This window comes from Frigoribacterium sp. Leaf44 (assembly GCF_001421865.1).
Lineage (GTDB): Bacteria > Actinomycetota > Actinomycetes > Actinomycetales > Microbacteriaceae > Frigoribacterium.
Genome location: NZ_LMLG01000005.1, coordinates 126,711 through 241,981 on the forward strand (window position 1 = coordinate 126,711; position 115,271 = coordinate 241,981).

A 115,271-nucleotide genomic window follows, 5' to 3' on the forward strand; every position below is an offset into this window, starting at 1 on the left:
GACGCGAGGCTGGGCCGGTGACCCGGCCCGCGCCTCCTGGGGTGGACGGGGTTAGGCCTTGGCGGCGGCGTAGGTGGCGAAGGCCTCACCGATCAGGGTGCTGAGGTCGCGCCACGTGGTGTCGTCGACCGAGACCGCGGAGTCGCCGTCGACGAAGCCCGCGTGCTTGTGCAGCACGTCCGAGCCGACCGCGGGGAGCACGAAGAAGTCGCGGGTCCAGTCGTCGGTGTCGGCGATGACGGGAGCGCGGTACCAGTCGAGGTAGCCGTCGAAGACGTCGTTGCGCTCGTCGCCCTTGAGCCAGGTCTCGACCGAGTCCCGCCACGCGTCTCGGTTGGTCTCGCCGTTCATGTGGTCCTCCCGGGCCTGGTGCGTGCGGGAGCGTCCGCGACCGCCGGTCCAGTGTCCCAGGTCCGTCACCGCGAGGGCCGTCGCGAGGGCCGACCCGGCGGCGGTGCGCCTCGGCCCGTGGCCCCCGAAGTGGAACGCCCCGTCCCCCCGAACAGGGACTGAACGCGACCGCGCCCCCGTGTTGCACTGTTCGAGCCTCCCCCTGCGACCTCGCAGCGGTCGGCACCCCGGGTGGGCCGAACACCGCCCGGGCCCCCGACACCCCAGGACCGACACCCATGACCCACATGACCCCGACGACCCGCGCCGCCCTCGTCATCGGCGCCGCCGTCGCCCTCGTGGCCGGCCTCGCGGCCACCCCGGCCGCCGCCCACGCCGCCGGGCCCACCCCGACCCCGACGTCATCCGCGGCGGCCCGCACGACCGCCACGACGACCCCGCAGAGCATCCGCACCGCGAGCAGCGCCACCCTCTACAAGGGCGGCCTGTTCGTCGATGCGAACGGCGAGGCCGCCCGCGCCGCGACGACGCTCTCGTCGCAGGGCCGCACCGCCGAGGCGTCGGCCGCCCGCACGATCGCCCAGCAGTCCGTCGCCATCTGGCTCGGCGGCTGGTTCACCGACGCGCAGCTCGTGCAGAAGATCGACGCCACGGTGGCCGCCGCCGAGAAGAAGGGCACCACCCCCGTCTTCGTCACCTACAACATCCCGAACCGCGACTGCGGCAGCCACTCGGCCGGCGGCTCCGCCGACAACGCGGCCTACCTCCGCTGGAACCAGCTCGTCACCTCGCGCCTCGCCGGCCACCGCGCCGCCGTGATCGTCGAACCCGACGCCCTCGCCCTGATCAGCAACTGCCCGACGCAGACGAACGGACGCGAGGCGACCATCGCCGCGGCCGTGGCGACGCTCGCGGACGCCGGGGTGCCGGCCTACATCGACGCCGGCAACTCCAACTGGGTGCCGCCGCAGACCATGGCCGCACGCCTCAAGGCCGCGGGCGTGGACCGGGCACGGGGCTTCGCGACCAACGTCTCGAACTACTACCCGGTCGAGTCCGAGCGGGCGTACGCCGAGAAGGTGTCGCAGGCTTCAGGAGGCGCGCGCTACGTGATCGACACGTCAAGGAACGGTCGCGGCTGGAAGGGCACGTGGTGCAACGCTCCCGGCGCCGGCCTGGGGTCGGTACCGTCCGTCCAGACCGGCTCGACGAAGCTGGACGCCCTGCTCTGGATCAAGACGCCCGGCGCCAGCGACGGACAGTGCAACGCCGGGCCCGCGGCCGGCCAGTGGTTCGCGTCGTACGCCGTGCAGCTCGTCGCCAACCGCAAGGTCGGCTGAGTCCCGGGGGCGGTCCAGGACCGCCTGCGTAGACTCTCCTTCTGCCCGTACACCGAACGGTGCACGTCCGCCCGCTCGATCCACGAGTTCTCTCGGGTCCGAGCGAGCGGACAGTGCCTTCGATGACCGAGAGGACCCCGCGTGAGCGACCTTCGCGACCGATCCGGCCGTGGCCGCCGAGCTGCCCGACCCGAGCCGACCGCCTCCGGCCGCCGTGGCACCCCGGCGACGACGGGAGTCGCCCGTCACGGCCGGCTGACCAGCGGAGGCCCGGTGCGGGCCGTCACGAAGGTGGTCGCCGCCGCCGTGGCCGTCCTGCTCGTCAGCGGCGCCTCGGTCGGTGCGATCGCGGCGTACCAGGTGCGCAGCGACCTCGGCACTGGGGTCGAGCTGCAGGCCGCGCAGGGCGAGACCACCAAGCCCGCGCCTCCGTCGATCAGCGAGTACGAGGGCGGCTTCAACATCCTCGTCGTCGGTACCGACAACGACGCCAGCCAAGACCAGGGTGCCTTCGGCGAACGCGACGCCACCCTGAACGACGTCAACATCCTGCTGCACGTCTCGGCCGACCACAGCAACGCGACGGCCGTCAGCATCCCGCGCGACATGGTCGTGCCCATCCCGTCGTGTGCGAAAGAGGACGGCTCGGGGTACTACTCGGCGATGTCGGCCCGGCCGATCAACGAGGCCTACTCGTACGGCGGGCTCAGCTGCGTCGCCTCGACCGTGTCGAGCCTGACCGGTCTCGACATCCCCTTCGCCGGGATGATCTCGTTCAACGGCGTCATCGAGATGTCGAACGCCATCGGCGGCGTGCCGGTCTGTGCGGCCACCCCCATCAAGGACCGCTACACGGGACTCGACATCCCGGCCGGCGAGTCCGTGCTCTCCGGGGCCGACGCCCTGGCCTTCCTGCGCACCCGCCACGGCGTGGGTGACGGGTCCGACCTCGGCCGCATCAGCAGCCAGCAGGTCTACCTCTCGTCGCTGCTGCGGACGGTGAAGAGCGCCGACACCCTCAGCAACCCCACGAAGCTCTATTCGCTGGCCCGTGCGGCGGCCAGCAACATGACCCTGTCCGACCAGCTGACCAAGATCGACACCATGGTGCAGATCGGCCTCGCGCTGCGCGACCTGCCGCTCGACTCCGTCAACTTCGTCCAGTACCCCGGCACGACCGGTGGCTCGGGCGTCTACGAGGGCAAGGTGCAGCCCGACAAGGCCGTGGCGACCCAGCTCTTCGACGCGATCAAGAACGACGTCCCGTTCTCGATCCCCGAGGGCAGCACCGGCATCGGCTCCGAGAACACCGCCACGGGTGACGGAACGGCGGCGAGCCAGGCCCCGGCCGCACCGGCCGACACGGCCGCACCGGCCGACACGGCCGCACCGGCCGACACGGCGGCGCCCACCGACCCGGGCGCCGGAGCGGCGACGACTCCGCCGACGACCGACGTCATCGAGGGACTCACGGGTCAGACGGCGGCCGACCAGACCTGCTCGGTAGCTTTCGGCTCGAACTAGGCGCACGGCCGAGAAGTCGTCCCGGCGAGTAACCAGCTCGCCGGGACGACCGGTGACCTCAAGCGGCGGCCCGAACCGGCACGCATGAGAACCCCGCGATGCCGGGATCAGGGGTGCGGCACCGTGGGGGGTGTGGAGGCCGGCGTCGATGCCGGCGGCGAGCCCCTCGGACGCAGCAGTTCGGGTGCGGCGCTCGATGATGGGGCACGTGACGCGACGACTGTCGGGGGGCGTGTTCGGCAAGGGTGAACGGGCTCGTGCTGTCGAGCCACTGCCCCTCGGCCGTCGTCGGCGTCAGGGGTACTCTATGTGTCGGCACAAATGCCGACAAGCCGGTCACGCCCCCCAGAGCGGGTGGGGCACGGGTGGTTCTGTGCACACCCCTCCGGGCCCGACGTCCGGCCCGCCTCGGGCCCGTTTCGGCATCTGGCCCTCGGGCCGCTATGCTGGTCTCTGCGCGTTCGCTCGCGAGCCGCATGGAGCCGTCGCATAGTTCGGCCTAGTGCACCACCCTGCTAAGGTGGAGTTCCCTTTGTGGGAACCGTGGGTTCAAATCCCACCGGCTCCGCGGAAAGCCACGTCGGTTCTCTCTCTCGCCAGAGATGTTCCGGGGTGGCTTTTCTTCTGCCCGCGCCCGGGCGCCCTGGCGTCCCCCGGTGCGGTGCGCTCCCAGACGCCTGCGGCGTAGCGTGACGGGTGACGGGTGACGGCGAACCGTCTCGACTGCAGGGAGAAACACCGGTGAAACGCATCCACTACACCGACGAGTACCTGGTCACCGGCGACGACATCGCAGCAGCCGTGGTCGAGTACGCACGAGCGCTGGCGATGCAGAACAAGTCCGACATGGTCGACCTCCCGGGCATGGACCGAGGCGGAGTGCACCAGCGGTTCCAGGTGCTGCTCGGTCCCGCGAGCCAGATGCTCGTCTCCGAAGAGCAGACCGACGAGGCCGAGATCACCGACGGACCCCTGGTCGACGACATCGGGGGCCGCATCGACCGTCTCCGCGGGGTCGAGCCCCAGTCCGCCGAGCCCGCCGAGGGCATCCCGCTCGACACCGACGAGTTCTGAGTCCGGCCGCGGCGACGACGCCGGCCGGCGACGACGCTCGCCGCGTCGACGACACCTGTCGCCGGGCTCGGTGTCAAGGCCCCGCGTGAGGCCGGTCGACCGACTAGCGTCGGGAGGATGAGTCCTTCTGCGCCCGCGCGCCCTGCCGCGACCGTCGTCCCGGTCACCCTGGGAGGCGCGGGTCCGGTCGTCGGCACCGCCACGGCTCTCGTCGTCGAGCGGCTCCGATCCGGCCAGGCACCGACGGTCGACGAAGCCCTCGACCTCGCCGTCGAGCTCGGTCGACACGGTGCCCTGCCCGGACTCGGCTCCACAGCCGACCTCTGGCAGGCCCTGGCGACGCTCGCCGCGCACGATCTCGGTGCGGCCCGGGCGGCCGAACCGCACCTCGACGCCCTCGCCATCCTCGACCAGCACGCCGAGGTCGTCGCCGCGACGGCCACCGAGACCCTGTCCGACGAGGACGACGGCTACCGCTCGGCCCTCCCCCCGCGGGCTCGGACCGCGGACCCGTTCACCTGGGGCGTGTTCGCCGCCGAGGGGCCCGGCGTCCGGCTGACGGCGACCCGGGGCCCGGACGAGTCGGGTCCGTGGTCGCTGGCGGGCACGAAGCCCTGGTGCTCCCTGGCGGGCACGGTCGACGGCGCCCTCGTCACCGCCTGGGTCGGCGACGAGCGTCGGTTGTTCTCGGTCGACCTCCGCCGGTCGGGCGTCACCGTCACGGCCGACGCCTGGCACGCCCGGGGCCTGGTCGAGATCCCGTCCGGCCCGGTCGACTTCGACGACGTCGAGGCGCACGAGGTCGGCGCCCCGGGGTGGTACCTCGAGCGTCCCGGCTTCTCGTGGGGCGGGATCGGCGTCGCGGCGTGCTGGTACGGCGGCGCGGTCGGGGTGGCCCGCACGCTGCTGGCCGCGGCGGTGACCGCCTCGTCGCGCGCGCCGGAACGCCCGGCCGACCCGCACCTCCTGCAGGCCCTCGGTCTCGTCGACACGCGGCTGGCCGACGCCCGCCGGGCGCTGGTCGAGGCCGCCGACCTCGTCGACGCCGGTGAGGCGACCGGTGAGGCGGGGCGGCTGCTGGCCAAGCGCGTCCGCGGGACGGTCGCGCACGCCTGCGACGAGGTGCTGGCCCGGGCGTCCCGTGCCCTCGGCCCCGCGCCGCTGGCCACCGACGCGGCCCACGCCAAGCGCGTGGCCGACCTCGAGCTCTACCTCCGCCAACACCACGGCGAACGCGACGACGCGTCCCTGGGTCAGACGGTGCTCCGCGACGCCGTCCGCGACGGGCTCCCCACGTGGTGAGCTTCGACGGCCGCGCGCCGGGGACCCCGGTCGAGGCCTGGGAAGCCGACCCGCGCCTCCTCGACCTGCCGCCGCTCGACGGCGCCGTCGTCCCGACCAGCGTGTCTCGCCTGGTCGTGCTCGCCGCCCACCCCGACGACGAGACCCTCGGCGCCGGCGGGCTCATCGCCCACGCGGCCGCCCACGGAATCCCGGTCACGGTCGTCGTGGTGACCGACGGTGCTGCCTCGCACCCCGGCTCGACCACGAGCGCCGAGGCCCTCGTCGCGACGCGGGCCGAGGAGGCGCGGGTCGCGGTGGGCCTGCTGGCTCCCGACGTCGAGCTGGTGCAGTGGAGCATCCCCGACGGGACGGTCCGCGAGGCCCGTGCCGAGATCACCGAGCGGCTGCGGCCCCTGCTGCCCGGACCGGGTGGCCTGCTCGTGGCGCCCTGGCGTGGGGACGGCCACCGGGACCACCGCGTGCTCGGCGAGATCGCCGCCGAGCTGGTGGCCGAGGCGGACCAGGCCGGCACGACGCTGCTCGAGTACCCGATCTGGATGTGGCACTGGGGTTCGCCCGACCACCCCGACGTGCCCTGGGCGTCGCTGCGGCTGTCGTCCCTGGACGCCGTCGCCGACGCCGCGAAGCGCTCGGCCCTCGCGGCGTACGTCTCGCAACGTCGCCCCCTCTCGGACGCACCCGAGGACGCCCCCGTGCTGCACCCGGTGTTCGAGCGGCACTTCACCCGAGGGCGCGAGGTGTTCGTGGTGGCCGAGCCGGGGTCGGGCCCGGCGACCGAGGCCACGTTCGACCGGACGCACGCCCGCCGCGCCGACCCGTGGCGGGTCACGACACGCTGGTACGAGCGCCGCAAGCGCGCCCTCACCGTGGCGTCGCTGCCGCGTGAGCGCTACGGCCGCGTGCTCGAGGTGGGCTGCTCGATCGGCGTGCTGACCGGCGACCTGGCCCCCGCGGCGGACCGTCTGCTGGCCCTCGACGTGTCGTCGGTCGCCGTGCAGGCCGCCCGCGAACGGCTCGCGAACCTGCCGCACGTCACGGTCGAGCAGGCCGACGCCGCCGCCGACTACCCGTCGGGCACCTTCGACCTCGTCGTGCTCAGCGAGGTCGGCTACTACCTGGCCCCCGACGCGTTCGGGCGGCTGGTGGACGCCATCGTCGACGGTCTGGCCGACGACGGCGACGTCGTCGCCTGCCACTGGACCCAGCCCGAGGGCGACTTCCGGCAGAGTGCGGACGACGTGCACGCCCGGCTGGGGGCCGACCCGCGCCTCCACCGGGTCTCGCACCACGTCGAGGGCGACTTCGTGCTCGACGTCTTCTCGCGCGACCCCCGGTCGGTCGCCGAACGGACGGGACTGCGATGACCGACGCCCCCGTGCGCCGGACCCCGGCCCGCCCCGTGCGGGCCGTCGCGGTGGTCGTCCCTGCGCACGACGAGGAAGAACTCGTCTCACGCGCCCTCGACGGCATCGACGTCGCGCGGCGGCACACGGCCAGGACCCATCCGGAGGTGCGGGTCGTCGTCGTCCTCGTGGCCGACGCCTGCACCGACGGGACGGTGGCGGCCGCTCGTGCGCACCCTCGCGTGACCGTCGTCGAGATCGACGCCCGGGGTGTCGGCGTCGCCCGGGCCGTCGGCGTCGACGCCGCCCTGGACGAGCTCGACGCCCCCTCGGACGACCTGCCGCTCGACGCGGTGTGGCTCGCCTGCACCGACGCCGACTCGGTCGTGCCGCCGGGCTGGATCGACGACCAGCTCGACCGTGCGGCGTCGGGCGCCGACGTCGTGATCGGGACCGTGCGACCGGACTTCGCCGACCTCTCGCCGCGTCAGATCGCGGCCTGGACGGCCCGGCACGCGCCCGGACGGCCGAACGGCCACGTGCACGGCGCCAACCTCGGGGTGCGGGCGTCGTCGTACCGGTCCGTCGGCGGGTTCGCCCCCGTCGACCTGCACGAGGACAACGTCCTCGTCGACCGGCTGCGCGACGTCGGCGCGACGCTCGTCGCCTCGGACGTCGGCGAGGTGCTGACCTCGGGACGGCGCGACGGACGCACGTCGGGCGGCTACGCCGGCTACCTCGCCGTGGACCTGCTGGCCTGACTAGGCAGGCACCGCGCCTCCTCGTCGCCTGCGGTCCGGTGACCGCCGTCGTGACGAGCGCAGGAGGCGCGTCCGGGTCAGTCGCGCAGGGTCGCCAGGTACGCGGCTTCGCGCTCGTACCCGTCCGCGTCGTCGGCGAGGCGCGGGTTGCCCAGCTCGACCGCCTTGTCACGGCTCATGTCGGCGAGGTCGTGCAACCGGATGATCGCGACCCGCAGCACGTCGGACCAGGTCGCCTCGCTGCCGTAGGCGTCGAGGAGCAGCCGCACCCGCCGCTCGGCGTCGGCCCTGCCGGGGGCGTTCGGGGGTGTGCGGTCGGTGAGGGGCACCGCGCGGGTCGCGTAGTAGGCGAGGTCCCACAGGCGGGGGCCGGGCGAGGCGAAGTCGAAGTCGATCGCCCCGACGACGTGGCCGGCGGCGTCGTAGGCGAGGTTGTGCGGGGAGAAGTCGTTGTGGCAGATCACCTCGGACGGCACCTTCGCCGGGGCCTGCCAGACGGCGCCGTCGAGGCCGAAGCCGATGCTCGCGTCGTGCAGGCGGCGCAGCAGGCGCGCACCCTCGACCAGGGCCTCGTCGGTGAAGACGTGGTCGGGCAGCGGGTACACGGGCACGTCGGCGTCGACGAAGCTCAGGCGTTCACGGCCGCCCTCGACGCCCGACGGCCGGGGGATGCCGCCGAGGCCCGCGCGCGCGAGGTACGACAGGAAGCGATGGACGGTGGGGGTCCAGGGGCCGGCGACGCGGAGGACGGTGTCGCCCTGTCGGACGACCGCGTTCATGTTCCCGCCGGCCAGGACCTCGCCGGTGGGGGTCTCGTCCGTCGTGGTCCCGTCGGCCGGAGTCGCCGCGTCCACGGCTCAGGCGACGGGGCCGAAGCCCGTGCGGAAGCGCTCGAAGGTCGTCGCCCAGTAGGCACGGAGGGCGTCGACGCGTTCGTCGTCGGTGGTCGTCTCGGCCCAGGGGTCGTAGACGCCGCGCAGCACGGCGATGACGGCACCCCAGGTCGAATGGATCAGCAAGGACGTGGTCAGGTCGTCCCGCGAGGGGCCGACGGCCAGGCCGATCACGTCGCCGACCCGTTCGGTCATGGGGACGCCGACCGCGAGCACGTAGGGCAGCAGGGGCTCGTGCGTCCGCAGCAGGTGGCGGAGGCTGATCATGTAGTCGACGAGCTGGGTGTCGACGGCGGACAGCAGCAGCAGCTCGAGCAGGTCGATGTCGGTGCCCTGGAAGGACGCCAGCATCGACAGGTCGGAGGCGTCGACCGCCGCGCCCGCCTTGTTCAGGAGCACCGAGGCCACGGCGTCCTCTTTGCACGAGTAGTGGTTCGCGAAGGTGCGCCTCGAGTAACCGGCCAGGGCGGTGACGTCCTCGACGACGAAGCCGTCGAAGCCCTTCTCGGTCGCCAGTCGGAAGGCCGCGTCGGCGAGCCCGCGGCTCGTCGCCCGACGTTTCTCGTCGCGCCCACCGACCGCTTCCGTGCCGAATCGGGTGAGGTCCCCACGCGCCGGAGTCTGCTGCATCGGACCATCGTGCCGGGGCTTCCTGAGAATCTCCATGCCCAATGGGCAACGGAGCCTCCGGATCGAGTACCCTGAAGGAGTCCGATTCGGGTCGGACGGCCTCGAGAGACACCAGGCACACAACCCCCTGTGAGATCGCGCAGGGTCGCGTCGGGTGCGACCCTCCAGCTGAACCACGGAGGGGGCCAGGTCCTCTCGAGACACACGCCTCGTGGCCCCCGTGGTCACGGGGCGTTCCCGTGTTCCCGGCGAGTGGTCCCCGTCCGGCACGCGCGGGGCCGCAGGGGTGACAGGCTGAGCGCATGAAGCGAGGGCGGTTGCGGGTGGTGCTGGGGGCGGCACCCGGCGTGGGGAAGACGTACACGATGCTCGAAGAGGGCGCACGGCTGCGGGCGGAAGGGGTCGACGTCGTCGTGGCCGTCGTCGAGACCCACGGGAGGCGCGCGACCTCGGCACTGGTCGGCGACCTCGAGGTCGTGCCCCGCCGGGCGGTCGTCCACCGTGGCGTCGCGCTGGACGAACTCGACCTGGAGGCGGTGCTCGCGCGGGCCCCGCAGCTCGCGCTCGTCGACGAGCTCGCCCACACGAACGCCCCCGGCTCCACCCACGAGAAGCGCTGGCAGGACGTCGAGGCCCTGCTCGTCGCCGGCATCGACGTCGTGTCGACCGTCAACGTCCAGCACGTCGACTCGCTCACCGACGTGGTCGAGCGCATCACCGGGGCGACCCAGCGGGAGACCGTGCCCGACGCGGTGCTGCGCGCGGCGGACCAGGTCGAACTAGTCGACCTCGCCCCCCAGGCCCTGCGCGACCGGCTGGCCGAGGGCGTCGTCTACCCGGCCGACCGGGTCGACGCGGCGCTCTCGAACTACTTCCGTCTGGGCAACCTCACGGCGCTCCGCGAGCTGGCGCTGCTCTGGTTGGCCGACGAGGTCGACAGTGCGCTCAAGGCGTACCGCGACGAGCACGGCATCGACAGCACGTGGGAGGCCCGCGAGCGCGTCGTCGTCGCGCTGACCGGCGGACCCGAGGGCGAGACGCTGATCCGCCGGGGAGCCCGCATCGCCGCCCGGTCGTCCGGAGGGGAGCTCGTCGCCGTGCACGTCAGTGCCCAGGACGGCCTGCGGCAGGGAGCGCCAGGAGCCCTGGCGGCGCAGCGTGCCCTGGTCGAGAAGCTCGGCGGCACGTACCACCAGGTCGTCGGCTCCGACGTGCCCCGCGCGCTCGTCGACTTCGCCCGCGGGGTGAACGCCTCGCAGCTCGTGATCGGCGTCAGCCGCCGCGGGCGACTGGCCGCTGCCCTGACCGGGCCCGGCATCGGCTCGACCGTGATCCGCGAGTCGGGGCGCATCGACGTGCACATCGTCACCCACGCCTCGGCCGGTCGCGATCGGGTGCTGCCGCGACTCGGCGGGGCCCTGTCGCGCCGCCGCGTGGTCGCCGGGTTCGTGCTCGCCCTCGTGGCCGGGCCGTTGCTCACCGGACTGCTGGCCGGGCACCGCTCCGAGGACGGCATCGCGGGCACGGTGCTCGTCTTCCAGCTGCTGGTCGTGGTGGTCGCCGTCACGGGCGGCATCTGGCCGGCCCTGCTCGCGGCGCTGCTCTCGGGCGTGACGCTCGACCTCTTCTTCATCGCGCCGATCTACCAGCTGACCATCGCCGAGCCGCTGCACCTGGCAGCACTCGTGCTGTACGTGCTGAACGCCGCCATCGTCAGCTACGTGGTGGACCAGGCCGCCCGCCGCAGTCGCGCCGCCGCCCGGGCGCTCGCCGAGACCGAGCTGCTCGCCACGATCGCGGGAAGCGTGCTGCGCGGTCAGGACGCCCTGCAGGCCCTCATCGGCCGCACCCGCGAGGCCCTGGGCATGACCCGGGTGCGCGTCGTCCAGGGCGGGGTCCCGATGGGGGAGGCGCGGCTCGCCGACGACGGACGTCCCGCACCCGGGTCCCCGGCCGAGATCACGACGTCGATCGCCGCGGGCACCGACGCGACCCTCGAGCTGACCGGACCGGAGCTCCAGGCGGCCGACCGGCGCCTCCTGGACGTCGTCGCGGCTCAGGTCGAGGCGGCCCTCGAGCACTCCGAGCTGAGCCGGGCCGCCGGCCAGGTCGCCCCGCTCGCCGAGGTCGACCGCATGCGCAGCGCCCTGCTCGCCGCCGTCGGCCACGACCTGCGCCGCCCGCTGGCCGCGGCGACGGCCGCCGTCAGCGGACTGCGGCAGACCGACGTCGCCTGGAGCGACGCCGATCGCGACGAGTTGTTGTCCACCGCCCACGAGAGCCTCGACTCGCTCTCGACCCTCGTCACCGACCTGCTCGACGTCAGTCGCGTGCAGGCCGGGGCGCTCGCCGTGACGCCGGCTGACGTCGACCTCGACGAGGTCGTGCTCGGGGCCCTCGACGAGCTCGGCCTGGGGCCGGCCGACGTCGAGCTGGCGCTGCGGGCCACGGTGCCGCCCGTGCGGGCCGACGCCGTGCTGCTGCAGCGCGTGGTCGTCAACCTGCTCGACAACGCCCTTCGGCACTCGCCGCCGGATGCGAGCGTCCGCATCTCGACGAGCGCCTTCGGCGACCGGGTCGAGCTGCGGGTCGTGGATCGCGGCCCCGGGGTCCCGGTCGAACGGCGGGACGAGATCCTCGTCGCGTTCCAACGACTGGGCGACACCGACAACGGTACGGGGCTCGGTCTCGGCCTGGCGCTGAGCAAGGGGTTCGTCGAGGCGATGGGCGGCACGCTCGCGCTCGACGACACTCCCGGCGGCGGACTGACCATGGTGGTCGGGCTGCCGGTGGTGCCCGGACCGGGCGGGGCAGGCGAGGACGATCGGGTACGGTCGGCCACGTGAGCGCCGTGAAGATCCTGATCGCCGACGACGACCCGCAGATCCTGCGGGCGCTGAAGGTGACCCTCGGGGCTCGCGGCTACGACGTCGTCACGGCCGGCGACGGGCGCGAGGCGCTCGACCTGGCGGCGAGCGAGCACCCCGACCTCGTCATGCTCGACCTCGGCATGCCGCATCTCGACGGGGTCGAGGTGATCGCCGGCCTGCGCGGCTGGTCGACCGTGCCGATCCTCGTCGTGTCGGGCCGCACCGACGCCGCCGACAAGGTCGAGGCCCTGGACGCGGGCGCCGACGACTACGTCACGAAGCCCTTCTCCATGGACGAACTGCTCGCCCGCATCCGGGCGCAGACCCGCCGACTGCCGTCGGGCACCGACGACGAACAGCCCGTGGTGGCCTTCGGCGACGTGCAGGTCGACCTCGCGGCGAAGACCGTGGTGCGTCGGACGGGCGCGGGCGGTGTACCGGGCGCGGGTGGCGCCGCGGGGGCGGGTGGCGCCGCGGGGGCGGCCGGGAGCGGTGGCGCCGGCGGCGAGTCGGTGCGGCTGACGCCGACCGAGTGGAAGATCCTCGAACTGCTGCTGCACAGCCCCGACAAGCTGATCACGCGCGAGACCATCCTGACCGAGGTCTGGGGGCCCTTCCACGCGAAGGACACCGGCTACCTGAGGCTCTACTTCGCTCAACTCCGCAAGAAGCTCGAACCCGTGCCGGCCTCACCGCGACACCTCGTCACGGTGCTCGGCATGGGCTACCGCTTCGTGCCGGACGCCGACGGGCAGACCGTCCAGGGGACGTGACCGCGGACGCCGCCGCGATCCTCACGGTTTCCTAACGCCCGACGACACCTCCGGGAGGCGCGGGAGGCCTAACGTGGCAGGGTGCGTGCCCGCCTGCCGGTCGGTGCACTCCGCACGCCCGAGAGGAACCCGTGTCCGCGCAGCCCGAGTCACCCGCCAGGGTCGAACCGCCGACCCCGCACGCGACCACGCGACGGATGCGGAGCTGGCTGCTGCACGGCCTCACCGAGACCGCGGGGACGCACCAGGGGCCGCACGCCGAGACCCCGGAGAAGACGCACTCGTGGTGGCGCGTGATGTGCCTGACCGGCGTCGACTACTTCTCGACCCTCGGATACCAGCCGGCGATCGCGGCCGTCGCGGCCGGTCTGCTCTCGCCGCTCGCGACCATCGTGCTCGTGCTGCTGACCCTTTTCGGCGCCCTGCCGGTCTACCGCCGGGTCGCCCGGGAGAGCCCCCGCGGCGAGGGGTCGATCGCGATGCTCGAGCGGCTGCTGCCCTGGTGGGGCGGCAAGCTGTTCGTCCTCGTGCTGCTCGGCTTCGCCGCCACCGACTTCATGATCACCATCACCCTGTCGGCGGCCGACGCCACGGCGCACGCGGTCGAGAACCCGTTCGCCCCGTCCTGGTTCCACGGGGCCGAGGTGCCGCTGACACTCGTGCTCGTCGCGCTGCTCGCCGCCGTCTTCCTGCGGGGCTTCCGCGAGGCGATCGGCATCGCGGTCGTGCTCGTCGCGATCTTCCTGACGCTCAACCTCGTCGTCATCGCCGTGTCGCTCTTCCACATCGGCGAGAACCCGGTCGTCATCGGCAACTGGTGGGAAGCGCTGACCGTGCAGCACGGCAACCCGTTCGTGATGGTCGGCATCGCCCTGATCGTCTTCCCGAAGCTGGCCCTCGGCCTGTCGGGCTTCGAGACCGGGGTGGCCGTCATGCCCCAGATCACCGGCGACCCGACCGACACCCCGGCCAAGCCGGTCGGACGCATCCGTGGGGCCCGGCGCCTCCTCGCGACGGCCGCGATCATCATGAGCTCGTTCCTCATCCTGTCGAGCTTCGTCACGACCCTGTTGATCCCACAGGCCGAGTTCCAGGCCGGCGGGTCGGCCAACGGCCGGGCACTCGCGTTCCTGGCGCACCAGTACCTCGGTGACGGCTTCGGCACGGTGTACGACGTCAGCACGATCTGCATCCTGTGGTTCGCGGGGGCGTCGGCCATGGCCGGGCTGCTCAACCTCGTGCCGCGCTACCTGCCGCGTTACGGCATGGCGCCGCAGTGGGCCCGAGCGGTCCGTCCCCTCGTCCTGGTCTTCACGGTGATCGCGTTCGTCATCACCATCGTGTTCGAGGCGGACGTCGACGCCCAGGGCGGGGCCTACGCGACGGGGGTGCTCGTGCTGATCACCAGCGCCTCCGTGGCCGTGACGCTGTCGGCGCGACGGGCGCGCCAGCGGAAGCGCACGATCGGCTTCGGCGTCGTCGCCCTCGTGTTCGTCTACACGACCGTCACCAACGTCGTCGAGCGCCCCGACGGCGTGCGCATCGCCGCGATCTTCATCATCGGCATCATCGCGGTGTCGCTCGTCTCGCGCGTGCAGCGGTCGTTCCAGCTGCGGGCGACCTCGGTCACCCTGGACGACACCGCGCTCGCGTACGTTCGTGAGGACGCCGACGAGTACGGCACGATCCGCGTCATCGCCCACGAACCGGGGCGCGAGGTCGCCGAGATCTACAAGAAGAAGCTGACGGCCGAGCGGAAGTACAGCGGCATCCCGCAGCGCTCGCCCGTCATCTTCCTCGAGGTGCACAAGGGGGACTCGTCGAACTTCGAGGAGGACCTCGTCGTGACGGGACACGCGTTGCACGGCTACCGGGTGTTGCGCACGACGAGCGGCGCCGTGCCGAACGCCGTGGCCAGCGTGCTGCTGGCGATCCGTGACGAGACCGGCGTCGTGCCCGACATCTACTTCGAGTGGACCGAGGGCAACCCGCTGTCCAACATGGGGCGGTTCTTCCTGACCGGGGTGGGCGAGGTCGCGCCGGTGACCCGCGAGGTGCTGCGCCGGGCCGAGCCCTCGCGCAGCCGCCGCCCCGACGTGCACGTCAGCTAGCCGCCCGGGCCCGCCCGCGCCCCGCGCCCCCGTGCCCGCCCCGCGCCCCCGCCCCGCGATGAACCCGGTTTCGAACCATGCACCGAGAAGCTTCTGGGTGCCTGGTTCGAAACCGGGTTCATCGGGTGTCACCGCGGAAGCGACGGGCCGCCGCGCGGGCGGCGGCCGTGACACGGCGTCGGTCGAGGCCGACGCCGACGTCTCGGAGCAACTCACCCAGTCGATCGGGGACCACGAGATCCGGGTACTCGCAGTTGACGACGGCGCGCACCTCGGGCACTTGGCATAAGGACCGATCACGCCGGGCACGGTCACGGACGACTTCCGCAGGCGTCCGGCCCGCGAGCATGCGGGGATCGGTCAACTTCACGAAACCGTTGAGCTCGACGGCCACACCATGGGCGGCGAGGTACGTGTCGCATCGTGCGACGCGGCCGTCGGCGAGGTGGAACTCCCGCTGCAGCTCGACGTTCGAGAGGCCGAATTCGAACAGGACCACGCGGAGGAGTGATTCGCCGCCGTTCTCGGCGAACGGTGAGGCGAACTGGAAGGCACGGCGTGCTGCGCGATTTCCCGGGTGGGTGGTGGGACCGAGCCTGCCGAGCAATGCCTCGCGTTCGCGTCGGAGGGCGGCGGCCACCACGGGCCCGGTCCGATGTCCGTTCGGCAGGACCAGTCGGCGGAGGACCGCGTCCGTGCACAGGACGGCATCGGCGAAGGAGGCCGTCCGGGCGACGTCGACGGCTGTCCGTCTCAGCCCGGTGACCGACAAGTCGCCGAGACGTACGAGGTCGTCGGCCGGGACCTGCCCAGGGCGTCGGAGGAGGTGGGAGGACGTCTTGGTCGAGGTCCGGCGCGGGTCCGTGACGGTGACGGTGTCGTCGAAATCGTCGTGGACGCGAGGAAGGTCGAGCGCGGCCAGGGCAGAGACATGGGAGACCACGCAGTGCCGTGCGGGGCCGGCTGCCAGAGCTCGCGTGAGGAGGACGTGCCGCCCGCGGGAGTCCAGCTTCTCCCAGTCCGATGCCGTCGCGTAGACGCCGCGGTGGATGCGCACGAGCGAGCCATCCGCGACACCGGAACGCAGGGCGATCGTCTCGGGGGCGCCGTCGCCGTGCGTCGCCGCGAATCGCAGTTCGCATGTGATCGGGTCGGTGTGCTCCATGGGGCCATGGTGGCGAATGCCGTCCCCGGGCTCGGTCCCGCGCCTCCTGGTCTGGGGAGAACCTGCCTTCGAGCAAGATGGAGAAGGAGGCGACTGGGTCGTCATGAACCCAGTTTCGATCGATGCACCCACAAGCTTCCGGGTGCATCGTTCGAAACCGGGTTCATTGGCGGGCAGAAGGCGCGGGGCCGGCGGGCAGGAGGGGCGGGCAGGAGGCGCGGGGCGGGCAGGCGGCAGGCAGGGCGGCGCAGGGCAGGCGGGGCGGCGCGGGCGGGACGCCTCGGCGGGGTACGGCGCTCAGCTTGGCCGCCGACGGCGCTCCTCCTGTACTGCTGGGAGCATGACCGACTCCCGCTCCTTGCCCTACCCCCTCGGCGTGACGCCCCTGCCCGACGGCGGCGCCCACGTCGCGGTGTACTCCGAGACCGCCGATCACGTCTGGTTCTGCCTGTTCGACGACGAGGCCGACGGCGGCACCGAGCGTCGCTTCGAACTGACGAACCGCACCGGCCACGTCTTCCACGCCGTGGTCGAGGAGGCGCGGGTCGGCTCCCGCTACGGCCTCCGTGTCGCAGGCCCCTGGAACCCGGCCGCCGGCCTCCGCCACAACGAGCACAAGCTGCTGCTCGACCCCTACGCCACCGCGCTCGACGGCACCTTCGACTGGGGCCAGGCCGTCTTCGGTCACGACATGGACGAGCCCGAGACCATGGACGAGTCCGACTCGGCCGCCGCGATGCCCCGCAACGTCATCGCCGACCGCGACTTCGACTGGGGCGACGACCAGCGCCCGCTCACGCCGATGGAGGACACGGTCGTCTACGAGGTGCACGTCAAGGGCTTCACGCAGACCCACCCCGACGTGCCCGAGGACATCCGCGGCACCTACGCCGGCATGGGTCACCCCGCCGCGATCAAGCACTTCACCGACCTGGGCGTGACCGCCGTCGAGCTGCTGCCGACGCACCAGTTCGTGCAGGACAGCCACCTCGAGGAGAAGGGCCTGCGCAACTACTGGGGCTACAACTCGATCGGCTTCTTCGCCCCGCACGACGAGTACGCGTCGAAGGCCGCGGGCACGGCCGGCGGCCAGGTCGCCGAGTTCAAGCAGATGGTCAAGGACCTCCACGCCGCCGGCCTCGAGGTGTGGATGGACGTCGTCTACAACCACACGGCCGAGGGCAACCACATGGGCCCGACCATCTCGTTCAAGGGCCTCGACAACGCCGCCTACTACCGCTTGGTCGAGGGTGACGAGGCCAACTACTTCGACACCACCGGCACGGGCAACAGCCTCAACGTCAGCCACCCTGCGGCCCTCGGCCTGATCATGGACAGCCTGCGCTACTGGGTCACCGAGATGCACGTCGACGGCTTCCGCTTCGACCTCGCCACGACCCTCACCCGTCAGGGTGGCGAGGCCAGCGAGCACAGCGCGTTCCTCACGCTGATCCACCAGGACCCGGTGCTGCAGAGCGTCAAGATGATCGCCGAGCCCTGGGACACCGCCGGCTACCAGGTCGGTGGCTTCCCGGCCGACTGGTCGGAGTGGAACGGCAAGTTCCGCGACGACGTGCGCGAGTTCTGGAACGGCGAGCCCGGCGTCCTGTCGACGTTCTCCGACCGCGTGCTCGGCAGCCCCGACGTCTACGAGGCCGACCGTCGCTCGCCGCTGTCGAGCGTCAACTTCGTGACCGCGCACGACGGCTTCACCCTCGCGGACCTGACGAGCTACGCCGAGAAGCACAACGAGGAGAACGGCGAGGACAGCCAGGACGGCGAGAGCGACAACAAGTCGTTCAACGGCGGTGCCGAGGGCCCGACCGACGACCCCGCGGTCAACGAGTACCGCGATCGCCAGCGCCGGAACTTCCTCGGCACGCTGCTGCTCAGCGCCGGTGTGCCGATGATCCTGGGCGGCGACGAGATCGCCCGCAGCCAGGGCGGCAACAACAACGCCTACTGCCAGGACAGCGAGATCTCGTGGTTCGACTGGGAGCGCGCCGACCGCGACCTGCTCGCCTTCACGACCGAGCTGATCACGCTGCGTCGCGAGAACCCGGCCCTGCGGCCCGACTGGTTCCGTTACGCCCCCGAGGTCGAGAGCGACGACCACGTTCAGGTGCGTCGTGCCGACGACCACTCGTTCTCGAGCGGCGACTGGCAGCAGGGCGAGAACAAGGCGATCACCTTCGTGCTCACCCACAAGGACGCCGACGCGTTCGCCTACCTCGTCAACGGTTCGACGGCGGTCGTCGAGTTCAACGTGCCCGACGCGCCCCACGGCGAGTGGGAGCTCGCCGCGTCGAGCGACCCCGGCCAGCAGGTCGAGGGCGCCGTCACGACGCTGCTCGTGCGGGACGCGAGCTTTACGCTGCTGCGGAGCCGCGCCTCCTAGGCCCGACGACGCGAGCGCAGGAGGCGCGGTGCGGGTCCTCGGGACCGGCACCGCGCCTCCTGCGTCCGCCGGTCACGCGAAAGACCGCCGCCCCGAGGGGACGGCGGTCTCAGAACGTGCCGGCCGAGGCCGAGCAGGGATCAGGCGCTGGCGAGCTGCTGCGCCGCGGGGGCGAAGAAGTCCGCGTAGCTCGGGCCCGGCGTGATGTCGACGACGGTGCCGCAGACGACCGGTCCGAGGTCGGCCTGCGACCGGTGAGCCCGGACGGCGGGTCGACGCTTGGGGTAGACCTCGATGCGGGCGGCGGGCACCCGGCGGTCGGCCACGTAGTGACCGGTCACGTCGACGGAGCGACGGACGTGTGCCACGAGCTGGTCGTGGCTGAGACGGGAGAGGTCGGCGGCGCTCATGCCGTGGCCTCGGCCAGGAGGAGTGCGCTGATGTCGATCGGCTCGGTGGGAGCCAGGTCGTGCGCGAAGGGGTGGTGCCCGGAGGCGTGGACGATGTTCATTGTTCTGCTCATCTCTGCGGCCCTGCGACCGCGTGCGGAACGGGGTGGTGCGGGTCGCGTCGCCGTGAATCGACGCGTTCCCGACTCTCGCAGGTCGCCGATCGATCGCCACCATCGGCCGACGCATCGTTCGCAAGGTGGACATTCGTTCGAACGACGGTCGTCGTCGGGCGTCGTGTCCGGCCCCGAGCAGTCGGCAGGGCTCGAGCCGGACGGTGAGCGGAGTCAGTCGCGACGGGCCCAGAGTGCCTCGACGAGCGTCGTCGTCAGCTCGTGGTCGATCGCGAAGGGATGCCCGTCGAGGTCCGACACCGGGGCGATCTGACGCCCGCTCGAGAGCAGCCACAGGGCGTCGGCCTCGTGCACGCGGGCGAGGGGCAGCAGCTCGTACGCGGTCTCGTGGCCGAGGTCGGCCAGCGCGTCGAACACGGCGGCCTGCGTCGTGCCCTCGAGGATGCCCTGGTCGGTGCGCGGGGTGACGAAGCGATGGCCGAAGCGGGCGACGAGCGAGGCCGACGGCCCCTCGAGCGCGTACCCGTCGCTGCTGACGAAGAGGACGTCGTCCGCACCGCGGCGGGCGGCCTCGCGCAGCACGCTCTTGTTCACGGCGTACGAGAGGGTCTTCGCGCCCTGCAACAGCCACGGCGAGGTCTGCATGACATCGTGCCGGTAGCCGCGGTCGAGCGACACGACCCGGATGCCGTCGCGGCGTTCGGCGGCGTGGTCCTCGTACACCTCGGTGCGGGCCCATGCCGTCGGCTCGCTGTCGGGCACGCCCTCGAGTCCGCGAGTCACGATCAACTTGGTCAACGCGAAGGGCACGGGTGCGTGGGCGGCGGCGGAGGCGAGCACCGCCTCGCGGATCAGGTCGAGGTCGAGTTCGGGCAGGTCGAGCAGCGCCGCCGAACGGGCCAGGCGGCGCAGGTGCGGCTCGAGCGCCTGCACGGCTCCATCGACGACCCCGAACGCCTCGAAGATGCCGTCGCCGCGCGTCACGCCCAGGTCGACGACGTTCACGGTCGGCTCGGTCGCGTCGGCGACGTGCCACCCGGGCCCGTCGCCTCGGGCGCCGGCCCGGGCCCGGTCGATCACCACGAGCACGGGGGCAGGAGGTGCGGTGTCGGTCACGGGGGAGGCATCGGCGGCGAGGTCGGTCACGCTCTCGACCGTACCTCGGTCCCGGGTTTTCGCTTTGTGGACAGGCTGTGGAGAATTGCTCGTCGTCGAGAGGCTAGACGGCCTCGCGACGCGCATCCGCCGTGAGGCCTCTCGCCGGGGGGCGTCGCGCACCGAAGCTGCCACGTCGCTAGCGCGTCTAGCAAGATCATGGGCTTCACCAGGGGTTTTCTGACTGCTTCATCCCTTGCGCGTCCAGTCTGCGGAGGTACCGTGAACGAGCCCGCCCTCGGTGGGCGCGTGGTGCCCGGCGGGCCGGGAGCTTCTTCACGGGGCGGCCCGCCCGGCACCACACCACTCACGCCGAAGGGCCGCACCGTCGAGACGGTGCGGCCCTTCGTGGTCGGTCCTGGACGTGTCAGTCCCGGGGTCGGGGCGGGCCGGGCTTCGGGTGTGACGGGGCCGCGCCGCCTCCCGTGGGGGCGTCGGCGGGGTCGGGCTCGCCGGGCTTGGGGTGTCCGGGGATCGAGTCGCCCGAGAGGTTGAGGTCGTGGGGGTCGACCTCGATGTCGCCGCCGTCGTCCGGCCCGCCCTCACCGGGCAGGGCCTGGACGGCGTCCAGGTCGGTGTCGGAGTCCACGGCGGGAGAGTCCTCGGTGGCCGACCGCTGCATCTCGGCGGTGGTCGCCTCGCTCCGCGGGAAGTCCGCGGTCGGGTCGTCGGCGTCGCGACGGTCCGGTGCGGTCTCTGCGGTGCCTGCGTAGCCGACGCCGTCCGTGGCCGTCGTGGCGTCGCCCGTGGTGGTGCCGGTCTTCGTGTCCTGCTCGTCTTCGTGCATGCGGGCACGGTACGCCGTGGGGGTGCGTGCCGCATGTGCGCCGGGGCAGACTGGCGACATGACGACCCTCACCTGCCGCGCGATCGTCTTCGACATGGACGGCACGCTCGTCGACTCGACGGCCGTCGTCGAACGCATCTGGGGCGACTTCGCCGCCGAGCACGAGCTCGACGTCGTCGAGCTGTTGGCGTTCGCCCACGGCCGGCAGACCCATGACACCGTCACGCGGTTCCTGCCCGGGTTGCCCGAGGTCGAGGCTCGCACGCTGACCGACGGGCTGCAGGCCGTCGAGGCCGGAACGCGGGACGGGACCGTCGAGATCCCGGGCGCGGCCGACTTCCTGAGGAGCCTGCCGGGCGACCGCGTGGCCCTGGTGACGAGCGCGAACCACGAGTTGGCGCGATCGCGGATGGCCGAGGCGGGGGTTCCCTGGCCGGCTGTCGTCCTGGCGTCCGAGCAGGTCGCCGTGGGCAAGCCCGCGCCGGACGGCTATCTGCTGGCCGCCGCGATGCTCGGCGTCGAGCCGGGCGAGGTCGTCGTCTTCGAGGACGCCGCGGCGGGACTCGAAGCCGCCCGCGCCTCCGGAGCCTCGGTCGTCGTCGTCGGGGACCACGACGGGCCGGCTGCCGACGGGTTGCCCCGTGTCTCCGGGTACGAGGGCGTCTCGGTGATCGTCCGGGACGACGGACTGCTCGAGCTGACGCTGCCGTAGCCGTAGGGCCGGACGAACGGGCCGGGCGGGCCGGGCGGGCGGGCCGCAGGCGGTCAGCCGTTCAGCGGGTGCGACCCCTCGTGGTTCGTGCGGTGGGCGAGGGCGTGGGCGAACTCGCGCAGGGTCTCGTCCGACGTGTGACGGGGTGCCCAGCCGAGCACGGTGCGGGCCTTCTCGGTCGACATGACCGGGATCTTGGCCGCGATGTCGAGCCAGCCGGGTTCGGTCGGCTGCAGGCGCGCCAGCCAGGTGAGCTGCACGATTGCGCGCAGCAGGCGGTAGGGCACGGGCAGCAGGCGGGAGCCGAATGCCCGGGCGATGCGGTCGGGGTCGACAACGGGTTCGGCGGCGAGGTTGAACGCCCCGCCGGCACGGCGGTCGATCGCCCGCCAGAACGCGTCGGCGACGTCGCTCGCGTGCACGACCTGCGACACGAAGCGCGGGGCGAGCGGGATGAACGGGGGGCGCACGCGCTGCATCCAGCGGGTGGGCACCCGGCGGCCGGCGAAGAGGCCGACGATCTCGCTGGCAGCGGCGGCCTGGAACACGAGGCCCGGGCGCATGCGGGTCAGCGTGACCTCGGGGTGCTGTTCGGCGAAGGCGTCCATGACGCGCTCGTTGATCGACTTGTGCTTCGAGTAGCTCGAGCGGCGCACGCCCTTGGTCTTGTAGGTCTCGTCGACCCGACGGCCCTTGGGGCCCCGCGAGTAGGCGCCGACCGAGGACGCGACGAGCACGTGCGGCACCCCGGCGCGGGCGGCGGCGTCGAGGACGTGCGAGGTGCCGAGCACGTTCGTCCGGTACATGACGGCCTTGCGGTGGCTCGGCTGCAGGGCCCAGCCGAGGTGGACGACGGCGTCGGCCCCGGCGAACGCGTGCTCGAGGGCCACGGGTGAGTCGTCGGCCCCGACGTCGATCGAGAACCAGGTCACCTCGCCGTACGGCGGCGTCGCCATGCGCGGACCACGGCGGGCGACGCCGACGAGCGACGTCACTTCGGGCTCGGCCTGCAGACGGGAGAGCAGGGCGGTGCCCAGGTTGCCCGTGGCTCCGACGACGACCACGCGCATGGGGGTCTCACTTTCACGACTCGACGATCGGCCTCTCGCCGGCCCCGGGTGGGCGGCAGGCCGATTCCGAGCCTACGCGCGGCCCCTGGGCGCGGGTCCGGTCCCGGTCAGGCCGCGTGGCTGTGGGTGCGGGTCCGGGTCAGGCGGCGGAGGGAGGCCCGGCCTCGGCGGCGATGCGGGCGACGGCGGCCTCGTCCAGTGCGAACACCTCGTCGCCGTCGCGGGAGTCGCGCACGGACACCGGGGTCGAGCGCACCGACCCGTCGGCCGCCACCTCGACCACGACGAAGCCCGAGCCGCGCACGGCCCGTTCGGTGCCGACGGCCGCCAGCACGTCCGTGTCGTTCGCCACCCCGGGCGCGACCACCACGGGCACGCCCGCGAGGTGGCCCACGATGTGGTGGTGGTAGTGCCCGGCGAGGACGACGCGGACGTCCGATCCTTCGAGGACCGCCGCCAGCGCCTCCGGGTCCTGCAGGGCGAGAGACTCGTGCAGGGTGGTCGGCGCCGCGATCGGCGGGTGGTGCAGCACGAGCACGGTGCCCCGCTCGGCGGGCGTCGCGAGCTCGTCGCGCAACCAGGCGAGCTGCTCGGGTCGCAGCAGTCCGTAGCCGGCCCCGGGCACGGAGGTGTCGAGCCCGATCACCCGCCACCCGTCGACGTCGCGGACGAGGTCGAGCGGTCTCGCCGGGTCGCCGCCGAGCACCTCGGCGAAGCCCTCGCGCACGTCGTGGTTGCCCGGCACGAGCAGCACCTCGGCGCCCGCCGCGCGGGCCCAGGCGCCGGTGCGCTCGCGCAGGTGCCGGTAGGAGGCGCGGGTCCCGTCGTCCGACAGGTCACCCGACCCCACCAGCAGTCGCACCCCCTCGACCCGCGCGGCCTCCGCCAGCACGCGGTCGAGGGCCTCGGTCGTGTCGACGACGCCCTGGTGCAGGGCTCCGTCGGCGAGGAGGTGGGCGTCGCTGAGGTGGACGACGCGGAGGGCTCCGAGCGGCAGGGCGTGCATGCCGCGACGCTACCGGGTGCGGGGCGGTAGCGGCACGGTGCCAGGGCGGCTCGGTCCGCTCGGGCGGTCGAGTCGAACCACGGATGTGGCATCGAACCACGCAAATGGGTGGCTCGACACCACATCGATGGTGCGACCCCGGATGTGGCGGGCGTGCTCAGCCGCGGAACTGGTCGGCGGGGGCGAGGCGGCCGTGCACGCGGCGACCGAGCTCGGCGAACATGTCGGTGATCGTCGCCCAGTCCTCGTGGGTCGGCGAGGTCGGTTCGACGAACAGACCGTAGAACCGTCGGCCGCTGTTGAGCGACTCGACCAGGACGGTCTCGGAGCGGTCGAGGAACTGCGTCCCGTCGTGCTTCAGGGCGGAGGCCCGGACGGGTTCGCCGGTCAGGTTGCAGAAACCCGCCGACGCCAGGGCGCGGGCGGTCTTGCGGCGTGACAGCCGGGGCAGCACGGGGCTGGCTTCCGCCGCGCCCAGGACCGCACGCACGTGGGCGAACACGAGCTCCTGCTCGTGGACGGGGTGCGAGGCGGAGGTCGGCGAGATCGTCACCCGCTCACCGTGGCAGGTCGGAGCCCCCGACGCGACGCCCAGTGCGGGGGCGGCCCCTTGGGGTGCGACCCGGACTGGGGAGCCGACTCGGCGCGCCCGGCGCCGGTCGACGGAGTACCTCGGGCCGTCGTGCTCGGCCGGTGTCGGCAACTCCTGCCCGGTGCGGCGTCGGGGTGCCGGGACGGGCCTGGTGCGGGTGGGCGGCGGCACGAGGCAGGAGTTGCCGACGGGGGCGGGGCCGAGGCCGACGGGGACGGGGGCGGGGCCGAGGGCGACACCCACGGGGGCGGGGCCGTGGGGCGGGGCGGGCCGACGGGGGTGTCAGGGCGCCGGGACGTGCCGGAGAATTGCACGATGCCTCCTGCTGCTCCCCTCGACGGCCGCGACCTCGACGACTCGGCCCGCTGCCCCTGCCTCAGCGGCGAGACCTACGGATCGTGCTGCGGGCCGCTGCACCGGGGCACGACGCCCGCCCCGACGGCGGAACGGTTGATGCGCTCGCGGTACTCGGCGTTCGTGCTCGCCCGCGCCTCCTACCTGCTCGAGACGTGGCACCCGACGACGCGGCCCGCGACGCTCGAGGTCGATCCGGGCACGCGCTGGTTCCGGCTCGACGTCGTGCGGACGCAGGCGGGCGGGCCGTTCGACGACGAGGGGACGGTCGAGTTCGAGGCGCACTTCCGCGACGACGACGGCGTGGGGTCGCAGCACGAGGTCAGCCGGTTCGCCCGGGTCGACCGGCGGTGGCTCTACCTCGACGGGATCTCGGGCTGACCAGGGCGCATGTCACGAGCTCGGGCCCCGGGGGTCCGGCAGGGCGGACGCGAGACGTCGGCATCGGGCGTCACGAAGAGGACGGCGGGTCCGTCGGGCCCGGCATCCTCTCCGTGACGCCGCCGGGCCGCAGGGAGAGCTTCACGGGCAGGGACCCACGGTCCGGACGACACCGATGCAGGGCTCACGCCCTCCATCTCGCCGAACGCTAGGCCGCACGAGATGGTGCGGTTCAGACGTGGACGCTCCTCACAGGCAGGGCGTCTGCACGCGTGTTTCGGGGGACAGGACGCGTCGCGCGCGGCGCGCGGCGCACGGTGCGCGGCGCACGGCGCACGGCGCGCCGCGGGTCGAATCCGTCAGGGGGCGCGGCGCGCGAGGGCGACCGCCTCGAGTGCCCGGACCACCGCGCCGACGGCCCGCTGCGCGCGCACGAGGCCGACCGGCCCGCCCAGCACCGACAGGGCCGCCTCGTGCACGATCCGCGCCACGAGCCGCCCCCGGTCGTCGACGAACCACTGCACGCCGAGGGTCAGCAGCTGCGTCCGCCCGGCGAAGGCGCGCAGCGCGAGGGTGGACGCCAGCGTGCCGCGGACGGCCCGGGTGCTGCCGTCCGACGCGAGCGACAGGGTGAAGCCGTGCTCGATCAGGGTCTGCTCGACGAGGTGTCGCGACTCGTCGTGCGGGCCCTCGAGGAAGACGTCGTGCGTGCTCGCCACCGGTCCGGTGCGGCGGTCAGCGCAGGGGCGCGAGCATCTCGAGCTCCCGCGCCGTGGGGTCGAGGGCGTAGGCGTTCGTGTGCCCGGTCGGCTCGTACCCGCGTCGGCGGTAGAACGCGATGGCCCGCTCGTTCTGCTCGTGGACGTGCAACCGCAGGGTGTCGCCCTCGGTCGCGGCCCAGGTCTCGACCCCGTCGAGCAGCAGGTCGGTGACGCCGGCCGCGCGCCCCCGATGGGTCGGGGCGACGTACACGCCGACCAACAGGGGTTGCCCCGCTGCCTGCAGGAACCCGCCCATGGCGCCGACCCAGTCGCCCGTCCCGTCGTCGATCGCGACCAGCGAGGTGCCGTGCTCGGCCTCGCCCCGGGCCCCGCGCATCCGCCATTCGGCCTCGGCGTGACGGCGGGCGACGGCCAGCGTCTCGCCGTAGGCGATCGGGGTGTCCGCGAGCATCGCGAGGCGCAGGTCGCGCACGTGCTCCCAGTCGTCGGCGGTCGTGCGGCGGACGGTCACGGGTCGTGCGGGCATGCCGCCACCCTGCCACACGGGCGGGAGGAGGCGGGTGCAGGAGGCGCGGGTCGCGACACCGCGCGGGTCGCGCCCCGAGGGCGTCACGTCAGGAGGCGCGGCGCGCGTCTCGGTCGACCCTCGCCACGGGCGCGGGGCCGAGCCGCTGCTCGGGGCGGGCCGGTGAGATCAGCGTGGCGCGCCTCCCGCGATCGTCCGGCTCGGTGTCGACGCCGAGCACCTGGAGGCGTCCGGGCGTGAGGGCGCGGAGCGCCGCCGTCCAGGCGCAGACCAGGGCGTCGAGCAGGTCCTCGCGGTGCTTGTAGGCCCGGTCGACCAGCGGCGAGGGTTCCTCGAGCAGTGCCGCCGACACGAGGTGCGAGTCGAGACGCAACGGGACCTCGGCCCGGGCCAGCCCGGCCAACCGACGCAGCAGCTCGTCGCAGGCCGCCGCGCGGGCCTCGCGCCGCGCCTCCTTCGGCAGGGTGAGGTCGGGCCGCTTGTAGCGGGGACGCTTGTCGTCGTAGCCGAGCTCGCCCATGCCGACGAGCGTCGTGTACGGGTAGCACTCGAAGTGTCCGACCGCGTCGGCCGCCACCGGGACGACGCCGTCGTCGTAGACGCCGCCGGCACGCTCGAGGCGCTCGCCGAGGGTGCGCCCGCCGAGCCAGGGCAAGGAGGCGCTGCTCGCGTTGGCCGAGACGTGCCAGCGACCGTAGGCGCGCGCCACGAGCCGTTCGCTGGCCCGCATTCCCGTGGCGTTCGGCACGAGCACCGGGGCGTCGATCGCGACGACCGAACCGGGCGTCGACCAGCGCAGGACCCAGGCCTCGACCTCGTCGACCCCGCGGGCCCAACCGGCGTCGAGCACCGTCCCGTCGGCGTCGACCACGGCCAGGCCGGTCTCGTTCGCGGGACGCTCGGGTGTCGAGTCGCGCCAGGCGAGGTCGACGCCGAGGTAGCGGGGCCGGGGTGTGGTCACCGTCTGACCGTACTCGCGGCCGATACTGTCCCCATGCCCACCAGCACCCGCACCCCGGCCGACCTGCGTCGCTGGCGGCGTTACCTCGCCGACGAACGCGCCGAGGAGTCGACCTACCGCGACCTCGCCCGCCGCCGCGACGGCGAGGAGCGTGCGATCCTGATCGCCCTGGCCGACGCCGAGGGCCGTCACGCGCAGCATTGGGTCGACCTCCTCGGCGACGACGTCGGACGCCCGGCCCGCACCGACCTGCGCACCCGCGTGCTCGGGGTGCTGGCCCGCCGCTTCGGCTCGATCTTCGTGCTCGCGCTGGTGCAGAGCGCCGAGGCGCGGTCGCCCTACGCGACCGACGCCGACGCCACCGACGCGATGGCCGCCGACGAGCGCATCCACGGCGAGGTCGTGCGCGGGCTCGCCGAGCGGGGCCGCAACCGCCTGTCGGGGTCGTTCCGTGCGGCGGTGTTCGGGGCGAACGACGGGCTCGTCAGCAACCTGGCGCTCGTGCTCGGCATCAGCGCGTCGGGCGTCGCGAACCACGTGGTGCTGCTGACCGGGCTGTCGGGGCTGCTCGCCGGGGCGTTGTCGATGGGGGCGGGCGAGTACGTCTCGGTGCGGTCGCAGCGTGAGCTGCTCGACGCCTCCACCCCCGACCCGACGGCGCGGCAGGTGCTGCCCGACCTGGACGTCGACGCGAACGAGCTGGCGTTGGTCTACCGGGCGCGGGGCATGTCGCCGGACGAGGCCGAGGCCCACGCGCGGCAGGTGCTCGCGGGCGTGGGGCGAGGAGCCTCGTCGCCGAGCGCGCCTCCTGCGGGGGCCGCGCCGGGCGCCGCCACGGCCGGCTGGGCGGACGCCCCGGACCAGGAGGCGCGCTCGGCCGACGAGCCCGCCACCCACGAGACCCTCGGCACGGCCTTCGGCGCTGCCGCCTCGAGCTTCTGCTTCTTCGCGTCCGGGGCCGTCATCGCCGTGCTGCCCTACCTGTTCGGGCTGTCCGGTCTCGCGGCCGTCGTCGTGGCGTCCGCCCTGGTCGGCGTCGCCCTGCTCGGCACCGGTGCCGTGGTCGGGCTGCTGTCAGGGGCGAGCCCGGTCAGGCGGGCCCTGCGTCAGCTCGGCATCGGGTTCGGGGCGGCCGCCGTGACGTACCTGCTCGGGCTGCTGTTCGGGACGGGTGCCGCGGGCTGAGCCCGGCGGGCACGCTGAGCCCGGCGGGCACGCCGAGCCGGCCGGTCGGGCCTGCGGGTGCGTCAGGCCTTGCGGTCGAGCTTCCACGCGATCCAGCACGTGACGAGCACGACACCGGCCGCGGCCAGCCGCGCACCCATCAGCACCCCTTGGCCGGTCGACGTCGTGAGGCTCATGTCGGAGCCGATGCCGATGCTCCAGATCGCACCCGACAGGGTGAGGCAGACGACCAGCGCGAGGCCGAGCACCACCGAGGTGGCCCCGTGCGACCGCGGGCCGACGTCGTCGCGGCCGCGAGGGTCACGCGAGAGCCGGGCGGCACCGATGCGCACGAGACCGAGCCAGAGCAGCGCCACGGCACAGGCGCCGACGACGTCGCTGCAGCGGTGCCAGCCGAAGGCGACGGTCTGCTCGGCGACCACGGCCGCGAAGGCCGCACCGACCATGTAGAACAGCGGCCGGGCGTGCCGGCCGAAGGTGGTCATGATCGCCAACACGGCGGCGACGGCGACCGTCACGTGCCCGCTGGGGAAGCTGTTGCCGTAGAGCTCGCCCGTCAGCTCGGGACGAGGCGCGAGCTGCTTCAGCACCTGGGTGGTGACCGTGGCCCCGACGATCAGTACACCCGCCTGGACGGCCGAGCCGGGTCGGCGGCGGAGGAACGCCACCACCATCGTGAGGGCGACGACCAGCAGCACGGCCGGGGGAGAGATGGCGTCGAGTGCGACCCCGGACTGCAACAACGTGGTGCCGTCGACCGAGCGGAGGATGCTGTCCTCGATGGACTGGCCGGTCTCGGTGAGGACCGCGATCGTGTAGACGCCCGCCAGCACGACGAGCGAGGCCGACGACGCGACCACCCAACGACCCGTGACCCGTCGACGGACGGCAGGCGTCGTCGAGAGGGTCGGGTGAGCAGTCACCGGACGAGCTAACTACACGTCGCCTGGAAACAGGCTCGGTCCGACCTGCCGATGCGCCGGGGTCGCCCCGACTCACAGCGGGGGTGCAGGTGATCGCGGCGTCGTCCCCCGTCCGCGCTCCATAAGCCGCCAGTCGCCGCCGGCGAGCGGGGTGAGCGTGACGGTCGTGTAGACGACGGCGACGATGCCGAACGCGACCGCCAGTCCGATGGTGTCGGCGGCGAGGCCGCCGAGCAGGGCGCCGATCGGGATGCCGGCCCAGGCTCCGGCCGTGACCAGCCCGAAGACCCGTCCGCGCAGGTGTTCGGGGGTGCGCTCGAGCTGCACCGTGCCGAGGATCGGGTTGAGCGCGCCGGCGGCCAGCCCCGACAGGGCCGTCGCGGCGACCAGCACGGGCAGTGGGGCGCCGAGGGCGAACGCCAGGCTCGAGGGGCCCCCGGCGAGGGTGAAGCAGACGACGAAGGTGACGCGGCGCGGCACCCGGTGGGCGACGAAGCCGAAGGCGACGTTGCCGACGAGGGCGCACCCGCCCATGGTGGCGACGAGCAGCCCCAGGGCGGCCGCGCCTCCCAGTCGGTCGTTCGCGTAGAGGGGCAGCAGGGTCGACCCGCGGGCGGCGTCGAGCAGGTTCGTGACCAGCACGAGCGCGACGATCAGCCGCATCAGGGGGTCGCGGACGACGAACCGGGCTCCCTCGACGAGGTCGGCCCGGTAGGAGGCGCGGATCGCCTCGGTCGCCTCGGTCGCGTGGTCGTCTCTCGGATTCGCTGATCCGGTCCGTACCGGATCGGGCGCGGGGACGAGCGCCCCGGTCAGGGCGGCCGACACGGCGAAGGTGGCGGCGTTGACGAACAGCGACGCGACCGGCCCGACGGCGGCGACGAGCAGCCCCGCGATCGAGGCCCCGATCAGCTTGGCGAAGCGCTCGGACCCGTCGATCAGCCCCACGCTGCGTTCGATGCGCACCCCGGCCCGCTCGGTCAGCCCGGGCAGCATCACCCGGCGCGCCACCTGCCCGGGGCTGTCGAGCAGCCCGCCCACGAACACGAGCGCGAGCAGGGCCCAGAACGGCAGTCCGTCGGTGAGGGCGAGCACGGGCATCGCGAGGACGGAGGCACCGCTCACCAGGTCGGCGACGATCGCGGCCCGTCGGCGCCCGACCCGGTCGACGACGACGCCGCCGAGCGGTCCGCCGATGATCACCGGAGCCGTGGCGAACGCCGCCGCGAGCCCGACCTCGGCCCCCGACCCCCCGAGCCCCAGGACGTAGAAGGGGACCGCGAAGGCCGTCACGACGTTGCCGGTCTGCGAGATCGCGTGTGCCGCGACCAGGGACGACAGGGCGACGCGGGCGGGGCGACCGGGGCGTCCGTCGTGGGGCCGGTCGGTGCGGCCGAGGTGAGGGGCGTCGTCGGTGCCCCGCGCCTCCTCGGCTCGTCCGTTCTCGCTCACGACGGCCCTCAGGGGCGGCGGTAGGACTGGTAGACGAGCACGACCGACTCGGCGCCGTCGTCGGTCGCCGGGTCGTGTGCGGCACTGGCGTCGAGCCACCGGTCGACGACGGCCTCGAGGTCGCGGCGCAGGGCGGCGAGCTCGGTCACCGTGAGGCGAAGGCTGCGATCACCGCTCGCCCCGGCCGCGACCCACTCGCGGGGCAGGGTGGGCGTCGCGTCGACGTACTCGCCGAAGCGCGCCGCGTACACCTGACCGATCGACTTCTGCAGGGCGGACGAGGCGACGAGGCGGTCGGGGTCGTCGAGCAGCTCGGCGGGCTCCCAACTGGTGAGCTGGGCGGTGGCCTGCCACCAGCGCTCGCGGCGGTCGTCGGTCTGCGGCTCGGCGGGCCCGATGAGGTCGATCGAGGCGAGCTTCGACAGGTGGTAGCTGATCGTCCCCGGGGCCTCGTCGACGGCGTCGCCGAGCTGGGCGGCCGTCTGCGGGCCGCGTTCGCGGAGGAGGCCGAGGAGGCGCAACCGCGTCGGGTGGGCGAGCACGCGCATCGAGGCGGCGTCGGTGAGGGTGCTGCGGGAGGTCTCTCGGGGGGACATGGAGTCGACGATAGGTGCACAAGAGCTGTTGCGCAAGAGTCGTTGTGCTTCTCGACGAGGGCGTGGGCGGGCCGACCAGCCGTTCGAGCCGTGAGTGTGGTGGGTGTCGCGGGCGGAGGTCGGACCCGCGGCGCATGCTCGGAGCACGACCGCCGGACAGTCCGGCGCGCAGGAGGAACCCGATGACGAAGACCCCGGACGACCCGCACGGCACCGACGAGACCGACCTCGAGCGTCGTGGCAACAGCAGTGGCGAGGGTCACGGCGACCACACCGTCGGCGAGCGGGACGACCGCCCCGTCGAGATCACCAGCGAGAACCACCCCGACGGCGGCACCGGCTCGCGCACGCTCGACGACGGGCCGGCCGACGACGCCGTCCCCACCCGCCAGCCCGGCCAGGCCGACGCCGACCAGGTCGACGAGCTGATCGGCGACTACAAGGGCGACGGCGAAGGCAAACACACCTACTGACACGACCCGAGGAGGCGCGGGTCGGCTCGATTCGCGCCCCGCGCCTCCCTCGTGTAATGTTTCCTCTGGCCAATCGGCCAGAGAAACGCGCCTGTAGCTCAACGGATAGAGCATCTGACTACGGATCAGAAGGTTGGGGGTTCGAGTCCCTCCAGGCGCACAGACTCGAAAGCCCCTGCCCAACACGGCAGGGGCTTTCCTCGTCTTCGGTGCTTGTCTGGCCGCCTCCGGCGGCGTGCGCCTTCGGTGCGGACCCGAAGAGCCCTGCCCTACGCGGCAGGGCTTTTCTCGTCCTCGGTGCTCGTCTTCTGAGATCAGCGGCGGGTCGCGCCGATGGCCCAGACCCGTGTCGGCTGGACGTCGTTGACGGCGTGGTCGCCGACGATGCGTGCTTTGAACACCCACGGGTTGTGGCTGCCGGCGGTCCGGGCGTTGCGCCAGTGCCGGTCCAGGTTCTTCGTGGTGCTCACGCCGGATGCCGCCAGCGCGTCGAACAGGTGCGAGGTCGCCTGGGTCGCGAGCGATGTCAGTGCGACCTGGGCCTGCGCGGTGGCGAGTTCGGCGCGGTCGTTCCGCTGTTCGTCCTCGGTCTCGTCCAGGAAGGCACCCTCGTAGGCGCCCTGGAGGGCCTGGGCGGCGCGGTCGACGACCGCCCGTGCGGCGAAGCCGGCGGCTGAGACCTCGCCGACGACCTGCAGGATCTGCGGGTCGGCGGCGAACGTGTCGGCGTTGCCGTGGGAGAACACCCGGGTGCGGTTCCTGACCTCGAACGCGATGTCCCGCTCGGCTGCCACGACGGAGCCGGCGAGGACGCTCAGCAGCACGGCCTGGTAGAAGGCCGTCTGGTACTTGAATCGCTCGTCGAAGAGCACGACGTCGTCGGCACCGACACGAGCATCTCGGAAGGTGCTCGTGCCCGACCCCGTCGTCCGCTGCCCGAACCCGTCCCAGTCGTCGGTGTGGGTGACGCCTTCCTGGCGGGCGTCGACGATCGCGATGACCCGGTCGCCGGTGTCCGTGCGTTCGGCGTACGTGTCGATCCAGTCGGCGAAGATGCTGCCGGTGGAGTAGTACTTCTGCCCGGTGATGCGGAATCCGCCGTCCGGGTCCGGGCTGACCTTCGTCGCGACGTCGCCGACCTGCACCGTGCCCACTTCGGTCCAGGAGTTCCCGGCGATCTCGCCGCGGCCGAACCGTTCGAGCCAGACGTCGCGCGGTCCGGACCGGGCGACGAGGCGGTCCTCGACGAGAGCGAAGTGGCCGCGCAAGGCCTGGGGGATGTTGCTGTCCGCCGCCGCGAGCTCGGTGAGCAACTCGAACAGCTGCGGGAGGGTGGCGCCGGAGCCCCCGAACTCGACGGGGACACGGAGAGCTCCGAAGCCCGCGTCGGCGAGCTCGCGGATCTCGGCCACGGGGAGGCGGTGCTCACGGTCGCGTTCCGCGGCACCGGCGGCGATGCGGTCGAAGAGCGGGCGGAAACGCGCGGACAGGGCGTCGTCGGTGGGTGACGCCGTGGTGACGGACGTGGTGGAGGTGGTGGTCGTCGTGGTCATGGGTCTCGGTTCCGTTCTGGTGGGTCAGGCAGCGGCAGGGGCAGGCGTGTGTTCCGGCTGGGGACGTGTGGCGGCTCGGCGGGTGAGCAGGGCGGCGCCGCCGAACACCCCGACGAGCGACAGGAGTGCAGCCGTCGTGGCGACCGAGCCGGTCGGCCAGTGCCCGGTGAGGCCGAGGAGCGCGGGGACCGTGGTGGTCACCTGGCTCGCGAGGACGAGGGCCCACCCGGTGTAGGTGCTGATGGCCGATCGGCCGAGGGCGAGCAGGACGAAGAACAGCGCCCAGAGCGCCGCCCATCCCGTCCAGAGCACGGCGAGGAAAGGGTCGTCCGCGACGTGGACGATCGCGAAGGAGACGGCGAGAGCGGCGACCAGGCCGCAGAACCAGCCCAGGCCCACGGCGCCGAGGCCGAGGAGGGAGTCCACGCCGACGTAGAGGTACGTGATGCCGAACAAGAAGGTGCCCGAGATCCCGAAGAGGATGGGCAGGGAACCGTCGGCTGACACGGCCACGGCCACGCAGAGGACGAGCTGCAGACCGCCGACCAGCACGTTGAACACGCCGCTGTCCCGGCCGGGCACGCGCCCGAGCAGGGTGAGGCCGTTGACCAGGAGGGCGGCCCCGGAGAGGACCAAGCAGATGAGCGCCATGCGGCGACCTTGGCACCGTCCACCCCATCACCGGTGCCTTGTGTCCGATCAAGTCTCTTCACTACGCCCCGTGACAGCGCACCGGATCGGGCGAGTTGTCGGGACACATCGTTCCTCGCAGTCAGCAAGGCCCCCAGTACACTGGACCAGCGCCACTGAACGACGTCCACGCCGACGCAGATGACGCCAAGCTGCGTTGCGGAGCGTGCAGGATGGAGTCTGGGTGAGCGTCAGAGGCGGCGGTGAGCGTCTCGGTCTTCGCGAGGTGGCCGAGCGTGCCGGTGTATCGCACATGACCGTGTCCCGTGTGCTCAACGGTCATCCGCAGGTGAAGGAGTCCACGCGCCAACGCGTACTCGAGGTCGTCGCCGAGCTCGACTTCCGGCCCAACAGCGCTGCGCGCGAGCTCGTGACGCAGCGGGCTCTTCGGATCGGCGTGCTGATCGAGAGCGCCGTCGAGTTCGGCCCCTCGAGCATCCTTCGGGCCATCGAGCGATCGGCGCGTGACGGCGGGTACTCCGTGGCGTCGTTCGCGCTCCGCGACGACTCGGCGACACCCGAGGAAGCCGTGCGCCACCTCACCGGCCAGGGCATCGACGCGCTCTGCGTGGTCGCCCCGCGCTCGTCGTCCGTGGCCGTGCTTCGGACCATCACGACCGGGCTGCCGACCCTGGTCGTGAAGGCCGAGAAGGACCCGGCGTTCCTCACGGTCTCGGTCGACCAGGCCGCAGGCACGAAGCTGGCCGTCGATCACCTCGCGTCGCTCGGTCACCGCGACGTCCTCCACCTCTCGGGGCCCCTCGACTGGTTCGACGCCCGCGCCCGCGAGCGGGCCTTCCACACGCGCACCCGAGCCTGGGGCATGCGCGAGCGGCCGATCGTGATCGGCGACTGGTCGAGCGATTTCGGCTACGACTTCACGCGCGGTTTCGCCGGCGTACCCGAGTACACCGCCATCTTCGTCGCGAACGACGAGATGGCGCTGGGCGTGATCCACGGACTGCACGACCGCGGCATCCGCGTCCCGGAGGACCTCAGCGTCGTCGGTTTCGACGACCTGCCCGTCTCGCGCCACTTCCTCCCGCCGCTCACGACGGTGCGGCAGGACTTCCCCGCGCTGGGATCTCTCGTGGTGGACGTCCTGATCGCCGCGATCGAGGGCCGCGAGATCCCACAGAACAGCCGCATCCCGGCCGAGCTCGTGGTGCGTGACTCCACCGCGGCTGCCCGCCAGGTCGACCGAGATGGCCATCTGACGTAATCCTGGTCGTCGTCGTTCGCCCACGCGCACGCTGGCAGCTACAGTCGTGCACGTCGGACGCTGTCCGACGTGAGGCCACCCCGGCCACCGACCCGAGGAGCACCACGTGCGTCACGTACGGGCATCGATGACGATGCACCCGGCCGGCCCCCAGGCCGCTGCCCCGACCTCGTCCGGGCGCGCCGGGCGAGAGGGCGGATCACTGCAGCCGACCGTGCGCATGAGGGGCATCACCGTCGCGTTCCCGAACGGCGTCGCTCTCGACGGAGTGGACCTCGACCTGCACTCGGGCGAGGTGCACGCTCTCCTCGGCGAGAACGGTGCGGGGAAATCCACGCTCATCAAGGCGCTGCTCGGCGTCCATCCGATCGAGGCGGGAGAGGTCCTCGTCGATGGGGAGTCCGTCCGGCTCGGCGGACCGGCCGACGCACGGGCCCTCGGCATCCAGGCCGCGTTCCAGGAGTCACACCTGGTCGAGAGCTTGAGCGTCGGCGAGAACGTGATGCTCGGCCACGAGGTGCGTGGTCGCTTCGGCATCTCGTGGCCGGCCACCCACGCACGTGCCGCAGCGATGCTCGCCGAGCTCGGGCTGGCCGAACTGGACCCCCGCGGCATCCTCGCCGATCTCACCCCCGCCAGTCGTCAGCTCGTCTCCATCGCCCGCGCCATGGTGGACCGGCCCCGGGTGTTGTTGCTCGACGAGCCCACGTCGAGCCTCGATGCGGTCGACGTGGCACGGCTCTTCGACGTGATCCGTCGCCTCCGCGACCAGGGCGTCGCGATCCTCTTCGTCTCGCACTTCCTCGAACAGGTGCTGGCGCTGAGCGACCGCATGACCATCCTCCGCGGGGGCGTGAAGGAGGGCGACTACCTGTCGCACCAGATCGGCCGGGCCGATGTGGTCGCACGGATGATCGGCAAGGACATCGCCCAGCTTCAGCGCATCGGTTCCGAGCGTCGGGCGCATCGTGTGGACCCGGTCGGCCCGCCGCTGTACCGCGCCGCCGGGGTGGGACGCCGCGGGATGCTGAGGCCGGTCGACTTCGAGCTGCATGCGGGCGAGGTCGTGGGCATCGCGGGGCTTCGCGGCTCCGGCCGAACCGAGCTCGCGCGCCTGCTCGCGGGTGCCGATCGAGCGGACGGCGGAGTCGTGACGCTCGGCGGACGTGCGGTCGTCATCGACCGGCCGGCGGACGCATTACGGAACCGAGTGGCGCTCTCGGCGGAGGACCGTGGGGCCGAGGGGCTGATCAACGAGTTGAGCGTCCGCGAGAACATCGTCCTTGCACTGCAGGCTCTGCGTGGCTGGTCGCACCCGCTCTCCAGGGCCGAGCGCGAGGACCTCGTCGAGCGGCACATCGAGCACTTCGACATCACACCGGTCGACCCGGGGACGCTCGCGGGCGAACTCTCCGGCGGCAACCAACAGAAGGTGTTGCTCGCGCGCTGGCTGGCGATCCGGCCCCGCGTGCTGATCCTCGACGAGCCGACCCGCGGCGTCGACATCGGGGCCAAGGTTGACATCCAGGCGCACATCGCCCAACTCGCCCTCGAGGGCGTGGCCGTCGTGTTCATCTCCAGCGCGTTCGACGAACTCGTGCGGGTGAGCGACCGGATCGTGGTGCTCAAGGACCGCGAGAAGATCGGCGAGCTCAGCAACGGGCCGGGCGTCACGGTCGACACGCTCGTCGAGCTCATCGCCGCGCCGGACGACGAGAGCGACGAGGGCGACGACTTCCCGCCGGTGTGGCATGACGGGCCCCTCTCGCCGCCTGCGGCGCCGTCACGCCGCTGAGGCTCGCAGTCGATCCCTTCCCGACGAGCGGATGTTCTCGATCACTCTTGTGTTCTCGTAACTGTTACCGGTAACATTCCCAGCACGCGGAAGCACCCGAGCCCACGCAGCACGACCGGCCCCAGGCCAAGTCGAGACGCAGACGTCCCGACATCTCAAGGAGGAGATCCATGTCCACGAAGAGGCGCATCGCCACCATCGCCGCCGCAGGGGCCATTGCCCTCGGTCTCGCGGCCTGCAGTTCCGGCACTGGTTCGACGGGCGGCGGTGACGACCTGGCAACGGTCGGCTTCGTCGCGGTCGGCCCCGAGGGCGCCTGGCGTCAGGCCAACGAGACGAACATCCAGGACACCTTCACGAAGGAAGCCGGGTTCGATCTCAAGTACGCCCCGGCGACCAACAACGACCAGAAATCGCAGATCGACGCGTTCACGTCGTTCGTGGACGAGGGTGTCGACGTGATCCTGCTCTCGGCCACCGAGGGCTCCGGCTGGGAGGACTCGCTCGAGCGGGCGAAGGAAGCCGAGATCCCCGTCGTCCTCATCGACCGTGGCATCGAGCCGGACGACACCTCGCTCTACGCGACCCGGATCGCGCCCGACAACATCGCCGTCAGCGAGTCCGTCGCCGAGTGGGCCAAGTCCGCTCTTCCCGAGGGTGGCAAGTACTTCACCCTCGAGGGCCCGGCGGGCGTCTCGGTCGTGAACGAGCGCAACGAAGGTTGGGACGAGGTGATCGGCGCCGACAGCGCGTTCACGAAGATCGGCGCACAGACCGCCAACTGGTCGACCGAAGAGGCCAAGAGCGTCTTCGAGACGGTGCTGAAGTCGAACGGCAACGACGTCCAGATGGTCTTCGCCCAGAACGACGAGATGGGACTCGGCGCCGTGCAGGCGGTCGAGGAGGCGGGTCTCACGCCCGGCAAGGACGTGAAGATCGCCACCATCGACGGCACGAAGAGCGCCCTCGAGGCGTTGTCCGAGTCGAAGCTCAGCTTCGTCGCCGAGTACAACCCCCTCTTCGGCGAGACCGCGCTCGACGCCGTGCAGAAGCTGCTCGACGGAGAGACCGTCGACTCGTCGATCGTCGTCCAGTCGGCCACGTTCGACTCGCCCGAGGCGGCCACCGCGGCACTTCCCGACCGCAAGTTCTGATCCGTTCGCACGGCCACACCCGGCGGCGAGGCGGACGAGTCCGCCTCGCCGCCCCCGCCACCCGCCCGCTGCCACGGCAGCGGGCGGGTGAGTATCGGCAGACAAGGAGTTAAACGCATGCAGGCACCCGGCCCCATCGTCGAGATGCAAGCCATCACCATCGCTTTTCCCGGGGTCAAAGCCCTCGACGGGGTCGACCTCCGTCTCTACCCCGGCGAGGTCCACACGCTGATGGGCGAGAACGGCGCCGGTAAATCGACGCTCATCAAGGCGCTCACGGGCGTCTACGGCATCGACTCCGGACGTGTCGTCGTCGACGGCGTCGAACGTCGCCTCTCGGGCACCGCGGACGCGCAGGCTGCGGGGATCTCGACGGTCTACCAAGAGGTCAACCTGTGCAGCAACCTCACCATCGGTGAGAACGTCATGCTCGGCCACGAGAAGCGCGGCCGGTTCGGCATCGACTGGAAGGGGACGCACGCCGCCGCCTCCGAGGTCCTGGCGCGTGTGGGACTCGGTCACCTGGACGCGCGCACCCCCCTCTCGTCGCTCAGCCTCGCCCTCCAGCAGCTCGTCGCGATCAGCCGCGCCACGGTCGTCGAGGCGAAGGTGCTGATCCTCGACGAGCCGACCTCGAGCCTCGACGCGGACGAGGTCGAAGGTCTCTTCCGGGTCATGCGACGCCTTCGTGACGAAGGCGTCGCCATCCTCTTCGTCTCTCACTTCCTCGACCAGGTCTTCGCGATCAGCGACCGACTCACCGTGCTGCGCAACGGCAAGTTCGTGGCTGAGCACCTCACGCGAGACATCGATCGTGCCGGCCTCATCTCGGAGATGATCGGCAAGGACCTGCAGAGCCTCCGCTCCCTCGACCGGGACCGGGCGAGCCGACAGGTCGCCGAGGGCGAGCCCGTCTACCGGGCCACCGGGATCGGACGCAAGGGCTCGCTCGACGCGACGGACGTCGACCTGCGTCGCGGCGAGGTCGTGGGCCTCGCCGGCCTCCTCGGCTCCGGCCGCACGGAACTCGCCCGTCTCCTCTACGGAGTCGATCGCCCCGACTCGGGATCCGTGACCATGGACGGCGTCCCCGTGGCGATCTCGTCCCCTGCGAAGGCCCTGAAGCACCGCATCGCGTTCTCGAGCGAGAACCGTCGAGACGAGGGGATCATCCGCGACCTGAGCGTCCGCGAGAACCTCGTGCTCGCCGTGCAGGCGAAACGGGGCTGGGCCCGCCCGCTCTCGGCCAAGGAGAAGGACCGCATGGTGACGAAATATCTCACCGAGCTCAACGTGCGACCCGCAGACCCCGATCGACCCATCCGTAACCTCTCCGGCGGCAACCAGCAGAAGGTCCTGCTCGGCCGGTGGCTGGCGACCGAGCCGGAGCTGCTGATCCTCGACGAGCCCACACGCGGCATCGACGTCGGTGCCAAGGCTGAGATCCAGGAACAGGTCGCCGCCCTCGCCGACACGGGAGTCGCCGTCGTGTTCATCTCCTCGGAGCTCGAGGAGGTGGTGCGGCTCAGCGACAGGATCGTCGTCCTGAAGGACCACCGCAAGATCGCCGAGCTCGCGGCGGGACCGGACGTCACCGCCGAGTCCATCGTCGCCGCCATCGCCGAGGAGGGCATCTCCGAGATCCCCCTCGAGACCATCCCCCGCACGACGCCCGAGGAGGCAACCCGATGAGTGACCCGACGACCACCATGACCAGGCGCCTGGGCGCCCACGGGCTCGGTGACCTGTTGCACCGGCCCTGGGTCTGGGGCACGGTCGCGATCGTGCTGCTGCTGGCGATCAACGTGGCGAAGGACCCCGGTTACCTCGCACTGTCCGTCAACCCGGACACGGGCAACCTCGTGGGCAACCTCATCGACATCCTCCGGGCCGCTGCCCCCGTGCTCATGATCGCGGTGGGCATGTGCCTCGTGGTCGCCACCGGCGGCATCGACCTGAGCGTCGGCTCGATCATGGTCGTCGCCGGTGCCGTCTCGATGGAGTTCCTGAAGGCGGCCGGCTCCGACTCCCTCGGCGTCGCGCTCGCCGCGATGGGCCTGGCGCTCCTCATCGCCGGGGTCCTCGGCGCGGTCAACGGCATGCTCGTCTCGGTCGTCGGGCTGCAGCCGTTCATCAGCACACTCGTGATCATGCTCGCCGGCCGTGGCCTGGCCAAGGTCATCACGGGAGGCCAGAACACGGCCGCGGCCAACGAGCCCTTCCGCTGGGTCGCCAACGGTTACCTCGTCGGACTACCCGTCGTGTTCCTGCTGGCCGTGCTGATCACGCTCGGCGTCGCCGCCCTCGTGCGGCGCAGCGCCCTGGGGCTCATGATCGAAGCGATCGGAATGGACCCAAAGGCCGCGCGCCTCGCGGGGCTGGACCGCCGAGCCCTCCTGTTCACCGCCTACATCGGGAGCGGCCTGCTCGCCGGCGTGGCCGGGATCTTCGCCACGTCCAGCGTCATGACGGTCGACGTCTCGCGCACCGGTTACCAACTCGAGCTCGACGCCATCCTCGCGGTCGTCATCGGCGGGACGTCGCTGGCCGGCGGCAAGTTCCACCTGCTCGGAGCCGCGGTCGGGGCGCTCCTCATCGCGACGCTCGACAAGACCGTCGTGTTCCTCGGCGTCTCCTCCTCGGCGACGCCCGCCTTCAAGGCGATCGTGATCGTGGCGATCGTGCTGCTGCAGTCCCGGCGCGTCCGCGCCCTGTTCACGAGGCGCCGCCGCCCGGCGCCGACCTCCGTGCCGACCGAGAAGGAGGCCGTGTCCGCATGAGCGCCACGACGATCCGCCCGCCCCTCACCCCCACGCCGACCCCCGGTCCTGGCCCCGGCAACGGGCCCCTCGAACCGCGTCGCCGCATGCGGCTCCGACTCGATTCCCTGCCGACGGTCGCCGCCCTGGTGATCCTGATCGCTATGCTTGCCTACGGAGAGATCGCCTACGGCCGCATCGTGCAGGCCGCGACCCTGTCGAACCTGCTCATCAACAACGCCCATGTGATCGTCCTGGCCGTGGGGCTCACGTTCGTGATCCTCACGGGGGGCATCGACCTCTCCGTCGGTGCGATCGTCGCGGTCAGCAGCGTCGCGGGCGTGCTGCTCGCGAACGCCGGCTGGAACCCCTGGGTCGTGATGGTGCTGATGATCCTCATCGGCACGGCATCCGGCGTCGTCTCGGGCGTGCTGATCCAGTTCTTCGACGTGCAGCCGTTCATCGCGACGCTCGCGATGATGTTCCTCGGACGGGGCCTCGCCTCCATCCTCAGCACGGTGCCCGAGCGACTCGCCGACGAGTCGCCCATCCGCTCGCTCGCGACGAACATGAAGGTCGTCGACGGTCCGAAGGTGAACGACGTCGTGACGACTCCTGGCGTGCTCATCGCGCTCGTGGTGGTCGCCGTCGCGTTCTTCGTGCTGCACCGCACGCGTCTGGGTCGCACCGTGTACGCGATCGGAGGGTCGGAGCAGTCGGCCGCCCTCATGGGCCTCCCGGTGCGCCGCACGAAGCTCGCCGTCTACGTGATCAGCGGATCGCTGGCGGGGCTCGCCTCGGTCATCTACACGGCCCGGCTCGGGAGCGCGCAGAACATCACCGGCATCGGGTGGGAGCTCGATTCGATCGCCGCCACGGTGATCGGTGGCACCCTCCTCACCGGCGGCGTCGGCTTCGTGCTCGGGTCCGTCGTGGGAGCGCTCGTGCTCGGCCTCATGAACGTGCTCATCACGCGAGACGGAGGCATCCCGCCCGAGGCGACGACCATCATCACCGGCGGGATACTCCTAGTCTTCGTGCTGCTCCAGCGCGCGGTGATGGCGCGGCGGCGGCAGACCTAGTCGCCCCTCGAGGCGCGCATCGGATGCGCGTCCTCTCCACGAACGGCTGCGCTGTACAAAGGATCAGGACCGGGGTGCAGCGCAGTCTCCCTCCCCACGAACGGCTGTGCCACCCCCGAGTCCGGGTGCGGCGCGGCCGTTCGTGCTCGATGTCCCGACGAGTGGCCGCGCCGCGGTCGAGCGCCCTGGCTCGTTCCGACCGAACATCTTGTTAGCGTGAACATCTTGCAATAGGTTCGGCTGGTCGGCCCCGATCCAGATCCCGCAGGTCGACTCGTGTCGCGCACTCGCGCTTCCGCTCCCGCTCCCGCACCATCCACATCGGATTCAGAGGCGAATCCTGAGAGGAACCGTCAATGTCGACGTCCCGCAGCCCGTACCGCTCCGCACCGAGGCCACCGCGTGCGCCCCTCGCCGCCACGATCGTGACCATGACGCTCCTCTTCTCGTGTGCCGCCGTTCCGGGGGCGGCTGCCTCGGCCGCGGACACGGTCGCGTCCCCGGAGCAGAGCCTGCTCGCCGACTTCACCTTCGACGCGGCCCCCGTCGACGGTACGTTCGCCGATCGGGCGGCTCGTGCCGGTGTCCGAGGTGCCGCCGACCTGGTTCCCGGAAGGTCCGGGCAGGGGACGGCCGCGCGGCTGTCCGCCGACTCGTGGCTCGACGTGACCGCCGCGGACGGAACGGCGCTGCTCGCGGGCCGGCAGAGCGTGACGATCTCGTACGACAGCAAGCCGGACTCGTCCGGGAACGACGGCTGGACGGTCTTCGCCGCCCGGTCTGCCACCCGCCAGGAGTACGCCCAGGAGCACTACGTCGGCGTCCTGGATCGGACGTCGGGGCTGACGGTCGAGCGGTACGACAACAGCACCGCCCGGAACACCGGGGGAAACCTGGCGGCTTCTTCGTCGAACGCCGAGTGGAAGCACGTCGATCTCGTGGTCGCCGGGACGACGACGCGGCTGTTCGTCGACCAGAAGCCGGTGGCTGTCAACGGCTCCGGGGTCCCGCTGACCCAGATCCTCGGATCATCCGGAGGAGTGCTCCAGGTGGGCAAGGCGAACTGGGGCGGTGGCGAGTACTTCTCCGGCCTCGTCGACAACCTGCGCATCTACGACCGAGCCCTGTCCGGTACGGAACTCGGCGCCGAGGTCTCCGCGCTGCCGTCCGACGTGGGCGCCGCCTTGGCGGTCCCCGCCATCGTGCTCGGCGATCTTCCGGGTCGAGTCCTCGGCGATCAGGTCACCTGGACCGCCACCGGAGCCGGTGCGAGCCGTGTGCGATCGGACGGGACGATCGACACCAGCGGCCTCGGGTCCGGATCGGTCGCGGTGACGCTCACCGCCACCGTCGAAGGCGCCCCCCAGACCTTCCGCTGGGACAGTCGCATCGCGGCCCCTGGAGGGCGCGTCGCGACCTACGTCAAGACCGTGACGACCACCGACGGGAGGAAGGACGACCCGCTGGCCTACGACGACGACCGCCGTGCCGACGCGTTGTACGCCGCGGCCTTGCCGACCGGCAGCACCAGCTGGGAGCCGCTGAACCGCTCACAGGCGATCCTGTACGTCGGCAACGATGGCGACCAGGCATCGAAGCCGAACGCCCAGGTGGGTTCACCCGGTCTCTTCCGTTTCGCGGACGGTGCACTCGGGGCCGTGTCGTCGCAGAACAACGCCACGGACTCCATCTACGTGTGGACCTCACCCGACGGGCGGACCTTCGCCCAGCAGCGGGCCGTGAGGATCGCCACCGGCGCGGTCGTCACCGACCCCCGCATCGTGTTCGACTCCGCCGCTCAGAAGTACAAGGTGTTCTGGACGGACCTTCTCACCGGGGAGGGGCGGGTGACGGTCGTCGCGGACCTCACCACGACCACGCCTCTCGGTGTCACGTCCGCCGCAGACGTCCGCGTCCTCGGCGTTCAGGGCGCGGGGTTGCCGTCATGGGTCACCCAGAGCCAAGCGAGCGACGACGTGATGTCCACCGCGGAGTTCGACACCTTCTACGAGAACTACGTCGACCTCCAGAACACGGGCGTCGAGAAGATCGACGCCGCCGTCGCCCAGGGTGTCGGCGCCGATGGGGTCGCCGCCGCTCTGCCCAAGCAGGCTGCCCTGACCTACAACGACGGGTCGACGAAGAGCCTCAACGTCGACTGGCAGGACGACCTCACCGGCGTGGACACCACCAAGCCGGGCAGCTACCAGGTGTCGGGGATTCTCCAGCAGGACCCCGAGGAGATGGTCAGCGACGCACGCGCCGATCCGTACGTGTTCCACAATCCTGACGACGGCTACTACTACCTCACCGGGTCGCACTACGGACAGCCCTCCCTGGGGCCGATCGAGGAGAGCTCGAGCTACCGCAAGATCGGCCTCAAGCGAGCGAAGACGCTCGCGGGGCTCCGGGACGCCCCGGAGCAGATCGTCATCGACCCCGACGAGGGCACGCCCGGCAAGGAAGCGCAGTACCCGAACACCTTCTACGGCTGGGGCGGCTACATCTGGGCGCAGGAGTTCCACAAGATCAACGGCACGTGGTGGATCGTCGCAGGCATGAACAAGGGCTACGCACCCGTCGGCGGGTGGTGCGACAACACCGTCCTGATCCCGTACACGGGCACGGACGCGTCCATCGCGGCGGGCGGATTCATGGACCAGACGAAGTGGGGCGAGCCCGTCGTCCTCGACGGCGCCGCATTCGACGTCAGCTACTTCGAGCGAACGGAGGCAGGCGAGCAGCAGGGCTACTGGATCATGCCCGCCGGCGGCCAGATCCTCGTGGGGAAGGCCGTGGTGGGGCCGAAGGGCACCGTCCCGCTCGTCGACGGCGAACTCCGGCGCGTCTACGGCGAGTCCCAGCCGTGGGAGTTCGGCAAGCGGTCTCCGACGCCCAGCGACACGTCCGAGGGAAGCGACCAGGGGGTCGTCGAGGCCCCGTTCATGGTGCAGCAAGGAGATGCCATCTCGATCACCTACTCCGGCGGCACGGTCGACAAGTACTACAGCTTGGGCCTCCTGACGACGACTGCCGACGCAGATCTCCAAGATCCGGCGAGCTGGAGGCAGACCAGCTTCCCCGTGCTCGACACCAACGACACCTCGACGGGCCGTCTCGGGGCGGACGAGACCCGCTACTACACGAGGCAGCAGGCCGGCACGGGGCACAACTCGTTCGCCAAGGACGAATCGGGCAATCTCGTCCTCGCGTACCATGCCCGTCCGTACGAAGATCCGCACCTGGTGACTGACCCGCAGAACGCCGGCGGCCTCTTCGACTCCGATCGGAACACCTGGTTCAAGGGCGTCAACGTCCGCGCCAACGGCACACTCGACCTGTCGTTGACGAAGGACCAGGAGGTGGCTCCGAGCAATCGGACCGTCACGGCCACGGTGGTCGTCCGCGCCACGGCCTCGGCCGTGACCTCCGCGGCCACGACGAGGTGCATCGCGGGGAAGGCCGTCGTCACGATCGTGACCAAGAACTCCGGAGCGGCCGCGGTCGTCACCTGGGCGACACCCTGGGGCGAGCGGACGCAGAGCGTCGGTGCGCAGAAGACAGCCTCACTCGCGATCACGACGCGGGCGGTCGCGATCACCGCGGGGACCCTCGTCGGGACGGCGGTCACCGGCGGCGTGAGCACACCGGTCACCGTGGCCTACCCCGCAGCTCGCTGCTGACGGGCCTCGAGAGTGCGGGGTCGGCTTGATGGTCGGCCCCGTTCTGAGACCTCCGGACGGGCTGAGAAGCGCTGCGGCGCATCTCGGGCGCCGCATCCTGGCTGCCAGGCGTGGCCACATCGCGCACAGCCGGGAACAGGCATTGTTCACGGTAACAAAAATGGATACAGTGGACGATCAGAGGCCGCGCAGGACACGATCCAGCCGACTCGCCCCGATCTATCGGCTCGAAGAAGAGCCTGAGAGGAACGTCGATGACGACGTCGCCACCCCCTTCCAGACGAGGCCGCCAGGCCTGGTCCCCCGGTCACCGGTCCTGCCGGCCGACATCGTGCGGCCCGCGCTCCGCTGACGAGTCCACGGGCTGACCCTTCGCGCTCACCGCCCCCACGGGCGAGCGCTCAGCGCTCGGCCCGAGCTGGGCGAACAACGTGCGCCCTTGCTGTCATGCGTCGCTGTTCGCCGTGCCCTCCCCACCGACGACCCGCTCCTGCTCGCCCTCCGCCAGAAGCAGACGGCCAGCTGGCCCTCACTCCCCGCCCTCCCCACCATGCGAAGGATTCCTCATGTCACGATCTCTCCCGCAAGAGCGCACCCGACGCTCGCGCCTTCCCCGCGCGGGCCTCGCGCTGACGGTCGCCGCCGTGTCGCTGGGCGGTGCACTGTCGCCGATCGGAGTCGCCGGAGCGGCCGAGAGCGTCCCCGTGCCCGTCCTGCAGTACTCCTTCGACGCCATCGGCTCGACCCTCGGCAACGGTGCCGTCATCGCGGACGCAGCGGCGGGCGACCACCCCGGGACGCTGGTCAACTCCGGCGCGACGAGCGTCGCCGGTGCCTCCGGCGCCTCCGGCGACCGCGCGCTCTCGCTCCCGGGCGGGTCGAGCACGTCCGCTGCCCCGCACGTCCGGATCGCGCCCGGCCTCATCCCGGCCGGCACCCAGGACGTCACCATGTCCGCCTGGCTGCGCTGGAGCGGCGCTCCGGACTGCACCTGGCCCTTCACTCTCGGCTCCAGCGTCGACTCCCACGTCCTCGCGACCACCAAGTGCGGTCCGGCCGGCTTCGGCGCGGTCAAGAACGGCGCCGAGGTACGGGGAGCAGGTAACACTGCCGTCACCGCGAACCGCTGGGTGCACATGGCGGTCGTGGTCAAGGGCGGCCAGTCCGTCTCGACCTACTTCGACGGCGCGCTCGTCGGCCAGGGCGGCACCTCCTCCACCGCCGCCTCCGCGATCGGCACCTCCACGTTCTCGGGCTACCTCGGCAAGTCGTTCTACGGCGCGGACGCCTACTGGGCCGGTGCCATCGACGACATGCAGGTCTGGACCTCCGCGCTGACCGCAGGCCAGGTGCAGCAGAGTGCTGCCAGCGTGCACGCCGTGCTCGCGAACCAGGACGCCACCGTCTCGCTCGGCGACACCTCCGCCGTCACCTCCGACCTCACCCTCCCCACGTCCGGCTCCGCCGGCTCCGTGGTCACCTGGGCGTCGAGCGCCCCGGGCACGGTCAGCCCTGCCGGCGTAGTGACCCGACCTGCCTCGGGCAACCCGGACGCGACCGTGACGTTGACCCCCACCGCCGTCCACGGCGGCATCTCCGCCGTCGGCCGTCCGATCACCGTCACCGTTCCCGCCTACGCCGCGGGCGAGACCGCCGAGTCCGAGCTCGCTCGGGCCGTGGCCGACGCCATCAGCGCAGATCCCGCACTCGCCGGACCCGTGCGTGGCAGCCTGGACCTGCCCTTGACCGGAGCCGACGTCGCAGCCACGGCCTCGCGGCCCGGCAGCTCGGGCGCGGCCGTCAGCTGGACCTCGTCGAACGAGGCGGTCATCACCTCCGGCGACAAGGGAACCGCGCCCGACGTGGTCGCCGGGGGATCGCTCACGCGTCCCTCCGCCGACACGACCGTCACCCTCACCGCCACGGTGACCGTGCCGGGAGCCTCGCCCGTCGTGCGGACGCTCACGCGCACCGTGCCGGCTGCGGCCCCCGTCGCCGCGAGCGACCTCGACGCCTACTTGTTCGCCTACTTCACCGGCGACAGCGTCGAGGGCGAGAAGATCCGCTTCGCCACCTCGGACGGCAACGACTCGCTGCAGTGGAAGAACCTGAACGACGCGCAGCCGATCCTCACCTCGACCCTGGGCACGAAGGGCCTGCGCGATCCGTTCATCTTCCGCTCGAAGGAGGGCGACAGGTTCTTCCTGATGGCCACCGACCTCTCCGTCGGCACCACCGGCTTCGGCGGATCGACCAACCGCGGCAGCCGCCACCTCGAGATCTGGGAGTCCACCGACCTCGTCAACTGGGGCCAGCAGCGCCACATCGAGGTCAACCTGCCCAACGCGGGAATGACCTGGGCACCGGAAGCCACCTACGACCCCACCATCGACGCCTACGTCGTCTACTGGACCTCGGCTCTCTTCACCGACAGCACAAGAAACGTGGAGGACGGCAACGGGCCGCAGATCCTCACCTCCACCACCCGCGACTTCCGTGACTTCACGACTCCGGAGGTGTGGTTCAAGGCCGCCGACGTCCCCTCGCTCAACAAGAGCAACGGGCTGATCGACGCCACGATGCTCAAAGACGGCGACACCTACTACCGCTTCACGAAGGCGACCCAGACCACCGGCTGCCCCTCGCCCGACATCATCGGACAGAAGTCCACCGACCTGCGTGCCACCACGGCCTCCGGGGCGTGGAGCTTGATCGACACCTGCATCGGCCGCGACGCCGGAACGCCCGAGGTCGAGGGTCCGGAGATCTTCAAGACCAACGAGGGCGACCGGGCGGGGTTCAAGTACTTCCTCTGGACCGACAACTACGGCGGACGCGGCTACATCCCGCTGGGCACCAACTCGCTCGAGGGCGACATCCGGTGGACGATCCCCAGCAGCTTCTCGCTGCCGGCCTCGCCCCGTCACGGGTCCGTCGTCTCGATCACCGCCAAGGAGCGCGACGCGCTCGCCGCCAAGTGGAACCCGTCGCTCCTGGTCACCTCCGTGGACCCGGTGGCACGGACGGTGCAGGCCGGATCGAGCGCAGTGTCGCTCCCCGCGACGGTGGCGGCGTCCTTCAAGGACGGCCACCGGGAGACCGTGGCCGTGACCTGGGAGACCGCGGACCTCAGCTCGCTGAAGAAGGCCGGCGACACCGTCCAGGTGCGCGGACAGCTCGCCAACTCGGCAGCGACCCCCGCGGTCGCGACGATCACGGCGACGGCGCCTCCTGGACCGGCCGTCCAGGCTTCGGCCTCCAGCCGCTGCGTCGCCGGCAAGGCCACGGTGACGGGGACCGGCACCAACGCCAGCGACTCCACCGTCGAGCTGACGATGTCCTCGCCGTGGGGGAGCAGGACGTTCACGGGCGTCGCCCCCGGGAAGACCGTCTCCGCGGCGTTCAGCACCCGCTCTGCCTCCATCGCGGCAGGTGAGCTCAGCGTCACGTCCAAGGCTGCGTCCGGTTCCCGGACGGTGACGGCGCCCTACGCGGCGATCGTCTGCCGCTAGCACGGGTCCCGGGAGGCAGCCGCTCTCCCCTCCCGGACCTCCTGCACCCGGGAGCCTGAGTTTCCCGCCCAGCGGGGAGCGCGGACCGAACGGCCCGCGCTCCCCGGATGCACCTCTCACGGAAGTTGACGAACGATGCAGTTCCGACGCACTACGGCACTGATGGTGGCCGCGACCTTGACGGCGGGGAGCGCTGCGCTCAGCGGCGCACCCGCGCAGGCCGCTGCACCCGGCCCGATCCTCTCCTACGACTTCGCCTCGACGAGCGCCGCGGGCGCCCCCGTCACCGCGGGGACGGCCTTCGCCGACTCGGTGGGGAACCGATCCGCCACGGTGCGCGGGTCCGGCGCCACGACGGTCGTGGGTCCGCGAGGCGGGAACGATCGCGCCCTCCGTCTCCCCGGAGGCGTCGCCGGGAGCTCTGCTGCATTCGCCGAGATCGCGCCTGGACTGACCTCGACGTCGACAGCCGACCTCACCATGTCAGCCTGGCTGCGATGGGACGGCAGCCAGAGCTGCAGCTGGGCGTACGCCCTCGGGCAGTCGACCGAGCGGTATCTCTTCGCCACCCCGCAGTGCGGCGGGAACCTCATCGGCGCGGTGAAGAACGGCTCTGAGCAGCGCGCGGCGGACACCGGCCCCGCGGCGTCCGGCCGCTGGACCCACGTCGCCGTCGTGCTCCGCAGCGGAGTCAGCGTGTCGACCTACGTCGACGGTCGGCTCGCGCAGACGACCCCGACCTCCGCGACCGGCGCGACGACGATCGGCACCTCGACCGCGTCCGGACTGCTGGGCAAGTCGCTCTACGGTCCCGACCCCCTCTTCGCGGGTGCGATGGACGACGTGCACGTGTACTCCACGGCCCTGTCGCAGGAGCAGGTGCGTGAGGACGCAGCTCCCGCCGCCTCCGTCATCGCGGGCTCGGACGCCGCTGCGGCGACGTTCTCGGACACGCAGCCCGTCACCGGCGACATCGCCCTCCCGACCCGCGGCGCGGGGGGCTCCCTCCTGACCTGGTCGAGCAGCGACCCTTCGGTGATCGGCGCCGACGGGACCGTGCGGCGACCAGCACCCGGAACGGCGAACGCCGCGGTCACCCTCACGCCGAGCGCGAGCTTCGCGGGCTCCGCCGCGACCGGCGCCGCGCGCTCCGTGACCGTCGCGGCCGACACCGAGGCCGACGCGATAGGACGCCTGCGCACCGCCCTGGTCGTTCCCCCCACCGTCGCGTCCGGCACCACGTTGCCCACGATCGCCGGGTACGCCGTGTCGTGGAGCGCCGACGGCACCGGCCTGTCAGGGGGACGCCTCGTCAACGACACGGCATCCGACCAGGCGATCCGGCTCACCGCCTCCGTGGCGGTCGGCGGCACCACGCTGACGAAGACCTTCCGCACCACCGTCCTCAGCGCCACCACCGGGAAGACCGTCGTCGCCTACACTCGGACCCCCACCGGCGAGCTGAAGGCCAATCAGGACACGGTCGCCCGCAGCATGCACCTGGCCCTCGGTTCGTCCGTCGACACAGCGGCACCCCTCGCCGGCAACGGCGGTGTCCTCTTCGCCGAGGGCGTCTTCGTGGGGACCGACAAGGTCGATCACCGGGCCGTCGCGGCTCCGTCGCTGTTCACCTTCGCCGACGGGACCGTGGGGGTGCTCGCCACCCGCGTCCGTGAAGGAGGCGGACCTGACGGCACCGAGACCTCCAGCGCTCTGGTCTTCAAGGCCACCGACGGCACCGCGACCGACTTCACCGAGCTCGGCCTCGTCGACCTCGGGACCACAGGAGGCGTCGTCTCGCCCCGCGCCGTCTACGACAGCGACCAGGAGCAGTACCTGGTCTCGTGGACGGATGCGGCGGGGGCCGCCAAGTACGCGACCGTCACGGATCTCGCCCGCACCGAGCTCCGGACGGAGGCCTTCTCGCCGAAGGACGGCGGCCGCCGGAGCGTCGTCGTGACCGACGGGAACCGCGGACCGGTCCTCGGCGGGAGCCCCGCGACCGTGGCGACCGCCGACCTGTCCGCATTCGCCGGCCGTGTCGCCGACGCGGTCCCTGGCGGTGCGCTGGCTGTCTCCGCCTCGACCGCCGACGCGCTGACGAAAGCCCTCGGCCGCACGGTCAACACCGGATCGTCCGTCGCGCCGCAGACGATCGAGCAAGGGGACGTGACCGCCCTCACGGAGGCGAAGGCCAGCCTGTCCTACGCCGACGGCTCCACCGGCAGCCTCGGCGTCGACTGGGACCCTCAGCAGCTCGCGGACATCGGCACGAAGGGCCCGGGGACGTACGACCTCTCGGGCACCGTCCGCCAGCGGCAGTACGACGAGCCGTTCGCCTACAACCGCGCCGACCCGACCATCTACCGGTACGAGCGCGGCGGGAAGACGCAGTACCTCTTCACGGCCACCGACGACACGGGCAACGACAACATCGCCTCCGAGCACCTCCCCATCCGGGTGGCCGACAGCATCGACCAGCTCAGCGACGACGACGGCGGGCGTGCCAGGGAGGTCGACCTGCTCAACCGCACGACGCGGATGGACCGCACTGCCGAGGGGAAGGTGATCGCGGGCTGCTACTGGGCCCCCGAGATCCACGAGATCGGCGGCAAGCTGTCCATCCTGTTCGCCCCGTGCTTCAACCCGGGGAACGACCAGTCGAACCAGGACGCCGCGTGGTACACGGTGCAGGCCCACATCATGCAGCTGCGCGACGGGGGAGACCCTGCTGAGCCGGCTGACTGGTCGGCGCCCCGCGCAGTCCTGAAGGGCGACTCGAGCGCCCTCGGACGCACCGGCACGGGGCGCAACATCAGCCTGGACATGACCTACTTCGAGTCCGGCGGAACCGCCTACTACGCGTGGTCCCAGCGCTACGTCGACGGAGGCGCCAGCGACCCGGCGACCTGGATCGCGAAGGTCGATCCGGGCGATCCGACTCGGGTCATCGGTGAGCCGACACCGATCATCGTCCCGTCGCTCTCGTTCGAGGACCACCTGTCAGAGGGGGCGTTCGCGATCCAGCGCGACGGGAAGATCACGCTCGTCTACTCCAGCAGCGGCGTCAGCCCGAAGTACATCGTCGGCGGTGCCTGGGCGAAGGAGGGCAGCGACCTGACCGACATCGCCAGCTGGACCAAGTACGACGCTCCGCTGTTGGCGAGCGTCCCCATGCCGGACGGAGTCGTCGACTACCGCACGTACGAGCAAGGACCCGGCCACGGGGCCGTCACACGCGACGAGGACGGCAACGACGTGTTCGTCTACCACACGTGGGGCAACGGGGTCGGGGGAGACGGCAGGGACACCCGGCTCGTCCGCATCCACTACGCCGCCGACGGCCGCCCTGTGCTCGACGTGACGCGCGACGAGGAGGTGGCGCCCGCCAACCGAGCGGTGACGACCACGGTGACCGTCCTGTCGCGACCCGTCGTGAGCGCCGTCGCGACGACACGGTGCATCAGCGGCAAGGTCGTCCTCACCACCGTGGTCAAGAACTCGGGCCCCTCGGCCATCGACGTCACCACCGCGACTTCCTTCGGGTCGAAGACCGTGAAGGGAGTCGCTCCGGGAGCGTCGGGCACGACTGCCACGACGACGCGGGCAGCGTCCGTCACGTCGGGATCGGTCGCCATCACCGCGACGTCCGCCACGGGCACCTCGCAGGAGAGCGTGGCGTACGCGTCGCGCAGCTGCGGATGAGCGGGGAGGGCGCAGGCGGGCCGATCGGCGGTCGTCTGTCGCGTCTGAGCGGAGAACTCGACAGGGATCTCGTCGACGGGAGCTCCGGGTCCGACGACGACGTCCTGATCATCAACGGCAACGCCTTCACGATCACCTAGAAGTCGGCCTCGGCACAGCACACGCCGCCGCCGTGACACACCCGCTCACGTCTCAGGAGGCACTCTCCGCACATATCCACACGGCGACGTCAGACGTCCTCACCCCCGATCGACCCCACTGACCCACCCTAGAAAGCGAACCATGTCAACAAGATCGAACTCCCTCGCCGGCCCCGGCCGCAGCTCGTGGCGGCGCCGTCTGGCGACCATCGCCGCGACGGTCGCCATGATCGGTGCCTTCGTCGTGGCGTTGCCACCGTCAGCCCCTGCAGAAGCAGCGACGGCCAACAGCGCCTACGTCATGGCGTACTTCAAGGAGAGCCCCAACGGGTCCGGCAACTCCAACAACGTCCACCTCGCCGTGAGCAAGGACGCGCTGGAGTGGACGGCCCTCAACGACAACGCCCCGATCCTCGTCCCGACGCTCGGGACGAAGGGCATCCGCGACCCGTTCCTCTTCCGGCTGCAGGACGGCAGCTGGGTGATGACGGCGACGGACCTCAAGAACGAGAACTTCGGGGCAGCCAACCCCTCCATCCACATCTGGACCTCGCCTGACCTGGTCAACTGGTCGAGCGACCGGCTGCTCAACATCAACAGCGCGAACCCCAACTCGTTCACCTGGGCACCCGCGATCTTCTGGGACCCGACGCGTGCCAAGTACGGCATCACCTTCAGCGCGAGTCCTACGGGTGGCCCGTTCGGCACGATCCTCGTCGTCTACACGTCTGATTTCGTGACGACCACGGCACCCGTGACGTTCTTCGACAACAACGGCCAGGGCGGTGTCATCGACTCCGACGTGCAGACCGACATCAACGGGGTGAACTACCTCTACTACCGTTCCCCTGCCCCGAACCAGACGGGCCTCATGGGCGCCCGCTCGTCGTCCCTCACGCCGGGCTCGTTCACCCCTTACACGACCGGCCTGTACCAGGGTGGCTGCGTCGAGGCACCCACCGTCGTGCGATCTCTGTCAGACCCCAACTCGTGGTGGCTCTGGGGCGACAACTACTGCCCGAACAACAAGTTCAACGTCTGGCAGGGAAGCGTCACGACTGGATCGTGGACGCCGCTCAGCCAGCGGAACTTCACGGCCCCGATCGGGTCCAAGCACAACAGCATCCAGCCCATCACGTCCTCCGAGTACACCGGATTGACCGGCAAGTACGGCCTGAGCAGCTCGACGCGACTCAAGTCGTCCAACTTCCCTGACCGTTACGTACGCCACCAAGGCGGGGCAGCACGCATCGATGCCTTCCCCTTCGACCTCCAGCAGGACTCGCAGTGGAAGATCGTCCCCGGTCTGGCCGACGCGAACGCCGTCTCCTTCGAGTCGGTCAACTTCCCCGGCCAGTACCTCAGGCACTCGAACTTCTCTGTCGTCCTGAACGCCAACGACGGCAGCGCCGGCTTCGCCGCTGACGCGACGTTCAGGAAGGTCGCCGGCCTCTCGGACTCGTCTTGGTCCTCGTTCCAGAGCTACAACTACCCCACCAGGTACCTGCGACACAGGGACTTCTCCTTGAGGATCGACCCGGTGTCCAGTGCCGAGTACGAAGACGCCACCTTCCGGCTCGTTCCCTGAGCCCCAGGACACTGAGCTCCACGAGATACGCGAGAGCCGCCCCGAAGGGGCGGCTCTCGTCGTTCGCGCTCATGCACTCGGCGAGCTGCTCAGCGATCGTTCGCGTTCGCGCTCCCGCCATCCGTGCCCCCGCCGGCGGCACCCTCCCGAAGGCCTTCCTCCTTGGCCTGCCGCACGAGCGCGGCGACACGGCTGCGCGAGCGTGACCGGCCCGCGAGGAGCGCCGAGAGAACGAGTGCCGTTCCGAGCACCACGAGCAGTTGCGACCACGGAACTGCGGCGGCCGTCGCCGTGGCGGTGACCGGCTCCAGATCGACGGCCGCCCCTCCGTCCGGTGCGACGACCGTGGGGGCGACCTCCAGCTCGGCGCTCGCGACGACGAGGGGCCAGACGCCCCTGAGCGGGATCGACACCGCCCTGCGGTCGCCCGGCAGCAGTTCCTGTCGTGAGGCGTCCTCGCTAACGATCGGCGCGGACGATCCCTGTGCGCGGACTGTCCCGTCGAGGACGAGGCGGACGTTGCCGGTGTTGACGATGTCGGCCTCGACGGTCAGCGACCCGGCGGCGAAGGGGTTCCACGACATCTGGTAGTCGACCCGCATGCCGTCGACGGCGACACCCGGGACGACGTCGCCGGTCACCCTGGTCATCACGCGGAAGCCGATGCGGCTCTCGACCCCGACGGACGCGCCACCGGCGCCGGAGCCGACCGACACCAGGGACGCTGCTATGCCGGCCGCGTGGTCTCCGGGCTCGGCATTCGAGGGTACCGAGACCGTGAACGGGACGATGCCCGTTGCTCCGGGCTCGACGGTGACCGTCTCGGGAGCGGAGATCCACGTGCCGGCGTCCGTCGACGGCCTGTCCGAGGGGAGCATGGAGAAGCGGCCCTCGTCCGTGAAGTAGCCGTCCGCCGCGTCGATGCGGAACGTCACGGTCTCGTCGCTGAGATTGCGCACGGCAGCTTCGTCGGAGGCGGTGGCACCGGGGCCGAGGTCGAGTTCGACCCAGGATCGCTCGTCCGGAGCGCCGTCGGTCGCGGGGCTCACTGCCCACGTCACTCCCTGGGGGGCTGACGCGGCTGACGCGGCCGGAGCGGCCGCCGCGACGAACCCCCCGGTGACGAGCCCGACGAGGACGAACCGGGAGAGCGTGTGGAGGCGCGTCGCCGGAAGGCGCCCGCCGGAAGAGGATGGGCGTGGACCGGTCATGGAAACCTCTGGATCTTGAGCAGGACGCACGGAGCGGCCGGGCACGAGGTGCCCGGCCGCTCACGGCTGTCGAGGGATGAGGGGTGTGCCTCGCGGAAGTTACTCGAACAGGGAGAGCGTGATCGTGGAGCTGTAGTCGCCGGCGTCGACGGTGGTCGGTGTCTTCAGGGTCAGCGCCGCGTCCGCGGTCCACGACCCCTCGCCCGCGATGCCGGCGGAGTTGTCCGTGATCGCCAGGAGCTCCTGGTCGACGAGGCCCACGCCGTCGGGACCACCATCGATCGCGGTGTCGACGACGTCGCCCTCAGCGACGAGGCCGCTGTCGCCTCCGTCGATGAGGTTCGGAGCCCAGCCGAGGTTCTCCGCGCCGATTGTGCTCAGGCCGTCCGAGGAGACGAAGTCGGTCGCGGTCCCCAGGACGTACCAGCCGGCGTCCGCGGGGATGTCGGCGGGATCGCGGGTGTCGGTCACGGTGACGGTGGGCAGGGTCCCGGTGAACTGGCGGATCACGCCGGTCGAGCCGTTCTCGGCCAGTGCGGACGAGGTGCCGGCCACGGACATGGCGAGAGCGCCTCCTCCGCTGAGGGGTGCGATGTCGACGGTGACGTCGACGTCGTCGGTGCCGATCTCAGGTTCTGCGGCGGCCGCCGTGCTGGCGACGCCGAGGAGGAGCAGGCCTCCGGTCAGGCCTGCGGCTCCGCGGGCGAGGAGGGAGCGGGTGTTCATCTCGGGTGTCTCCGTTCTGCGTGGGCAGCATCGCCGACGCGGTGGGGTGGTGAGGGTGGGACGGGGGTCAGCGGCAGCTAGCAGCGGGATAGGGGGCGACAGCGCTCGTCGTTGCGGGCTTGCCGGCGACGAATGCCGTGGCGGACACGCTCACCTGTCCGCCGGCGACGCTCGCGTCGCGGGTGGTGACCGCGTGTATGGCGCTCTTCCCGGCGCCGATCTCGTCGATGGTCTTGACGCCGTAGGCCGAGGTGATGACGACCTTGATCGCGAAGGCGTTCGGGTTGGTGACGGCCACCGAGAGGACGACCTTGCCCTGCACGCAGCGAGTCCTGCTCGAGGCGGTGACGGTGACCGCGGGCACGGCCACGTCGACGACCTCCTGCGCGCTGGCGCCCTCGAGCGTCGGTCGCACCTTCTCCATGAGGCCGGTCGTCGGAGAGAACGTGACCCGGTCGATGGTCGTCTCACGGTGAGTGCCGTCGCCGCCGGAGAAGGCGAAGCGATGGTAGGCGATGTACCAGTCGTCGGTGCCCGGCACGTTGATGATCGAGTTGTGGCCCGTGGCGAGGATGCCCAGGGCAGGGTCCTTCTCGAGGACCACACCGCGGTAGGTCCAGGGTCCGTCGATGCTCGTCGCGGTGGCGTACCCGACCTTGTAGTTCTCGGACCCCGTGTCGTCTATCGAATACGTCAGGTGGTAGAGCCCGTTGCGCACGTTGACGAAGGCGCCCTCACGGAAGTCGGTCAGGCCGTCGATCCGCTTGATGGTGTCTGCCTTGACCGAGATCATGTCGTCGGCGAGCTCGGCGTAGACGGGAACTCCGTTGCCCCAGAAGAGGTAGCTCTTGCCCGTCGCCGGGTCGGTGAACGCGGCTGGATCGATGGCCTGCCCGGAGTTGACGGCCTCGCCGTTCGTGATCATGGCCGTCGGCTGTGCGGCGAAGGGGCCTGTCGGGCTGTCGGCGACGGCGACTCCGATCGTCTTGCGGTCCAGCGCGGCGTTGTGGCCGGAGAAGTAGAAGTAGTACTTGCCGTCCTTCTCCGAGATCGTCGGTGCCCAGGCGTTGCCGACCGCCCAGGGGACGTTCCCGTTCGCACCGTCGAGGGTCAGGATCGGTTGGTCCGAGCGGGTCCAGTCCACGAGGTCCTTCGACGACCAGACCCAGAACTGGTTGCCGCCCCAGCCGGGGACGCCGTCGGTCGTGGCGTAGACGTAGTAAGTGTCTCCGAAGACTGCGATGTTGGGGTCGGCGTAGAGGCCGGGGATGGCGGGGCTCCCCATCGAGATCGCCTTCAGCGTCCAGGTGGTCGGCGAGCCGCCGTCGAGCGGCGTCAGCACCACCCGCTGAGGCGTGGACAGATCGCGCACGGTCCCGGAGGCGGGGCTGGCGACGACGCCGGCTGCAGTCGTGTAGGTGGGATCGAGGGAGGTCAGCGCGACACCCGGCTTCACCGGGAAGGTGACGACCCGATCGACCGAGTCGATGATCGGCGCGGTCTTGAGGACGTCTCCGCCGATCGTCACGTCGGACAGGGTCGTCGTGTTCCCGGAGGCGGAGAGCACCTCGGCCGGGCTCAGAGCTCGGTCGTAGATCGCGAATTCCCGGATCTGGCCTCGGAAGCGATTGTCGGCGTCGTAGTTCGAACGGCCGATGTAGTTGGCCGTCGTCCTGCCGGCTCCGATGTCCTTCGGATCGATGGTCACGGTCGAGCTGCCGACCTTCACCCCGTCGAGGTAGAGGGTGGCGGTCGTTCCGGCGAGCGTGTACGCCAGGTGCGCCCAGGTGCCGCGCGGCACTGCTGCACTCTGCGACACCGTCTGCTCTGTGGTCCAGTTGCCGGTGGTCAGGCTGGTGCGGTAGTTGTCTCCGGAGGTGAAGAGGTAGCCGTCGCCTGCTCCGGCCGTCGTGTTGCCCAGCCCGTAGAGGAAGTAGGGGGAAGCCTGGGCGGGATCGATCCAGACGTCGGCCTCGACGGTGATGTCAGTGACATCGGCGAGCAGGTCGTCCGGGAGCCTGACGAAGTCGTCGTCGCCGTCGAGCTGCAGAGCACCGTCGTTCCACGTACCGCCGGCGACGAGCTCCCCGTTCCGACCATGTCCAGAGCTGTCGAGGACAGTCGTGCCGGCATCGGTGTCGAAGGCATATCGAAGGATCTCACCCGGTGCACCGCCGGCATCTGCCGGGGCGTCACCCTGGGCTGCAGCGACGGATGCTGACGCCGTCGCCAACAGGGGAGCCATGAGGGCCACGGTCGTCGCGAGGACGAGCTGTCGCGGGAAGTGCTTCATCACACGTGCTCCTAGTTCGGCATCATTGCTGAGGAGGGCTGAGGCTGTCAGTGATGTTCACGGTAACACCCAAACGGGGGTCAGCGCGAGCGAACTGGCCCTCTCGGTCTGCCCGTCGCTTCCCCCTCAGGAGTCGGCGGCGATCATCTCGACGATCGTGTCGACCGTCAGCCACGGGCCGTTGCTGACCTCGCCGATCTTCTCGCGGTCCTTGAACACGACGATGCGATCGCTGAGGCGAACGACTTCGTCGAGGTCGGACGAGATGTAGACGATGGCGACCCCGTCCTTCGCGAGCCGGACGACGTGGGCCTGGATGTCGACCTTCGAGGCCAGGTCGATCCCCTTGGTCGGCTCGTCGAGCACGAGGAGTCGAGGCTTGGTCGCCAGGCACCGTGCCAGCACGACCTTCTGCTGGTTGCCGCCGGAGAGGTACTTGGCCAGGAGGCCGGGATCCGCCGGCGAGATGTCGAGCGAGTCGACGTAGGCACGGACGAGGCTGTCGGTCTCGGCGGTCGAGAGGGGTCGAGACCAACCACGAAGCGCCTGGATGCCGAGCACGATGTTCTCGCGGACCGACAGCTCGCTGATGATTCCGTCCTCGTGGCGGTTCTCGCTCGCGTGCGCTATCCGATTCCGCATGCCCGAGCGGGGATCGGGAACATGCGTGGGCTCACCGTCGATCAGGACGCGTCCGCGATCGAAGCGATCAGCGCCGCTGAGCAGGGAGGCCATCTCGGTGCGACCGGAGCCTCGCAGCCCGGCGAAGCCGACGATCTCGCCACGATGCAGCTCCAAGTCGGTCGGTGCGACCGCTCCTCGACGGCCGAGGCCGAGAGCCTGGTACATCGGCGGGCCGACGGGCTGCCGGCGATGCTGGCGGCGGTCCGCGCCGATCCGCCGTAGCGCCTCGATGTCTTCGCCGAGCATCGAGGCGATCAGCTCGGCCCGGTCCATGGAGTGCGCCGGGTATTCGCCGACCGTGCTGCCGTCGCGCAGCACGGTGATCCGGTCGCTCAGGGCCAAGACCTGTTCCAGGAAGTGCGAGACGAACAGTATCGCCACGCCGCTGTCGCGCAGGCGTTTCAGGACTGCGAAGAGCCGGACGACGTCGTCGAGGTCGAGACTCGAGGTCGGTTCGTCGAGCACGAGGACGCGAGGGCGGTCGATCATCGCCCGACCGATGGCGACGAGCTGGCGGAGAGCCGGCGACAGCGAGCGCACGGATGCTCGCGGATCGAGGTCTCCCAGTCCGAGCTCTCTCAGCATCTCGGCTGCTCGCTGGTGGGTACGCGACCAGGAGATGCCGAAGCGGCCACGGACCTCGTGCCCGAGCATCATGTTCTCGCCGATGCTCAGGTTGTCCGTGAGCCACTCATCCTGGAACACTGCCGAGATGCCGGCCGATCGTGCGTCCGCCGGCCCCGAGAAGCGGCGCTCGACGCCGTCCACCTTGACCATTCCGGCGTCGGGACGATGAATGCCCGTGAGGGTCTTGATCAGCGTCGACTTGCCAGCGCCGTTCTGCCCCATCAGCCCGTGGATCTCTCCCGGGGCCAGGCACAGACGTGCGCCGGTGAGAGCCGGGCCCGAGGTGAAGACGACGTCGATCCCGACCATCTCCACCGTCCGGTGGGGAGAACCAGGAGTCGCCATCGACTGCAGATCCACGTGCCGTCCTCGGATCGTGTGCGGCACGGCATCGGGGCCGCCGTGCCGAGGTGTCGCCGATGATACGCGACAGCTGACTACGGATCACCCAACGGCGATCAGGCGCGGGGCGGTGCAGTGGACTCGCGAACCACCAGCTCGGTCGCGATGCGTGTGCGCCGGGGGATCTCCTGGCCGTGCATGTGGGCGTGGATCACGTCTGCGACCGTCGTCCCCAGCTTGTCGAAATCCTGCCGCACCGTCGTCAGCGGAGGCAGCATGTGGCGAGCGCTCGGCAGATCGTCGAAGCCGATGACGCTGACGTCTCGCGGAACACGGATCCCCCGTTCGGCGAGACCGTGGATCACGCCGAGGGCCATGTCGTCGTTGGCGACGACCATCGCGGTGAACTCCGGGACCGAGCTCAGGCTCGCGGCGAACTCGTAGCCGGAGTCGGGCGTCCAGTCACCGACCACGATGGGGCGTTCTCGCATCCCCCAGGACTTGGCGCGCACGTGGAAAGCACGTTCACGAGATCGAGCGTCGAGCCAGTCCAGAGGGCCTGAGAGGTGCAGGACGTCACGATGCCCCAGCGAAGCGAGGTGGTCGACCGCCTCCGCCGTGCCCGCTTGTTGATCGACCGAGACCGTGAGGAAGGTCGGGTCATCCTCGGACTTCACTACCAGTGTCGGGACCCCGATCTCGATGGTGCGGAGGGTCGCCACGGACGAGGAGCGCGGCGCGATGATGCACAGGGCGTCGATGCCCAGCCCCGTCAAGTGCTCGATGGCGTCGACCGGAGTCATGTCCTGTTCGTCTCGCAGTGCGACGGACGTCACCGAATAGCCCCTCGACCGCGCGGCCCGCTCGATGGCCCGCAGGGTGCTCGAAGGACCGAACGCGGTTCCGCTCTCGACCAGTACGCCGATGCGCTCCGTGCGCTGCGTGACGAGCGATCGAGCCGCGACGTTGGGTCGGTAGTTCAGCTCGTCGACTGCCTTGAGCACTTTCTCGCGAGTGGAGTCCCTGATGTTGGGATGGCCGCTCAGGACGCGCGAGACGGTCATGTGCGAGACGCCTGCCACCGCGGCGACTTGTTTGAGGCCTGGCCGACCGGTCACCACGTCGATCTCCTCCCCGATGACGGGCATGTGAGTCCCGGGCCCCTGAGCGGCTGCAAAAACGCCGATCGCTCAACTCCAGCTTAGTGACGCAGGAGAGGAGAGTTCGACGTCGTGACCCTCGCTTCGCGCCCTCAGTGACCTGAGCACCTCACGCGTTCAGGCCTCCCACGCGGCGAGATGATGTCTGAAGTGTCGCCGGATGGCTGTGGCAGTGATGAGTCCGACGGCTGTGATGATCGCGGTGGCGATGAAGACCGAGTGGGTGCCTGCGATGCCGCCGAGCCATCCGGCGAGGACGGGGCCGGCGACTTGACCGATGTACTGGGCCGAGACGTTGTAGCCCAGCACCAGTCCGACGCTCGTGTCGGGGAGGAGGCGGCGGATGGTCGCGACGACTGTGGGGGTGATGCCGCCGAGGGCGATCCCGGTGAGGAATCGCAGGATCGCGAAGGCGATCAGGTCGTCGACGACTGCTTGCGCGGCGAGGAAGAGTGTCGCGGCGACCAGGCTCAGGGTGAGGACCTGCATGTGGCCCATCCGGTCAGCGAGTTTGCCGAGGTTGGGACTGGAGAGGATCGTGCCGAACGCGGTGATGGAGAACACGACTGCGGCGTAGAGGGCGGTGTCGTCGGTTGAACCAGTGAGGAAGCGGACGTGCTCGGCGATGATCGGCTCGACTGAGATGGTGGCGAACATCAGCAGGGTCGAGAGGCTGAGCAGAGCGATGACCGGCAGCTTGTAGGGGACGGCGGCCCACGAGCTCGACGGCTTGGACATCTTCGTTTCGCGAGCGAGCCGGGGCGCCTCTTTCAGGAACAGGGTCGTTCCGAGGAAGGCGAGGAAGATCAGGCCGCCTGTTGCGAGGAACGCTCCTTGAACGCCAATCGTCTGTGCGAGGGTTCCGCCGATCAGAGGGCCTGCGATGGTGCCGGCCATGATGGCGGAGGAGAGGGTGCCCAGCGCCCACGCGGAGCGGTCCTTGGGGGCCTGAGCGGCGACGAGGATGGTCGAACCGGAGGCGTAGCCGCCGAGGAGGCCGACCAGCAGGCGCAGAAGCACTAGTTGTGTGACGTCTTGGGCGAGTCCGATGAGCGACATGGCGATCGCCATCCCGAGGCTGGCGCGGATCAGCATCGGCTTCCGTCCGAAGCGATCGCCGAGGTATCCCCACAGTGGCGCTGTGAGAGCCGCGGTCAGGAACGTGGCGGCGTAGGCGAGGCCGGACCAGAGGGTCACGGCTGCCCTGTCGTCGACGCCGAGGTCTCGGACGTAGAGAGGCAGGATCGGCAGGATCAGGGTCATGCCGATGATCGTCGTGAACGAGCCGAGCGCGCACACGAGGAGGTTGCGACGCCAGATCAGGGACGTGTCAGGCGGCAGAGGGGTGTTGGTCATGAGCGCTCCGTACGAAGGGGATGTGCGCAGGCAGCACGTCCACCGCGACGGGGGCGCCTACCTAGCTAGGACCCATCGCGGCGAAGAAGGAGCTGCCAGCTGACCATGTGCTGCCCACCATAGCCCAGGCTGGGACTGGCTCGAGCGCTCTGCAGAACGTCTGAATGGAGCCACCTGATCGATGGCCGCGAGAGAGCTTGTTTGCCTCATCGGACAAAGGTTCGAAGCGAGCACACCGTTAATTGGCATGGTGCTTTCTCGCGTCCCGACGAGGATCAGTCCCGAGGCCTAGCTATCATCTGAGCCCCCCGCCCAGTGTTTCGTGGGCTGCCACGCGGGAGTCCATTTACGGACACTCGGGGCCCAAGGCGCGCGACCGTTCTGTGTCGTTCGAAAGGCCCCAACCGCGGTTGCGAAAGCCCTGGTCGCGCGCCGAGTAAGTCGGCTCAGCGTGCGCCACGCACGTCAGGAGTCATACCCTCCGCGCGCTCGGGAGCGCCTCCGCGCCGCAGGCTGCGTGCGTGGACAGCTGCCTCCAGTAGCGGGGATGAGTGTCTCTCCCCGACAGAAGTACTCGCCAAGGATGAGAGGGACGAGCGCGACAAAAGAGACGCAGTGTCGTCACCCGATTGGTGTCCGGGAGAGGCGTCGGGGCGCGACATGTCGGGGGCCGATGAAGTGCAGTCCCTTGCTCGTTCACGCTCCGAGCTTGTTGGCGAAACGGGTGTGGTCGCGATGATGATTGAGAATCGCCCACAATGGTCTTTCTCCGCGCCGCCGTTCCACCTGCATTTTCAACTGCTTCGCACTTGACCCTCGTTCCGGCGCCCTCTTCCGGTCCACTCCGCTCCCCGTCAGACTTCCCGCTGCGCGAGAAGCGTCTCCGCCCCGCCGAACGCTGGCGCGTCCGTCACGGCTGCGATTCCCTCAGCTCACTCGTTCGCTGCTGGAACCCACCTGCCGGTGGGCGGGGACTTCGCTGCCGTGTGCAGCTCAGGGGCTGGTTGACGCTGTGAGCGTCTGCCTCGCCTGGCACGCCACACCAGTTCGTGATGCGTCGGGAACCGCCCTCCTTGTGCGCGCAGCTTGCGTGCTCGTCGTCACCCCTGCCGGGGGCCTCTCCGATGGCTGGTTTATGCGCACCGGGTCTGCTTCTTCCGGGACCGGATCGCTCCCCGCCTCGCTCCACCACCCCGGCAGACGACCCGCAGCCTGTCCGCACTCACCCGGCCGTGAGGAAGCCCCCGGCAGGGAGCCACTTCGACACCGGTTCGATACCCGCAACGCCCCGCCGTCCCGGTGACCGAGACGACACGAAGCTCCGGCAGGTGCGGCACCGGCGCGCACAGGCCAGACGACACGGATGGCGTACCGGGAGACGTACCGGTGGACGCCTCAGGGAGACGAGATGCCAGACGTACGGGTGCACGGACCGAGAGACGAACTGCGACACCCCACCCGTGTGAGGCCGCCGGCAGGCAAGGTGCGTCAGCACCTTCGATCAGGCATCCGCCCTGGGGAGACGAGCAGAGGACCGAGCCGCTGCGCCGCGTGCCGTGCCCGCGGTGGACGAGATGGTGGACGAGCAGGACATCGTGACCGTGCGGGGGTGGAGCTGATGCAAGGAGAGGGTCGCGAAGCGACCCGGACCGGAGGTGTGGGGAAGAGCGCGCGAAGCGCGCGGTGTGCGGCGCCGGCGCGGAGCGCCAGGCGTGCCGCGTCGTTGTCGAGGTGGCTGAGGCGTGCGTGCGGGTCGCGTTCTCGAGATGGCCGGGTGAGGTGGGCTGCGGTGTCGAGGTGGTGGCGTCAGGAGGTCAGACGAGAAGGGCGTCTCATCGCGGTGGACGGAGTGGTGTCCGTGAAGGGGGACGGGGGAGGGAGCGCCAGCGACCGACCCTCTCTTCTAATCGGGCTGCCCTCTCATCTAATGGCCTCCACTCGTCAGATCGGTGTGGCCAGTTAGTCGTCAGGTTCGGCGACCGCCGGGCTCGCACGGGTCGTGCTCGCGGGGGTGAGGCTGGTGGTCGGCGAACGCCCTCGGGGTGGCGCGCGACCGCGCACCGGGGCGTCACTGTCGAAGGAGCACTCGTGCCCGGCGGGGAATGTTTCGCGGAGCCGATCAACGTCGACGACGTCAGGACTGATGGGGCGACGACGCGATGTTGTTCCAGGGCGTTCGAACAGTGTCCAGGAGTTCGCGGCTGCCTCGGGCGTGAACCGCGACGTGTACCGCACGCCGTCGAAGCCCGACTGATGGAGAGCGTCGGCCCAGGCATTCGTGACGTCCTAGCGGACGGTCGTGGTCAGCTCCCGCGTGATGCCGTGACGGACGGACGGCGGCCTTGCAGTGCACGTGGGCGTACCGCCGCGGCGCGGCAGGCACGATGGCGGAGACGGTGTATGCCGTGGGCAGGTCGGGCGTGACGGTCTGGTCGGCGGACAGGCGAGGGCCAAGGCTCTCACGCACGGCGGTCTCGACCTCGTCGACGAAGTGGCAGGTGCCGATGTCGCCGGTGTCGGGCAGATCGAAGCGGACGGCGCCCGCCATTGCCGTGCATCGGAGCCGTCGATTGTGGGGAAGCCTGTGAGGTCCTGGCCCGGCTGCGGTGAGTGCTGCAAGAGGTCGTTGCGGGACGTCACGACGCCAGCAGCGCGCCGACCTGGCGGGCGAGCGCGATGACGTCGTCGGCGTCGCCGTCGCGCAGTGCCTGGGCGGGGGAGCGGTCGCCGAGCTCGGGACGCGGTTTACGTACCCAGATGGCGTTGCCCCAGACGTCGGCGCGACGCGGGTCGAGGACGGCGAGGACACGGGCAAGGTTCGGCAGCGGGGTGCCGTCGGGGCCGTCGAACTGGAACGACGGGTAGAGGCGATGGCCCTCGGGCGTCGTCACGCAGAGCACGTCGCCTCGGCGGACTTGGCCGTCGATCGACTGGCGGCGGATGCTCTTCCAGCGTCCGAGGCTGGTGGTGTCGTAGAACGGGCCGAGCGCATCGTCGTAGACGTTCGCGCCGGGGACGCTGGCGAGCATCCGTCTGGCCATGGCATCGACTCCGCCGAGGACGTCTATGACGGGGCGGAGGTCCACGCCCTCGAGGTGGTCGCGGATGGCAGCGAGGAGCTCCTCACGCTCGGCGATTCCGGCAACGGGCGCGACCAGGTGCTCGGTGTCGCGGCGGGCCTCAGGGGCTGGGCCTCTCATCGTTCCTCCAACGTCGCTTGCATCAGTCAAAAATACGTCGGTAGGGCACAGTTGCGACAGCCTGCTCTGACCGCGAGTGCGTCCGCAGCCCCGGTGCTCACACCCACTTGCGCAACGTGAGTGACGACTGGACCCGTGGCATGCAGAAGGTGGGGGCGCGGCTCCTCGGACAGCTCGAGCTCGACAATAAGCTGCGCTAGGACGGCATCGGCCGGCACGACCCGCTGCCTCGATGCCGCGTGTTTAAGGGGTTTCGTTCACCTCGGAGAATTTCTAGGGTTGGGGCGAGCGCGGGGGACAAGGGGGCGCCGGTGCCGTTGGTGGCTGTGTGGGGCTGTGAGCGCGTAGAGGCGTGGCGGCTCGACGATGACTCGTGGGCATCGCTGCGTGCGACCTATCGGGAGCGGGGGCTCGTGATGGCCTGCGGTGAGCCAGGTGGCCCGGTCGAACGGGCGGGCACTCGGTACTTCCGGCACAAGGCTGCGTGCGACGTGCACGAGGGTGGCCCGGAGTCGCCGGAGCACCTGGCGACGAAGGCGCTCGTCGCCGACGTCGCCCGCGAGCACGGGTGGGACGCGATCGTCGAGGCGCCGGCGCCGGACCGGTCGTGGATCGCGGACGTGTTGGTGTCCCGACCGGGTGCTCGTTCGGTGGCAATCGAGGTGCAGTGGGCCTCGCAGGCGGCGGAAGAGTTCGCGGCGCGGACCGACCGGTACCAACGGTCCGAGGTCGACTGTGTGTGGCTGGTGGGGCCAAAGAACCGCGATCGCGGCCTGTACAACGTGCGCGGCATGGCGGAGGCGTTGGAGATGGAGATCCCGATGGGGTTCGCCCAGGCCCCCGAGTTCATGCCGATGCGCGATGCCTTGACCCGGTGGTTCCGCAGTGAAATCCGGCCGCGGTACGAAGCGGTCGTCGACGCCGTCGAGGTCGTCTCCGCGATGGCGAAGTGCCACAACGAGCGCTGCGGCGCATGGTTCTCGTTCTGGTGGCTCGGCGGGTTGCAGCTGCAGACGCGGTGCGGGCAGCTCGGGACGGTGTCGCTCGGCGCGAGGTACCCGACCTGGGCCACGGACCGCCCGGAATCGTTGTTCCAAGGCGAGGTGCGGGCGGCGATCGCCCGTAGCTCCTTGCCGACGGCGACGGAGTACCGAGCAGCGCACAGCCAGAAGTCCGACGTCAACTACGTGGCGCAGCACTGCCCGCGGTGCCGATGGCATCTCGGCGACGGGTTCATCGTCGCCAAGCGTAGGAACTGGACCTCGTACACGGTGCCGGTGGCGCCGGCGCGGGTGCCGCTCGACCGGCGTGTGACGGCTGTTCAGCACCTTTGCGTCGATACCGGCCACGGTCAATGCGCACCCGTGGATGCCGACGGGGTCGTCTTCCCGGCGGAGCGGAACGAATCGGGCGGGCTGGTGTCCTCTAACTCGTTCGGCACCTGGCCGGGGCCGATCGACGCGGACCCGCTGCCGGTTCGCTGAGCCGTCGGGGTGGTGCGTCGTCAGACGATGAGGGCTGCGGGAACAGTCGGGGGGGATTGTCCGTGCGTGCCGCCTGGAAACGATTAATGTCGGGCGGAGTGGCCGGACAGTTACATCGGTTGTTTAGGGTGGCCATCCCGGAACCGACACCGAATCGTGCCTGCAGTCGTATCTTCTCAATGGACCATCCGTGATGGACAGGTTTTGTGCGGATCTCGCCTGCCAGGATTGCGAGGGCTTCGGGTCATGCATGGGAGACACGCGGCGGAAGTGGGCGGACTCAGCGGCAGGTGAGTCGGCAGCGATGGTGGCCGGGCAGGTCCGTCACCTACGCCAGGATGAACGAGTGGATCTCACTGGCGTCAGTTTCGTGTCCCAGCTCGTCTTCGGCGTCGTTGGAGCCGTCACCGCCGTCATTGGGGTGGCTGTCGCTCTGAGCGTGGACGCCCGCGCTGCGTCTCTCATTGAAAAGCTCACTGCCTCGGTCGCAGCGATGCCTGCGGGCGAAGTCCGTGCAGCTCTCGTACGTCAGCGTGACGAGAAGGTGTGGGAGTGGCTGTCATTGAAGGATGCGCGGAACACCAGTGCTGCGCATGCAGTGTTCATCGCCATTGCAGTCACATACGTTCTCTTCTTCTCGTGGGGTGCCGCCCTGTGGGCCACTGCAGGCAGCGCCTTGTGGACCACTCCCGGCGCGGACTGGACGTGGGCTGTCTGGGGCGCGGCTTTGGTGTCCGCGGTCATCAGCATCGGGCTCTTGCGGAGAGCGAGGCGGAAACGTGTGGCTTGGGTGCATGACCAGATCCGGCGCAGCGACCAACCGTCGTCTAGCGATGAGCTCAGGGCCCTCTTCGCCGACTGAAACGGCCCAGGGGGTGGGGCCGGCGCTGCCCTGGGTTTAGGACCGGATGGCGGACGGCCCGTCATCGGTCGGGGGTGCATTCTTTTACGGCTTGATTGTCTTGCAGTGTGCGGGCCAGGCCTCTTCGACGTGCTGGTCAGGCCTGCTGGTGACCTTCCGGGCTTCGCTGCTGTAGGACAGCTTGCCGATGGTCGCACGGGTGAGGATGGGACACCGCAGATGCGGACTTGCCCCTCGATGCGCTTGGCGGCTCCTTTGTCTAGAAGCGATTTAAACGTCGGGAGGCGGAGGTCCTTCTGATCAGGACCGGACGAGCACGGGCTCCGTGTGTGTGGCTTCCTTTCTTGTTTGGCGAAGGTCGCCCGGTAATAGTCAGCAAGGTGTTCCGTTCCTCCGGGCTCGTCTTTCGGTCGATCGGGCTGTGCTCGACCTTCGGTAGTGGTGATAAACGGGGAAGTCACTGGCAAAACGCCACGGCCTGAAGTGACGCAAGGACGTGAGTGCAGCCGGCTGGCCTGATAGCCGGTTCCTCTGATGCCTGCCTTTCGAAGCTGCGCAGGCTTCATCCGCCGTTCCGTGTCCGGAGCCGACAGCTGGATCTGAAGAAAGACCAGACCAAGTGGCTTTTCTGGGCAGTCTGATCCGAGATCCACGACCTCGTGGCTGGTGGTTAGACAGCCTGAGAGGAGAACGGGCGAAAGGAGACAGTGAGTGCGGCCCTAGAAGAAGAAAAAGAAATTGGATCTTGGATCTCTTCTCTCTCTATGCCCCTCTAGCCCCTAGTTTCCGGGGGAGTAGGCCGATCCAGAGCCTGGATCAGCCGGGATCACACGGGTCGTAGACGCCCTCAGGAAACGCTCGTCGTCAGTCGTCACCGCGCGAAGTCCCAGCCGTCCCGTTCGGTTGCGCACAGAACAGGTATGACCCACACCACGAACCCTGTCTCCGCACTCCACGTGCAGCCCTCCCAGCCGTCCTCTGACTCCTCGCACAGAGGAGACATGACCTCCAACTCAGCCCCCTCGCCCCTCACCCCCTGGACCCGCGACGACTACGCGCCCCACGTCTACTACAGCGGCGCGTACAAGCTCGCCGACAGCGGCGTCTCACCGCTCGTCGCCGCCGCCCGCGGCTACCTGCACCTCGACGCCGGGGAGGTCGCTGACTTCGCCAGCAAGAACGGCCTCGGGAACGCCAACAGCAAGCTGACGTCTCAGGTCAGGGCAGCCGCCAAGCGCAACGGAACCCTCGTTCTGCCTTGGTTCCGGGCCGACGTCGCCGTCCAGGAGTCCGGCGATGGCCGCCGACCGGCCCCGACCACGCTGCAGCTGCGCCCGGCGAGCCCCAGGGAGAACCCCAAGACCGGCAAGCTCGTCAAGTACGAGAACCTCACCGGCAGTGAGTCCGTCATCGACGCCCACCCCTCGACCCCGCGAGAGTGGTTCACCAACGCCCGGCGTGTGCTCATCACGGAGGGAATCCTGAAGGGGGACGCCGCTCTCACCGCCCTGCTCCGCGCCAACGGCATCACCGACGACCAGCTGCACATCGCCCGCAACCAGGGCGGCGACGCCGCCTACGTTGCCCTCCGCGAGCTCATGCTCACCGTCCCCGAGTGCAACCGGGTGCTCATCCTCTCCTTCGTCGGGGTGGCCAACTGGAAGCACAACGACGTCTGGGTGAGCCTCAGCCTGAAGAACCGGACGATGCTCCTCGCCTTCGACGGAGACCTCGCCACCAACTGGAACGTGTGGAACCAGGCCAACCAGCTCTGGGGGTACGCCCGCAACGAGGGCGCCGAAGTCGCCCTGCTGAACCTCAACAACACCCCCGGTCGTCCGGCCGAGGACCTCGAGAGGCTCGAGCTGGGAAAGGTCGGTCTCGACGACTTCCTCACCCAGCACGGCAACTGGGACGACGTCCTGGCCACCATCGAGACTGACCTCCCCGACGCTCCGCCGAGGCCCCAGGGTGACGTCAAGGTCGGGACGTGGGCTGTCGCAGAGGACGGCACCACCGTGCAGGAGTTCGTCGCCGGGCGGGAGGGCTTGCTGGGCGAGGAGTCGCTCAACAGGTGGCTTCTTCGCAGCAACATCGGGGGGCGCGTCGAGGCGTACGTCACGCGGCGTCCTCCGATGGAGGAGGAGGTCGAGACCGGCATCTTCGGCCGCGGGTATGTCAAGGAGGACAGCCCTCGCGTGGAGAGCGTCCGCATCCGGCTGGCCTGGCTCGACGACGACGGCGACACGGTCGAGGCAACGGTCACTGGACCCCCGGAAATACTCGAGAACCCGCCGTCCGAGTGGAGCAAGAAGGGAGCGGACGTCCCTGAAGACGTGCTCCTGCACCCGGAGTGGCCGCCCCGAAAGGGACAGGACTGGCTGCAAGCAGTCAAGAGCAACAAGACCATCCCGGTTCGACGCGAGACCGCGTGGTCGAGCATGGGATGGGTCCCAGTCGACGGGTCTCCGGTCTGCGCGTTCATCTCCGGCCGCACGGTCATCGCCAGCACGACCGCCGGGGCCAAAGCGACGCTGCCTGGCGTCACGGAGGAGATGCTGCCCGGCGCCGCAAACTTCAGCCTCCCGCCCCTCCGAGGAGCTGTGCTCTCCGAAGAGTGGAAGGCCCAGGTCCGCAGCGACCTCCACGACCTGTACGAGCACTACATCACGCTCGGCCCTTGGACCGACCCCAACATCGCAGCCGCCGTCCTTGCCGCCGGCCTCCGCCCGTCGGTCCCTATGAGGAGCACCACCGTCCTCTACGTCCAGGGCCCTCCCGGCGGGGGCAAGAGCTGGACGGTGTCCCACGTCCTGTCGTTCCACCAGGCGCGGAAGACCTGGACGAACAAGTCCCTCCCGGGCTCCATGAAAGACACCGCGACCAGCACGGAGCAGGCTCTCGCGCAGAGCAACGTCTGGGTGATGGACGACCTCGCACCCTCCGCCGACCGCCGGCAGAGCGAGTCGGAGCAGGCCAAGCTCGGCGACACCATCCGAAACATCCACAACAAGTCATCGAGGCGCCGCTCCGGCTCGGACCTCAAGGCCCGCGAGGTCTTCACCCCAAGGGCACTCCTCATCGTGACCGCGGAGAACGAGCACACCATCAACTCCGTCCGCGACCGCACGGTCATCCTCGACATCGGTAAGGAGAGCTTGAACAGCCCGGTCATCGACGCTTTCGACCACTTCCGGGACAACAGCCGTGCCCCCGGACGCATCATGCACGCCTCCGTCCAGGCCATGCAGCACCTCGCCGTGCTGAACGGCTGGGACGTGATGATGCGCGAGCTCGAGGTCTTGTCGCACAGGTTCTCGGAGACCGCAAAGACAGTCATCGACTCGGGCGAGAACCCTGCGAAGTCTCCCGCTCGTCACGCGCAGATGGCGGTCGACCTCATGCTCGGCCTGGCTCCCATCCACATCCTCTGCGAGATGGTCGGCTACACCCCGTTCCTCGACCTCTTCAACGCCGACAACGGCACGACCCTCCCCGAACGTGTCGCCACCGTCCTCAAGGAGGCCTACGCCTCCCAGGCCAACACCACACCGGCACGTGCGCTGCTTCGCGCCATCCGGTCCGACCTCGCCGCAGGGCGCGCGTACATCGCAGGCTCTCATGGTCTCGGCGATGCGCCGGTCCCCTCGGCGGGCACGGGGGTCAACGTGAACGCGAACGCGCAGCTGGGATGGTTCGTGGACAAGAACGGTGAGTTCGTGACGCGACCCGGGGCCGTCCCCATCGGGCACCTCATCCGTCGCCCCAAGGGTGACACCCTCGACGTCGTCATGTTCAACCGGACGCTCGCGTTCGAGACGGCACAGAGGCACAACTCGAAGCTGCTGCCGGCCGGGCAGGAGGCCCGCAGCACGTGGCGCAACCTCAAGGACGAGGGACTGCTCCACGAGCACTACGCCAACCAGGGCACCAAGGAGAACCGCGCCGACTTCGTCTACCGGCTGTCTGGGCAGAAGGGTCAGACGCGGGGCGTGCCCGTGAGCCTCGACGTGCTCCTGGGCGACATGACCGCCTGACACTGATGCGTGGTTGGGGCATCGCTTCACTGCAGGTGATGCCCCAGAGATGCGGCGTGAGGGACCGGGTAAGGGGTGACCTCGACCGAAACCGGCCCCTGGAGTCTTCAAGGCACTGCGATGTGCGCGTGCCGCCTCTTGCTCGACGTGACGCGACCAAAGTCTCCCTAGTCCTGGGGCGCGACTAGAAGCCCCCCAGCTCTGCCGGGGCGTCCGAGAGTCTCAGGAGTGGGGCGCGACCTAGCGCCCCACTTCGCGCGACCGGACGCCCCAGGGGGTGGCGCGACCAAAGTCCCCTCTGGTTCTGGGGACGCGACCGGACGCCCCAGGGGGTGGCGCGACCAAAGTCCCCCTAGCGGGACCGATCGTTCCGCCGCAGGCGTGCAACAGAGGAGCCCAGCAGGGGGCTGCCGCACGACGTATTGAGGGCGAGCGACCCCGGCATGGCCACGGCCTAACGCCCGCTGCTTCGCTTCCGCAGGCCGGAGCGCGACTAGCGGTATGAGGCGTCCGTATGCCATAGCGCCCGGAAGGATCACTTGCCGCACACGTAGGAGCCATGACCAATCACGAGCAGCCCAGGAGCACCAACGGACGCTACGACGGACACACCCCGACCCCGCCGGAAGTTCGTCTGGGGCGGACCCAACCGGATGACTACGCTGGCCCCAGAACACACCGTTCCTACGACGCGTACCGGCGGGCAGCGGACGGCGGGCCTGGCGTCTTTGAGGCCTTGGCCGACGCAACCAGCATCTTCGTGTGGCAAGAGGCGTAAGCGTGTGAAACCAACGACGTCCGAGAACATCGGCTGCGAGGGCAACCGTCAGCAACCAGGGGGAGCACATGGGCAGTGCAGCCATGCAAGATGGGCAGCACCGCGTGCGCGGCCTCGGTGCAAGCGGCGACGGCGCAGTCGTATGGGGCATGGACACCATGTGGGTGGCGCCGGGGTGGCGTCTACAGACAGTCAACGTCGGTTTCAAGGGCGGGGCGCCCCTCGGTAGCCTCACCTACGTGGAGGAGGCGAGTAGTAGGCGCATCGACGTGGCTGTTCGTTGGGATCACGTTCACGACCAGCTGCAGTGTTCAGTCATTGACCGTGCAACGGCGCAAAGCGAGCGGAACATCCTTGAGCGCGACGCACGGGCGCGTATCGGAGCCCTCCTACGCGTCAGTGCCGAACTGGGGTGGCGATTCGCGTCAAGCGAGATGTCCCGCACCGACATCTTCGAAGCCGCGGGGCTTTTGCCGGCTTCTGTCCCAGTCTCTCGAACGGCACCCGAATCCGCTGGGTAGGTCGAAGACATTGCCGAGCCGACGCCCGGTACGTGCTGCTGTAGACCGCACCTCTTCGCTGAGGAACATGCGCATATCTGCGCACTGGGCTGGCCAGTCGCCACCTCAGGCTTGGCATCGGGGCCGCGCGGCTTGACGCCGCCCGCGTATATCGCGACAAGCGGTTCGGCAGACGGTGCGCCAGCCGGGGTGACCATCCCAAAGCGCATTTCAAGCCCTCGTGGACGAGGAGCGGAGTCTGGTTGCCGCCGATGCACTGAGCCCACCGGTGCGTGATGCTCATCTCGATGGGTTCCACAAGGACGAAGTCGGAACGCGCCGAACCGACCCAGTCGACGAGGCTCCGTAATGTGGCCTAAGACTCGATGCCCCTCGGGGCGGGCAGTTGCCACAACATCTGTGTCTCGATTGGTTGGGACAAAGCGACGAGCACCTCCTGCAGTGGCGGAGTGAGGCTCTCAGTCCGCATCTCGACTCATGCGCGCATCAGCACTCGTCGACGACGGCGCAACCCCGAGCGTCCCCATCGCCGAGTACATCCCCGACACGCTAATCGAGGGGGCGGACGGCGCCCATCGGTGACACCGCCCATGTGCCAACGCCAATGACCGGGACGGGCTTCGCAGAGTCCCTTCCGACACCGAGGCCCTGGCTGACAGCCTCCTGACCTCGCCGCGGGGCCGCACGAAGGAGGCCCTGCTCGAGCATGAGCGCCGTTGGCTTCCCGCAGCCCGAGACGTCGTCGAGTTCGGTTAGAAGCTCAGCCGCAGCTTCGCCAGCTGAGAGACGCAGGTATAGGTCTGACGTCGGAGAGGCGACATGCGTCGGAGGCCGCGGTGTCGCCGAGTTGAGAGTCGGTCGCCTCCTGAGGTGATACGTGCTGCTCCGCGCTAATCCTGGTCGCTCTGCCCCCGGTCCCTGCCGAACCATGGCTCTCCATCGAAATCAGCGTCCAGCAGGCCGTGGGCGTCCATGGTGATGAGGTTGGGACCCGGCAGTTCCGCTGGGACGAACCGCTGGTCGTCAGGATGACGGTAGATGTACTCCCGGGCGTTGTGCGCCGTGTGCTCGTTGAATAGCCGTTCCACTGCGGTCGTCCCTACCTGGACCGCATCCAGTTGACCACCCACGACGCGGTCACGGACCTGCTGGATTCCTGGGTCGCCGTCCTCGAAACGTTCCAGGAGAACGAGGGGATCGCTCATGATTAGGCCGAGCTTACGAGTCAGGGGTACCGAGATGGCCGACGCATTGGCGAAGCCGACGCCCATCCAGGGTTCGGCGTCGTCCCTGCCTCGAATGAGGCTGACCGGAGCGTCACAGGTGATGAGGGAACGTCTGTCGAACTGGTGCAGCGACCACGGCCGCGTCACGAGGTAGACGGTCAGCTCTTCCGCTGTCTCGACCATGTGCCTTATGTGATCGCCAACCGCGATCGTCAGCGGCGGACCTCCAGGTTGCGTGGCTTCATCCCAGATGCGCTGCTGCTGATCTTCGTCTGCGTCGAAGCCGAAGTAGCCCTGGATCCACTTCCCGACGTTCTGACGGCCGCCGGCGCCGACTTCGAGTCGGATCATCTTCGCCTGGAGGTGTTCGATCGTTCTACGAGTGTCAGGTCCTCGGACAGCCTGAAGCGCCAGGTAGTGGGAGAGCGTCATCCGGTCTTCCTGCGGCAGTGGGAACTCGCCGCCTTCGATGCGGCGGATGATCGCGCTTGCCTCGCCTTCGACGGAGCTTAGGAATTTCTCGAAACCGTCGGGCTCCTCTACGCCCGGGATGGTGTGGAAGTGCGTTTGCGCGCCGACATTCTTCACCACAGTGGTGAAGGGCGAACGTGTTGTGTCGAGGGGAACGGCGACGATGCGCTCCTTCTCGGTCGCAAAGCCTCTCAAGTAGGCTTGCGGCACGAAGTGGTGCAACTTCGCCACCGGGGTCATGGCTGGGATTCTACGACGCGGCGCGTCTATAGCCGAGCCACTCGGCTTGGCGTTGCCAGCGGCTGTGAAAGCCGCGAGTTCGCCCCGCTCACCCTTTTGCTCGTCTTAAATGGCTCCACTCTGTTGCATCTCGATGGTTCTCAGTGGCAGAAGCCGATCGACTGCGCTGGGGTCGTCCCGCTTTGTAGGCGCGACTTCAGCCTCAACACGGGTCGAGCAACCATCTGACCACGGATCAGAAGGTTGGGGGTTCGAGTCCCTCCAGGCGCACGAGCACAAGGCGGTCCACTGCGTGGGCCGCCTTTTTCGTGCGCCCTCCGGGACTCGAACCCCCGAGCGGCCCGGCGGCGCTGGCGCGCCGCCCCCGTCCAGGCGCACGCGACTCGAAAGCCCCTGCCCTACACGGCAGGGGCTTTTCTCGTCTTCGGTGCTTGTCTGGCCGCCTCCGGCGGCGTGCGCCTTCGGCGCGAACTCGAAAGCCCCTGCCCTACACGGCAGGGGCTTTTCTCGTCTTCGGTGCTTGTTCGGCCGCCTCCGGCGGCGTGCGCCTTCGGCGCGAACCGAACGACGAGGCTCGGCGCTTCGCGCCGCGCCCGTCACCACTCCTGCCCACGTTCGTCCGTCGAGTGGGCAGAAGATGTCCTTCATCCCGACGGGAAGGGCATCTTCTGCCCACTCGGCCGGCGACGCCAGCAGACGCCCCGGGTCAGGGGGACGAGGCGAGGGAGGCGAGCTCGGTGCGGCTGCGGGCCCCGAGCTTGCGCAACAGGTTCGAGACGTGGAACTTCACCGTGTTGTCGCTGATGCCGAGCGCTGCCGCGATGTCGCGGTTCCGGTCACCGGCCGCCACGCGGTGCAGCACCTCGCGCTCGCGCTCGCTCAGAGCCCCGACCAGCTCCCACGGTTCGTTCGACGGCGGCGGGTCGAGCGGCAGGCGCACCGTCAGCTCCGAGCCCCACCCCACCGTCGACGCCACCGTCAGCTCGCCCCCGACCCCCGAGACCTGCTCCGTGATCGGCCGCAGGGCGTCGTCGTGTGCCGTCAACTCGCCCGCTCCGTCGTCCCGGATCGCGATCAGCAGGTTCAGGCCGTCGCAGTCCCACTGGATGCGCACCCGACGCGCGTCACCCGCGTCGACGAAGGTGAGCACGGCGTTCCGGACGACGGCCCGGGCCACGTGCGCCACGTCGCCCGGCAGGGCCCGACCCGTCGCCGGCGGCTCGACGAACTGGACGTCCAGGTCGCCGAAGCGCACGAGCGGACGCAGATCGGACCGGAGGCGCGCGAAGGCGCCGACGACCGGCTCGAGGGTCGTGCCCCGGTCGCGGTCGGAGCCGGTCCTCAGGGCGACCAGGGCCCCCGCCGCGACGTCGATGGCCTCGGCCCGCGCCGCCCGGTCGTCGAGGCGTCGCGAGCGCAGGGCGGCCAGCACGGACTCGAGCGTCATCGCGTGCCGGTCCACCAGGTCGGCTGTCGCCCGAGCGTGCTCGGACGCCAGCGTCCGGGCGAGGGCGTCGGAACCGGCTCGGGTGGGGCCGTCGTGCGAGGTGTGGCTCATGGGCCCACCCTAGGCGTCCACCTACCCGATGCCACCCTCCCTACCCGAACGGGTGGGTGGGACGCCCCCGTCGAGGGGCTGCTCTCACAGCATCGTCGGACCAGGATCGAAGGCAACGGGATCGACGACGTACCCAGAGGCCCGATCGGGCCCCGTCGCCCCCACGAGGAGCACCACATGAAGCTGCAGTTCGCCATGGACACCCTGACCACCGACGCCGCCCTCGAGCTGGCCGCCGCCGCCGCGCCCAGCGTCGACATCATCGAGCTCGGCACGCCCCTGATCAAGGCCGAGGGCTTCCGCGCCATCACCGCCATCAAAGAGGCGCACCCCGACAAGATCGTCTTCGCCGACCTCAAGACGATGGACGCCGGCGAGCTCGAAGCGGGCGAGGCGTTCAAGGCCGGCGCCGACCTGGTGACCGTGCTCGGCGTCGCCGGTGACAGCACCATCGCGGGTGCCGTCAAGGCCGCCAAGGCCCACGGCAAGGGCATCGTCGTCGACCTGATCGGCGTCGGTGACAAGGCCGCCCGCGCCAAGGAGGTCGTCGCGCTCGGTGCCGAGTTCGTCGAGATGCACGCCGGGCTCGACGAGCAGGCCGAAGAGGGCTTCACGTTCGAGAAGCTGCTCGAGGCCGGCAAGGCGTCGGGCGTGCCGTTCTCGGTCGCTGGCGGCGTCAAGGCCGCCACCGTCGGCTCGGTCCAGGACGCCGGAGCCGACGTCGCCGTCGCCGGTGCCGCGATCTACTCGGCCGACGACGTCGCCGGTGCCGCCGCCGAGATCCGCGCCGCCATCAAGTAGCAGCACACGCACCACCCGCAGCGGCTCACGAGAGAGCGCTGACGCGCAGGAGGCGCGGTGTCGGTCGGACCGGCACCGCGCCTCCTCGTCGTCCCGCGGTCAGCGGGGCGCGTCGACCAGGCGGGCGGAGACCGACACCACGACGCCGTCGCCCGCGAGGCCGGAGGCGGCCAGGCGTCCCCGCAGCGCATCGGCCGCCCGGGCCAGCGTCTCGGGCGTCGGGGAGTCCAGCGCGGTCGCCACGTGGGCGGTGACGGACACCGAGCCGGCCGCCCGCGAGATCTCGACGAGGCCGGTCGAGCCCGCGAGGTCGAGACCGGCCGCCACGGCCCGCACCGCACCCTCGACGACGGGGTGCGCGTCGAACACGTCGACCACGCCCTCGACGCCGCGCAGAACCTCGGTCAGGTCACGGGACAGCAGGTCGTCGCTCATCGGTCGTCCTCCCTCGCCACGAAGACGTCGTCGACGAGCACGTCGACCCGGACGACGGTCAGCCCGGTGTGCCGCGTCAGCGTCTCGGTGATGCGCGTGCGCAGCTCGTCCGCGACGGCGCCGAGGTCGAGTCCGTACCGGGCCGCGGCGGTCACCCGCACGACCACGTCGGCCCCCGCCGTCGTCAGGTCACCCTCGAAGGCCGTCGATCCGAGCACGACGCCGGACTGCTCGTCACCGGCCCGGCGCACCAGCCCTCGTGCCGCGGCCTCCGTCACGCTCAACCGCACCGCGGGGTCGGGGTGGCCCACCGGGATCTCGCGTCCGCCCACGACCTCGCGTCGGATCGAGTCGAGCAGGCCGTCGATCCAGGCGCCGTCGCGGTCGGGCTCGCGGGTGGCCCGGTCCTCGAGGGAGGCGCGGGACAGGTCGTGCACCCGGGCCAGCGACTGCAGGTAGAGACGGCAGGCGGCCGACCCCTCGATGGCCGGGTCGCGGGGGGTGCGCCCCGCGTCGAGGTAGTCGACGAGGCGGTCGACCGGGATGCCGTCGACCGTGTCGTCGGTCTCGGGCACGTCGAGGGGGGAATGGTCGTCGATGTTCATCGCCACGCCTCCATCTCGGTGATCAGGAACGCCCGGGCCCGCGCGATCTTGCCCCGGACCGTCGAGACGGGCAGGTCGAGGGCCTCGGCGATGTCCGCGTACGAGTAGTCGGCGGTCTCTCTCAACAGCCAACACCGTCGCTGGTCGAGGGGGAGCTTGTCGAGGGCCGACCACATGGCGTCGAGCTGCAACCGGGCCTCGACCACGCGCTCGGGCGTCTCGTGTCGCGGAGCCGACACCTCGAGCCGGTCGACGTCGTCGTGGTCGCGCCGGACCCGCAGACGGTCGACCGCCTTGTTGCTGACGATGCGCATCAGCCAGTTGCGCACCCGGGACGGGTCGTCGAGGTCGGCCAGGCGCCGCCAGGCGGTGAGGAACGCGTCCTGCACGACGTCGTCCGACTCGAGGTCGGAGCCCAGCAGGCGCGCGGCGTAGACCCGCATCAACGGTCCGTGTCGGCGCGCGATGACCTCGTAGGCGTGGACGTCGCCGTCGCGGGCCCGCACGGCCAGCGTCGCGTCCGCGGCGTCGAGGAGGGGGTCGTCGGTGGTGATGACGACCTCCTGCGATCGGACGGGGCGGGACGGGACGCGGCGGAACCCAGGAGGCGGGGGCCGGACGGCCCGCGCCATGCCTCTTGACTACCACCCCGTGCCCGGATCGGGGGACGTGATGGCCGAAATGTGAGTGGTGGTGAACCGTTGCCTGAAAGCTGGCTGACCCACCATGACACCCGCCGTGCCCCATGCGTCTGAATGATGTGACCCGCTTCACGGGCACCCCGACACCGACCGGTCCACCGGTCCAGAGCAAGGAGCAACCATGAGCAACGTGACCCCCTCCACCAGCACCGCCGCTGCCAAGACCACGCAGTCCCACGCCGCCGGCAAGAACACCATCGCCGAGGGCGTCGTCTCGAAGGTCGCCGGCATCGCAGCCCGCGAGGTGCGCGGCGTCCACGACCTGGGCAACGGTGCCGCCCGTGCCATCGGCGCGATCCGCAACGTGATCAACCAGCAGGACCGCGGCCAGGGCGTCTCGGTCGAGGTCGGCGAGAAGCAGGTCGCCGCCGACATCGTCATCGTCGCCGAGTACCCCGTCGAGCTCCAGAAGGTCGCCGACGACGTCCGCAAGTCCGTCACCGACGCCATCTCGCAGGTCGTCGGCATGGAGGTCACCGAGGTGAACGTCACCGTCTCCGACGTGTACATCCCCTCCGAGGACAACGACGACGACACCGACGACAGCCGCGTCAAGTGACCGCCACGACCACCGGCATGCTGGTCGGCGCCGTCCTGGCGCTGACCGCTCTGGCCTTCGGCTTCTGGGCCTTCGTGTTCGTCGTGATCGCCATGGCGATCGGGTTCGGCGTCGGCCGTGTCGTCGAGGGCAAGCTCGACGTCCGCGGCCTCGCCGACGCACTCCGCGGGCGGCGGTCGTCGTGACCGCGGCGGTGACGGCCGACCGGGCCCTCCACGGCCGGAACAAGATCACGTCACGTGCCGTGCGTCGGGTCGTCTCGGCCGTCACCGCGGAGGCCCTCGAGGTCTCCGCGTCGAAGGTGTCGGTCGAGCTGGCCGACCACGACGGCGCTCTCAGCGTGATCGCCAAGACCCCCATCCGGGTCTCACCCCTGGGCGTCTCCGAACGCCGTTCGGGCACCCTGCTGGACCGCCTCACGGCGGCCCAGTCCACCATCCGTGACCGCGTGCTGCAGCTGACCGGGTCGAGCATCGACAAGGTCGACCTGCAGATCACCGGTGCCGACATCCGAGAGAGGAAGCGCGTCGCATGAGCACCGCATCGCTCTACAAGCGCATCGTGCGCCGTGAGACGCACTCGTCGCGGGCCGGCATCGCCATCACCCTCGCCGTGTTGCTGATCGTCGCCCTGGCGTGGATCGGCACCGAGGCGGTCCTCGAGGCCATCGGTACGGCTCCGCTGCTCCTGGCGCCGACCGACCTCGTCGGTTCGACCCTCGACGCCGCGAGTGCTCCCGTCGGGGTGCTGACGGCCGTCGCGGTCGTCGTGGCCCTGATCGGGCTCGTCCTGATCATCGTGTCGCTCGCCCCCGGTCGCCGGGGTCGTCGCGGGGCGCGAGCCGAGCGCACCGTGGCCGTGGTCGACGACCGGGTCATCGCCCGCTCGCTGGCCCGCACCGCGAGCTACGCCGGCGACGTCGACCCCTCGCAGGTCAGCGTCAGCGTGGGCAAGCGCAGCGCCCTGATCGAAGTCACCCGCACGTCGGGCCGTCAGACCGACGTCCGCAGCATCGACGAGGCCGTCCGCGACGAACTGGACGCCTACGACTTCAGCCCGGCCCTGCGTCAGAAGGTCAAGTTGTCCGAGAAAGGAACGGTCGGCTCATGAACAGCACCAATCGCGCTCTGAACCGCATCGTGGTCTTCGTCATCGGCCTCGTGCTGCTGCTCGCCGGCGGAGCCGTCGCCGTCGGCGCCCTCCTGCCCGACGTCCAGCAGACCGTCTCGCAGGGTGCCTCCGACGTGAAGGGCCCGACCACCGACGCCCTCACCGACCAGCCGTGGATCCTCTGGGTCGTCGCGGTCGTCAGCCTCGTGCTGATCGTCCTGCTCGCCTGGTTCGCCCTGCGACAGGGGCACGGCCAGACCGGCACGCTGCTCACCGTCGACGAGGGGTCGCGTCGCGACCAGACCACCGGTGGTCGCCTGGTGATCGACGCGAAGGTCGCCGAACAGGTCCTCGAGGAGGCGCTGGCCGACACCCCGGGCATCGTCTCGGTCGACGTGACCGCCTTCCGCGTCAAGCGCGAGTCGGTCCTGCGGGTCACCGCGAACGCCCGTCGGGGCGTGTCGCCGACCGAGATCCGCCGGAGCATCGACCAGGCCGTCGCCCACTGGGACGGCGTCCTCGGCACCGAGACGCCCGTCGTCATCCAGATCAACGGCGGACTGCGCAGCCAGATGTCGTCCGCGACACGGCTCGACTGACGCCCGTCGCCCCACCGCACGGACGGCCCTCGCCCTCGACCGAGGACGGGGGCCGTCCGTCGCACCACCCACGTTCCCCGATGAAAGGCCGGTCTCATGAACGAGTCCACCCACCACGTCACCCCCATCGACATCGACGCCGCGGCGTCCACCGACGCCACCTCGCCCGAAGAGGTCCTCGAGCACACGATCGGCGTCACCGTCCTCGGCGTCTCGGGCGTCCACGCCCTCGGCACCTCGACCCAGCGACTGGCCGGTGCCCTGCGCACGGCGATCGGCACGGGCTCGGTCCCCGGCGTCCGGGCCGGCACCACCGACGAGGGACTCGTGGTCGACATCGCCGTCGTGGCCGAGTACCCCACCAACGTCACCACGCTCGCCGACACCGTCCGCACGCAGGTCCAGCACGCCGTCGGGCAACTCGACGGCGAGGAGGTCACGGTCAACGTGACCGTCACGGACGTGCACGGCCCGTTCGACTCCGACGAGGACGCCGCCGACAAGGTGAACGCCGCGGCGGACAAGGCGAAGCAGGCCGTCTCGGACGCCGGCGACAAGGTCGGCGCCGCCGCCTCCGCCGCGGGTGACCGGGCGAAGGAGGCCGGCGAGAAGACGAAGGCCGCCGCCGGCGAGGCACGGGACCGCGCCGCGGATGCGGCGGGCGACCTGTCCGACAAGGCCGCGGCCGCGGCGGGCGACCTGTCCGACAAGGCCCGCGAGTTGGGTGACAAGGCCGGCGAGGTCGCCGAGCAAGCGAAGGCCACCGCCGCCGAGGTCGGCGAGAAGGCGGCGGACAAGGCCGACGACGTCGCCGACGAGGCACGTAACGTGGCCGACCAGGCGAAGGACGCTGCCGCCGACGCCCGCGACTCCGCGGCGGACCGCGGCGACGGCGCCCCCTCGACGACCGCCGACGCCACCGACGCCGCACTGGACAAGACGTCCGAGGTCGTCGCCGGCGCCCGCGAGAAGGCTGCCGACGCCGTGGACGGCGTCGCCGACGCGGTGGACGAGAACCGGGCCTCGGACGGCGACGCCCCCCGCGCCTCCTCGGGAGACGCAGGCCACACCGACGGCGCCGACGTGACCGTGACGGTCGACGGCGGCACGGTGACCGTCGAGGTCGACTCCGACAGCGACGCGCAGGTCGTCGTCGACGGCGACGACGTCGCGACGACGGAGAAGTGATGTTCGGGCGGCGCACCACGATGACGACCCGACGCCCCCGGCCACGGGCCGTCTGGGCCGCCCTGGTGACCTCGGTCGTGATCTGCGTGCTGATCGTCGTCGGCGTGCTGCTGCCCGTCCTCACCCTGATCGGTGCGGCGGACGGCGGCACGGCCGGCGCCCTCGACGTGCCCGTCGGCTCGATCGCCGCGGCGATCGCCATCGGTTACGTCCTGGCCCTGGTCTTGCTGCTGCTCGTCGTGAAGGTGCGCAACGGTGCCCTGGCCTGGGTGCTCGGGGTGGCGGCCGTGATCTCGACGCTCGTCGTGTCGCTGTGGCCCCTCGTGGCCGTCGCCCTCGCCGGAGTCGACCAGGTGCAGGACCTGATCCCGTTCATCCAGGACCTGATCGCCCGGTTCTGGCCCGGCAACTGACCGGTCCCGAGGTGGACCGACCCGTCTAGGCTGAGGCGGTGTCGGAAGGGGTCCGGCGCGTCACCGGGGGATCATCATGCGCTTCAGCACCACACCAGCACTCGCCACCGTCACCGGGGCCGTCGCTCTCACGCTGCTGCTCGCCGGCTGCACCGGCGGCGGTGACGACTCCGGTGACGCCGGTCGGTCGTCGTCGGGTCAGGCGACGGCCACGGCCGACGCCGCCGAGCAGGCGTCCGGCGAGTTCACCCTGCCCGCCGACTGCGACGCCGCGGGCGTCGTGCTGGGTGATCTCGTCACGGGGCGGACCCTCGTCGCCGAGACGTCGACCATCGGCGACGACGAGGCGAACTGCACGTGGACCAGCGAGGCCGACGGGTCACGCGTCGGGTTCATCGCGACGGTGAAGGAGCTCGACGCGGCCGGGATGGACGCCGAGGTGCCCGAAGAGGGGAACGTCGACGGGCTCTCCCTCGACCAGGTCGACGACGAGCGCGTTGACGCCTTCGACGGTCGGGCCTTCGTCGCCACGGCCGATGCCGACGCACCGGTCGTCGGGGGCGGTTCGGTCGTCCTGACCCCGCACGGTCTGCTGAGCATCTTCGTCGCGGCGCCGGCCGGGTCGCCCGCTCCGATCGAGCCCGCCCGATCGCTCGATCTCGTCTTCGACTTCCTCGACTGACGCGAGGCCTCGAGGAGGCGCGGTGCCGGTCGACCGGCACCGCGCCTCCTCGGTGTCCCCCTAATGGTGGGCATGACGCGGCGAGGGCTCTGTGGCATCGTTGCAGGGTTCGGAGACGGCACGCTCCCACCAGGCGCGCCCAGCGAGAGGGAGTCGTGTGATCAGGGACGAAGTCCGCGAAGAACGTCGGCAGCGAGCGGTCGAGACGCTCGGCATCGTCGAGTCCGGCCGTGAGGCCCGCCTCGACCGCGTGACCCGCGTCGCCCGGGCCGTGTTCGGGGTGCCGCTGTCGTCGGTCACCGTCATGGACCACGAGCGCGCGCTCTTCGTCGGCCGGGCGGGCTTCGACGACCCCGAGTCCGGGCGCACCGACACCCCGTGCAGCCTCGTGACCGACACGGGCGAGATCGTCACCACCGACGACGCCCGCGTCGACCCGCGGTTCGCCCACCTGGGCGCCTTCAACGACAACGGGCTGCGGTTCTACGTCGGTCACCCGCTGCGCGACGGATCGGGCAACGTCGTGGGGTCGTTCTGCCTGATGGACGCCGAGCCCCGGCAGCTCTCGGACGACGAGATGGCCGAGTTCCGCGACCTGGCCGCCTGGGCCCAGGTCGAGCTCCTCGCCGACGCCGACGCCTCGGCCGCCCGCTCCACGCAGCAGGCGCTGTTGCCGGCCGAGCCCCTCGAGGTCGAGGGCGTCCGGGTCGAGGGCATCTGCCTGCCCTCGCTGAGCGTCGGGGGCGACTACTACGACTACGGACTCGTCGGCCGGTTCGTGCACGTGGCCGTCGGCGACGTGATGGGCAAGGGCGTCGGGGCGGCCATCATCGGGTCCTCCGTCCGGGCGGCCTGTCGGGCGGCCTCACCGCAGGTCGCCGCCGGACGCGAACTCGGCCTCGCGGTCGACCGCATCGAACGAGCCGTGCGGACCGACCTCCAGCGCACGGGGACGTTCGTCACGTACTTCCACGCCGTCCTCGACCTCGACACGGACGAACTCTCGTTCGTCGACGCCGGGGCGGGGCTGTCCATCATCGTCCGGGCCGACGGCAGCGTGCAGCACCTCGCGGGCACGGGGCTGCCGCTCGGGCTCGACGAGCAGCAACAGCACGTCACCGAGACGACCCGCCTCGGCGTCGGCGACCAGCTGATCGTCATGAGCGACGGCGTCCTCGACGTCCTCGACGACGAGTTCGACTGGGCCCTCGAGGTCGGGCGGCTCGCGACGCGGCCCGCCACCGGCGGTGCCGACGGCCTCGGCCTGCTCGGCTCGATGGCGGCCCTGACCGAGCGACGCCTCTCGCGCGACGACGTCACCGTCGTCGTCATGGACCGTCGCGCGTGACCGACACCCTGAGTCGCCGCGACCAGCGGCTGCTCGACCGGACCACCCCGGGTCGCCGCATCGTCGCTATCCGGGTGGCGGTCCTGCTGGCGTCGCTCGCCGGTCTGAACTACATCGTCTGGCGCTGGGCCGCGTCGGTGAACTGGTCGTCGTGGTGGATCGCGGTGCCGCTGATCCTCGCCGAGACGTACAGCGTGATCGACTCGCTGCTGTTCGGCCTCGGGGCCTGGCGGCTGCGTGAGCGTGGCGAGCCGCCGACCGCGCCCGACCCGGACGGCCTCGAGACTCGGGTCACGGTCGACGTCTTCGTCACCACCTACAACGAAGAGGTCGACCTCGTCATGCGCACCGCCCTCGCGGCGCAGCGCATCCGATACCCGCACACGACCTGGATACTCGACGACGGCGGTCGCCCCGAGATCCGGGCCGCCGCCGACGCCGCCGGCATCGGCGTCATCACCCGGTCGGACGACTGGGCCGACCGGCCGCGCCACGCGAAGGCCGGCAACCTCAACAACGCCCTCCTGTCGACCGAGGGCGAGTTCCTGCTGATCCTCGACGCCGACCAGGTGCCGAAGCCCGAGATCCTCGACCGCACCCTCGGCTACTTCAAGGACGAGCGCGTCGCTCTCGTGCAGACGCCGCAGTGGTTCGAGAACGTGCCCGAGTCCGACCCCCTGGGCAGCCAGGCGCCGTTGTTCTACGGGCCCATCCAGCAGTCGAAGGACGGCTGGAACAGCGCGTTCTTCTGCGGGTCGAACGCGGTCCTCCGTCGGGAGGCGCTGATGCAGCTGGGCGTCGCGCGGTACGTCACCGAGGTCGAGGCCGCCGTGCGTCGAGCCGTCCGCACCTCGCGCAAGCTGTTGGTGCGGGCCCGCGAGGAGGCCGTCGGCCAGCCCCGCGTGCTCGAGGCGTTGGACGACGCCGAGACCGTCGTCGAGCGCGCCCGGGCCGAGTTCGCCGCAGGAGAGTCCATCGGCGACGTCACCTACCGGTTCCAGCGCAGCATCGACACGATCGCCTTCCGTTTCGCCGACGCCGACCTCGCGGCCATGAAGGGCGACCTCGCCGAGCTCGCGGCCATGTCGCTCGGCCCCGACACGTTCGACGCCCTCGACGAGGCGGCCCTCGACCTGCTCGCGCAGCGGTCGTCCTCGCCGCTCGCCGCCATCGAGTCGATCTCGTTGCTCGTCGGGGCGCTCGACGTCGACCGCGGCTCCGAGGCGCAGGCGATCATGCCCCTGGCCACGATCTCGGTCACCGAGGACATGGCCACGGCCATGCGCCTGCACGGGCTGGGGTGGAGGTCGGTCTACCACGACGAGACCCTCGCGATCGGGCTCGCGCCCGAAGACCTGGCGACCATGATGACGCAGCGTCTGCGCTGGGCCCAGGGCACCATGCAGGTGTTCTTCCGCGAGAACCCCCTGATGCAGAAGGGGCTGTCGTGGGGCCAGCGTCTCATGTACTTCTCCACCATGTGGAGCTACCTCTCGGGCTTCGCGGCCGTGGTCTACATCGCCGCGCCCGTGCTGTGCCTGTCGTTCGGCGTCGTCCCGGTGCAGGCCTACAGCGTCGACTTCTTCGCCCGCCTGATCCCCTTCCTGGTGCTCAACCAGCTGCTCTTCTGGGTGGTCGCGGCGGGCAGGCCGACCTGGCGGGGGCAGCAGTACTCGCTGGCGCTCTTCCCGGTCTGGATCGCCTCGGTCACCACGGCGTTCCAGAACGTCTACCGCGGCCGCGCACTCGGCTTCTCGGTGACGCCCAAGACGAAGCAGGCGGCCACCGGCCCCCGGTGGGACCTCGTCCGACCGCAGATCTGGGCCGTCGCCTGCCTCGTCGCCGCACTCGTGCTGGTCGGCATCCGCTACGCCACCGGGCAGGCCGAGGGCATCGCGCCGCTCGTCAACATCGCCTGGGTGCTCTTCGACCTGGTGATCTTCAGCATCATCGTCCGGGCCGTTCTCTATCCGGGGCCCTCGGCACCCCACGACAAGGAACAATCATGATGACCGTCACCGTCGAGGCCGTCGAAGGCGGCTGCGTGCTCTCCCCACAGGGGCGCCTCACCGTCGTCTCGACACCACAACTCCGCGACGAGGTGGCCGCACGTCTCGCGGCCGGCGACCGCCTCATCATCGTCGACCTCTCGGGCACGACGTTCGTGGACTCGTCGGGCCTCGGGGCCCTCGTGTCGTGCCTCAAGTCGGCACGCCAGGCCGGGGGAGACCTGCGGCTCGTGGCCCCCACCGAGCAGGTCTCGATGGTGCTGCGCCTCACGAACCTCGACCGCATCCTCAAGCCCCGCGCCTCGGTCGCGGCCGCCCTCGATGACTGAGCGTCCCGGCCCCGTCGTCATCGACGTGGCCGTCGAACCCGAGAGCATCGACCTGGTGCAGAACGCCTTCGAGGCGTGGTGGACCTCGCTCGGCGACGACTCGCTCGAGACGCGCTTCTCGTTCGAGACCGCCATCGTCGAGATCGCGGCGAACGTCGTCGAGCACTCGCGCCGGTCCGAGGCCGACCGCGGCCGCCGCTTCACCCTCGAGCTCTCCGCCACCGACGACCGCTTGAGGGCCGTCTTCCACGACAACGGCATGCCCAGCGAGATCGACCTCAGCGCCGTCTCGATGGCCGACCTCGAGGACGAGGACGGTCGCGGCCTGGCCCTGGCGCTCCTCAGCCTCGAGAGCCTCGACTACCGGCACGAGGACGGCCGCAACGTGTGGACGCTCGTGTGCCGACGCTGAGGCACCCGTCGGCGACGGTGCCACGTCGGCGGGCGGCCCGTCGGATCGGCGCGGCCCTGCTCGCCGTCGCGGCGTTCGTGCCGCTGGCGCTGGGGCCGGCGGTGCTCGGGGACGCGACGTCCGCGTCGGCCGCCGCCGCGCCTCCTGAACCCTCGGGCACGTGGTTCGGCCCCGACCTCGACTGGGGCTCGGACGGCCCCGACGGCTACGCCGGTCGACTCGGCGCGACGCCGTCGCTGTACGGCGTCAACATCGACTACCCGCTCGACGGTCGGGCCACCGACGAGTGGCGACGGTCGGCCCGTGCCGCGGCCGCCCAGGGCGCCGTGCTCGTGGTCAGCCTGGAGCCCACCGGGCGGCTCGCCGACCTCGACGCCGCGGACGCGCGTCGGGCCGACGACCTGCTGACCGAGATCGACCAGCAGTACGGCACGCTGCAACTGGTGCGCTTCGCGCCCGAGATGAACGGCAACTGGCAGCGCTGGGGGCAGCAGCCCACGGCGTTCGTCGGGGCGTTCCGCACGCTGGCCGACGTGGTCCACGCCGGGGACTCGCAGGCCCGCATGGTGTGGGCTCCGTCCTACGGTGCGGGCTATCCGTTCTCGGACGCCGTCGGCCGGCTCACCGAGACCCCCTCGGGCGACGTCGACCTGCTCGACACGAACGACGACGGGCGCGTCACCGAGGCCGACGACCCGTACGGGCCGTACTACCCGGGCGACGACGCCGTCGACTGGGTGGGTCAGTCGATGTTCTACTTCGCGAAGGGCAGCGCCTCGACGGCCGCCGGCACGTCGGTGCCGCTGGTCGAGAACCAGGCCCCGGCGGCGGGTGAGGTCGAGGCGCGCTTCGACGAGACCTGGGGCTACACCGAGGCTCAGCCGTCGACGTTCTACGAGCGCTTCGCCGAGGGGCGCGACCGACCCATGCTGCTCGACACGGGCGCCCTCTACGCCGACGAGTTCGACGGTGCCCCCGAGCTCGACGTCAAGCAGGGCTGGTGGCGTCAGGTGTTCGACGCCCTGCCGACCCACGACCGGATCGCCGGCGTCACCTGGCTCGAGGTCGAGCGGGACGAGGCCGAGGCCGGCGACCGACCCGTCGACTGGCGGGCCACCGCCGAGCCGGGCATCGCGGAGGCCCTGCGCACCGACCTCGAGGCGGGCGACCGCATCGACCTCGGGCCGGTCAGCGACCGGGTGACCTCGACCGACGGCGACGCCGCGACCGTACAGGTGCGCGACGGCGGCGGCGACGAGATGGGCTGGATCGTCGCCTGTGCCGTGGCGCTCGCCCTGGCCTTCCTGGTGAGCGGCGTCGTCGGGCGCCTGCTGCCCCGCTGGCGCTACCCGGACGACGGATCCCCCGCCCGCGACCTGCGCATCGACCTCTTCCGCGGGTTCATCATCCTGGCCGTCGTCGTCACGCACATCGAGGTCGCGGGGCCGTTCTCGTTCGTCACGCTGAAGGCCGTCGGGGCGATCACGGGCGCCGAGATGTTCGTGTTCCTCAGCGGCATCGTGCTGGGCATGGTCTACCCGCTCGGCATCAAGAAGTACGGCGAGAAGGCGGCGGCGATCGGTGCGTTCGTCCGGGCGCGCAAGCAGTACGTCGTGACCCTCGCGGTCATCCTGATCGTCTTCGCGCTGAGCTTCGTGCCGTTCCTGAACACCGCCGCGATCACGACCTTCACCGACCGCGGCACGGGCATGACGGGCGCCTCGGCCGAGGGACGCGTCTACGACCTCTACCCGAACGTCGACCGCCTGCTCGACTACCCGCCGCCCTGGTACGCGGTGCGCCAACTGCTGCTGCTCGAGATGGGGCCGTGGCCGTTCAACATCATGGGCCTGTTCGTCGTCCTGAGCCTGACGATCCCGGCGCTGATGTGGGCGATCAAGCGGCGTGCCTGGTGGGCCGTCCTGCTGCTCAGCTGGGCGATCTACGCCGTCGGTGTGGTCTTCCCGGACTTCCACCTCCTGCCGTCGCAGTTCGAGCCGGTGTTCCCGCTCTTCGCCTGGCAGGTGCTCTTCACCCACGGTCTCGTGATCGGCTGGTACCGGCGGCAGATCGTGGCGGCGCTGACCACCCGGCTCGGCAAGGTCCTGGTGGGCGTGGGAGTCGTCGGTTACGCCGGGTTCCTCGCGCTGATCTGGGCCGGTCACGCCTACGGCTTCAGCCCGGGGCCGATCCCGTCGGGTCTGTACGACACGCTGTACGCGACCGGCTACCAGCGGGTCGACATGCAGTGGGGCCGGCTGGTCGACGTGGCGCTCGTGGTCGTCTGCGTCTACGCGATCCTCACCGTGTTCTGGAAGCCGCTCTCGGCGGCACTCGGCTGGTTCTACGTCCCCCTCGGGCAGGCCAGCCTCTACGTGTTCATCTGGCAGGTCTTCTTCGTGCTCGCCGTCGCGTCGATCCCCGGGCTGGACCGCTCGGACGTGATCGTCGGCACGGTCGTCCACGTGGTCTCGGTGCTGTTGCTCTGGGTGATGGTGAAGAAGAAGTTCTTGTTCTCGGTCGTCCCACGCTGATCAGGGGGCGGCGACCACGAGGTCGAGACCGGCGTCGACCAGGGCCGCCGTCGCCTCGTCGCCCAGGCGGTCGTCGGTCACGATCGTGTCGAGCTCGGCGAGGCGGAGGGCCCGGTACTTGCCGAAGCGACCGTACTTCGAGCTGTCCGCGACGAGCACCGAGCGTTCGGCGACCTCGAGCGCGGCTCGCTTGACCTCGACCTTGGCCTCGACGGGCGTCGTGACGCCGTGCGTGAGGTCCCACGAACTCGACGAGATGAAGGCGAGGTCGAGCGACAGCTCGGTGAGCGTCAACCGGGTCAGCCGCCCCAGCGTCGACTGGTTCGCGCTGTCGACCCGGCCCCCGACGACGATGAGGTCGACGTCGGGGTGGTCGAAGAACGACCGGACGGTCGCGAGGTCGTTGGTGACGACCGTCAGGCCGGTGAGGTCGTCGAGGTGCTCGCGCATGGCCTGCACGGTCGTGCCGGCGTCGAGGTAGACGGTCATGTGGTCGCGCACCAGCGCCGCGGCCGCGCGGGCGATGGACCGTTTCTGGGCGACGTCGACGTCCTGCTTGACGTCCCGGCTCGCCTCGACCAGCAGTCGAGGGGTGAGCTTGGCGCCACCGGGGGTGGCCGTGACGCGACCCTCGTCCTCGAGGGTCGCGACATCTCGTCGGACCGTCATCTGGCTGACGCCGAGGAGGTCGGTCAGCTGCCGGTAGCTGAGGACGCGCTCGCGCTGCAGGTGCTCGACGATGCTCTCGCGCCGCTGCTCGGGGATGAGGGGGGCTGTGGGGGACACGTCGGCCTTTCTCGCGTCGGTCAGCCTAGTGCCGTGGGGCCCGTCCACGGCATGCCCGACGCCGCCGTGATGGCGGCCACCTGGTCGGCGGGGATGAGGCGGCGGTCGGCGCCCTGGGTCAGCAGCGCGATCCGGCAGGCCTCCTCGACCTCGACGGCACCGAGGACGGCCCGGTCGAGGTCCTCGCCGCTGACGACGCTGCCGTGGTTCGACAGCAGGGCCGCGCGGAACGGCAGCGGACTGTCGGTGACCAGCGACCCCATGGCCGGGTCGCCGGGGGCGACGAAGGGCAGCAGCGGCACCTGGCCGACCCGCATGAGTGAGTACGGCGTGAGCGGCGGCACGGCGCAGTGCCCGGACCAGGGCTCGAGGCACGACAGGGCGACGGCGGAGGGGGAGTGCACGTGCACGACGGCCCGGTGCTCGGGGTTCTTGAGGTACATCGCGCGGTGCAGCGCGACCTCCTTCGACGGCTTCGGGCCCGCGAGCAGCGTGCCGTCGGGGGCGAGCACCGACAGGTCGTCGACGGTCAGCGACCCCAGCATGGTGCCGGTGCCGGTCATGAGCAGACGGTCGCCGTCGCGGACGCTGACGTTGCCCGAGCTGCCGGGGCTGAGGCCGGCGGCGACGAGGGCGCGGCCGGCGTCGACGAGTCGTTCGGCCGCGGTCGTCGCGGTCTTCGTGGTCGTGGCGGTCACGAGAGGGCCTCCCAGGCGGTCGAGAACAGGTCGGCGGCACCGAAGTTGCCGCTCTTCAGGACGAGGGCGACCGGTCGGCCGTCACTCGTCGTCGCGGCACTCCAGCAGACGCCCGGGCCCAGCGGTGGCCCGACGATCAGGGCGGGTGCCCCGAGTGCCGTCACGACGGCACCGCTGGTCTCGCCACCGGCGACGACGACCAGCCCGACCGTGCCGTCGGCGACGAGGTCGTGCACGAGGGTCGACAGGACGGACTCGACCACGGACGCGGCCGACGGAGTCGAGGTCGGGGTCGAGGTCGACGGGCCGCGGGGGCCCGCCGCCACGACGTCGGACGGATCGCCCACCGAGTAGACGACGGGGACCGAGTCGGCGTCGAGACCGCGCACCCAGTCGGCGAGAGCCGCGATCTCGGCCGCGGGGTCGGTCGTGGCGGCCGCGAGGTCGACCTTGCGCGTGGGGTGGGTGGCCGCCGCGTGGGCGATCTGGCCGCGGGTGGCGGTGGACGCCGACCCGCACACGACCAGGCGCCGCCCGCTCACGTGCGAGAACTCGGCGGGCAGGGCGGGTGGCGGGGCGTCGGCGGCACCGACCCCGAGGGCCAGGCCCGCTCCGCCGCTGAGGAGGCGGTGGTGTGCCGTCGCCCGGCCGATCGTCTCGAGGTCGGAGTCGTCCACGGCGTCGACGACGAGGTAGCCCGACGGCGCGTCGTCGAGCGTCGATCGGAGCGCGTCGACCCCGGCGCGGACGTCGTCCAGGGGAACCTCCGTCACGGGGGTCGGTGTCTGGGGCGCCAGGAGATCGCGCAGCCGCGAGCGCGTCATGGGCGTCAACGGGTGGTGACGCATCGACGAGTCCTCGAGGAGGTCGTCGCCGACGAAGAGGCGACCGTCGCGGACGGTGCGGCCGTTCGCGGGGAACGCGGGGACGACGATCGCCCGGTCGACCCCGAGCCGGTCACGGAAGGCGTCGAGGACGGGCCCGATGTTGCCCTCGTCGGTCGAGTCGAAGGTCGAGCAGTACTTCAGGGCGAATCGTCCGGCGCCGGCCTCGACCAACCAGGACAGGGCGGCGGCCGACTGCTCGACGGCCTCGTCGACCGGGGCCGTGCGGGTCTTCAGGGCCACCACGACCGCGTCGACGCCGGCGTACGTCGTCGGTTCGACGGCGGCGGGGTCGACGACGACCACCGTCTCGAGGCCACGGCGGCGGAAGCCCGAGGCGAGATCGGTGGCTCCGGTGAAGTCGTCGGCGACGGCACCTATCAACATGCAGGACCTCTCGGTGGCGGGCGGGCTCACGGCGCCTCGGTCTCGGCGGGTGGGCGAAGACAGTCTATGTGACTATTTGGTGCGATGTTTGACAATTTGATAAGTCTCGCTACAGTTGCCATGCTCGCCCGGGCCGCTCCTGGCCTCTTGAACGAACGGGAACAACGGTGATCCTCCACTCGACGACGTCTCGCGCGACTCCGGTCCGCGTCCTCCTCACCGGCGCGAACGGTGGCTACGGCCGCACGCTGCTCGACCAGCTGCGCCGCCTGCCCGACCTGACGGCCACGCAGCTCGTCGACCCCGACGTCGACGGGGTGACGGCCATGCTCCACGAGCTCGGGGTGCCCGCCGCGTCCGTCGCGACGCCGTCTACGGCGGCGGCGACCGCCGAGGCGGTCTCGGCCGGCTCGATCGCCGTGATCGCCGACGCCTCGGCCGTCGACTGGGACGGTGTCGACGTCCTCGTCGAGGCCACCGGTCGCATCGAGGCCGGGCACGGCTACGCGGACACCGCGCTCGACCGCGGGGTGCACGTCGTCATGGTCAGCAAGGAGGTCGAGTCCGTCGCCGGCGTGGCGCTGAGCGCCAAGGCCCGTGCGGCCGGTCTGCGGTACCTGCCCGGCGACGGCGACCAGCCCGCGAACCTGTTGCGTCTCGTGGCCTGGGTGCTCGAGTGCGGCTTCGACGTCGTGGCCCTCGGCAAGTCGGGCGAGTACGACCTCGCGTTCGACCCGGCCACGGGCGTCGTCGACCAGGCCGGCACGACCGTCCACGCCCCCTCCCTGGCGTCGCTGCTCGACCTGGGCGACGACCCCCTGGCGACGGTCGAGGCGCGTGCCTCGGCGGTCGCCGGTCTCAAACGGGCAGCGGCCGCCGACTCGTGCGAGATGAACGTCGTCTCGCTCTACACCGGCGCCCGCGCCGACGTCGAGGCCATGCACTACCCCGTCGCCCGGCCGGACGAGCTCGCAGACCTCTACACGGCACGCGAGGACGGCGGTCTGCTCGGCCGCACCGGCGTCGTCGACGTCTTCTCGATGCTCCGCCTGCCGGGCGAGGCCAGCTTCGCCGGCGGCGTCTTCGTGATCGTCCGCACCGGCGACCCCGTCACCTGGGAGACGCTGCGCGGCAAGGGGCACGTCGTCAGCCGCGACGGCCGCCACGCCTGCATCTACTGGCCGTACCACTTCATGGGCGTCGAGACCCCGCTGAGCATCGTCGCCGCGGTCGACGGGACGTCGCGCCTGCCCGAGCCCCGGCAGCACACGATCCTCGCGGCCCGTGCCGACGAGGCGCTGTCGGCCGGCACCGCCTTCCGCGTCGAGGGCCACCACCACGAGATCGCCGGTGTCGCCCCCGTCATCGTCGACCCCGACGACGACGGGATCGCGCCCTACTACCTGCTCGGCGGCGCGCGGCTCGTGGCCGACGTGGCCCCCGGCGACCTCGTGCGACTGGACGACCTCGCCGACGTGCCCGAGGCGGCGCTGGCGGCCTACCGGGCCGGGCTCGCGCTGGGTCGCTGACCCGCGCCTCCTCGGCCTTTCCCCTTCCCCCCTCCCGACCCGTGACACCCCGAACCAGGAGATCGACGACGATGCCCTACACCCCCGAACCGACCGAACCCACCCCGGCGGCGACCTCGTGAGCGTCGAGCTCGTCGCGCTGATCGTCCTCGTCGCCGTCTTCGCCCTCTCGGCGATCCGCAACGTGCACATGGGCGCCCTGGCGTTCGTCGCCGCCCTCCTGGTCGGCGTGCTCGTCGTCGGCGAGAGCCTCGACGACGTCCTCGGCGGCTTCCCGGTCGACGCCCTGCTGATCCTGCTCGGCATCACCTACCTGTTCGGCATCGCCCGCGAGACCGGCGTCGTCGACTGGCTGGTCGACCGCTCGGTCGGTCTGATCGGCGACCGCGTCGCACTCATCCCCTGGGCGATGTTCGTCATCGGCACGCTCGTCGCGTGCCTCGGCACGTCGCACGCCGCCTTCACGATCGTGCCGATCGCGATGAGCCTGGCGCACAAGCACAAGATCCACTCGACGATGATGGGCATCGTCATGAGCTCGGCCATCGTGGGCGGTGCCCTCGCCCCGACGAGCATCAACGGCATCACGGTCATGACCGTGGCGCGGGCCTCGGGCATCCCGTACAACCCGGGTCTGATGTTCGGCCTCTCGGTCGGCGTCAACACGCTCGTCGTGCTGGTCGCGTTCTTCCTGTTCGGCGGTCGAGAGCTGATCGCCCGAACCCGGGCGGCGGGCGTGGCCCGGGCCGCGGTGGCAGCCGGCGGGACCGGCGGCACCGGCGGCACCTCCGTCACCGGTGCCGGGCACGGTCAGGGCGGCACCGCCGTCCTCACCGAGCCGGCCACCGCCACCCGACTCGGCGCGTACCAGCTCGTCGTGCTCGTGAGCATCCCGGTGCTGATCGTCGGCTTCTTCACGATCACGTTGCTCGACGTCGACCTCAACCTCGGTGCGGTCGCGCTGACGCTCGCCGTCTTCCTCGCCTTCCTCAAGCCCGACGTCGGCCGTGCGTCGCTGGCGCGCATCGACTGGAACACCATCCTGCTGCTCGGGGGGATCATCACCTACGTCGGCGTCCTGACGCGGCTCGGCGCCATCGACCAGCTCGGCGAGGTCGCCCGCTCGGTCTCGTCGCCGCTGCTCGCCGCGTTCGTCATCTGCGTGATCGCCGGTCTCGTGTCGGCCTTCGCCTCGACCATCGGCATCCTGGGTGCGCTCATCCCGCTCGCCGTCCCCCTGCTCGTCCCGGGCGGCGGACTCGAGATGACCGGCTTCATCTACGCCCTGGCGATCTCCGCCTCGCTCGTCGACTGCGCTCCGTTCGGCACGACCGGTGCGACCATCGTCGCCTCGGGCGTCGAGGAGGACCGACCGCGCCTCTACCGCCACCTGACCCGATGGGGCCTCTCGATGGTGGTCATCGGACCGGTCGTCACGCTGCTGGCGTTCGTGGTGCCGTTCCTCTGGGCCTGATCGGTCGGGCCTGACGGCCTCGAGGACGCAGGAGGCGCGGGTCGCGTGACCCGCGCCTCCTGCGTTTCCGCATTTCTCGCGATGTCACCCAAACGGGGGAGGCGTGCCGCTCCGAAGACATGCCCGGGTGCCCCTGGGCACCCCGTGCCCGACCGACCCCGTCGCGGCACGCCGTCGGCGGCCCGAACCGCTGGCATCGTCGGGAGCCCGAACTCCCGGCACGGACTCTGGTGTCAAGGGCGACACCGGGGTCTGCGGGGGTCGAGATCAGGTCCGGTCGAGAGCGAGCCGGACTCGACGAGTCACGCCCGGGCCGCGCTCGAGTCCGGCCGTCAGGGCCGGGCGGCGATCGAGCCGTGCCAACGCGGAGAGCAGGCGACGCCTCTCGACGGCCGTCGCGCCCTTGCCTAGGCGGACGGTCCTGCCCACGGCCGTGCCGAGCAAGGCGATGTCGAGGAGATGGCGGTCGGGGTTCGGGTCATCGTTGACGAGAGCTGCCGCCTTCGCGAACAGGGCGCCTTGCAACGTCGGTCTGAGAACCGTTCCGACGACACCGGCGACCTCGACCTGGATGGGCTCTGCCCGATTCAAGGCCCCTTGTGCGCCCGCGGAAGCGATCGTCGTTCCGCCCGAGGCACCTCGTCGGGAATCCGCTCGTACGCCGAGGAAGCGCGGGATCAGGACGTCGATCTGCGCTCGGCCGTTCACCCATCGATGGTGGTGGCCGGTCCACGACTCACCGTCCGGCCCGTAGCCGAGGTCCGCGAGGCTGCTGGTGAAGTCGTAGAGCATCCGGGGATGTGCCCGGACGTCCAACGCCGCGTCTGCGTCCTCGGTGGGGCGAGACGAGGTGATCCCGTGCTCCCAGCACAACGAATGGACCATCTGACCACCCACGAGGCACCAACCGGTCGGCAGCCGCTGGTGGACGGCGAAGAGGGCATGCCACGCGGCTGCCTGGGTCGGTGTCATGACGGGGGCGACGATCGTCATGCCAGGTGCTCGGCGACGAGACGGCCGACCTGGGCCCGCTCGCGTGGCCCGGGGCTCTGTGCGAGGTCCACGAGCAGGACCGCCAACGGCACCGGATCACTCGGGCGGACGTCGTCGACGTGCAACAGGACGGTTGGCCGGTCGGAGGGTTCGAGGATGAAGTCGTCGAGCACGGCATCGAGGTCATGGGCGCCGACGTGGGCCTCGAGCATCCCGGCGGCTGCGATCCCGGCACGGGGGTCGCTGAACCCGGAGGGGACGACGCGGCCGTCCGCGGGGAGGTCGGCGACATCGCTCGGCAGTCCGTCGAGTCTGAGGGGCCGCCGGGGTCGGAACCATGCCCAGATGAGATCGGCGGGGTCCGCGTCAGACCTCAATTCGTCGAGATGCCTCGCGAGGCGCAGCCTCTCGGTGGGCGTCAATCCGTCGTCGAGACCGTCCAGTCGTGCGGACAGGGCCTTCTGCATGCGGACGCCGAGAGGGCGCCGGGCGACGGCCCTGTGTTCGAGTGACTCGTCGATCAACCAACGCCCCGCGACCCGCCGTGCGGGTAGGGCGCCGCATGCCGCCTGCGCTTGGACGCGGCGGACCGACAGACCGTTCTTGGCGGCGTAGTCGGCGACACTTTGCTCTGGCATGCACACAAGGGTACGCCTCGACGTACGGAAGTGTGAACAGGAGATCGCAGTCGCAGGCGGTCACCCGCGCGGCGGCCCCGTCGTGCCGCGCACCACGAGCCGCGTCGGCAGCTGCACCTCGGGGGCGGCCGGCTCGCCGCCCTCGAGCATCGTGAAGAGCATGCCTGCGGCCGCGCTGCCGAGCCGCTGCATGGGCTGCTGCACGGTGGTCAACGGAGGCGACTCCCGCGAGGCCTCGGGGATGTCGTCGAACCCGACGATGCTGAGGTCGTCGGGCACCCGCAGGCCGAGGTCGAGCGCGGTGCGCAGCAGGGCGATGGCCGAGAGGTCGTTGGCGGCGAAGACGGCCGTCGGCCGGTCGGGGCTGGTCAGCAGCGAGCGGGCCGCCTGGCGAGAGGCCGTCAACTCGAAGTCGCCGTTGCGGGTCAGTGCCGGGTCGCGGGTGACGCCGGCCGCCCGCAGCGCCTGCACGTAGCCCGCCTCGCGCAACGACGCCGAGCGCAGGTCGGGGCGCCCGGCCAGGAATCCGATCCGCCGGTGGCCCAGGCCGAGCAGGTGCTCGACGGCGAGCAACGCCCCGCCGCGGCTGTCGGCCTCGACCGACGGCAGGTCGGTGCGCCCGGTGTGCGGGTCGACGGCCACCACGGGGATGCTCGCGGCCGTCGTCAGCACGGACGGCGTGACGAGGATCGCCCCGTCGATCAGCGTGCCGCTCAGCCGGCTGAGCGAGCGACGCTCCCAGCCGGTGTTCTCGCCGCGGTGCGCTCCGCTGTAGGCCAGCAGGTCGTACTCGGCGCCCCGCGACCGGACGGCCGCCCCGACGCCCTTGAGGACCTCCGAGCTGAACGGCTCGAAGTCGGCCACGAGCACGCCGATCACCCCGGTGCGGCGGGCCCGCATGCTGCTGGCCACGAGGCTCGACTCGTAGCCGAGCTCGTCCACCGCCGCCATGACGCGCTCGATCGCCTGGGCCGAGACGCCGTAGCGGCCGTTGACCGCCTTCGACACCGTCGCGACCGACACCCCGGCCGCCCGTGCCACGTCGTGGATCGTCACCCGTGCCGTCATCACGTCGGCAGCCTAGCCCGACGGAAATGGTTTTCGAAAACGTTTGACACCCGTCCGGACGTTTTCGACACTGAGGCCATGCCGCGCATCGGAGCACGGCACGCTCGGCCGACCACGGCCGCTCAACGAAGAGGAAAAGGTGGAACCATGACCACATCTCGACGGCTCCTGGCCGGGTCGGCGGCCCTGCTGATCGGAGCGGGACTGCTGACCGGCTGCAGCACCGGGGGAGGAAGCGGGTCGGACGACGGCACGCTCACCCTCTGGCAGAACTCGACGACCGGCCCCGGCCAGGACTTCTGGACGGCGACCGCGGCCGACTTCGAGAAGGCCAACCCGGACGTGAAGATCGACGTCCAGACCGTCCAGAACGAGGACTTCGACAGCAAGCTGCAGACCGCCCTCAACTCGGGCGACGCCCCCGACGTGTTCCTGCAGCGCGGCGGCGGCAAGCTCCAGGCGATGGTCTCGGCCGGACAGGTCAAGGACCTCACCGACGTCATCTCGGACGAGGCGAAGAAGGACATCAGCGAGGGCACCTTCGGGTCGGGCTCGGTCGACGGCAAGGTCTACTCGATGCCCGTCGCCGTCCTCCCCGGGGGCTTCTGGTACAGCCAGGACCTCTTCGACGCGGCCGGCATCACCGAGGCCCCGAAGACGATGGACGAGCTCGACCAGGCCGTCACCGCCCTCAAGGGCTCGGGTGTCTCGCCCGTCGCGCTCGGCGGCAAGGACGCGTGGCCCGCCGCGCACTGGTACTTCTTCTTCGCCCTGCGCTCGTGCAGCTCGGACGTGCTCGAGAAGGCCGCGACCGACCGTGACTTCAGCGACGACTGCTGGGTCAAGGCGGCCGAGGACCTCGCCGACTTCCGCGACACCGAGCCCTTCAACGACGGCTTCCTCACCACGGCGGCCCAGCAGGGCGCCGGCAGCTCGGCCGGCCTCGTCGCCAACCACCAGGCCGGCATGGAACTGATGGGTGCGTGGGACCCGGGCGTCATCGCCTCGCTCACGCCCGACCAGAAGCCGCTGGCCGACCTGGGCTGGTTCCCCTTCCCCGCCGTCGACGGTGGTGACGGCGAGGCCGGCGCCATCATGGGCGGCGTCGACGGGTACTCCTGCTCGGCCGGTGCTCCCGACTCGTGCGTGGACTTCCTGAACTACCTGGCGACCCCCGACGTGCAGGAGGCGTACTACAAGGCCTTCAACGCGCCTCCGGTCAACACGGTCGCCCAGCAGGCCGTCACCGAGCCCTACCTGCAGGACGTGCTCAGCGCCTACAACGACGCCCCGTTCGTCTCGCAGTGGCTCGACACCGTCTACGGCCTGAACGTCGGCAACGCGATGAACGTCGCCGTGGTCGACCTGCTCTCGGGCGACGGCACGCCGCAGCAGTTCGTCGACGCCGTCGACGCCGCCGCCAAGAAGGCGTAGAGGTCGGATCGTGAGCCTCCGCGAACCCTCCGTGCGGCCCGCCGCACCATCGCGGCCTCACGCCACCGCCGGGGGCGAGGCACTTGTCTCGCCCCCGGTGGCCTCCCGGGCCGTGTCCCGGAAGGGGCGTGGCGCCCGCGGCCTCGAGATCGCCCTGCTCGTCGGCCCCGCCCTCGTGGTGTTCCTGGCGTTCGTGGTCTTCCCGATCGTGATGGCCGCCTACTACGGCTTCTTCAGCTGGTCCGGCTTCGGCCCGCCGACCGACTTCGTCGGGTTCCGCAACTACGTGACGATCTTCCAGGACCCGACCTTCCTCGACGCGTTGCGGCACAACGCCACGATCGTCGTGCTCTCGCTCGTGCTGCAGGGCCCGGTCGCCATCGGCCTCGCGTTGCTGCTCAACCGCAAGCTGCGCGGTCAGTCGCTCATCCGCGTGTTGATCTTCGTGCCCTACGTCATCAGCGAGGTCGTCGTCGGCACGGGCTGGAGCCTCATGCTCCAGGGCAGCGGCGCCGTCAACGACCTGCTCACCAAGGTCGGCCTCGGCTCGTTCGCCACCGACTGGCTCGCCGATCCCAGCATCGCCATCTGGACGCTGCTGGTGATCATCACCTGGAAGTACGTCGGCTTCGCCGTCATCCTCTTCCTCGCCGGGCTCCAGGGCGTGCCCGAGGAGCTCAGCGAGGCCGCGGCCATCGACGGCGCGAGCTGGTGGCAGATCCAGCGCCGCATCACGCTGCCGCTGCTCGGACCGACGCTGCGCATCTGGGCGTTCCTGTCGATCATCGGCTCGCTGCAGCTCTTCGACCTCGTCTACATCATCTGGGGTCAGTACATCGCGGCGACCGCCGGCACCTCGACCATGGCGACCTACATGGTCGCGAACGGCCGCACCTCGGGCAGCTACGGCTACGGCAACGCCGTCGCGGTCGTGCTGTTCCTCATCTCGCTCGTCGTCGCCCTCGTCTACCAGCGCTTCGTGCTGCGACGCGACACGGCCGGGGCCGTCACGACCTCGGCGACCACCGCAGGAGAAGAACGATGACCGCCTCGACCCTCACCGCGCCTCCTCGGGGCCGCGGGCCCGCCGCCACCGGCGACCGACCGCCGACCCGCAGGAGGCGCGGCATCGCCGACCCCGGACGCGGCGTCGCGTACGTGGTCGCGGCGGTCGTCATCGTGGCGATGCTCGCGCCCGTCGCGTTCATCGTGATCGGCGGCTTCCGCACCAACGCGCAGATCACGACCGACCCGTCCGGGTTCCCGAGCCCGTGGCAGATCGGCAACTACCTCGACGTGCTGACCGGCGGCACGTTCTGGCGACAGGTCGGCAACTCGCTGATCTCGGCCGGGGCGACCACGATCGGCACGGTCGCGCTCGGCCTGGCCGCCAGCTACGTGCTGGCCCGGTACCGCTTCGCCGGTCGCGGGGTGCTCTACGCGCTCTTCGCGGCAGGCCTCATGTTCCCGATGACCGTCGCGATCACCCCGCTGTACCTCGTCATCCGCGACCTGGGCCTGACGAACTCGTTGGCCGGCGTGATCCTGCCGCAGATCGCCTTCGCCCTGCCGACGACGATCATCATCCTCGTGCCGTTCCTCCGCGCGATCCCCGACGAGATCGAGGAGGCCGCGTTCATCGACGGCTGCAGCCGCCTCGGCTTCTTCTTCCGCATGGTGGTGCGGCTGTCGCTGCCCGGCGTCATCACGGTGGGCATCCTCGCCTTCATCGGCGCCTGGAACTCGTACCTGCTGCCGCTGTTCATCCTCAACGACCCGTCGACGTTCACCCTGCCGCTCGGCGTGCAGGCGTTCTCGTCGCAGTACTCGGTCGACACGGCACGGGTGCTCGCCTTCACGGCGCTCTCGATGCTGCCCGCGTTGATCTTCTTCAGCCTCTTCGAACGCCGCATCGTCGGTGGGCTCACCGGGGCGGTCAAGGGATGACCGCCACCGACACCGTCACAGACCAGGAGGCGCGAGCCGACATGACCGACACCGCTCACCGACCGCAGGCCCTCACGGTCGGCGAACCCCGCGCCTCCGACCGGGTGGCGTCGCTGTTGAACGAGATGACCCTCGACGAGAAGCTCGCCCAGCTGGTCGGGTGGTGGGTCGACCAGGGGGCCGAGAACGTGGCCCCGATGCAGGGCGAGATGGCGACGTCGGGCGACTACGTCGAGGCGACCCGGCACGGGCTCGGGCACCTGACGCGGGTCTACGGGACCAGACCGGTGGACCCCGTCGAGCGCGCCTCCTGGTTGTGGCGCGAACAGCGCCGCCTGCGGGACGAGACCCGACTGGGCATCCCCGCGCTGGTGCACGAGGAGTGCCTGACCGGCCTCGCCGCCTGGCAGGCCGCGACGTTCCCCACGCCGCTCGCCTGGGGGGCCTCGTTCGACCCCGAGCTGGTCGAGGAGATGGCCCGGCTGATCGGCGGGTCCATGCGCGACCTCGGCGTGCACCAAGGTCTCGCGCCCGTGCTCGACGTCATCCGTGACACCCGGTGGGGTCGGGTCGACGAGTGCATCGCCGAGGACCCCTACGTCGTCGGCACCATCGGCACCGCCTACGTGAAGGGGCTGCAGGCGGCCGGCGTGCACGCGACGCTCAAGCACTTCGTGGGCTACTCGACCTCGGCGGCGGGGCGCAACCACGCGCCGGCACAGGTCGGACCGCGGTTCGTCGAGGACGTCCTGCTGCCGCCGTTCGAGATGGCCGTGCTCGACGGCGGGGTGCGCTCGGTGATGAACTCGTACGCCGAGATCGACGGGGTGCCGGTCGCCGGGACGCCGTCGTACCTGACCGAGGTGCTGCGCCGACGGTGGGGGTTCGACGGCGTGGTCGTGTCGGACTACTTCTCGGTGGCGTTCCTGCAGGTGATGCACGCCGTCGCCGCCGACCGGGGCGAGGCCGCGGCACTGGCCCTCGAGGCCGGCATCGACGTCGAGCTGCCCACCGGTGACGCCTATCTCGCGCCCCTGGCCGAGCGGGTGCGCCGCGGCGAGGTGGACGAGGCGCTGGTCGACCGGGCGGTCCTCCGCGTGCTCGCCGAGAAGGAGGAGCTCGGGCTGCTCGACGAGACGTTCGAGACGCCGCCGCCGACCTCGATCGACCTCGACTCGGCCGAGCACCGGGCCGTCGCGCGACGGCTGGCCGACGAGTCGGTCGTCGTGCTGACGAACGACGGGGTGCTGCCGCTGGTTCGTGGGGCCGCCGGTGCTGGTGCCGGTGCTGGTGCGGCTGGTGCCGGTGCCGGTGCCGGTGCCGGTGCCGGTGCTGGTGCCGGCCCGGCCGCGGTCGCGGTGATCGGGCCGAACGGCGACAGCGCCGAGGCCCTGATGGGCTGCTACTCGTTCGTCAACCACGTGCTGGCGCACCACCCGGGCGTGCCGCTCGGCATCGAGCTGCCGACCGTCGCCGGGTCCCTGCGCAGCGAGCTGTCCGCGGCCGACGTCGTGGTCGAGGCCGGCTGCGACGTCGAAGGCGACGACCGGTCACGGATCGCCGCCGCGGTCGACGCCGCGCGCGGGGCCGAGGTCGCCGTCGTGGTCGTCGGCGACCGGGCCGGCCTGTTCGGACGTGGCACCGTCGGTGAGGGAAACGACGTCGAGAGCCTCGAGCTGCCCGGGGTGCAGCGCGAGCTCGTCGAGGCCGTCGTCGCCACCGGCACGCCGACCGTCATGGTCGTGCTCTCGGGCCGGCCGTACGCCATCGGCTGGGCGGTGTCGGGTGCGGGGGCGCCCGCCGCCGTCGTCCAGGCGTTCTTCCCGGGGGAGGAGGGCGGCGCCGCCGTCGCCGGCGTCCTGACCGGCAGCGTCGAGCCGTCCGGGCACCTGCCCGTGTCGCTGCCGAGGTCGGCCGGCGCGCAGCCGTTCTCCTACCTGCACCCGGTGCTCGGTGGACCGTCCGAGGTGACGAGCGCCGACAGCACGCCCGTGCTGCCGTTCGGTCACGGGCTGTCGTACACCTCGTGGCGACGCTCCGACCTGGTCGTCGACTCGGCCGAGGTGCCCACGGGCGGCTCGTTCGTCGCGTCGGTGACGGTCGCCAACACGGGCGACCGCCCCGGCACCGACCTCGTGCAGCTGTACGCGCACGACGTCGTGGGCTCGGTCACCCGGCCCGTCGCGCAACTGCTCGGCTACGCGCGCGTCGCGCTCGAACCCGGTCAGGAGGCGCGGGTCGTCTTCCGCGTCCCCACCACCCGTCTGGCACTCACCGATCGGCAGCACCGACGGGTCGTCGAGCCCGGGGACGTCGAGCTCTGGGTCGGCGGCTCCTGCGCCGAACGCGAGACCGAGGCGGCGGTGCGCTTCACGGGCGACGTGTACCCCGTGACGATCGCCGACGAGCGCATCGTCGGCGTCGAGATCGCGACGCGCACCGGGAGCTGACCCGCGCCTCCCGGGCTGCCGACCCGCGCCTCCTCTGCCCGCGAACCCCGTTCCGTGCGATGAACCACGAAGGTTCGTGGTTCCTCGCACGGAACGGGGTTCTTCGCGGCGCGGCGGGCGGGAGGCGTCGGGCGGCCGCCGCGGTCAGGGGGCAGTAAGGCGACATGTGTAGCCTTACGGCGAGTCGCGCACGGTCGCGCGGCGACTGGCCCGGCGCCGCGTCGGGCCCACCGAACGAGAGAACCGGAGCCCGTCCCATGGAGCGTTTCACCGACAAGGTCGTCCTCATCACCGGCGGAGGGTCGGGCCTCGGCCGGGCCGCCGCCGTCCGCGTCGCGAGCGAGGGCGCGAAGCTCGCGCTCGTCGACGTCTCGGAGAAGGGCCTCGCCGACTCGCAGGCCGCCGTGCTCGAGGCCGTCCCCGGTGCCGAGGTGCTGACCGTCGTCGCCGACGTGTCGAGCGAGGACGACGTCGCCCGCTACGTGTCGGCGACGGTCGAACGCTTCGGGCGCATCGACGCGTTCTTCAACAACGCCGGCATCGAGGGCAAGCAGAACCTCACCGAGCGGTTCGGCGCCGACGAGTTCGACAAGGTCGTCTCGATCAACCTGCGCGGGGTGTTCCTCGGCCTCGAGAAGGTGCTCGGCGTCATGCGTTCGCAGGGCGACGGCGGGGCCGTGGTCAACACGGCGAGCGTCGGCGGCATCCGCGGCGTCGGCAACCAGTCGGGCTACGCCGCGGCCAAGCACGGCGTCGTCGGCCTCACCCGCAACTCGGCCGTCGAGTACGGCGAGTTCGGCATCCGCGTCAACGCGATCGCCCCCGGCGCCATCTGGACGCCCATGGTCGAGGCCTCGATGCGTCAGATCGACGCCGAGAACCCCGAGAAGGCCGCCGAGCAGTTCATCCAGATCAACCCGACCAAGCGCTACGGCAAGGCCGACGAGATCGCCTCGGTCGTCGCCTTCCTGCTGTCGGACGACGCCACCTACGTCAACGCGGCGGTCGTGCCGATCGACGGCGGGCAGTCCGCGAAGTACTGACGTACGCGGGGCGTCCCGAGTCGCCGACCCGTGCCTCCTCGGGTGGCCGGCCCGCCCTCCGCCGGTCGCCCACCCGCGCCTCCTGCCGCCTCGCACCCGGTTCCGAACCATGCACCCCGTTGCTTCTGGGTGCATCGTTCGGAACCGGGTTCTTCGTCGCGCTGCGGGCCGGCAGGGGGCGGCATCAGGCCGGCAGGGAGGCCACCGGGCCGGCGCGGAGGGCCAGAGCAGGAGGCGCGCCGCGCGTCAGCCGGTCGACTCGCGTTCGTGCACGCGCACGGCTCCGTAGGTCACGCCCGCCGAGGTCGAGCCCCCGATCGCGTCGACCAGGTGCTGGGCGGCCGCCCGGCCGAGCTGTTCGAGGTTCATGTCCACGCTGGTCAGCGTCGGGCGTGACTCGCGGACGAGGACGTCCCAGTTGTCGAAGCCGATGACGGCGACGTCGCCCGGCACCGACCGGCCCTCGTCGCGCAGCGCGTCGAGCACGCCGCGGGCGATGTGGTCGCTGCCCGCGACGATCGCGTCGACGGTCTCGTCGCCCCGGACGAGGAGGCGCGCGCAGTCCCGCCCCCAGGCCTCGCCCCACTGCCCGTACAACGAGGCACCGCCGACGAGCTCGAGCCCGGCGGCCTGCGTGGCGGCCAGCACCCCCGCCGCCCGGTCGCGTGAGGCGGCGTAAGACGACTCGCCGTTCACGAGCGCGATGCGCCGCCGACCCTTGGCGATGAGGTGCTCGGCGGCGAGACGGCCGGCCTGCACGTTGTCGGGGGTGAAGGACGCGTCGGTCGGGTCGGTCGACGGCGCGTAGACGTAGACCACCGGCACGTCGGCGAGGACGGGAGCCGGGGGGCGGGGGTTGGTGGTGCGGCCCACGATCAGGAGCCCGTCGACGCGTCGGGTGAGCAGGTTCTGCAGGTGCAACTGCTCGCGCAGGGCGTCGTCGCGGGCGTCGGCCAGCAGCACCGAGAGCGACCCCGAGCCGAAGGCGTCCTCGGCGCCGAGCAGCACGGGCAGGACGAAACGGTTGTCGAGGTCGCTCGTGACCATGCCGATCGTGCCGGTGCGCTGGGAGTTGAGGGCCTGGGCGAAGAAGTTCGGGGTGAACGACAGGGCGGCGGCGGCCTCTCGCACCTTGACGCGCGTGCTCTCGCGTACCTGGGCCCGCCCGTTGAGGGCCTTCGACGCGGTCGCCACCGAGACGCCGGCGGCCCGGGCCACGTCCGCGAGCGTGACGGGCGCCCCCGTCCCTCGACCACCGCTGCTCGTACCCATGTAGCGAAAATAGTTCACGAACGTGTTGACAAGCAACTGTGCCAAATGTAGCTTTCGACCCGAAACCGGTTTCGGTTACAACTTCTCGACGACGAGACGGTCGCGCACCGGCATCCCCTGCACCGCGCGGCGCTCTCCGAACGAGGAACCCGCAGCATTCAGAGAGGAATTCCTGTGATCTCGTTCATCCGCAGCAAGAAGACGGCCGTCGCCGTCGTGGGTCTGGCCGCCGTGTCGCTCGCCCTGACCGGGTGTGCCGGTGGCTCGTCGGGCGGCAGCAGCTCGGCCGCGTCGGGGACGTACACCTTCTGGGACCCGTACCCGCAGTTCGACGACTCGTCAGACTGGGCGAAGCTGGTGCAGGCCTGTGGCACCGAGGCCGGCGTCACCGTCGAACGCACCGGCTACGACACCTCCGACCTGACGAGCAAGGCCCTCCTCGCCGGCCAGCAGGGCAACTCGCCCGACCTGCTGCTCGTCGACAACCCCGTCGTCTCGACGCTGGCCGAGGCGGGCCTGCTGACCGACACCGACGAGACCGGTGCCGACACCTCGGACATCGAGCAGAACATCCTCGCGGCCGGACAGGTCGACGGTGCGACGTACGGGGTGCCCATCGGCGCCAACACCCTCGCGCTGTACTACAACAAGACCGTCCTCGACGCGGCGGGCGTCGACCCCGCGTCGATCACCGACTGGAACACCCTGACCTCGGCCCTCGAGAAGGTCTCGGCCTCCGGCGGGAAGGGCATCACCTTCTCGGCCATCGGCACAGAAGAAGGAAGCTTCCAGTTCTTGCCTTGGTACTGGGGGTCCGGTGCCGAGCTGACCGACCTCTCGTCCGACGACGCCGTGTCGGCGCTCGACCTCTGGACCGGGTGGGTCGAGGACGGCTACGCCCCGAACTCGGTCATCGGCAACACGCAGACCACGAGCTGGCAGGAGTTCCTCACGGGGGAGTACGCCTTCGGCGAGAACGGCACCTGGCAACTGGCCGGCGTCAAGGACTCGGGCATCGACTACGGCATCATCTCGATCCCCGCGAAGGACGGAGGCGCGGCACCGGCCCCCACGGGCGGTGAGTTCCTGACGGTCCCCGTCCAGAGCGACGACGCCCGGTACGACGTCAGCGAGAAGATCCGTGCGTGCCTGACGAGCACCGACAACCTCGTGGCCACCGACACGACCCTGTCGTACGTCGCGCCGACGAAGGACGCGCAGGAGCAGCAGGTGCAGGCCGACCCCGACCTCGAACCGTGGGTCACCGCCGTCGGCGATGCCAAGGGGCGCACGAGCGACGACCTCGGCACCGAGTACCCGAAGATCTCGGAGCAGCTCTGGAAGGCCGTCCAGAACAGCCTCAGCGGGTCGTCGTCGGCCCAGGACGCCCTCGACGAGGCCCAGCAGGCCGCCGAGTCGGCCACGAAGTGACCGCCCGGGACGAGCGACCATGAGCACCGACATCCTCGAACGTCGTGAGGCCGTGCCCGACGGACGGTCGGGCGGGACGCACGTCCCGCCCGCCGGCCCCGGCCGCCCGAGGCGTCGCCGTCGCCCCGACGCGGGCCAGCTGACCGCCTGGGCCTTCATCGCCCCGGTCGTCCTCTACCTCGCGGTCTTCTACGCCTACCCGTTGATCCGCAACGTCGACCTGTCGGTCCGCGACTACACCGTGCGGTCGTTCATCGACGGCACGGCACCGTTCATCGGGTTCGAGAACTTCACCGACGTCTTCGCCAGCCCGACGTTCGGCCCGGCCCTCGTCAACACGCTGCTGTTCACGGGCGTCTCGATCGCGTTCCAGTTCTCGATCGGCATGGCACTCGCGGTCTTCTTCTTCCAGAGGTTCCCGCTGTCGTCGACGTTGCGCGCGTTGTTCCTCGTGCCGTGGCTGCTGCCGTTGATCGTCAGCGCGTCGACCTGGTCCTGGATGCTCAACAGCGAGAGCGGCGTCGTCAACTCGGTGATCGAGACCTTCGGCGGCAGCCAGGTCAACTGGCTCACCTCTCCGCAGTGGGCGTTGACGAGCGTGATCGTCGCCAACATCTGGATCGGCATCCCGTTCAACCTGGTCATCCTCTACAGCGGCCTGCAGAACATCTCGGGTGACCTCTACGAAGCGGCGGCGCTCGACGGCGCGAACGCCTGGCAGAAGTTCTGGCGCATCACGTTCCCGCTGCTGCGCCCGGTGTCGGCCATCACCATCCTGCTCGGCCTCGTCTACACGCTGAAGGTCTTCGACATCATCTGGATCATGACCCGGGGCGGCCCGGGCGACGCCTCGACCACCTTCGCCATCTGGTCGTACCAGCTGGGCTTCGGCTCGACCCTCCCGACCTTCGGCCCCGCGGCCGCCGTCGGCAACCTGCTGATCGTGATGGCCCTGATCTGCGGATTCGTCTACCTGCGCGTGCAGAGGAAGCAGAGTCGGTCATGAGCGTCATCACCCGGACCCCCGCCCCGCGATCGGACGTGCGCCGCGCCTCCTCGCGGCGGGCCGGCCGGCGCAGCCTGGCCACGACCGTCCTCGGCGTCGTCTTCACGGCGATCATGTTGTTCCCCATCTACTGGATGATCAACGTCTCGCTGACGCCGACGGCGCAGATGCGGCAGAGCCCGCCGTCGTGGTTCCCGACGAATCCGACGCTCGACGGCTACGCGGCCGTCGTGTCCGAGCAGCTGCCCTACCTCGGCACGAGCCTGCTGGTCGGGCTCGGCACCGTCGTCGTGACGGTCGCCCTGTCGGCACCGGCCGCGTACTCGCTCGCCAAGCTGCGGCCCAAGGGGGGAGGCGCGCTCAGCTTCGTCCTGCTGGTCGCGCAGATGATCCCCCAGGTGATCATGGCGATGGGCTTCTACGCGATCTACCTCAACCTCGGCATCCTCAACGAGTGGTGGGGTCTCGTGATCGCCGACTCGACGCTCGCGGTGCCGTTCGGCGTGCTGATCTTCACCGCGTTCATGAGCGGCATCCCCGACGAGTTGCTGAGCGCCGCGAAGCTCGACGGGGCCGGCTCGTGGCGGACCTTCGTCTCGGTGGTGCTTCCGGTCAGCCGCAACTCGGCCGTCACCGTCGGGCTGTTCGCGTTCTTGTGGGCCTGGTCGGACTTCGTCTTCTCGTCGACGCTCAACAGCGGCGGCTCGGCCCAGACCATCACCCTCGGCATCTACCGCTACATCGGCAACAACAACCAGGAGTGGAACTCGATCATGGCGACCGCCGTGGTCGCGTCGATCCCCGCCACCGTCCTGCTCGTCGTCGCCCAGCGGTACGTCGCCGCCGGCGTCACCGCCGGTGCCGTCAAGGACTGAGCCGGCCTCCCCGAGCCGACAGCGCCTGGCCGACAGGACCGAACCGACATGACCACCACACATCCCGCGAGGAGCACGCCCGTGACCACCATCCACACCTCGACCGCACCGTTCTCGGGCCCGGTCCGGCCCGGCCGGTCGACCCTGACCCCGCTCGACTCGTCCGAGATCCGCCTGACCGGCGGGTACTGGGCCGACAAGCAACGCCTGAACGCCGACGTCGTGCTGCGCCACTGCGAGGACTGGATGGAGCGCATCGGCTGGACGGGCAACTTCGACCGGGCCGCGTCCCATCAGGCCGGCTGGGTGCACGCCGGCATCGAGTTCGTCGACAGCGAGGTCTACAAGCTGCTCGAGGGCATGGCGTGGGAGCTCGGCCGATCGCACGACGCCGACCTCTCGTCGCGCTACGACCAGCTGGTGTACCGGGTCGCTTCGGCGCAGGACGACGACGGCTACCTGCACACCAGCTTCGGTCGTCCCTGGCAGCCCGCCCGCTACTCGAACCTCGAATGGGGCCACGAGCTCTACAGCTTCGGCCACCTCGTCCAGGCGGCCGTCGCGGCCGAGAGGACCGGCATCGAGAGCGCCCTGGTCGACGTCGCCCGCCGCCTGGCCGACCACCTCTGGGTCGAGTTCGGGCCCGACGGGCGGGTGGCGGTCTGCGGGCACCCCGAGATCGAGGTCGCACTCGTCGAGTTCGGCCGCGCCCTCGACGAGCCCCGCTACGTCGAGCTCGCGCGCCTCTTCGTCGAGCGCCGCGGCCGCGGCCTGCTGGCGCCGATCGAGTACGGCCAGGAGTACTTTCAGGACGACGTACCGGTGCGGGAGGCCGAGGTGCTGCGCGGGCACGCGGTGCGGGCGTTGTACCTGGCGGCCGGGGCCCTCGACGTGGCCGTCGAGACCGGCGACGACGAACTCGCCGACGCCGTCCGGCGGCAGTGGGAGGCGACCGTCGCGCGCCGCACATACGTCACCGGCGGGATGGGCTCGCACCACCAGGACGAGGCGTACGGTGCCGACTTCGAGCTTCCGCCGGATCGCGCCTACTCGGAGACCTGCGCCGGCATCGCGTCGAACATGCTGTCGTGGCGCCTGCTGCTGCAGGACGGCGACCCGCGCTACGCGGACCTGATCGAACGCACGCTGTTCAACAACGTGATGGCCTCGCCCCGCGAGGACGGGCGTGCCTTCTTCTACACGAACACGTTGCACCAGCGCACCGACGGCGTCGCCCCCGACGAGGACGAGCTGAACGCCCGCGCCCTGTCGAGCCTCCGGGCGCCCTGGTTCGAGGTCTCGTGCTGCCCGACGAACGTCGCCCGCACGCTCGCGAGCGTGGAGTCGACCTTCGCGACCAAGACGCCGGCCGGGCTGCAGGTGCACCAGTACGGCGAGTTCGACGTCGACACCACCCTTTCCGACGGCACGCCGATCGCCCTGTCGGTGCGCAGCGACTACCCCTACGACGGCGCGGTCCGCATCACCTGGCGCGACGACACGCGACGCGAGGTCGACCTCGACCTGCGCATTCCCTCGTGGGCGGGCTCGGCACGCATCGAGGCGCCCGGCCAGGCACCGTCCGTGCGGGAGGGACGCTCGACGACCGTCCGGGGCCGGTTCGCGGCGGGCGACGTCGTCACGGTCGACCTGCCGATGCAGGCCCGGTGGAGCCTGCCCGACCCTCGGATCGACGCGGTGCGCGGCCAGGTCGCCGTTCAGCGCGGCCCGTTCGTGCTGGCGCTCGAGTCGACCGACCTGCCCGACGGCGACGTCAACGACGTGGTCGTCGACACCTCGGTCGAACCGGTTACCACCGAGCGGGGTGCCACGGTCGAGGTGTCACGTCTGGCCGCGGCCACCGCCGACTGGCCGTACGGCGAACCCGGCGACGCGACCGGCCCGCTCGGCGCGGTCGCCCTCGTGCCCTACGCCACCTGGGCGAACCGCGGGCCGTCGACCATGAGGGTCTGGCTGCCCGTCGCCCGGGTCGAGGGCTGACCCGCGCCTCCTGACGTCCCGCCCGTGAGGGCGGTGCGACCCGGTTCCATCCCTCGAAGAAAGCAAAGGAGCTTCTCTGTGAACCGAACGAAGATCACGACGGGACTGCTGGCGGCGACGGCGGTCCTCGCGGCGCTCGTCGCACCGGCGGCACCCGCAGAAGCGGCGGGCAACACGCTCGTCGTCGACGCCTCGACGAGCATCAGGCCCGTCACCCACGTCGGAGCCGGGGGGCTGTACGCCGTGGCGTCCGACACGACGCCGGCCCCTGGTCTGCTGACGCCGTTGCGGCTGAAGCAGCACACGCAGCCCGCTCCCGGCGTGCAGCAGCTCGGCAACGGTGCCACCGTGCCGACCGGCGACGTGCTGAAGACGGCGAACGCGTTCACCCGCGACGGTGCACAGTCGTACGCCCGCATGCCCGACGTCTACCCGGACTTCCCGTACCGCTGGATCAGCTGGCAGGACTGGACGCAGAAGATCGACACGATGGTCGGGGCCCGGGTCGCCGCGGCGGGCACGACGAACATCAACGGCTGGGAGCTGTGGAACGAGCCCGACGGCACCTGGGACACCGCGAAGGCGGGCCCGTTCCTCGACGGGTGGACCCGGACCTACCGCCAGGTGAAGCTGCAGGACACGGTGACGCCGATCGTGGGTCCGAGCTACAGCCGCTACTACCCCGACCGCATGCGCGAGTTCATGGCCAGGGCGAAGGCCGACGGCACCCTGCCGGACGTCGTCGTCTGGCACGAACTGGACGACGGCGGGTGGGCCGACGTCGACGAGCACGTGGCCGACTACCGATCGATCGAGCGTGACCTCGGCATCAGCCCGCGTCCGATCTCGATCAACGAGTACGGTTCGCCGAACCAGGTCGACACCCCCAGCGTCGCGGCCCACTTCATCGCGCAGTTCGAGCGCACCGGCATCAAGGACGCCGAACGCGCGTACTGGTACGAATCCGGGACGGTCGGGGGACTCGTCTGGAACAACGCTCCGACCGGGTCGTACTGGCTCTACAAGTGGTACGGCGAGATGGCGGGCTCCATGGTCGACGTGACGCCCTCGGGCGATCTCGACGGGTTCGCCTCGTACGACTCGACACGCGGGATCGTCAACGTCGCGTTCGGCGGGACGTTCGGTGACAACGCCGTACAGGTCAAGGGACTGGCCGGTCTCGGGTCGCAGGTCAGGGTGACGGTGAACTACACGCCGCGCTCGGGACGAATGTCGAACGTCGCTGCACCGACCCAGCTGTCGAGTACCACCGTCGGCGTCGTGAACGGGGCCGTCACCGTCCCCATCCCGAACCAGGACTACCTCGGCGCCTACCAGGTGGTCGTCACGCCTGCCTCGGGCCCGGCCACGAGCTACCAGCAGACCTACGAGGCCGAGAACGCGACGGTGGTCAACGCGTCGCTCCTGTCGTCGTCCTCGGCGTCCAACTCCGGCTACGTGGGTCGCATCGACGGTCTGGGTGACGGCCGGTCGAACTCGTTCGTCGATTTCGTGGTCGAGGTGCCGACGGCCGGCAGCTACTCGTTGACGACCCGCTACGCGAACGGAGGCGCAGCGACGTCGACGCAGGGCCTCGCCTTCAACGGTGGTGCGTTCTCGACGGTGTCGTACGCACCGACGGGTGGCTGGGGGCGGTTCGCCACCTCGGCGGCCGCACCCGTCACGCTCAAGGCCGGGGTCAACGTGATCCGTCTGGCGAAGGGTTCTCCGAACTTCGCCGGGGGCACCGGATTCGCCGAGCTCGACTCGATCACGGTGACTCCGCGGTAGCCGCCGGCAGGCCGCCGGGCTCCTGAGAAGGCCCGGCCGCCCGACAGCTCTTCCTGTCGGGCCGGGCGGTGCGTCACGGTCCCGGGCCATGACGCACCGCCCCTCTGTGGTCGCGACCCGCGCCTCCTGCCGTTCCGGCCCCCGGGGCCGCGGACTCGGCACCGCGGACCCGGCGCCGCGGACCCGGCGCCGCGGACCCGGCGCCGCGGACCCGGCGCCGCGGA

Annotated in this window: 91 protein-coding genes and 2 tRNA genes; 56 read left to right on the forward strand and 37 right to left on the reverse strand. The window is 70.8% G+C overall.

The genetic code is table 11. From position 1 onward, the window contains the following. Positions 1–51: 51 nt before the first annotated feature. The gene (locus ASE87_RS07885) at positions 52–351 is read right to left on the reverse strand and encodes a hypothetical protein (protein ID WP_043593605.1); all 300 of its coding nucleotides are present in this window, start codon (positions 349–351) and stop codon (positions 52–54) included. Between the two features lie 278 nt (positions 352–629). Here ASE87_RS07885 and ASE87_RS07890 point away from each other — a divergent pair, with 278 nt between their 5' ends. The 7 genes from ASE87_RS07890 (at position 630) to ASE87_RS07920 (ending at position 7,698) form a co-directional block, all read left to right on the forward strand. Then, positions 630–1,691, forward strand: coding sequence for a glycoside hydrolase family 6 protein (locus ASE87_RS07890; protein ID WP_056227388.1), 1,062 nt, complete (start codon positions 630–632; stop codon positions 1,689–1,691). 141 nt (positions 1,692–1,832) lie between these two features. After that, positions 1,833–3,215, forward strand: coding sequence for an LCP family protein (locus ASE87_RS07895; protein ID WP_082452483.1), 1,383 nt, complete (start codon positions 1,833–1,835; stop codon positions 3,213–3,215). Positions 3,216–3,693: 478 nt separating this feature from the next. Then, positions 3,694–3,783, forward strand: a tRNA-Ser gene (locus ASE87_RS07900). Between the two features lie 173 nt (positions 3,784–3,956). After that, positions 3,957–4,289, forward strand: a complete 333-nt coding sequence (locus tag ASE87_RS07905; RefSeq protein ID WP_052505121.1) for a hypothetical protein — start codon at positions 3,957–3,959, stop codon at positions 4,287–4,289. Between the two features lie 117 nt (positions 4,290–4,406). Further along, entirely contained in the window at positions 4,407–5,591 is a 1,185-nt protein-coding gene (locus ASE87_RS16485; protein ID WP_056227390.1) for an acyl-CoA dehydrogenase family protein, read from the forward strand. Further along, positions 5,585–6,958, forward strand: coding sequence for a PIG-L family deacetylase (locus ASE87_RS16490; protein ID WP_056227394.1), 1,374 nt, complete (start codon positions 5,585–5,587; stop codon positions 6,956–6,958). Before ASE87_RS16485 ends, ASE87_RS16490 begins: the two co-directional genes overlap by 7 nt. After that, positions 6,955–7,698, forward strand: a complete 744-nt coding sequence (locus ASE87_RS07920) for a glycosyltransferase family 2 protein (RefSeq protein ID WP_056227396.1) — start codon at positions 6,955–6,957, stop codon at positions 7,696–7,698. Before ASE87_RS16490 ends, ASE87_RS07920 begins: the two co-directional genes overlap by 4 nt. Positions 7,699–7,775: 77 nt before the next feature. Here the strand turns inward: ASE87_RS07920 and ASE87_RS07925 are convergent, their stop codons facing one another. Both ASE87_RS07925 and ASE87_RS07930 read right to left on the reverse strand, forming a co-directional pair. Beyond that, complete coding sequence (locus ASE87_RS07925) at positions 7,776–8,552, reverse strand: aminoglycoside phosphotransferase family protein (RefSeq protein WP_235472243.1); 777 nt, start codon at positions 8,550–8,552, stop codon at positions 7,776–7,778. A 3-nt stretch (positions 8,553–8,555) separates the two neighbouring features. Then, entirely contained in the window at positions 8,556–9,221 is a 666-nt protein-coding gene (locus tag ASE87_RS07930) for a TetR family transcriptional regulator (protein WP_056227399.1), read from the reverse strand. A gap of 302 nt (positions 9,222–9,523) precedes the next feature. Here ASE87_RS07930 and ASE87_RS07935 point away from each other — a divergent pair, with 302 nt between their 5' ends. The 3 genes from ASE87_RS07935 (at position 9,524) to ASE87_RS07945 (ending at position 14,975) form a co-directional block, all read left to right on the forward strand. After that, complete coding sequence (locus tag ASE87_RS07935; RefSeq protein WP_056227404.1) at positions 9,524–12,067, forward strand: ATP-binding protein; 2,544 nt, start codon at positions 9,524–9,526, stop codon at positions 12,065–12,067. Between the two features lie 5 nt (positions 12,068–12,072). Further along, positions 12,073–12,864 (forward strand): response regulator, encoded by a 792-nt coding sequence (locus tag ASE87_RS07940; protein ID WP_056227632.1) that lies wholly within the window; start codon positions 12,073–12,075, stop codon positions 12,862–12,864. 197 nt (positions 12,865–13,061) lie between these two features. Continuing rightward, the gene (locus tag ASE87_RS07945) at positions 13,062–14,975 is read left to right on the forward strand and encodes an APC family permease (protein ID WP_056227407.1); all 1,914 of its coding nucleotides are present in this window, start codon (positions 13,062–13,064) and stop codon (positions 14,973–14,975) included. 118 nt (positions 14,976–15,093) lie between these two features. Here the strand turns inward: ASE87_RS07945 and ASE87_RS07950 are convergent, their stop codons facing one another. Then, a complete protein-coding gene (locus ASE87_RS07950; protein WP_056227410.1) occupies positions 15,094–16,140 on the reverse strand; it encodes a hypothetical protein in 1,047 nt (348 codons plus the stop codon). Between the two features lie 340 nt (positions 16,141–16,480). Between ASE87_RS07950 and glgX the strand changes: the two genes are divergently transcribed. Next, positions 16,481–18,538, forward strand: coding sequence for a glycogen debranching protein GlgX (gene glgX, locus ASE87_RS07955; RefSeq protein WP_056227413.1), 2,058 nt, complete (start codon positions 16,481–16,483; stop codon positions 18,536–18,538). A 140-nt stretch (positions 18,539–18,678) separates the two neighbouring features. On the opposite strand, the gene ASE87_RS07960 is transcribed toward glgX, so the two are convergent. From ASE87_RS07960 to ASE87_RS07970, 3 genes are all read right to left on the reverse strand, one after another. Next, a complete protein-coding gene (locus ASE87_RS07960) occupies positions 18,679–18,948 on the reverse strand; it encodes a hypothetical protein (RefSeq protein WP_043596849.1) in 270 nt (89 codons plus the stop codon). 326 nt (positions 18,949–19,274) lie between these two features. After that, positions 19,275–20,207, reverse strand: a complete 933-nt coding sequence (locus ASE87_RS07965; RefSeq protein WP_235472244.1) for an aminodeoxychorismate lyase — start codon at positions 20,205–20,207, stop codon at positions 19,275–19,277. Positions 20,208–20,583: 376 nt separating this feature from the next. Beyond that, positions 20,584–21,003 (reverse strand): hypothetical protein, encoded by a 420-nt coding sequence (locus tag ASE87_RS07970; protein WP_056227416.1) that lies wholly within the window; start codon positions 21,001–21,003, stop codon positions 20,584–20,586. Positions 21,004–21,061: 58 nt separating this feature from the next. Between ASE87_RS07970 and ASE87_RS07975 the strand changes: the two genes are divergently transcribed. Next, the gene (locus ASE87_RS07975; protein ID WP_056227418.1) at positions 21,062–21,715 is read left to right on the forward strand and encodes an HAD-IA family hydrolase; all 654 of its coding nucleotides are present in this window, start codon (positions 21,062–21,064) and stop codon (positions 21,713–21,715) included. A gap of 53 nt (positions 21,716–21,768) precedes the next feature. Here ASE87_RS07975 and ASE87_RS07980 read toward each other — a convergent pair whose 3' ends face one another. The 3 genes from ASE87_RS07980 to ASE87_RS07990 all read right to left on the reverse strand — a co-directional run bounded on the left by ASE87_RS07980 (position 21,769) and on the right by ASE87_RS07990 (position 24,344). Next, positions 21,769–22,785, reverse strand: a complete 1,017-nt coding sequence (locus ASE87_RS07980; RefSeq protein ID WP_056227422.1) for an NAD-dependent epimerase/dehydratase family protein — start codon at positions 22,783–22,785, stop codon at positions 21,769–21,771. 139 nt (positions 22,786–22,924) lie between these two features. Beyond that, positions 22,925–23,791: a metallophosphoesterase gene (locus ASE87_RS07985; protein WP_056227425.1), complete on the reverse strand. Its 867-nt coding sequence runs from the start codon at positions 23,789–23,791 to the stop codon at positions 22,925–22,927. Positions 23,792–23,948: 157 nt separating this feature from the next. Further along, entirely contained in the window at positions 23,949–24,344 is a 396-nt protein-coding gene (locus tag ASE87_RS07990; RefSeq protein ID WP_056227429.1) for a hypothetical protein, read from the reverse strand. Between the two features lie 354 nt (positions 24,345–24,698). On the opposite strand from ASE87_RS07990, the gene ASE87_RS07995 reads away from it, so the two are divergent. After that, positions 24,699–25,118 carry a YchJ family protein gene (locus tag ASE87_RS07995; protein ID WP_056227432.1) on the forward strand — a complete coding sequence of 140 codons (420 nt, stop codon included), beginning with the start codon at positions 24,699–24,701 and terminating at the stop codon, positions 25,116–25,118. 359 nt (positions 25,119–25,477) lie between these two features. Here ASE87_RS07995 and ASE87_RS16070 read toward each other — a convergent pair whose 3' ends face one another. From ASE87_RS16070 to ASE87_RS08010, 3 genes are all read right to left on the reverse strand, one after another. Beyond that, positions 25,478–25,837, reverse strand: coding sequence for a hypothetical protein (locus ASE87_RS16070; RefSeq protein WP_043597545.1), 360 nt, complete (start codon positions 25,835–25,837; stop codon positions 25,478–25,480). Positions 25,838–25,853: 16 nt separating this feature from the next. Then, a complete protein-coding gene (locus ASE87_RS08005) occupies positions 25,854–26,366 on the reverse strand; it encodes an N-acetyltransferase (RefSeq protein WP_056227636.1) in 513 nt (170 codons plus the stop codon). A gap of 88 nt (positions 26,367–26,454) precedes the next feature. Continuing rightward, on the reverse strand, positions 26,455–27,327 hold the full coding sequence (locus ASE87_RS08010; RefSeq protein WP_056227434.1) for a DUF429 domain-containing protein: 873 nt from the start codon (positions 27,325–27,327) through the stop codon (positions 26,455–26,457). Between the two features lie 33 nt (positions 27,328–27,360). Here ASE87_RS08010 and ASE87_RS08015 point away from each other — a divergent pair, with 33 nt between their 5' ends. Then, a complete protein-coding gene (locus tag ASE87_RS08015; protein ID WP_056227437.1) occupies positions 27,361–28,512 on the forward strand; it encodes a VIT1/CCC1 transporter family protein in 1,152 nt (383 codons plus the stop codon). 62 nt (positions 28,513–28,574) lie between these two features. Here the strand turns inward: ASE87_RS08015 and ASE87_RS08020 are convergent, their stop codons facing one another. The 3 genes from ASE87_RS08020 to ASE87_RS08030 all read right to left on the reverse strand — a co-directional run bounded on the left by ASE87_RS08020 (position 28,575) and on the right by ASE87_RS08030 (position 31,483). Next, the gene (locus ASE87_RS08020; RefSeq protein WP_137848044.1) at positions 28,575–29,435 is read right to left on the reverse strand and encodes a phosphatase PAP2 family protein; all 861 of its coding nucleotides are present in this window, start codon (positions 29,433–29,435) and stop codon (positions 28,575–28,577) included. 72 nt (positions 29,436–29,507) lie between these two features. Then, entirely contained in the window at positions 29,508–30,887 is a 1,380-nt protein-coding gene (locus ASE87_RS08025; protein WP_082452487.1) for an MFS transporter, read from the reverse strand. Positions 30,888–30,895: 8 nt separating this feature from the next. Beyond that, on the reverse strand, positions 30,896–31,483 hold the full coding sequence (locus tag ASE87_RS08030) for a helix-turn-helix domain-containing protein (protein ID WP_056227443.1): 588 nt from the start codon (positions 31,481–31,483) through the stop codon (positions 30,896–30,898). 182 nt (positions 31,484–31,665) lie between these two features. Between ASE87_RS08030 and ASE87_RS08035 the strand changes: the two genes are divergently transcribed. Both ASE87_RS08035 and ASE87_RS08040 read left to right on the forward strand, forming a co-directional pair. Beyond that, positions 31,666–31,956 (forward strand): hypothetical protein, encoded by a 291-nt coding sequence (locus ASE87_RS08035; RefSeq protein ID WP_056227446.1) that lies wholly within the window; start codon positions 31,666–31,668, stop codon positions 31,954–31,956. Positions 31,957–32,043: 87 nt separating this feature from the next. Next, a tRNA-Arg gene (locus ASE87_RS08040) sits at positions 32,044–32,116 on the forward strand. A 154-nt stretch (positions 32,117–32,270) separates the two neighbouring features. On the opposite strand, the gene ASE87_RS08045 is transcribed toward ASE87_RS08040, so the two are convergent. Continuing rightward, positions 32,271–33,509, reverse strand: coding sequence for an acyl-CoA dehydrogenase family protein (locus ASE87_RS08045; protein WP_056227449.1), 1,239 nt, complete (start codon positions 33,507–33,509; stop codon positions 32,271–32,273). A 24-nt stretch (positions 33,510–33,533) separates the two neighbouring features. After that, positions 33,534–34,160 carry an AmiS/UreI family transporter gene (locus ASE87_RS08050; RefSeq protein ID WP_056227452.1) on the reverse strand — a complete coding sequence of 209 codons (627 nt, stop codon included), beginning with the start codon at positions 34,158–34,160 and terminating at the stop codon, positions 33,534–33,536. Positions 34,161–34,425: 265 nt separating this feature from the next. Here ASE87_RS08050 and ASE87_RS08055 point away from each other — a divergent pair, with 265 nt between their 5' ends. The 11 genes from ASE87_RS08055 (at position 34,426) to ASE87_RS08100 (ending at position 54,839) form a co-directional block, all read left to right on the forward strand. Further along, positions 34,426–35,421, forward strand: coding sequence for a LacI family DNA-binding transcriptional regulator (locus ASE87_RS08055; RefSeq protein WP_369814000.1), 996 nt, complete (start codon positions 34,426–34,428; stop codon positions 35,419–35,421). Between the two features lie 127 nt (positions 35,422–35,548). Beyond that, complete coding sequence (locus tag ASE87_RS08060; RefSeq protein ID WP_235472246.1) at positions 35,549–37,216, forward strand: sugar ABC transporter ATP-binding protein; 1,668 nt, start codon at positions 35,549–35,551, stop codon at positions 37,214–37,216. 170 nt (positions 37,217–37,386) lie between these two features. Beyond that, positions 37,387–38,370 carry an ABC transporter substrate-binding protein gene (locus tag ASE87_RS08065; protein WP_056227458.1) on the forward strand — a complete coding sequence of 328 codons (984 nt, stop codon included), beginning with the start codon at positions 37,387–37,389 and terminating at the stop codon, positions 38,368–38,370. A gap of 117 nt (positions 38,371–38,487) precedes the next feature. Next, positions 38,488–40,062, forward strand: coding sequence for a sugar ABC transporter ATP-binding protein (locus tag ASE87_RS08070; RefSeq protein ID WP_056227462.1), 1,575 nt, complete (start codon positions 38,488–38,490; stop codon positions 40,060–40,062). Then, positions 40,059–41,150 (forward strand): ABC transporter permease, encoded by a 1,092-nt coding sequence (locus ASE87_RS08075; RefSeq protein ID WP_137848050.1) that lies wholly within the window; start codon positions 40,059–40,061, stop codon positions 41,148–41,150. The genes ASE87_RS08070 and ASE87_RS08075 overlap by 4 nt, the downstream gene beginning before the upstream one ends. After that, a complete protein-coding gene (locus ASE87_RS08080; RefSeq protein ID WP_082452489.1) occupies positions 41,147–42,211 on the forward strand; it encodes an ABC transporter permease in 1,065 nt (354 codons plus the stop codon). The genes ASE87_RS08075 and ASE87_RS08080 overlap by 4 nt, the downstream gene beginning before the upstream one ends. A 431-nt stretch (positions 42,212–42,642) precedes the next feature. Further along, positions 42,643–45,894 carry a family 43 glycosylhydrolase gene (locus tag ASE87_RS08085; RefSeq protein WP_162235871.1) on the forward strand — a complete coding sequence of 1,084 codons (3,252 nt, stop codon included), beginning with the start codon at positions 42,643–42,645 and terminating at the stop codon, positions 45,892–45,894. 566 nt (positions 45,895–46,460) lie between these two features. Continuing rightward, positions 46,461–49,406, forward strand: coding sequence for an immunoglobulin-like domain-containing protein (locus tag ASE87_RS08090; RefSeq protein ID WP_082452490.1), 2,946 nt, complete (start codon positions 46,461–46,463; stop codon positions 49,404–49,406). A gap of 135 nt (positions 49,407–49,541) precedes the next feature. Then, entirely contained in the window at positions 49,542–53,111 is a 3,570-nt protein-coding gene (locus tag ASE87_RS08095; protein WP_082452491.1) for a LamG-like jellyroll fold domain-containing protein, read from the forward strand. Next, complete coding sequence (locus ASE87_RS16075) at positions 53,108–53,251, forward strand: hypothetical protein (protein WP_157489747.1); 144 nt, start codon at positions 53,108–53,110, stop codon at positions 53,249–53,251. The genes ASE87_RS08095 and ASE87_RS16075 overlap by 4 nt, the downstream gene beginning before the upstream one ends. Before the next feature lie 142 nt (positions 53,252–53,393). Then, positions 53,394–54,839: a glycoside hydrolase family 43 protein gene (locus ASE87_RS08100; RefSeq protein WP_200925454.1), complete on the forward strand. Its 1,446-nt coding sequence runs from the start codon at positions 53,394–53,396 to the stop codon at positions 54,837–54,839. 89 nt (positions 54,840–54,928) lie between these two features. Here ASE87_RS08100 and ASE87_RS08105 read toward each other — a convergent pair whose 3' ends face one another. From ASE87_RS08105 to ASE87_RS08135, 7 genes are all read right to left on the reverse strand, one after another. Beyond that, positions 54,929–55,888, reverse strand: a complete 960-nt coding sequence (locus ASE87_RS08105; RefSeq protein WP_056227478.1) for a WxL protein peptidoglycan domain-containing protein — start codon at positions 55,886–55,888, stop codon at positions 54,929–54,931. Positions 55,889–56,149: 261 nt separating this feature from the next. Continuing rightward, positions 56,150–56,776 (reverse strand): hypothetical protein, encoded by a 627-nt coding sequence (locus ASE87_RS08110; protein WP_056227481.1) that lies wholly within the window; start codon positions 56,774–56,776, stop codon positions 56,150–56,152. Positions 56,777–56,843: 67 nt separating this feature from the next. Continuing rightward, positions 56,844–59,069 (reverse strand): family 43 glycosylhydrolase, encoded by a 2,226-nt coding sequence (locus tag ASE87_RS08115; protein WP_056227486.1) that lies wholly within the window; start codon positions 59,067–59,069, stop codon positions 56,844–56,846. A gap of 126 nt (positions 59,070–59,195) precedes the next feature. Next, entirely contained in the window at positions 59,196–60,689 is a 1,494-nt protein-coding gene (locus ASE87_RS08120; protein ID WP_235472247.1) for a sugar ABC transporter ATP-binding protein, read from the reverse strand. 149 nt (positions 60,690–60,838) lie between these two features. Further along, the gene (locus tag ASE87_RS08125) at positions 60,839–61,870 is read right to left on the reverse strand and encodes a LacI family DNA-binding transcriptional regulator (RefSeq protein WP_056227489.1); all 1,032 of its coding nucleotides are present in this window, start codon (positions 61,868–61,870) and stop codon (positions 60,839–60,841) included. A gap of 129 nt (positions 61,871–61,999) precedes the next feature. Next, complete coding sequence (locus tag ASE87_RS08130) at positions 62,000–63,238, reverse strand: MFS transporter (RefSeq protein ID WP_056227490.1); 1,239 nt, start codon at positions 63,236–63,238, stop codon at positions 62,000–62,002. 2,636 nt (positions 63,239–65,874) lie between these two features. Continuing rightward, positions 65,875–66,438 carry a hypothetical protein gene (locus ASE87_RS08135; protein ID WP_157489748.1) on the reverse strand — a complete coding sequence of 188 codons (564 nt, stop codon included), beginning with the start codon at positions 66,436–66,438 and terminating at the stop codon, positions 65,875–65,877. A 311-nt stretch (positions 66,439–66,749) separates the two neighbouring features. Between ASE87_RS08135 and ASE87_RS08140 the strand changes: the two genes are divergently transcribed. The 3 genes from ASE87_RS08140 to ASE87_RS08150 all read left to right on the forward strand — a co-directional run bounded on the left by ASE87_RS08140 (position 66,750) and on the right by ASE87_RS08150 (position 72,821). Next, entirely contained in the window at positions 66,750–67,922 is a 1,173-nt protein-coding gene (locus ASE87_RS08140; protein ID WP_157489750.1) for a competence protein CoiA, read from the forward strand. Positions 67,923–68,268: 346 nt separating this feature from the next. Then, positions 68,269–68,784, forward strand: a complete 516-nt coding sequence (locus ASE87_RS08145) for a hypothetical protein (protein WP_157489752.1) — start codon at positions 68,269–68,271, stop codon at positions 68,782–68,784. 1,001 nt (positions 68,785–69,785) lie between these two features. After that, on the forward strand, positions 69,786–72,821 hold the full coding sequence (locus ASE87_RS08150) for a hypothetical protein (RefSeq protein ID WP_056227501.1): 3,036 nt from the start codon (positions 69,786–69,788) through the stop codon (positions 72,819–72,821). A 2,189-nt stretch (positions 72,822–75,010) separates the two neighbouring features. On the opposite strand, the gene ASE87_RS08155 is transcribed toward ASE87_RS08150, so the two are convergent. Together ASE87_RS08155 and ASE87_RS08165 are read right to left on the reverse strand one after the other, a co-directional pair. Continuing rightward, positions 75,011–76,057 (reverse strand): DUF4238 domain-containing protein, encoded by a 1,047-nt coding sequence (locus ASE87_RS08155; protein ID WP_056227503.1) that lies wholly within the window; start codon positions 76,055–76,057, stop codon positions 75,011–75,013. 706 nt (positions 76,058–76,763) lie between these two features. Further along, positions 76,764–77,615, reverse strand: a complete 852-nt coding sequence (locus ASE87_RS08165) for a LuxR C-terminal-related transcriptional regulator (RefSeq protein ID WP_056227504.1) — start codon at positions 77,613–77,615, stop codon at positions 76,764–76,766. 177 nt (positions 77,616–77,792) lie between these two features. On the opposite strand from ASE87_RS08165, the gene hxlA reads away from it, so the two are divergent. After that, a complete protein-coding gene (gene hxlA / locus ASE87_RS08170; protein ID WP_043597635.1) occupies positions 77,793–78,416 on the forward strand; it encodes a 3-hexulose-6-phosphate synthase in 624 nt (207 codons plus the stop codon). 99 nt (positions 78,417–78,515) lie between these two features. Here the strand turns inward: hxlA and ASE87_RS08175 are convergent, their stop codons facing one another. Genes ASE87_RS08175 through ASE87_RS08185 form a run of 3 tightly spaced genes read right to left on the reverse strand, consistent with a single transcriptional unit; the run spans position 78,516 to position 80,088 of the window. Beyond that, positions 78,516–78,851: a hypothetical protein gene (locus ASE87_RS08175; protein ID WP_056227508.1), complete on the reverse strand. Its 336-nt coding sequence runs from the start codon at positions 78,849–78,851 to the stop codon at positions 78,516–78,518. Then, positions 78,848–79,456 (reverse strand): Asp23/Gls24 family envelope stress response protein, encoded by a 609-nt coding sequence (locus tag ASE87_RS08180; RefSeq protein ID WP_157489754.1) that lies wholly within the window; start codon positions 79,454–79,456, stop codon positions 78,848–78,850. Before ASE87_RS08180 ends, ASE87_RS08175 begins: the two co-directional genes overlap by 4 nt. Further along, a complete protein-coding gene (locus ASE87_RS08185) occupies positions 79,453–80,088 on the reverse strand; it encodes an RNA polymerase sigma factor (protein ID WP_082060218.1) in 636 nt (211 codons plus the stop codon). Before ASE87_RS08185 ends, ASE87_RS08180 begins: the two co-directional genes overlap by 4 nt. A 190-nt stretch (positions 80,089–80,278) precedes the next feature. On the opposite strand from ASE87_RS08185, the gene ASE87_RS08190 reads away from it, so the two are divergent. The 13 genes from ASE87_RS08190 to opgC all read left to right on the forward strand — a co-directional run bounded on the left by ASE87_RS08190 (position 80,279) and on the right by opgC (position 91,340). Next, positions 80,279–80,716 (forward strand): Asp23/Gls24 family envelope stress response protein, encoded by a 438-nt coding sequence (locus ASE87_RS08190; protein WP_043597631.1) that lies wholly within the window; start codon positions 80,279–80,281, stop codon positions 80,714–80,716. Next, the gene (locus ASE87_RS08195; protein WP_056227514.1) at positions 80,713–80,901 is read left to right on the forward strand and encodes a DUF2273 domain-containing protein; all 189 of its coding nucleotides are present in this window, start codon (positions 80,713–80,715) and stop codon (positions 80,899–80,901) included. Before ASE87_RS08190 ends, ASE87_RS08195 begins: the two co-directional genes overlap by 4 nt. Beyond that, on the forward strand, positions 80,898–81,251 hold the full coding sequence (locus ASE87_RS08200) for a hypothetical protein (protein WP_043597627.1): 354 nt from the start codon (positions 80,898–80,900) through the stop codon (positions 81,249–81,251). Before ASE87_RS08195 ends, ASE87_RS08200 begins: the two co-directional genes overlap by 4 nt. Next, positions 81,248–81,826 (forward strand): DUF6286 domain-containing protein, encoded by a 579-nt coding sequence (locus tag ASE87_RS08205; protein WP_056227517.1) that lies wholly within the window; start codon positions 81,248–81,250, stop codon positions 81,824–81,826. The genes ASE87_RS08200 and ASE87_RS08205 overlap by 4 nt, the downstream gene beginning before the upstream one ends. After that, on the forward strand, positions 81,823–82,425 hold the full coding sequence (locus ASE87_RS08210) for a hypothetical protein (RefSeq protein WP_056227520.1): 603 nt from the start codon (positions 81,823–81,825) through the stop codon (positions 82,423–82,425). Before ASE87_RS08205 ends, ASE87_RS08210 begins: the two co-directional genes overlap by 4 nt. Positions 82,426–82,521: 96 nt before the next feature. Next, complete coding sequence (locus tag ASE87_RS08215; RefSeq protein WP_056227523.1) at positions 82,522–83,613, forward strand: Asp23/Gls24 family envelope stress response protein; 1,092 nt, start codon at positions 82,522–82,524, stop codon at positions 83,611–83,613. Between the two features lie 20 nt (positions 83,614–83,633). Beyond that, positions 83,634–84,026, forward strand: coding sequence for a hypothetical protein (locus ASE87_RS08220; RefSeq protein WP_082452500.1), 393 nt, complete (start codon positions 83,634–83,636; stop codon positions 84,024–84,026). 76 nt (positions 84,027–84,102) lie between these two features. Next, on the forward strand, positions 84,103–84,708 hold the full coding sequence (locus tag ASE87_RS08225) for a hypothetical protein (RefSeq protein WP_056227528.1): 606 nt from the start codon (positions 84,103–84,105) through the stop codon (positions 84,706–84,708). A gap of 157 nt (positions 84,709–84,865) precedes the next feature. Then, on the forward strand, positions 84,866–86,056 hold the full coding sequence (locus ASE87_RS08230) for a GAF domain-containing SpoIIE family protein phosphatase (RefSeq protein WP_056227531.1): 1,191 nt from the start codon (positions 84,866–84,868) through the stop codon (positions 86,054–86,056). Between the two features lie 59 nt (positions 86,057–86,115). Further along, positions 86,116–88,065, forward strand: coding sequence for a glycosyltransferase (locus tag ASE87_RS08235; RefSeq protein WP_235472254.1), 1,950 nt, complete (start codon positions 86,116–86,118; stop codon positions 88,063–88,065). After that, on the forward strand, positions 88,062–88,394 hold the full coding sequence (locus tag ASE87_RS08240; RefSeq protein WP_043597617.1) for an STAS domain-containing protein: 333 nt from the start codon (positions 88,062–88,064) through the stop codon (positions 88,392–88,394). Before ASE87_RS08235 ends, ASE87_RS08240 begins: the two co-directional genes overlap by 4 nt. Then, positions 88,387–88,806, forward strand: coding sequence for an ATP-binding protein (locus ASE87_RS08245; protein ID WP_052505463.1), 420 nt, complete (start codon positions 88,387–88,389; stop codon positions 88,804–88,806). Before ASE87_RS08240 ends, ASE87_RS08245 begins: the two co-directional genes overlap by 8 nt. Further along, positions 88,794–91,340, forward strand: coding sequence for an OpgC domain-containing protein (opgC, locus tag ASE87_RS08250; RefSeq protein WP_157489758.1), 2,547 nt, complete (start codon positions 88,794–88,796; stop codon positions 91,338–91,340). The genes ASE87_RS08245 and opgC overlap by 13 nt, the downstream gene beginning before the upstream one ends. On the opposite strand, the gene ASE87_RS08255 is transcribed toward opgC, so the two are convergent. From ASE87_RS08255 to otnK, 3 genes are read right to left on the reverse strand one after another with little or no spacing between them, the layout of a single operon-like run. Next, on the reverse strand, positions 91,341–92,126 hold the full coding sequence (locus tag ASE87_RS08255) for a DeoR/GlpR family DNA-binding transcription regulator (RefSeq protein WP_056227536.1): 786 nt from the start codon (positions 92,124–92,126) through the stop codon (positions 91,341–91,343). It abuts the gene before it with no gap. A 20-nt stretch (positions 92,127–92,146) separates the two neighbouring features. Continuing rightward, positions 92,147–92,824, reverse strand: coding sequence for a class II aldolase/adducin family protein (locus tag ASE87_RS08260; protein ID WP_043597614.1), 678 nt, complete (start codon positions 92,822–92,824; stop codon positions 92,147–92,149). After that, entirely contained in the window at positions 92,821–94,095 is a 1,275-nt protein-coding gene (otnK, locus tag ASE87_RS08265; RefSeq protein WP_056227539.1) for a 3-oxo-tetronate kinase, read from the reverse strand. The genes ASE87_RS08260 and otnK overlap by 4 nt, the downstream gene beginning before the upstream one ends. 167 nt (positions 94,096–94,262) lie before the next feature. On the opposite strand from otnK, the gene ASE87_RS08270 reads away from it, so the two are divergent. Further along, on the forward strand, positions 94,263–95,624 hold the full coding sequence (locus ASE87_RS08270; RefSeq protein ID WP_043597612.1) for a homoserine dehydrogenase: 1,362 nt from the start codon (positions 94,263–94,265) through the stop codon (positions 95,622–95,624). 118 nt (positions 95,625–95,742) lie between these two features. Then, positions 95,743–97,098, forward strand: coding sequence for an SLC13 family permease (locus tag ASE87_RS08275; protein WP_056227542.1), 1,356 nt, complete (start codon positions 95,743–95,745; stop codon positions 97,096–97,098). Positions 97,099–97,365: 267 nt separating this feature from the next. Here ASE87_RS08275 and ASE87_RS08280 read toward each other — a convergent pair whose 3' ends face one another. The 3 genes from ASE87_RS08280 to ASE87_RS08290 are packed head-to-tail and all read right to left on the reverse strand — an operon-like array spanning position 97,366 to position 99,797. Next, positions 97,366–98,091, reverse strand: a complete 726-nt coding sequence (locus ASE87_RS08280; RefSeq protein WP_056227545.1) for a hypothetical protein — start codon at positions 98,089–98,091, stop codon at positions 97,366–97,368. Next, a complete protein-coding gene (locus tag ASE87_RS08285) occupies positions 98,088–98,729 on the reverse strand; it encodes a hypothetical protein (RefSeq protein WP_056227548.1) in 642 nt (213 codons plus the stop codon). Before ASE87_RS08285 ends, ASE87_RS08280 begins: the two co-directional genes overlap by 4 nt. A 60-nt stretch (positions 98,730–98,789) precedes the next feature. Further along, entirely contained in the window at positions 98,790–99,797 is a 1,008-nt protein-coding gene (locus ASE87_RS08290) for a LacI family DNA-binding transcriptional regulator (RefSeq protein WP_043597608.1), read from the reverse strand. Positions 99,798–99,944: 147 nt separating this feature from the next. Here ASE87_RS08290 and ASE87_RS08295 point away from each other — a divergent pair, with 147 nt between their 5' ends. The 5 genes from ASE87_RS08295 to ASE87_RS08315 all read left to right on the forward strand — a co-directional run bounded on the left by ASE87_RS08295 (position 99,945) and on the right by ASE87_RS08315 (position 106,671). Next, entirely contained in the window at positions 99,945–101,231 is a 1,287-nt protein-coding gene (locus ASE87_RS08295) for an ABC transporter substrate-binding protein (protein WP_056227551.1), read from the forward strand. Positions 101,232–101,241: 10 nt separating this feature from the next. Beyond that, complete coding sequence (locus ASE87_RS08300) at positions 101,242–102,276, forward strand: carbohydrate ABC transporter permease (protein ID WP_043597606.1); 1,035 nt, start codon at positions 101,242–101,244, stop codon at positions 102,274–102,276. Next, on the forward strand, positions 102,273–103,178 hold the full coding sequence (locus ASE87_RS08305; protein WP_056227554.1) for a carbohydrate ABC transporter permease: 906 nt from the start codon (positions 102,273–102,275) through the stop codon (positions 103,176–103,178). Before ASE87_RS08300 ends, ASE87_RS08305 begins: the two co-directional genes overlap by 4 nt. A gap of 41 nt (positions 103,179–103,219) precedes the next feature. After that, positions 103,220–105,628 (forward strand): beta-glucosidase, encoded by a 2,409-nt coding sequence (locus ASE87_RS08310; RefSeq protein ID WP_056227660.1) that lies wholly within the window; start codon positions 103,220–103,222, stop codon positions 105,626–105,628. Positions 105,629–105,885: 257 nt separating this feature from the next. Further along, the gene (locus tag ASE87_RS08315) at positions 105,886–106,671 is read left to right on the forward strand and encodes an SDR family oxidoreductase (protein WP_043597604.1); all 786 of its coding nucleotides are present in this window, start codon (positions 105,886–105,888) and stop codon (positions 106,669–106,671) included. Positions 106,672–106,917: 246 nt separating this feature from the next. Here the strand turns inward: ASE87_RS08315 and ASE87_RS08320 are convergent, their stop codons facing one another. Next, positions 106,918–107,943 carry a LacI family DNA-binding transcriptional regulator gene (locus tag ASE87_RS08320; protein ID WP_056047126.1) on the reverse strand — a complete coding sequence of 342 codons (1,026 nt, stop codon included), beginning with the start codon at positions 107,941–107,943 and terminating at the stop codon, positions 106,918–106,920. 174 nt (positions 107,944–108,117) lie between these two features. Here ASE87_RS08320 and ASE87_RS08325 point away from each other — a divergent pair, with 174 nt between their 5' ends. The 5 genes from ASE87_RS08325 to ASE87_RS08345 all read left to right on the forward strand — a co-directional run bounded on the left by ASE87_RS08325 (position 108,118) and on the right by ASE87_RS08345 (position 115,047). Beyond that, positions 108,118–109,374 carry an extracellular solute-binding protein gene (locus tag ASE87_RS08325; RefSeq protein ID WP_235472249.1) on the forward strand — a complete coding sequence of 419 codons (1,257 nt, stop codon included), beginning with the start codon at positions 108,118–108,120 and terminating at the stop codon, positions 109,372–109,374. 19 nt (positions 109,375–109,393) lie between these two features. Then, the gene (locus ASE87_RS08330; protein WP_082452496.1) at positions 109,394–110,380 is read left to right on the forward strand and encodes a carbohydrate ABC transporter permease; all 987 of its coding nucleotides are present in this window, start codon (positions 109,394–109,396) and stop codon (positions 110,378–110,380) included. 113 nt (positions 110,381–110,493) lie between these two features. After that, complete coding sequence (locus ASE87_RS08335; protein ID WP_055978139.1) at positions 110,494–111,255, forward strand: carbohydrate ABC transporter permease; 762 nt, start codon at positions 110,494–110,496, stop codon at positions 111,253–111,255. A gap of 48 nt (positions 111,256–111,303) precedes the next feature. Beyond that, positions 111,304–113,256 (forward strand): glycoside hydrolase family 127 protein, encoded by a 1,953-nt coding sequence (locus tag ASE87_RS08340; RefSeq protein ID WP_056227557.1) that lies wholly within the window; start codon positions 111,304–111,306, stop codon positions 113,254–113,256. A gap of 78 nt (positions 113,257–113,334) precedes the next feature. Next, positions 113,335–115,047, forward strand: coding sequence for a CBM35 domain-containing protein (locus ASE87_RS08345; RefSeq protein ID WP_235472251.1), 1,713 nt, complete (start codon positions 113,335–113,337; stop codon positions 115,045–115,047). Positions 115,048–115,271 lie beyond the last annotated feature (224 nt).

What these genes read in the sequence shown, in the direction of transcription:
- ASE87_RS08340 (WP_056227557.1), top strand. Translation starts at nt 111,304, where the DNA reads ATGACCACCACACATCCCGCGAGGAGCACGCCCGTGACCACCATCCAC.
- ASE87_RS08190 (WP_043597631.1), top strand. Translation starts at nt 80,279, where the DNA reads ATGAGCAACGTGACCCCCTCCACCAGCACCGCCGCTGCCAAGACCACG.
- ASE87_RS08080 (WP_082452489.1), top strand. Translation starts at nt 41,147, where the DNA reads ATGAGCGCCACGACGATCCGCCCGCCCCTCACCCCCACGCCGACCCCC.
- ASE87_RS08285 (WP_056227548.1), bottom strand. Translation starts at nt 98,729, where the DNA reads ATGCCAGAGCAAAGTGTCGCCGACTACGCCGCCAAGAACGGTCTGTCG.
- ASE87_RS08135 (WP_157489748.1), bottom strand. Translation starts at nt 66,438, where the DNA reads ATGAGAGGCCCAGCCCCTGAGGCCCGCCGCGACACCGAGCACCTGGTC.
- ASE87_RS07995 (WP_056227432.1), top strand. Translation starts at nt 24,699, where the DNA reads ATGCCTCCTGCTGCTCCCCTCGACGGCCGCGACCTCGACGACTCGGCC.
- ASE87_RS08130 (WP_056227490.1), bottom strand. Translation starts at nt 63,238, where the DNA reads ATGACCAACACCCCTCTGCCGCCTGACACGTCCCTGATCTGGCGTCGC.
- hxlA (WP_043597635.1), top strand. Translation starts at nt 77,793, where the DNA reads ATGAAGCTGCAGTTCGCCATGGACACCCTGACCACCGACGCCGCCCTC.
- ASE87_RS07970 (WP_056227416.1), bottom strand. Translation starts at nt 21,003, where the DNA reads ATGCACGAAGACGAGCAGGACACGAAGACCGGCACCACCACGGGCGAC.
- ASE87_RS07935 (WP_056227404.1), top strand. Translation starts at nt 9,524, where the DNA reads ATGAAGCGAGGGCGGTTGCGGGTGGTGCTGGGGGCGGCACCCGGCGTG.
- ASE87_RS08155 (WP_056227503.1), bottom strand. Translation starts at nt 76,057, where the DNA reads ATGACCCCGGTGGCGAAGTTGCACCACTTCGTGCCGCAAGCCTACTTG.
- ASE87_RS07960 (WP_043596849.1), bottom strand. Translation starts at nt 18,948, where the DNA reads ATGAGCGCCGCCGACCTCTCCCGTCTCAGCCACGACCAGCTCGTGGCA.
- ASE87_RS07890 (WP_056227388.1), top strand. Translation starts at nt 630, where the DNA reads ATGACCCACATGACCCCGACGACCCGCGCCGCCCTCGTCATCGGCGCC.
- ASE87_RS08005 (WP_056227636.1), bottom strand. Translation starts at nt 26,366, where the DNA reads ATGCCCGCACGACCCGTGACCGTCCGCCGCACGACCGCCGACGACTGG.
- ASE87_RS07985 (WP_056227425.1), bottom strand. Translation starts at nt 23,791, where the DNA reads ATGCACGCCCTGCCGCTCGGAGCCCTCCGCGTCGTCCACCTCAGCGAC.
- ASE87_RS08295 (WP_056227551.1), top strand. Translation starts at nt 99,945, where the DNA reads ATGACCACATCTCGACGGCTCCTGGCCGGGTCGGCGGCCCTGCTGATC.
- ASE87_RS08180 (WP_157489754.1), bottom strand. Translation starts at nt 79,456, where the DNA reads ATGAACATCGACGACCATTCCCCCCTCGACGTGCCCGAGACCGACGAC.
- ASE87_RS08330 (WP_082452496.1), top strand. Translation starts at nt 109,394, where the DNA reads ATGAGCACCGACATCCTCGAACGTCGTGAGGCCGTGCCCGACGGACGG.
- ASE87_RS08075 (WP_137848050.1), top strand. Translation starts at nt 40,059, where the DNA reads ATGAGTGACCCGACGACCACCATGACCAGGCGCCTGGGCGCCCACGGG.
- ASE87_RS08210 (WP_056227520.1), top strand. Translation starts at nt 81,823, where the DNA reads ATGAACAGCACCAATCGCGCTCTGAACCGCATCGTGGTCTTCGTCATC.
- ASE87_RS08215 (WP_056227523.1), top strand. Translation starts at nt 82,522, where the DNA reads ATGAACGAGTCCACCCACCACGTCACCCCCATCGACATCGACGCCGCG.
- ASE87_RS08280 (WP_056227545.1), bottom strand. Translation starts at nt 98,091, where the DNA reads ATGACGATCGTCGCCCCCGTCATGACACCGACCCAGGCAGCCGCGTGG.
- ASE87_RS08060 (WP_235472246.1), top strand. Translation starts at nt 35,549, where the DNA reads ATGACGATGCACCCGGCCGGCCCCCAGGCCGCTGCCCCGACCTCGTCC.
- ASE87_RS08095 (WP_082452491.1), top strand. Translation starts at nt 49,542, where the DNA reads ATGCAGTTCCGACGCACTACGGCACTGATGGTGGCCGCGACCTTGACG.
- ASE87_RS08150 (WP_056227501.1), top strand. Translation starts at nt 69,786, where the DNA reads ATGACCTCCAACTCAGCCCCCTCGCCCCTCACCCCCTGGACCCGCGAC.
- ASE87_RS08310 (WP_056227660.1), top strand. Translation starts at nt 103,220, where the DNA reads ATGACCGACACCGCTCACCGACCGCAGGCCCTCACGGTCGGCGAACCC.
- ASE87_RS08245 (WP_052505463.1), top strand. Translation starts at nt 88,387, where the DNA reads ATGACTGAGCGTCCCGGCCCCGTCGTCATCGACGTGGCCGTCGAACCC.
- ASE87_RS08015 (WP_056227437.1), top strand. Translation starts at nt 27,361, where the DNA reads ATGCCCACCAGCACCCGCACCCCGGCCGACCTGCGTCGCTGGCGGCGT.
- ASE87_RS07975 (WP_056227418.1), top strand. Translation starts at nt 21,062, where the DNA reads ATGACGACCCTCACCTGCCGCGCGATCGTCTTCGACATGGACGGCACG.
- ASE87_RS08225 (WP_056227528.1), top strand. Translation starts at nt 84,103, where the DNA reads ATGCGCTTCAGCACCACACCAGCACTCGCCACCGTCACCGGGGCCGTC.
- ASE87_RS08065 (WP_056227458.1), top strand. Translation starts at nt 37,387, where the DNA reads ATGTCCACGAAGAGGCGCATCGCCACCATCGCCGCCGCAGGGGCCATT.
- ASE87_RS07950 (WP_056227410.1), bottom strand. Translation starts at nt 16,140, where the DNA reads ATGGAGCACACCGACCCGATCACATGCGAACTGCGATTCGCGGCGACG.
- ASE87_RS08030 (WP_056227443.1), bottom strand. Translation starts at nt 31,483, where the DNA reads ATGTCCCCCCGAGAGACCTCCCGCAGCACCCTCACCGACGCCGCCTCG.
- ASE87_RS08165 (WP_056227504.1), bottom strand. Translation starts at nt 77,615, where the DNA reads ATGAGCCACACCTCGCACGACGGCCCCACCCGAGCCGGTTCCGACGCC.
- ASE87_RS07945 (WP_056227407.1), top strand. Translation starts at nt 13,062, where the DNA reads ATGCGGAGCTGGCTGCTGCACGGCCTCACCGAGACCGCGGGGACGCAC.
- ASE87_RS07885 (WP_043593605.1), bottom strand. Translation starts at nt 351, where the DNA reads ATGAACGGCGAGACCAACCGAGACGCGTGGCGGGACTCGGTCGAGACC.
- ASE87_RS08125 (WP_056227489.1), bottom strand. Translation starts at nt 61,870, where the DNA reads ATGCCCGTCATCGGGGAGGAGATCGACGTGGTGACCGGTCGGCCAGGC.
- ASE87_RS08050 (WP_056227452.1), bottom strand. Translation starts at nt 34,160, where the DNA reads ATGGCGCTCATCTGCTTGGTCCTCTCCGGGGCCGCCCTCCTGGTCAAC.
- ASE87_RS16485 (WP_056227390.1), top strand. Translation starts at nt 4,407, where the DNA reads ATGAGTCCTTCTGCGCCCGCGCGCCCTGCCGCGACCGTCGTCCCGGTC.
- ASE87_RS08185 (WP_082060218.1), bottom strand. Translation starts at nt 80,088, where the DNA reads ATGGCGCGGGCCGTCCGGCCCCCGCCTCCTGGGTTCCGCCGCGTCCCG.
- ASE87_RS08205 (WP_056227517.1), top strand. Translation starts at nt 81,248, where the DNA reads ATGAGCACCGCATCGCTCTACAAGCGCATCGTGCGCCGTGAGACGCAC.
- ASE87_RS08320 (WP_056047126.1), bottom strand. Translation starts at nt 107,943, where the DNA reads ATGGGTACGAGCAGCGGTGGTCGAGGGACGGGGGCGCCCGTCACGCTC.
- ASE87_RS08290 (WP_043597608.1), bottom strand. Translation starts at nt 99,797, where the DNA reads ATGACGGCACGGGTGACGATCCACGACGTGGCACGGGCGGCCGGGGTG.
- ASE87_RS08085 (WP_162235871.1), top strand. Translation starts at nt 42,643, where the DNA reads ATGACGCTCCTCTTCTCGTGTGCCGCCGTTCCGGGGGCGGCTGCCTCG.
- ASE87_RS08315 (WP_043597604.1), top strand. Translation starts at nt 105,886, where the DNA reads ATGGAGCGTTTCACCGACAAGGTCGTCCTCATCACCGGCGGAGGGTCG.
- otnK (WP_056227539.1), bottom strand. Translation starts at nt 94,095, where the DNA reads ATGTTGATAGGTGCCGTCGCCGACGACTTCACCGGAGCCACCGATCTC.
- glgX (WP_056227413.1), top strand. Translation starts at nt 16,481, where the DNA reads ATGACCGACTCCCGCTCCTTGCCCTACCCCCTCGGCGTGACGCCCCTG.
- ASE87_RS08100 (WP_200925454.1), top strand. Translation starts at nt 53,394, where the DNA reads ATGTCAACAAGATCGAACTCCCTCGCCGGCCCCGGCCGCAGCTCGTGG.
- ASE87_RS07930 (WP_056227399.1), bottom strand. Translation starts at nt 9,221, where the DNA reads ATGCAGCAGACTCCGGCGCGTGGGGACCTCACCCGATTCGGCACGGAA.
- ASE87_RS08175 (WP_056227508.1), bottom strand. Translation starts at nt 78,851, where the DNA reads ATGAGCGACGACCTGCTGTCCCGTGACCTGACCGAGGTTCTGCGCGGC.
- ASE87_RS08070 (WP_056227462.1), top strand. Translation starts at nt 38,488, where the DNA reads ATGCAGGCACCCGGCCCCATCGTCGAGATGCAAGCCATCACCATCGCT.
- ASE87_RS08305 (WP_056227554.1), top strand. Translation starts at nt 102,273, where the DNA reads ATGACCGCCTCGACCCTCACCGCGCCTCCTCGGGGCCGCGGGCCCGCC.
- ASE87_RS07920 (WP_056227396.1), top strand. Translation starts at nt 6,955, where the DNA reads ATGACCGACGCCCCCGTGCGCCGGACCCCGGCCCGCCCCGTGCGGGCC.
- ASE87_RS08120 (WP_235472247.1), bottom strand. Translation starts at nt 60,689, where the DNA reads ATGGTCGGGATCGACGTCGTCTTCACCTCGGGCCCGGCTCTCACCGGC.
- ASE87_RS08110 (WP_056227481.1), bottom strand. Translation starts at nt 56,776, where the DNA reads ATGAACACCCGCTCCCTCCTCGCCCGCGGAGCCGCAGGCCTGACCGGA.
- ASE87_RS08045 (WP_056227449.1), bottom strand. Translation starts at nt 33,509, where the DNA reads ATGACCACGACGACCACCACCTCCACCACGTCCGTCACCACGGCGTCA.
- ASE87_RS08090 (WP_082452490.1), top strand. Translation starts at nt 46,461, where the DNA reads ATGTCACGATCTCTCCCGCAAGAGCGCACCCGACGCTCGCGCCTTCCC.
- ASE87_RS07980 (WP_056227422.1), bottom strand. Translation starts at nt 22,785, where the DNA reads ATGCGCGTGGTCGTCGTCGGAGCCACGGGCAACCTGGGCACCGCCCTG.
- ASE87_RS08115 (WP_056227486.1), bottom strand. Translation starts at nt 59,069, where the DNA reads ATGAAGCACTTCCCGCGACAGCTCGTCCTCGCGACGACCGTGGCCCTC.
- ASE87_RS08240 (WP_043597617.1), top strand. Translation starts at nt 88,062, where the DNA reads ATGATGACCGTCACCGTCGAGGCCGTCGAAGGCGGCTGCGTGCTCTCC.
- ASE87_RS08220 (WP_082452500.1), top strand. Translation starts at nt 83,634, where the DNA reads ATGACGACCCGACGCCCCCGGCCACGGGCCGTCTGGGCCGCCCTGGTG.
- ASE87_RS16075 (WP_157489747.1), top strand. Translation starts at nt 53,108, where the DNA reads ATGAGCGGGGAGGGCGCAGGCGGGCCGATCGGCGGTCGTCTGTCGCGT.
- ASE87_RS08035 (WP_056227446.1), top strand. Translation starts at nt 31,666, where the DNA reads ATGACGAAGACCCCGGACGACCCGCACGGCACCGACGAGACCGACCTC.
- ASE87_RS08335 (WP_055978139.1), top strand. Translation starts at nt 110,494, where the DNA reads ATGTTGTTCCCCATCTACTGGATGATCAACGTCTCGCTGACGCCGACG.